At 51.4% G+C, this 115,343-nt stretch carries 102 protein-coding genes, 4 tRNA genes and 2 pseudogenes (1 of these 108 running past the window's edge); 20 read left to right on the forward strand and 88 right to left on the reverse strand.

The window, feature by feature from the left end; translation table 11 throughout:
* Nucleotides 1-80 precede the first annotated feature (80 nt).
* From KJA68_RS10085 to gyrA, 12 genes and pseudogenes are all read right to left on the reverse strand, one after another.
* Nucleotides 81-407, reverse strand: a pseudogene (locus tag KJA68_RS10085) (integrase core domain-containing protein); the annotation flags it as partial.
* A gap of 308 nt (nt 408-715) precedes the next feature.
* Nucleotides 716-2,629 (reverse strand): ATP-binding cassette domain-containing protein, encoded by a 1,914-nt coding sequence (locus tag KJA68_RS10090; protein ID WP_213036815.1) that lies wholly within the window; start codon nt 2,627-2,629, stop codon nt 716-718.
* 144 nt (nt 2,630-2,773) lie between these two features.
* Nucleotides 2,774-3,319 carry a peroxiredoxin gene (locus KJA68_RS10095; protein WP_213036816.1) on the reverse strand — a complete coding sequence of 182 codons (546 nt, stop codon included), beginning with the start codon at nt 3,317-3,319 and terminating at the stop codon, nt 2,774-2,776.
* Between the two features lie 141 nt (nt 3,320-3,460).
* A complete protein-coding gene (mnmC, locus tag KJA68_RS10100; protein WP_213036817.1) occupies nt 3,461-5,269 on the reverse strand; it encodes a bifunctional tRNA (5-methylaminomethyl-2-thiouridine)(34)-methyltransferase MnmC2/FAD-dependent 5-carboxymethylaminomethyl-2-thiouridine(34) oxidoreductase MnmC1 in 1,809 nt (602 codons plus the stop codon).
* A gap of 246 nt (nt 5,270-5,515) precedes the next feature.
* Nucleotides 5,516-5,806, reverse strand: coding sequence for a DUF3892 domain-containing protein (locus tag KJA68_RS10105; protein ID WP_213036818.1), 291 nt, complete (start codon nt 5,804-5,806; stop codon nt 5,516-5,518).
* Between the two features lie 530 nt (nt 5,807-6,336).
* On the reverse strand, nt 6,337-7,197 hold the full coding sequence (locus KJA68_RS10110; RefSeq protein ID WP_246487145.1) for a prephenate dehydrogenase: 861 nt from the start codon (nt 7,195-7,197) through the stop codon (nt 6,337-6,339).
* 49 nt (nt 7,198-7,246) lie between these two features.
* Nucleotides 7,247-8,263 (reverse strand): 3-deoxy-7-phosphoheptulonate synthase, encoded by a 1,017-nt coding sequence (gene aroF / locus KJA68_RS10115; RefSeq protein WP_213036820.1) that lies wholly within the window; start codon nt 8,261-8,263, stop codon nt 7,247-7,249.
* A complete protein-coding gene (gene hisC / locus KJA68_RS10120; protein ID WP_213036821.1) occupies nt 8,260-9,390 on the reverse strand; it encodes a histidinol-phosphate transaminase in 1,131 nt (376 codons plus the stop codon). Before hisC ends, aroF begins: the two co-directional genes overlap by 4 nt.
* An 88-nt stretch (nt 9,391-9,478) precedes the next feature.
* Nucleotides 9,479-10,546 carry a prephenate dehydratase gene (pheA, locus tag KJA68_RS10125; RefSeq protein WP_213036822.1) on the reverse strand — a complete coding sequence of 356 codons (1,068 nt, stop codon included), beginning with the start codon at nt 10,544-10,546 and terminating at the stop codon, nt 9,479-9,481.
* Between the two features lie 20 nt (nt 10,547-10,566).
* Entirely contained in the window at nt 10,567-11,751 is a 1,185-nt protein-coding gene (locus tag KJA68_RS10130) for a 3-phosphoglycerate dehydrogenase family protein (RefSeq protein WP_213036823.1), read from the reverse strand.
* Nucleotides 11,744-12,826: a 3-phosphoserine/phosphohydroxythreonine transaminase gene (gene serC / locus KJA68_RS10135; protein ID WP_213036824.1), complete on the reverse strand. Its 1,083-nt coding sequence runs from the start codon at nt 12,824-12,826 to the stop codon at nt 11,744-11,746. The genes KJA68_RS10130 and serC overlap by 8 nt, the downstream gene beginning before the upstream one ends.
* Nucleotides 12,827-12,844: 18 nt before the next feature.
* Nucleotides 12,845-15,424 (reverse strand): DNA gyrase subunit A, encoded by a 2,580-nt coding sequence (gene gyrA, locus KJA68_RS10140; RefSeq protein ID WP_213036825.1) that lies wholly within the window; start codon nt 15,422-15,424, stop codon nt 12,845-12,847.
* A 188-nt stretch (nt 15,425-15,612) separates the two neighbouring features.
* On the opposite strand from gyrA, the gene ubiG reads away from it, so the two are divergent.
* From ubiG to KJA68_RS10155, 3 genes are read left to right on the forward strand one after another with little or no spacing between them, the layout of a single operon-like run.
* The gene (gene ubiG, locus KJA68_RS10145; protein ID WP_213036826.1) at nt 15,613-16,308 is read left to right on the forward strand and encodes a bifunctional 2-polyprenyl-6-hydroxyphenol methylase/3-demethylubiquinol 3-O-methyltransferase UbiG; all 696 of its coding nucleotides are present in this window, start codon (nt 15,613-15,615) and stop codon (nt 16,306-16,308) included.
* Nucleotides 16,301-16,954, forward strand: a complete 654-nt coding sequence (locus tag KJA68_RS10150; protein ID WP_213036827.1) for an HAD family hydrolase — start codon at nt 16,301-16,303, stop codon at nt 16,952-16,954. Before ubiG ends, KJA68_RS10150 begins: the two co-directional genes overlap by 8 nt.
* Before the next feature lie 37 nt (nt 16,955-16,991).
* The gene (locus KJA68_RS10155) at nt 16,992-17,576 is read left to right on the forward strand and encodes a Maf family protein (protein WP_213036828.1); all 585 of its coding nucleotides are present in this window, start codon (nt 16,992-16,994) and stop codon (nt 17,574-17,576) included.
* 167 nt (nt 17,577-17,743) lie between these two features.
* Here KJA68_RS10155 and KJA68_RS10160 read toward each other — a convergent pair whose 3' ends face one another.
* Nucleotides 17,744-21,166 carry an alpha/beta fold hydrolase gene (locus KJA68_RS10160; protein WP_213036829.1) on the reverse strand — a complete coding sequence of 1,141 codons (3,423 nt, stop codon included), beginning with the start codon at nt 21,164-21,166 and terminating at the stop codon, nt 17,744-17,746.
* 66 nt (nt 21,167-21,232) lie between these two features.
* Nucleotides 21,233-22,975, reverse strand: a complete 1,743-nt coding sequence (locus tag KJA68_RS10165; protein ID WP_213036830.1) for an alkaline phosphatase D family protein — start codon at nt 22,973-22,975, stop codon at nt 21,233-21,235.
* Nucleotides 22,976-23,541: 566 nt separating this feature from the next.
* On the opposite strand from KJA68_RS10165, the gene dksA reads away from it, so the two are divergent.
* A complete protein-coding gene (gene dksA / locus KJA68_RS10170; protein ID WP_213036831.1) occupies nt 23,542-23,964 on the forward strand; it encodes an RNA polymerase-binding protein DksA in 423 nt (140 codons plus the stop codon).
* A gap of 284 nt (nt 23,965-24,248) precedes the next feature.
* Here dksA and KJA68_RS10175 read toward each other — a convergent pair whose 3' ends face one another.
* From KJA68_RS10175 to KJA68_RS10190, 4 genes are all read right to left on the reverse strand, one after another.
* A complete protein-coding gene (locus tag KJA68_RS10175; RefSeq protein ID WP_213036832.1) occupies nt 24,249-24,809 on the reverse strand; it encodes a lipid-binding SYLF domain-containing protein in 561 nt (186 codons plus the stop codon).
* Between the two features lie 263 nt (nt 24,810-25,072).
* Complete coding sequence (locus tag KJA68_RS10180) at nt 25,073-26,005, reverse strand: PA2778 family cysteine peptidase (protein WP_213036833.1); 933 nt, start codon at nt 26,003-26,005, stop codon at nt 25,073-25,075.
* Nucleotides 26,006-26,049: 44 nt separating this feature from the next.
* Nucleotides 26,050-26,454, reverse strand: a complete 405-nt coding sequence (locus KJA68_RS10185) for a PA2779 family protein (protein WP_213036834.1) — start codon at nt 26,452-26,454, stop codon at nt 26,050-26,052.
* A gap of 540 nt (nt 26,455-26,994) precedes the next feature.
* Nucleotides 26,995-27,366, reverse strand: a complete 372-nt coding sequence (locus KJA68_RS10190; RefSeq protein WP_213036835.1) for a hypothetical protein — start codon at nt 27,364-27,366, stop codon at nt 26,995-26,997.
* A gap of 223 nt (nt 27,367-27,589) precedes the next feature.
* Between KJA68_RS10190 and KJA68_RS10200 the strand changes: the two are divergent.
* Nucleotides 27,590-27,751 (forward strand): annotated as a pseudogene (locus tag KJA68_RS10200) (transposase); the annotation flags it as partial.
* A gap of 112 nt (nt 27,752-27,863) precedes the next feature.
* Here KJA68_RS10200 and KJA68_RS10205 read toward each other — a convergent pair.
* The 5 genes from KJA68_RS10205 to rpsU all read right to left on the reverse strand — a co-directional run bounded on the left by KJA68_RS10205 (nt 27,864) and on the right by rpsU (nt 32,852).
* Nucleotides 27,864-27,940: transfer RNA gene (locus KJA68_RS10205), tRNA-Ile, on the reverse strand.
* A gap of 42 nt (nt 27,941-27,982) precedes the next feature.
* Complete coding sequence (rpoD, locus tag KJA68_RS10210; protein ID WP_213036836.1) at nt 27,983-29,914, reverse strand: RNA polymerase sigma factor RpoD; 1,932 nt, start codon at nt 29,912-29,914, stop codon at nt 27,983-27,985.
* A gap of 130 nt (nt 29,915-30,044) precedes the next feature.
* The gene (dnaG, locus tag KJA68_RS10215; protein WP_213036837.1) at nt 30,045-31,784 is read right to left on the reverse strand and encodes a DNA primase; all 1,740 of its coding nucleotides are present in this window, start codon (nt 31,782-31,784) and stop codon (nt 30,045-30,047) included.
* A gap of 331 nt (nt 31,785-32,115) precedes the next feature.
* Nucleotides 32,116-32,562, reverse strand: coding sequence for a GatB/YqeY domain-containing protein (locus tag KJA68_RS10220; RefSeq protein WP_281412169.1), 447 nt, complete (start codon nt 32,560-32,562; stop codon nt 32,116-32,118).
* Between the two features lie 77 nt (nt 32,563-32,639).
* Nucleotides 32,640-32,852 carry a 30S ribosomal protein S21 gene (gene rpsU / locus KJA68_RS10225; protein WP_213036838.1) on the reverse strand — a complete coding sequence of 71 codons (213 nt, stop codon included), beginning with the start codon at nt 32,850-32,852 and terminating at the stop codon, nt 32,640-32,642.
* 406 nt (nt 32,853-33,258) lie between these two features.
* On the opposite strand from rpsU, the gene KJA68_RS10230 reads away from it, so the two are divergent.
* Both KJA68_RS10230 and KJA68_RS10235 read left to right on the forward strand, forming a co-directional pair.
* Nucleotides 33,259-33,681, forward strand: a complete 423-nt coding sequence (locus tag KJA68_RS10230; RefSeq protein WP_213036839.1) for an OsmC family protein — start codon at nt 33,259-33,261, stop codon at nt 33,679-33,681.
* A gap of 317 nt (nt 33,682-33,998) precedes the next feature.
* Nucleotides 33,999-35,255, forward strand: coding sequence for an alginate export family protein (locus tag KJA68_RS10235; protein WP_213036840.1), 1,257 nt, complete (start codon nt 33,999-34,001; stop codon nt 35,253-35,255).
* A gap of 21 nt (nt 35,256-35,276) precedes the next feature.
* On the opposite strand, the gene KJA68_RS10240 is transcribed toward KJA68_RS10235, so the two are convergent.
* Nucleotides 35,277-35,609: a hypothetical protein gene (locus tag KJA68_RS10240; protein WP_213036841.1), complete on the reverse strand. Its 333-nt coding sequence runs from the start codon at nt 35,607-35,609 to the stop codon at nt 35,277-35,279.
* Nucleotides 35,610-35,801: 192 nt separating this feature from the next.
* Between KJA68_RS10240 and KJA68_RS10245 the strand changes: the two genes are divergently transcribed.
* On the forward strand, nt 35,802-36,518 hold the full coding sequence (locus KJA68_RS10245; protein ID WP_213036842.1) for a DUF2490 domain-containing protein: 717 nt from the start codon (nt 35,802-35,804) through the stop codon (nt 36,516-36,518).
* A 59-nt stretch (nt 36,519-36,577) separates the two neighbouring features.
* Here KJA68_RS10245 and KJA68_RS10250 read toward each other — a convergent pair whose 3' ends face one another.
* The 12 genes from KJA68_RS10250 to KJA68_RS10305 all read right to left on the reverse strand — a co-directional run bounded on the left by KJA68_RS10250 (nt 36,578) and on the right by KJA68_RS10305 (nt 47,848).
* Entirely contained in the window at nt 36,578-37,954 is a 1,377-nt protein-coding gene (locus KJA68_RS10250; protein WP_213036843.1) for a phosphomannomutase/phosphoglucomutase, read from the reverse strand.
* Between the two features lie 125 nt (nt 37,955-38,079).
* Nucleotides 38,080-38,280: a zinc-finger domain-containing protein gene (locus tag KJA68_RS10255; RefSeq protein WP_213036844.1), complete on the reverse strand. Its 201-nt coding sequence runs from the start codon at nt 38,278-38,280 to the stop codon at nt 38,080-38,082.
* Nucleotides 38,281-38,290: 10 nt separating this feature from the next.
* Nucleotides 38,291-39,211 (reverse strand): branched-chain amino acid transaminase, encoded by a 921-nt coding sequence (locus tag KJA68_RS10260; RefSeq protein WP_213036845.1) that lies wholly within the window; start codon nt 39,209-39,211, stop codon nt 38,291-38,293.
* 176 nt (nt 39,212-39,387) lie between these two features.
* On the reverse strand, nt 39,388-40,416 hold the full coding sequence (gene argC / locus KJA68_RS10265) for an N-acetyl-gamma-glutamyl-phosphate reductase (RefSeq protein ID WP_213036942.1): 1,029 nt from the start codon (nt 40,414-40,416) through the stop codon (nt 39,388-39,390).
* 108 nt (nt 40,417-40,524) lie between these two features.
* Entirely contained in the window at nt 40,525-40,917 is a 393-nt protein-coding gene (gene rpsI / locus KJA68_RS10270) for a 30S ribosomal protein S9 (RefSeq protein WP_213036846.1), read from the reverse strand.
* A 2-nt stretch (nt 40,918-40,919) separates the two neighbouring features.
* Nucleotides 40,920-41,357, reverse strand: a complete 438-nt coding sequence (rplM, locus tag KJA68_RS10275) for a 50S ribosomal protein L13 (protein WP_213036847.1) — start codon at nt 41,355-41,357, stop codon at nt 40,920-40,922.
* Between the two features lie 190 nt (nt 41,358-41,547).
* Nucleotides 41,548-43,065, reverse strand: a complete 1,518-nt coding sequence (gene purF, locus KJA68_RS10280; RefSeq protein WP_213036848.1) for an amidophosphoribosyltransferase — start codon at nt 43,063-43,065, stop codon at nt 41,548-41,550.
* A 3-nt stretch (nt 43,066-43,068) separates the two neighbouring features.
* Complete coding sequence (locus KJA68_RS10285) at nt 43,069-43,581, reverse strand: CvpA family protein (RefSeq protein WP_213036849.1); 513 nt, start codon at nt 43,579-43,581, stop codon at nt 43,069-43,071.
* Nucleotides 43,582-43,583: 2 nt separating this feature from the next.
* A complete protein-coding gene (locus KJA68_RS10290) occupies nt 43,584-44,204 on the reverse strand; it encodes an SPOR domain-containing protein (RefSeq protein ID WP_213036850.1) in 621 nt (206 codons plus the stop codon).
* A gap of 1 nt (nt 44,205) precedes the next feature.
* Entirely contained in the window at nt 44,206-45,552 is a 1,347-nt protein-coding gene (folC, locus tag KJA68_RS10295) for a bifunctional tetrahydrofolate synthase/dihydrofolate synthase (RefSeq protein ID WP_213036851.1), read from the reverse strand.
* Nucleotides 45,553-45,729: 177 nt separating this feature from the next.
* On the reverse strand, nt 45,730-47,199 hold the full coding sequence (locus tag KJA68_RS10300) for a protein adenylyltransferase SelO (RefSeq protein ID WP_213036852.1): 1,470 nt from the start codon (nt 47,197-47,199) through the stop codon (nt 45,730-45,732).
* Nucleotides 47,200-47,299: 100 nt separating this feature from the next.
* Nucleotides 47,300-47,848, reverse strand: a complete 549-nt coding sequence (locus KJA68_RS10305) for a DUF2062 domain-containing protein (protein WP_213036853.1) — start codon at nt 47,846-47,848, stop codon at nt 47,300-47,302.
* A gap of 381 nt (nt 47,849-48,229) precedes the next feature.
* Between KJA68_RS10305 and KJA68_RS10310 the strand changes: the two genes are divergently transcribed.
* Together KJA68_RS10310 and KJA68_RS10315 are read left to right on the forward strand one after the other, a co-directional pair.
* Nucleotides 48,230-50,791, forward strand: a complete 2,562-nt coding sequence (locus KJA68_RS10310; protein WP_213036854.1) for a cation-translocating P-type ATPase — start codon at nt 48,230-48,232, stop codon at nt 50,789-50,791.
* Nucleotides 50,792-50,796: 5 nt separating this feature from the next.
* Nucleotides 50,797-53,277, forward strand: coding sequence for a DNA internalization-related competence protein ComEC/Rec2 (locus KJA68_RS10315; RefSeq protein WP_213036855.1), 2,481 nt, complete (start codon nt 50,797-50,799; stop codon nt 53,275-53,277).
* A gap of 168 nt (nt 53,278-53,445) precedes the next feature.
* Here the strand turns inward: KJA68_RS10315 and KJA68_RS10320 are convergent.
* The 18 genes from KJA68_RS10320 to KJA68_RS10405 form a co-directional block, all read right to left on the reverse strand.
* Nucleotides 53,446-53,521 (reverse strand) — tRNA-Thr (locus KJA68_RS10320).
* 57 nt (nt 53,522-53,578) lie between these two features.
* Nucleotides 53,579-53,654, reverse strand: a tRNA-Lys gene (locus tag KJA68_RS10325).
* A 64-nt stretch (nt 53,655-53,718) separates the two neighbouring features.
* Nucleotides 53,719-54,393, reverse strand: a complete 675-nt coding sequence (gene queC / locus KJA68_RS10330; RefSeq protein WP_213036856.1) for a 7-cyano-7-deazaguanine synthase QueC — start codon at nt 54,391-54,393, stop codon at nt 53,719-53,721.
* On the reverse strand, nt 54,390-55,049 hold the full coding sequence (gene queE, locus KJA68_RS10335) for a 7-carboxy-7-deazaguanine synthase QueE (RefSeq protein WP_213036857.1): 660 nt from the start codon (nt 55,047-55,049) through the stop codon (nt 54,390-54,392). Before queE ends, queC begins: the two co-directional genes overlap by 4 nt.
* Before the next feature lie 40 nt (nt 55,050-55,089).
* Entirely contained in the window at nt 55,090-55,503 is a 414-nt protein-coding gene (locus tag KJA68_RS10340) for a YbgF trimerization domain-containing protein (protein ID WP_213036858.1), read from the reverse strand.
* 7 nt (nt 55,504-55,510) lie between these two features.
* Nucleotides 55,511-56,194, reverse strand: coding sequence for a peptidoglycan-associated lipoprotein Pal (gene pal / locus KJA68_RS10345; protein WP_213036859.1), 684 nt, complete (start codon nt 56,192-56,194; stop codon nt 55,511-55,513).
* A gap of 227 nt (nt 56,195-56,421) precedes the next feature.
* The gene (ybgF, locus tag KJA68_RS10350; RefSeq protein ID WP_213036860.1) at nt 56,422-58,599 is read right to left on the reverse strand and encodes a tol-pal system protein YbgF; all 2,178 of its coding nucleotides are present in this window, start codon (nt 58,597-58,599) and stop codon (nt 56,422-56,424) included.
* Nucleotides 58,600-58,612: 13 nt separating this feature from the next.
* Nucleotides 58,613-59,959: a peptidoglycan-associated lipoprotein Pal gene (pal, locus tag KJA68_RS10355; protein ID WP_213036861.1), complete on the reverse strand. Its 1,347-nt coding sequence runs from the start codon at nt 59,957-59,959 to the stop codon at nt 58,613-58,615.
* Between the two features lie 81 nt (nt 59,960-60,040).
* Nucleotides 60,041-61,318, reverse strand: a complete 1,278-nt coding sequence (tolB, locus tag KJA68_RS10360; protein ID WP_320412129.1) for a Tol-Pal system beta propeller repeat protein TolB — start codon at nt 61,316-61,318, stop codon at nt 60,041-60,043.
* A gap of 3 nt (nt 61,319-61,321) precedes the next feature.
* Nucleotides 61,322-62,668, reverse strand: a complete 1,347-nt coding sequence (tolA, locus tag KJA68_RS10365; protein ID WP_213036862.1) for a cell envelope integrity protein TolA — start codon at nt 62,666-62,668, stop codon at nt 61,322-61,324.
* Nucleotides 62,669-62,670: 2 nt separating this feature from the next.
* Nucleotides 62,671-63,090, reverse strand: coding sequence for a protein TolR (gene tolR / locus KJA68_RS10370; RefSeq protein WP_213036863.1), 420 nt, complete (start codon nt 63,088-63,090; stop codon nt 62,671-62,673).
* On the reverse strand, nt 63,087-63,767 hold the full coding sequence (gene tolQ, locus KJA68_RS10375; protein WP_213036864.1) for a protein TolQ: 681 nt from the start codon (nt 63,765-63,767) through the stop codon (nt 63,087-63,089). Before tolQ ends, tolR begins: the two co-directional genes overlap by 4 nt.
* A 3-nt stretch (nt 63,768-63,770) precedes the next feature.
* Nucleotides 63,771-64,202, reverse strand: a complete 432-nt coding sequence (ybgC, locus tag KJA68_RS10380; RefSeq protein ID WP_213036865.1) for a tol-pal system-associated acyl-CoA thioesterase — start codon at nt 64,200-64,202, stop codon at nt 63,771-63,773.
* 314 nt (nt 64,203-64,516) lie between these two features.
* Nucleotides 64,517-65,572, reverse strand: coding sequence for a Holliday junction branch migration DNA helicase RuvB (gene ruvB / locus KJA68_RS10385; RefSeq protein ID WP_213036866.1), 1,056 nt, complete (start codon nt 65,570-65,572; stop codon nt 64,517-64,519).
* On the reverse strand, nt 65,569-66,147 hold the full coding sequence (ruvA, locus tag KJA68_RS10390; protein ID WP_213036944.1) for a Holliday junction branch migration protein RuvA: 579 nt from the start codon (nt 66,145-66,147) through the stop codon (nt 65,569-65,571). The genes ruvB and ruvA overlap by 4 nt, the downstream gene beginning before the upstream one ends.
* A gap of 111 nt (nt 66,148-66,258) precedes the next feature.
* On the reverse strand, nt 66,259-66,798 hold the full coding sequence (gene ruvC, locus KJA68_RS10395) for a crossover junction endodeoxyribonuclease RuvC (RefSeq protein WP_246487147.1): 540 nt from the start codon (nt 66,796-66,798) through the stop codon (nt 66,259-66,261).
* Nucleotides 66,799-66,819: 21 nt separating this feature from the next.
* Nucleotides 66,820-67,545 (reverse strand): YebC/PmpR family DNA-binding transcriptional regulator, encoded by a 726-nt coding sequence (locus KJA68_RS10400; RefSeq protein WP_213036867.1) that lies wholly within the window; start codon nt 67,543-67,545, stop codon nt 66,820-66,822.
* A gap of 421 nt (nt 67,546-67,966) precedes the next feature.
* Nucleotides 67,967-68,191: a hypothetical protein gene (locus tag KJA68_RS10405; RefSeq protein WP_213036868.1), complete on the reverse strand. Its 225-nt coding sequence runs from the start codon at nt 68,189-68,191 to the stop codon at nt 67,967-67,969.
* A gap of 199 nt (nt 68,192-68,390) precedes the next feature.
* Between KJA68_RS10405 and KJA68_RS10410 the strand changes: the two genes are divergently transcribed.
* A complete protein-coding gene (locus KJA68_RS10410) occupies nt 68,391-68,696 on the forward strand; it encodes a hypothetical protein (RefSeq protein WP_213036869.1) in 306 nt (101 codons plus the stop codon).
* A 161-nt stretch (nt 68,697-68,857) separates the two neighbouring features.
* Here KJA68_RS10410 and KJA68_RS10415 read toward each other — a convergent pair whose 3' ends face one another.
* The 9 genes from KJA68_RS10415 to KJA68_RS10455 all read right to left on the reverse strand — a co-directional run bounded on the left by KJA68_RS10415 (nt 68,858) and on the right by KJA68_RS10455 (nt 76,382).
* Entirely contained in the window at nt 68,858-69,601 is a 744-nt protein-coding gene (locus tag KJA68_RS10415; protein WP_213036870.1) for a toll/interleukin-1 receptor domain-containing protein, read from the reverse strand.
* Nucleotides 69,602-69,659: 58 nt separating this feature from the next.
* The gene (ychF, locus tag KJA68_RS10420; RefSeq protein WP_213036871.1) at nt 69,660-70,751 is read right to left on the reverse strand and encodes a redox-regulated ATPase YchF; all 1,092 of its coding nucleotides are present in this window, start codon (nt 70,749-70,751) and stop codon (nt 69,660-69,662) included.
* A gap of 17 nt (nt 70,752-70,768) precedes the next feature.
* Nucleotides 70,769-71,344, reverse strand: coding sequence for an aminoacyl-tRNA hydrolase (gene pth, locus KJA68_RS10425; RefSeq protein ID WP_213036872.1), 576 nt, complete (start codon nt 71,342-71,344; stop codon nt 70,769-70,771).
* 120 nt (nt 71,345-71,464) lie between these two features.
* Nucleotides 71,465-72,067: a 50S ribosomal protein L25/general stress protein Ctc gene (locus tag KJA68_RS10430; RefSeq protein WP_213036873.1), complete on the reverse strand. Its 603-nt coding sequence runs from the start codon at nt 72,065-72,067 to the stop codon at nt 71,465-71,467.
* An 83-nt stretch (nt 72,068-72,150) separates the two neighbouring features.
* Nucleotides 72,151-73,101, reverse strand: coding sequence for a ribose-phosphate pyrophosphokinase (locus KJA68_RS10435; RefSeq protein ID WP_213036946.1), 951 nt, complete (start codon nt 73,099-73,101; stop codon nt 72,151-72,153).
* Nucleotides 73,102-73,161: 60 nt separating this feature from the next.
* Nucleotides 73,162-73,236: transfer RNA gene (locus KJA68_RS10440), tRNA-Gln, on the reverse strand.
* Nucleotides 73,237-73,249: 13 nt separating this feature from the next.
* Complete coding sequence (ispE, locus tag KJA68_RS10445; protein WP_213036874.1) at nt 73,250-74,116, reverse strand: 4-(cytidine 5'-diphospho)-2-C-methyl-D-erythritol kinase; 867 nt, start codon at nt 74,114-74,116, stop codon at nt 73,250-73,252.
* Nucleotides 74,104-74,667, reverse strand: a complete 564-nt coding sequence (lolB, locus tag KJA68_RS10450) for a lipoprotein insertase outer membrane protein LolB (protein ID WP_246487148.1) — start codon at nt 74,665-74,667, stop codon at nt 74,104-74,106. Before lolB ends, ispE begins: the two co-directional genes overlap by 13 nt.
* Complete coding sequence (locus KJA68_RS10455) at nt 74,664-76,382, reverse strand: tetratricopeptide repeat protein (RefSeq protein ID WP_213036875.1); 1,719 nt, start codon at nt 76,380-76,382, stop codon at nt 74,664-74,666. Before KJA68_RS10455 ends, lolB begins: the two co-directional genes overlap by 4 nt.
* 308 nt (nt 76,383-76,690) lie before the next feature.
* On the opposite strand from KJA68_RS10455, the gene KJA68_RS10460 reads away from it, so the two are divergent.
* The 4 genes from KJA68_RS10460 to KJA68_RS10475 all read left to right on the forward strand — a co-directional run bounded on the left by KJA68_RS10460 (nt 76,691) and on the right by KJA68_RS10475 (nt 80,576).
* On the forward strand, nt 76,691-77,632 hold the full coding sequence (locus KJA68_RS10460) for an ABC transporter ATP-binding protein (RefSeq protein ID WP_213036876.1): 942 nt from the start codon (nt 76,691-76,693) through the stop codon (nt 77,630-77,632).
* Nucleotides 77,629-78,375 (forward strand): ABC transporter permease, encoded by a 747-nt coding sequence (locus tag KJA68_RS10465; RefSeq protein ID WP_213036877.1) that lies wholly within the window; start codon nt 77,629-77,631, stop codon nt 78,373-78,375. The genes KJA68_RS10460 and KJA68_RS10465 overlap by 4 nt, the downstream gene beginning before the upstream one ends.
* Before the next feature lie 7 nt (nt 78,376-78,382).
* Nucleotides 78,383-79,726, forward strand: a complete 1,344-nt coding sequence (locus tag KJA68_RS10470; protein ID WP_213036878.1) for a GldG family protein — start codon at nt 78,383-78,385, stop codon at nt 79,724-79,726.
* A 199-nt stretch (nt 79,727-79,925) separates the two neighbouring features.
* Nucleotides 79,926-80,576 carry a protein-L-isoaspartate O-methyltransferase family protein gene (locus tag KJA68_RS10475; RefSeq protein WP_213036879.1) on the forward strand — a complete coding sequence of 217 codons (651 nt, stop codon included), beginning with the start codon at nt 79,926-79,928 and terminating at the stop codon, nt 80,574-80,576.
* A gap of 206 nt (nt 80,577-80,782) precedes the next feature.
* Here the strand turns inward: KJA68_RS10475 and KJA68_RS10480 are convergent, their stop codons facing one another.
* From KJA68_RS10480 to hda, 22 genes are all read right to left on the reverse strand, one after another.
* Nucleotides 80,783-81,286 carry a hypothetical protein gene (locus tag KJA68_RS10480; protein WP_213036880.1) on the reverse strand — a complete coding sequence of 168 codons (504 nt, stop codon included), beginning with the start codon at nt 81,284-81,286 and terminating at the stop codon, nt 80,783-80,785.
* Nucleotides 81,287-81,491: 205 nt separating this feature from the next.
* Complete coding sequence (locus KJA68_RS10485; protein ID WP_213036881.1) at nt 81,492-84,590, reverse strand: efflux RND transporter permease subunit; 3,099 nt, start codon at nt 84,588-84,590, stop codon at nt 81,492-81,494.
* 1 nt (nt 84,591) lies between these two features.
* The gene (locus KJA68_RS10490; protein ID WP_246487149.1) at nt 84,592-85,743 is read right to left on the reverse strand and encodes an efflux RND transporter periplasmic adaptor subunit; all 1,152 of its coding nucleotides are present in this window, start codon (nt 85,741-85,743) and stop codon (nt 84,592-84,594) included.
* Nucleotides 85,740-86,912 carry a TolC family protein gene (locus KJA68_RS10495; protein ID WP_213036882.1) on the reverse strand — a complete coding sequence of 391 codons (1,173 nt, stop codon included), beginning with the start codon at nt 86,910-86,912 and terminating at the stop codon, nt 85,740-85,742. The genes KJA68_RS10490 and KJA68_RS10495 overlap by 4 nt, the downstream gene beginning before the upstream one ends.
* 434 nt (nt 86,913-87,346) lie before the next feature.
* On the reverse strand, nt 87,347-88,792 hold the full coding sequence (gene glgA, locus KJA68_RS10500; RefSeq protein WP_213036883.1) for a glycogen synthase GlgA: 1,446 nt from the start codon (nt 88,790-88,792) through the stop codon (nt 87,347-87,349).
* 158 nt (nt 88,793-88,950) lie between these two features.
* Nucleotides 88,951-91,512, reverse strand: a complete 2,562-nt coding sequence (glgP, locus tag KJA68_RS10505) for an alpha-glucan family phosphorylase (RefSeq protein WP_320412130.1) — start codon at nt 91,510-91,512, stop codon at nt 88,951-88,953.
* Between the two features lie 299 nt (nt 91,513-91,811).
* Nucleotides 91,812-92,627, reverse strand: coding sequence for a M48 family metallopeptidase (locus tag KJA68_RS10510; protein WP_213036884.1), 816 nt, complete (start codon nt 92,625-92,627; stop codon nt 91,812-91,814).
* A gap of 140 nt (nt 92,628-92,767) precedes the next feature.
* Nucleotides 92,768-93,526 (reverse strand): Crp/Fnr family transcriptional regulator, encoded by a 759-nt coding sequence (locus KJA68_RS10515; RefSeq protein ID WP_213036885.1) that lies wholly within the window; start codon nt 93,524-93,526, stop codon nt 92,768-92,770.
* 627 nt (nt 93,527-94,153) lie between these two features.
* Nucleotides 94,154-94,969, reverse strand: coding sequence for a bifunctional DNA-formamidopyrimidine glycosylase/DNA-(apurinic or apyrimidinic site) lyase (mutM, locus tag KJA68_RS10520; protein WP_213036886.1), 816 nt, complete (start codon nt 94,967-94,969; stop codon nt 94,154-94,156).
* Between the two features lie 217 nt (nt 94,970-95,186).
* Entirely contained in the window at nt 95,187-97,481 is a 2,295-nt protein-coding gene (locus KJA68_RS10525; RefSeq protein WP_213036887.1) for a S8 family serine peptidase, read from the reverse strand.
* Entirely contained in the window at nt 97,438-97,770 is a 333-nt protein-coding gene (locus tag KJA68_RS10530) for a hypothetical protein (protein ID WP_213036888.1), read from the reverse strand. Before KJA68_RS10530 ends, KJA68_RS10525 begins: the two co-directional genes overlap by 44 nt.
* Nucleotides 97,767-98,228 (reverse strand): hypothetical protein, encoded by a 462-nt coding sequence (locus KJA68_RS10535; protein ID WP_213036889.1) that lies wholly within the window; start codon nt 98,226-98,228, stop codon nt 97,767-97,769. The genes KJA68_RS10530 and KJA68_RS10535 overlap by 4 nt, the downstream gene beginning before the upstream one ends.
* Before the next feature lie 723 nt (nt 98,229-98,951).
* Nucleotides 98,952-99,332, reverse strand: coding sequence for an aspartate 1-decarboxylase (gene panD, locus KJA68_RS10540; protein ID WP_213036890.1), 381 nt, complete (start codon nt 99,330-99,332; stop codon nt 98,952-98,954).
* A 199-nt stretch (nt 99,333-99,531) separates the two neighbouring features.
* The gene (gene panC / locus KJA68_RS10545; protein ID WP_213036891.1) at nt 99,532-100,377 is read right to left on the reverse strand and encodes a pantoate--beta-alanine ligase; all 846 of its coding nucleotides are present in this window, start codon (nt 100,375-100,377) and stop codon (nt 99,532-99,534) included.
* Nucleotides 100,378-100,404: 27 nt separating this feature from the next.
* Nucleotides 100,405-101,196: a 3-methyl-2-oxobutanoate hydroxymethyltransferase gene (panB, locus tag KJA68_RS10550; RefSeq protein WP_213036892.1), complete on the reverse strand. Its 792-nt coding sequence runs from the start codon at nt 101,194-101,196 to the stop codon at nt 100,405-100,407.
* Nucleotides 101,196-101,843 carry a deoxynucleoside kinase gene (locus tag KJA68_RS10555; RefSeq protein ID WP_213036893.1) on the reverse strand — a complete coding sequence of 216 codons (648 nt, stop codon included), beginning with the start codon at nt 101,841-101,843 and terminating at the stop codon, nt 101,196-101,198. The genes panB and KJA68_RS10555 overlap by 1 nt, the downstream gene beginning before the upstream one ends.
* Nucleotides 101,833-102,330 carry a 2-amino-4-hydroxy-6-hydroxymethyldihydropteridine diphosphokinase gene (gene folK / locus KJA68_RS10560; RefSeq protein WP_213036894.1) on the reverse strand — a complete coding sequence of 166 codons (498 nt, stop codon included), beginning with the start codon at nt 102,328-102,330 and terminating at the stop codon, nt 101,833-101,835. The genes KJA68_RS10555 and folK overlap by 11 nt, the downstream gene beginning before the upstream one ends.
* A 132-nt stretch (nt 102,331-102,462) precedes the next feature.
* A complete protein-coding gene (pcnB, locus tag KJA68_RS10565; protein ID WP_213036895.1) occupies nt 102,463-103,806 on the reverse strand; it encodes a polynucleotide adenylyltransferase PcnB in 1,344 nt (447 codons plus the stop codon).
* A gap of 52 nt (nt 103,807-103,858) precedes the next feature.
* Nucleotides 103,859-104,644 carry an ABC transporter ATP-binding protein gene (locus KJA68_RS10570; RefSeq protein ID WP_213036896.1) on the reverse strand — a complete coding sequence of 262 codons (786 nt, stop codon included), beginning with the start codon at nt 104,642-104,644 and terminating at the stop codon, nt 103,859-103,861.
* Nucleotides 104,644-105,603, reverse strand: coding sequence for a FecCD family ABC transporter permease (locus KJA68_RS10575; RefSeq protein ID WP_213036897.1), 960 nt, complete (start codon nt 105,601-105,603; stop codon nt 104,644-104,646). Before KJA68_RS10575 ends, KJA68_RS10570 begins: the two co-directional genes overlap by 1 nt.
* Nucleotides 105,604-105,912: 309 nt before the next feature.
* The gene (locus tag KJA68_RS10580) at nt 105,913-106,575 is read right to left on the reverse strand and encodes a histidinol-phosphatase (protein ID WP_213036898.1); all 663 of its coding nucleotides are present in this window, start codon (nt 106,573-106,575) and stop codon (nt 105,913-105,915) included.
* The gene (hda, locus tag KJA68_RS10585) at nt 106,572-107,240 is read right to left on the reverse strand and encodes a DnaA regulatory inactivator Hda (protein ID WP_213036899.1); all 669 of its coding nucleotides are present in this window, start codon (nt 107,238-107,240) and stop codon (nt 106,572-106,574) included. The genes KJA68_RS10580 and hda overlap by 4 nt, the downstream gene beginning before the upstream one ends.
* Nucleotides 107,241-107,458: 218 nt before the next feature.
* On the opposite strand from hda, the gene purM reads away from it, so the two are divergent.
* From purM to KJA68_RS10610, 5 genes are all read left to right on the forward strand, one after another.
* Nucleotides 107,459-108,499 (forward strand): phosphoribosylformylglycinamidine cyclo-ligase, encoded by a 1,041-nt coding sequence (purM, locus tag KJA68_RS10590; RefSeq protein WP_213036900.1) that lies wholly within the window; start codon nt 107,459-107,461, stop codon nt 108,497-108,499.
* Nucleotides 108,474-109,163, forward strand: coding sequence for a phosphoribosylglycinamide formyltransferase (gene purN / locus KJA68_RS10595; protein WP_213036901.1), 690 nt, complete (start codon nt 108,474-108,476; stop codon nt 109,161-109,163). The genes purM and purN overlap by 26 nt, the downstream gene beginning before the upstream one ends.
* Entirely contained in the window at nt 109,151-109,879 is a 729-nt protein-coding gene (locus KJA68_RS10600) for a DUF3108 domain-containing protein (RefSeq protein ID WP_213036902.1), read from the forward strand. The genes purN and KJA68_RS10600 overlap by 13 nt, the downstream gene beginning before the upstream one ends.
* An 86-nt stretch (nt 109,880-109,965) precedes the next feature.
* Nucleotides 109,966-111,243, forward strand: a complete 1,278-nt coding sequence (locus tag KJA68_RS10605; protein WP_213036903.1) for an RsmB/NOP family class I SAM-dependent RNA methyltransferase — start codon at nt 109,966-109,968, stop codon at nt 111,241-111,243.
* 102 nt (nt 111,244-111,345) lie between these two features.
* The gene (locus KJA68_RS10610) at nt 111,346-111,978 is read left to right on the forward strand and encodes an NAAT family transporter (protein ID WP_213036904.1); all 633 of its coding nucleotides are present in this window, start codon (nt 111,346-111,348) and stop codon (nt 111,976-111,978) included.
* A gap of 183 nt (nt 111,979-112,161) precedes the next feature.
* Here KJA68_RS10610 and greB read toward each other — a convergent pair whose 3' ends face one another.
* The 3 genes from greB to ssb all read right to left on the reverse strand — a co-directional run.
* The gene (greB, locus tag KJA68_RS10615; protein WP_213036905.1) at nt 112,162-112,734 is read right to left on the reverse strand and encodes a transcription elongation factor GreB; all 573 of its coding nucleotides are present in this window, start codon (nt 112,732-112,734) and stop codon (nt 112,162-112,164) included.
* Between the two features lie 352 nt (nt 112,735-113,086).
* Nucleotides 113,087-114,745 carry an anti-phage dCTP deaminase gene (locus KJA68_RS10620; RefSeq protein ID WP_213036906.1) on the reverse strand — a complete coding sequence of 553 codons (1,659 nt, stop codon included), beginning with the start codon at nt 114,743-114,745 and terminating at the stop codon, nt 113,087-113,089.
* Between the two features lie 337 nt (nt 114,746-115,082).
* On the reverse strand, nt 115,083-115,343 hold the 3' portion of the coding sequence (gene ssb / locus KJA68_RS10625; protein WP_213036907.1) for a single-stranded DNA-binding protein. 198 nt of this gene lie beyond the right edge of the window; the window shows 261 of its 459 coding nt (coding positions 199-459); the start codon falls outside the window, past its right edge — the gene reads right to left on this strand; its stop codon occupies nt 115,083-115,085.

The raw sequence follows: 115,343 nt of genomic DNA on the forward strand, positions 1-115,343 counted from the left end.
TATCGCGCGTCTTCTTTTTCCATGCTCGTTTGGAGACACCGAATACTTAAAAGTTCAATCTTTATAAGGCCGGATCAATAATGGGTGCGGTGGCTGTTGAAAGTCACTATCCAAGCATCCAGCTCAGCCTGCAGTTCTTCAATCTACAAGGTAAATCTTGCGGCGGAACGCCACTTGGTAGAACTCCTGCAAGATGGTCCTGTGAAACCGCTCACAGATACCGTTGGTCTGCGGATGGTTGGCTTTGGTCCTGGAGTGCTCAATGTCGTTCAGCTCCAGATAGGGTCGGTATTCATGGTTCTCAGGCTTGCTGCAGTATTCCATCCCGCGATCCGTCAGGATACGCAGACACCCATGCCTCGTTTGGTGAAGAACGGCAGCACCCGATCGTTGAGCAAGTCGGCTGCCAGATTCAATAAGCCTAACTTGTGTTTGATTACATTCTGTTGAACACTACTCACGGGGTTACTCATTTGTGCTTATGCGCTTGGTTAATAAAGATTCGCACCTCTATCAAACCTGGTAACCCCACCTTTTGGCAAGGCCCGACTGTCAGATCAAATCGAAATTACTACAATTTAATTTCACCGGCATGTGTGTATAGAAGTGACACGCAGCGGTTGCACAGTGTTACGCTCATGCTCATGACAGCTGCCCGGATATCATTGTCGAAACTTTTAAAGTTTCATGTCTACACAACCTCCGGCGCTGTCAGTTACTCCTTTCGGCTTTCTAATTCTTCCCAACGCACCATAAGTTCCATCAGCTCATTCTCGATATCCGCTGAACGTTCCTGAAACTGTCTCGCCTGATCTGGATTTTCTCGGTATAAACTTCCTGAACTCAAACTGGCAGCAAGTTTTTCCTGTTCTTGCTCCAGAGTCCCAATCCGCAGCGGAATCTGCTCCAACTCACGAGCTTCCTTAAAACTTAACTTCGTACAAAGTCTGGGCGCCACCCCGGCTTTCTGCTGCAACGACTTAACCGGGGTAACAGTACTCGCAGGCATACGCTGCTGCATTGCCTGCTGCTTCTTGACCCGCACCCAGTCTTCGTAACCGCCAACATACTCCGCCAATTTTCCGTCACCCTCAAAGGCAATCACCTGCGTAACCACGTTGTCAAGAAAGGCCCTGTCATGACTCACCAGAAAAAGTGTACCTTCATATTCGGCAAGCCGTTCCTCTAATAACTCCATTGTTTCAATATCCAGGTCATTGGTAGGTTCATCCAGCACCAGCACATTAGCCGGGCGACTGAACAGGCGTGCAAGCAAAAGGCGGTTCCGCTCGCCACCGGACAAACTTTTTACCGGCGACCGGGCCCGTTCCGGAGCAAACAAAAAATCTCCAAGATAACTGATGACATGCTTGCGCGCATTACCGATCTCAATAAAATCAGCCCCTTGGCTGATCGTATCTGCCAGTGTGTCTGCCTCGTTCAGTTGCACCCGTAATTGGTCAAAATAAGCCACTGCCAGCCTGGTTCCCAGTTGAACCTTTCCACTGTCCGGCGCCAATTCTCCCAAAATAATTTTTAACAATGTGCTTTTACCAGACCCATTGGGTCCCAAGAGGCCAATCTTATCCCCACGCTGAATCCGGCAAGAAAAATCCTTTATAACTTGCCTTCCTCCAAAGGATTTACTGATATGAGAAAGTTCTGCCACCAACTTCCCGGAACGGTCACCCGCATCCAGGTTCATTTCAACTTTGCCTATACGCTCGCGTCGCGCACTCCGCTCTTGCCGTAAATGCTCCAACCTTCGCACGCGCCCCTGGTTGCGCACACCCCGCGCCCTGATACCCTGGCGTATCCATACTTCTTCCTGTGCCAGTACCTTATCAAATTTTGCCTGATGAACCGCTTCATCCTGGAGCATTTGCTCCTTTGTATTCAGATAGGCTGCGAAATTCCCCGGAAAGCTGGCAAGATTACCCCGATCCAGCTCGATTATTCGGGTAGCGACGTTATCGAGGAACCGTCGATCGTGAGTCACGAACAACACACTTCCTCGAAAATTGCAAAGCAAATTTTCCAACCATTCGATCGACGAAAAATCAAGGTGATTGGTAGGCTCATCCAGTATCAACACCTCTGGCTCTGCCACAAGCGCCTGCGCCAGTGCCACGCGCTTCCGCATTCCTCCGGACAGATCTCCAATACGACTTTCCGCATTCAGTTCCAGGCGCTGGGTCGCCGCCTCGATCCGAGTCTGCACAGCCCAACCATTCTGGGCCTCAAGCCTGGTCTGGAGCGTTTGCATCGCTTCCAGCAAAGTATCATAATCCGCATCCGGCTCTGAAAGCCGAAGGGACAATTGGTGATAATCGGTGATAATTTGCTGTAAATCGCCCAACCCACGCGCAACTTCTGCAAACACGGTAGAGCTTCCTTCGAGTACCGGCTCCTGAGCCACGTAACAGATACGTGCAGTCGGTGCGCGCCACACAGCACCATCATCCAGAACAGCCGAACCTGCCAGGATTTTGAGCATACTGGACTTGCCTCCGCCGTTTCTCCCGATCAGGCCCACCCGTTCACCTTCATCCAGTTGAAAATCCACACGATCGAGCAATGGCATATGAGCGTATGCAAGAAATGCTTTATCCAGAGTAATATAGGGCATCAGATATCAAATAAATAAAAAAATCACACAAAGGATCAATCCCGTGCTGACAACTGACATTCATTATCAGGGATGACTTTTGATCTGAAAACATGCAAAAAAAGATTCCTTCCCCGTTCCTGGAAAGGATACCCAAAAGATCGTTCAAGCTTTCATATCCGCCAGCAATCGGGTTAAATCCTCGACAATTTCTTTCGAATGCCGGGAAGTTTCAACCTTGTCATAAACCTTGCGAATTTTTGCCTGGGGATCAATCAGAAAAGTATATCGACGCGCCATTTTGACCACCCCCAGATTCTGAAGCACACCATATCGAGCGGCCACCTCTCCCCCTTCATCAGCCAACAACGGGAAAGGCAAAGCATATTTTTTTGCAAATTTAGCATGACTATTTCTGTCATCCACGCTAACGCCCACCACTCGGGCTCCCAGTACAGTCAATTGATGCAGATCATCACGGAATTTGCACGCCTGTTCCGTGCAGCCGGGCGTATCATCCTTAGGGTAAAAATAGAGCACAAGCCACTGACCGCGGAAATCCTCCAACGTATATACCTTTCCCTGCTGATCAGGTAATTTAAAATCTGGTGCAGTTTCCCCAATTTTCGGTATCTTATCCGATGGGGCCAGAAAGCTTGCCAGCAACAACGCCACCAATCCCAATATACCCAATATGATTAATATCTTCATTTTATTTCACCGAATTTTGCACCGACCTGTCAGGCCATCATTATGGTTCAGCTCAAACACAGACTAACATCCGCCTCTTGCGACCCAACTGACCAGGTATTATCAAGCATCATTGCGCAAATGTCCTTTTCCCTACCCCCATTACCCCATGGCAGGAGCAGGAGACAAGGCATTTACCACTGTTTTGGGTAACGGAAGAATTTGTCGGCAGGCCATCGCTGCAATCAGTTCACCGGAAAGTCCGGAAGTGATAATGCCACGAGTTCCATGACCCAGGCTGACATACAGACCTGGCAGCAATCCACCCACTAGCGGCATGGCTCCCGGAACAGATGCTCTCACCGAAGCTCGGCCGCCAAATTTTTCAGCCATGACCGAATTTGCAAGAGAACTGGATATTCCTGCCAGCTTGGATAAATTCTCAACATGATCCGATGCGCGCAAGTCCACCGTGTCATCATTAAAGCCATGCGTTGCTCCAAGCATATGTTTCCCCTGAAAAGATGGCGAAAAATACCCTTTGGCACAGACAATTGTCCGAAGATTTTTGCTTCGCGATGAAGCCGGCACCAGTGAAATCTGTCCGCGCACCGGGGTCACTGGCAAATGCGACAATTGTGTAAATGATTTAATCTGATAGCCCGTGCAAACCACCACCACCTGAGCGTCGTACGACCATGTCTGCTGTAACGCATCTTTTCCTGCTACACTCCAGCCGCCATCAACCCCCCGTATGGATTCCACCTGATAACCAGTACGCTGCTCAATACCCGCAGTCCTAGCCAATGCTGCACACAACACAGGAGGAACCAGCCAACCACCGGAAGGAAACCAAAGCCCTCCATATTCCAGCTTGATCCCCGCCAATCTGGATGCTTCCTCAGCATTCACCCGATGCAACAAATGAGCAGGCCAGTCGAGTCCAGCAAGCTGATTAATGCGCTTTTCTTCCTGCACAGAAAAAGCCAGCTGTAACTCACCACACTCTGCACGGGCAATCCCATCCACTGGCAGCTTATCATCCAGCCAGGCGAGACCATGTCCGTAGGAAGCAAGCAAAAAACGTTGCAACGGATTCATGCCTGCGTTTAAGCGCAGGTGCAATATTCCGCGCGGGTTTCCCGATGCTGCGGAAGCCAATGCAGGCGCGCCTTCAATCAGTGTAACGGAAACACCGCGCATTGCAAATGCCGATGCGGCAGCGCACCCGGCAAGACCGCCACCAATCACAATGGCGTTCGATATGGATGACCGCGCAGAAACCTGACCGGAAAGACGGCCTTGCAGCATTTCGCGTTTACTGCCAAAACCCGGGGATTTGAACACCTGAAATCCAGCCTGCTCCAGTCCCCGTCGCACCGAACCGGCACAAGTATAAGTAGAAAATGTAGCACCCGGCCTCGATTTTCGCGCAATCTCCATGAACACAGGTTGCGTCCACATTTCTGGATTGCGTACCGGGGAAAAACCATCCAGAAACCAGGCGTCGACACCACCACGAACCTCCGTTATGGCATCCAGCACGTCCCCTATCACGAGCGTCAGGCGTATCCTTCCTCCACTAAATGACCAGCGGTTCCAGCCAGGAACCCGACGTCGCCATTTGGCACGTAGCTTTTCTGCGTACTGCTGTAAAACAGGCCAAAGAGATAAAACACTTTCCAGTTCATTGTCATCCAGAGGATATTTTTCCACGCTGAAAAAATCCAAACTACAGCCGGGCATCGTGACCTGATCAAATAATTGCCATGTGCTTATAAAGTTCAGACCCGTGCCAAATCCAGTTTCCCCAATGGAAAAACTTTCCCTGCCTGACAACAAGGAAAAGCGCTCGGGCAAGCGATTACCTTCCAGGTAAACATGGCGCTTTTCTTTTATTCCGGAATCGTGTGAAAAATAAATATCACTAAAACGGTTTGAAAAAGGCTGCCCGTCCTGCCAATCTAACATGAGAAAACAACATGGTGGCGATCTTCCAGGACGACTAAAACCAGCCTCGACAGATTGATTACACTCATAATGATCATCCCGGCAATACAAATTCCACGGAGTTCATACCTCTAATAGCTTTTAATTTTGATCGGACTACAACAGCCAGCCATATTTTCGGATAAATTCAGCGTACCACGCTGAATGCCCTACTGCTGTCCTATTGCAGCATCTTCGAACTGACCAGGATAACAGGAACCCGCTTTATCAATCCGGCGGACAGGAACGCAGGCTAAGCAAATTGATCGGCTGCTCTCCATCATGGTCCGTTTTCAAATATTTATATCCATGCGAACTTACAGCCACAACCAACCAGAAAGAAAACCCCCCTGTATATGTATAAAACCGCCATTTTCCCACAGAGATACCTGCAATTGCCTCTTCCACAGACAGTTTCCAGCGTTTCCCTTCCGCATCCACCCCACCTATTGATTTGACACGTTCATGAGCTAATTGACCATCCCCCTTCACGATACATGTAACTCGCAAATCATCCATTCTTTTCTCCTGCTAGCTATCCATAAAGACAGTATTGACCATAGTAATCACTGCATCCATCCCAAATGCCAATTCACCTCCCCAAAATCTGAAGTATGCATACGGACAGGAATACACTGATTAAACGACACCGTAATATTCAAATGAATAAAATTTTTGCCTGGTTAGATTTTCTGGATCATGACACATCCTCACTCCCTTTCATTCTGAAAACAGAACAGGATTTTATCTCGAACAACACAAAAAACTGTTGGTAACCCATATGCCGGATATTTTGAATCACCGCCATGAGGCAGCCTTGACATTCATTCACAACCACATGCGTGGTTCAGGATACTTTGCACTAATGCACCCTCATTAATATATGTCCGCTACACGTTGATTCAAGCGTGTCGTACAAATTTATTCATGACAGCAGTCCTGTATCCATTTTTGTTATTATTTATTATGGTGAAAAATGGTGAAAAGTATATTGTTCTTTGCATGATGAATCACCTGAAAACAGCAGAAGCTCCATCAGGCTAATTGAATTATTGCGGCATCCAGTTACTGCGCACCGAACGGGCAATCCTGAATATTTCTTCCAGCCTGGCACCATCCATTTCCAGCAGGGCATGGTTCAAGGCGGTCAGCTCCTGCATATACTGATGGAGCTCAACCAGCAATGCATCACGATTCGCCAAGCAAATATCGCGCCACATTTCCGGAGAACTTGCTGCGATACGTGTGAAATCACGGAATCCACTTGCGGCAAATGACATTAGCAAATCCCGATTCTCCCTCTGGGCCAAATTATGTACCAAGGCAAAAGAAAGCACATGTGGCAAATGACTGACCGCAGCAAAAACCTCATCATGCTGCTTTGGCGTTAACTCACTCACCCGTGCGCCGCACAGCTGCCATGCCAGCCTGATTCTGGCTACTGCATCTGCAGAGTTTTCCGGTAACGGCGTCAGCACCACTTTCTTTTCGTGAAAAAGGTCAGCACGCGCTGCTACGGCACCACTTTGCTCACCCCCTGCAATCGGGTGCGCCGGAACAAAGCGGTCAATATGTGCCGTCAGATTCCGGTAAGCATACTCAACCACATCGCCTTTAGTACTTCCGGCATCCATCACAAGGGTGTGCGGCCCCAGGCAGGATTCGATCCGGGCCATAATATCGGCCATCTGGCCAACCGGTGTTGCAAGAAAAACCAGGTCAGCATCACCCAGCTCTGCCTCGAAATCTGAACCACTACGAGTAATAATTCCCAGTTGCCTTGCCTGTTCCAGCGTTTGCGAGCTTCGACCAAAACCAATGATCTCCCCCACCGCATTTTTTCGCTGCAGGGCCAGCGCAAACGAACCGCCGATCAGGCCCACCCCAAATATAACAACCTTCCGAAACAATTGGTTGCCCACAGATCTCCCCGTATCTCCAGTTCAAATGAAACAAAGTTTAAAGAGTACGGCCAATCGCTGCGGCAATCCCGGTCAACACGCCCATCAGTTTCTTCAGCTCCTGCGGAGTCAGCGCCTGATCCGCATCACACCAGGCCTCACTAGGATTAGGATGCATCTCTACCAGTAAGCCATCTGCCCCCGCAGCAATCGCTGCCTGTGACAACGCAGCAACCATCCATGCCTTACCTCCGGCATGTGAAGGATCAACGATCACTGGCAGATGTGTCTCCTTTTTCATTACCGGGATGGCAGTTACATCAAGAACATTCCGGTAATATGTCTCAAACGTACGAATACCGCGTTCGCAGAATATGATATTGTGGTTTCCCCCAGCTGCAATATATTCTGCCGCCATCAACCACTCCGAAATGGTAGCTGACATCCCGCGCTTCAGAATTACAGGTTTGTTGATACGCCCTACTTCCTTGAGCAAATCAAAATTCTGCATGTTTCGGGTACCGATCTGAATGACATCCACATCATTTTCAAGGAAAGTATCCAGCATGCGGACATCCATCAGTTCGGTCACAATAGGCAGCTTGAACTTTTTGGCTGCCTGGCGGAACATGTCCAATCCCTCCACCCCTTTCCCCTGAAATGTATAGGGGCTGGTCCGGGGCTTAAATGCACCGCCACGCATCAAGCGGCAACCTGCTTCGCTAACGTACTGGGCGGACAAATCCATCTGTTGCTGCGTTTCAACCGAACAGGGTCCGGCAATAATCTGGATCTGGTTGCCTCCCAGCGGAATGCCACTGATATCGATTACCGTATTCTGGGGATGCGATTCACGGGATACAATTTTATATTGCTTTACGATGTGCATCGCTGACTCTACCCCGGGCAGCGGAGTAAACATTTCTTCGGTCAACTTGCGCTCATCACCAATGGCACCAATCACTGTCCGTTCAACACCACGGGAAATATTGGCATCCAGTCCGGCATCCTGAAGTTTTTTTACCACCACACCGATTTGTTCTTCGGTAACATCCCTGCTCATCACTATAATCACACTGTTTCTCCTAACGCCTGCTCCAGCGCAGACAAAAATTTCTCATTCTCACTTTGCAAGCCAATGCTCACGCGTAAATAATCCGGCATCTCGTAGTTAGCGATTGGTCTCACGATTACCCCCAGCTCCAGCAATCGACGATACATCCGGGCAGCACCGCTTCCCTCATTCAAGTCTGTATTGGGAATACGGCAACTTACAAAATTTCCATAGGATGGAATGTACTCAAGCCCTAATCGGGAAAGCCCTTGTGCAATCTGCTCCATCCCTTCGTAATTCAATTCGCAGGTCCGCCTTACAAAATCTTCGTCCTGCAGTGCAGCCACGGCAGCTGCCTGTGCTATACTGTTTACATTAAACGGCTGTCGAACCCGATTCAGCATATCCGCCACCTGCTCACTGGCCAGCGCATACCCCACCCGCAAACCTGCCAGGCCATATGCCTTCGAGAAAGTACGGGAAACAATCAAATTTGGAAAATCACGCAACCAGGCCACGCTATCGTAGCGTACATTTCCTGGTAAATATTCGTTATACGCCTCGTCCAGCACCACCAGAATCCGAGAAGGCACCGTTCGCAAAAAATCATGCAATTTGCCAGAGTCCAGAAAAGTTCCCGTTGGATTATTCGGATTTGCAATAAACACCATCTTTACTTCATGCTGCATTGCAGCCTGCCGCATCGCGGCAAGATCATGGCCATACCCTGCTGTAGCTGGCACACTGATCCCCAGCGCTCCTGCCGCTTGCACAGCAAGCGCATATACCGCGAATGCATGCCTGGAATAAACCGCTCTATCACCCGACGCAAGGAATGCCCGCGCTGCCAATTCCAACAGGTCATTGGAACCGTTGCCCAATACAATGCCGGCACGCTCAATCCCATATCGTTCGGATAATGCTTTTTTCAGATCAAATCCACTGCCATCCGGATAGCGACCAATATCACCGATTGCAGCATGCATCGCAGCAACGGCAAGTGGACTTGCGCCAAGAGGGTTTTCATTGGAAGCCAGCTTGACGATGCCTGTGATCCCCAGTTCGCGTTCCAGTTCTGCAATAGGTTTACCCGGCTGATAAGGAGCGATTGCGCGGACATATGAAGGAGCTAACTCGCAAAAATTCATTCGAAACCTTAACTAATTTTTTTTCATGGCCTACCCGGTTATACAAGCGGCCTCTTTATACATTCAGTAAATTTTTTCTGGATCGTTCTTATGTGGTAACCGGATAGGATCCCAACGTTTTTACAAACGCTGCAGCCTGCCTGAGTTCATCCAGGGCAAGAGCCACTTTTGGTTCAAGCTGATGCCCCTCAATATCCAGAAAAAACACGTATTCCCATATCCCAGAACGGGCGGGTCTTGATTCCAGCCTGGTCATGCTGACATCATGCCTGGCCAGTGGCGCCAACAAATCATAAACCGCACCCGAGCGATTGGGTGCGGACATGACCAGAGAGGTCTTGTCTTTTCCGGATGGTGCCACCTCCTGATCCCCAATCACCAAAAAACGGGTGGTATTGCGCGGATCATCTTCAATATTTTCTGCTAGAACCGGAACATCGTAATTTGCAGCAGCCATCACACCCGCGATAGCTGCACTGTCCGCATGCTTTTCCAGCGACAGTAATATCGCCTGTGTATTACTTCCTGCAGCAATACGTTCAGCAGCAGGCAAATGCGTATTCAGCCAGGACTGGCACTGCCCCAGGGACTGCGCATGGGAAAACACGCGCTTGATGGCTGAAAGGCCAGCCGCTCGTGAAATTAAACATTGATGAACGGGAAGCATCACTTCGCCGCAAACTTTGAGATGGCTCTGCAGCAACAAATCCAGGGTACGGCCTATCGCTCCCTCTGTGGAGTTCTCAACCGGCACCACTCCGTAATTTGCCTTGCCACTTTCTACCGTATGAAAAACATCATCGATCGAATTGCAAGGCTTGCCCAGCACCGCATGGCCAAAACGCTTTTCCACGGCTTCCTGGCTGAAAGTGCCACTTGGCCCGAGATATGCAACACATAGCTGTGTTTCCAGCGCACGGCAATGCGACATAATTTCAACAAACAATTGCGTAATACTCTGGTCTGGCAAAGGACCCGGGTTATTTCTGACCATACGCTGCAATATCTGCGCTTCCCGCTCTGGCCGCAGCACGGTACTTTCTCCCTTGACGTGCCCGATTTTCCTTGCCAGTGCGGCACGCTGATTCAGGAGCCTGAGCAAATCATCATCAATCCGATCTATTTGCCCCCTATATTCCTTGAGTTCCTCGCCCATGATTCATGCGTACCTATTGCTTAAGCTTTCAAGGGCAGATCACGCACCATGAGTACGCCCGGAATTGAGGCAATTTTTACAATCATGTCAGGTGGGGTCGCAATATCTGTATCTACCAGTGTATACGCCATCTCACCATGCGACTTATTGATCATATTGTGAATATTGATGCCGGCGCTTGCCAATGTAGTCGAAATCTGGCCCAGCATATTCGGCACATTGGAATTGGCAATGGCAATACGGAAAGACGATTCGCGCGGCATGTTCACATTCGGGAAGTTTACCGCATTCATCAAATTTCCATGCTCCAAATAGTCACGCACCTGCTCCGCCACCATTACCGCACAATTATCTTCCGCTTCCTGCGTGGACGCCCCCAAGTGCGGCAACGCTATCACTGCAGGATTATTCTGCATTTTTTCCATTGGAAAATCGCATACATAATAGCGGATACGCCCGGATGCAATCCCCGCCAAAACCGCATGCTCCTCCACGATCGCATCACGCGCGAAATTAAGCAGTACGCTGCCCGGTTTCATCATCTCTATACGCCGGTCATTGATCAGGCCTCTCGTAGCCTCCAGCAATGGGATGTGCAGGGTTACAAAATCGCTTTGTCTAAGCAAATCCTCTATGCTGTTTGCCTTCTTAACCTGGGAAGGCAGGCTCCATGCACCTTCTACAGTAATTTCCGGATCGTATCCAACTACATTCATACCCAGTCCAATAGCGGCATCCGCCACCAGGCGTCCGATGGCACCAAGCCCGATCACCCCCAAGGTACGGCCGCGTATCTCAATTCCTGCATAATGCTTTTTGCCCTCTTCTACCAGCTTGTGCAAGGTGGCATTGTCCCCAGTCAGATTGGCGGAAAAATGCAACGCAGGGATCAGGTTGCGTGCAGCCATCAACATGCCGGCGATTACCAGCTCCTTGACTGCATTGGCATTCGCACCAGCCGCATTAAATACCGGAATCCCCCTCAGATTCATCTTTTTTACCGGCACGTTATTCGTACCGGCCCCGGCCCGTGCGATTGCTTTCACACTCGCCGGGATATCCATCTCGTGCATATTGTGCGAACGCACCAAGATCGCATCCGGATCTGCGATATCGCTGCCCACCACATAATTTGCAGCAGGTAGCCGGCTCAACCCAACGGTTGAAATTTTATTCAAGGTCAATATCTTAAAAGTTTTATCCATGTCGCTTTGCAAAATGTGTAAGGAACTCAACCAGGGTTTGCACCCCTTCCAGCGGCATCGCATTGTAAATGGAAGCACGCATGCCACCGACAGAGCGATGTCCCTTCAGTTGCAGCAGGCCATGCTGATCTGCCTGTTTCAGGAACTCGCCATCCAGGCTGGCATCTTTCAAGGTAAATGGCACATTCATGCGTGAGCGATCAGACCTGACCACCGGACAATTATAAAAACCGTTGCTGGCATCAATCGCATCGTACAACAAATTGGCTTTTCTGATGTTGAGCTGCTCCATCTGGACCAATCCACCATTCCGTTTGAGCCAACTGAATACCAGGCCAGCCATGTAAATTCCGAATGTCGGCGGAGTGTTATACATGGAATCATTATCGGCATGAATCTTGTAATCCAGCATGGTCGGCATGCCGGGGGTAACCTTGCCAATCAGGTCTTCCCGGACTATGACAATGCACAAACCTGCCGGGCCGATGTTTTTCTGCGCCCCGGCATAAATCAGGCCATATCTGGATACATCGACCGGACGGGATAAAATATTCGACGACATATCTGCCACCAAAGGGACATCGCCGCTTTCCGGAATCCAGTTGAATTCAACCCCTCCTATCGTTTCATTTGAAGTATAGTGCAGATAAGCCGCTTCCGGATCACACTTCCATGTCTCAAAAGCAGGCACGTTAATAAAATTCTGGTCCGCGCCACTTGCCACGATATTCACTTTGGCAAATTTTTTCGCTTCCGCAATTGCCTTTTTGGACCATTCGCCAGTATTTACGTAATCAACCGATAATTTGTCACACAGCAAATTCAGCGGGATCATTGCAAACTGCAAGTGCGCCCCGCCTTGCAGAAACAACACCTTGTAGTTTTCCGGGATGGACAGCAGGCTGCGCAAATCTGCTTCCGCCGTCGCTGCTATCCCCATGAACTCTTTACCGCGGTGACTCATTTCCATAACGGACATGCCACTGCCATTCCAGTCCAGCAACTCCTCGCGTGCCTGCTGCAATACGTCACGCGGCAACACTGCCGGCCCGGCACTAAAATTAAAGATTGTCATAAACTGCCTGTATTTTGATTATTCCGGTTTAATGAAGTTAGAAATATCTTCCGATTCAGGATCGGCAATACGACTCAATCCGGCCAGTTTGTCGTCCTTGCCCAGATTAATCAGGGTTACTCCTTGCGTTGAACGGCTCATTTCCCGGATTTCCTTGACACGAGTGCGTATAAGCACGCCATTCGTTCCAATCAGCATGATTTCATCCTCCGCCTGTACCAAAGTAGCCGCCACCACCTTGCCATTCCTCGCGGAGGTCTGGATCGCAATCATGCCTTGAGTACCACGACCATGCCGGGTATATTCAGAGATCGGAGTACGCTTGCCATAGCCATTTTCGGTAGCAGTCAATACTGACTGATTTTCGTCCCTCGCAACGAGGAGTGCAATTACACTCTGATTCGGCGCAAGTTTCATTCCTCGGACCCCGCGTGATACACGCCCCATGGATCGCACATCGTTTTCATCAAAGCGAACCGCCTTGCCGCCATTTGAAAACAGCATCACATCATGCTTGCCATCGGTGAGCGCCACGCCAATCAGATAATCGCCCTCATCCAGATTAATGGCAATAATGCCTGCCTTGCGGGGATTGGCAAAATCGGAAAGCGCCGTTTTTTTCACCGTACCCTGGGCAGTCGCAAAGAATACATACTGGTCTTCGGAGAATTCCTTCACAGGAAGAATTGCATTAATTTTCTCCCCGCTTTCCAATGGCAACAGATTTACAATGGGTTTGCCACGCGCAGTCCGGGTGCCCTGTGGTACATCGTATACCTTGATCCAGTACACACGCCCGCGACTGGAAAAACACAAAATATAATCGTGTGTATTGGCAATGAACAGATTGTCTACAAAATCATCCTCCCTTGGAGGAGCGGCCTGTTTACCACGGCCACCGCGTTTCTGCGCCACATATTCTGCCAAGGGTTGCGCTTTCATGTACCCGCCATGCGACATGGTTACCACCACGTCTTCAGGCGTGATCAGATCCTCCTTGCTCATGTCCTGGGTATGCGTCACAATTTCACTTCGACGCTTATCACCGTATTGCGCCTTGATGGCAGACAATTCATCGCTGATGATTCGGGTTACGCGCTCCGGCCTGGCCAGGATATCCAGCAAATCGGCAATTCGATCCATCACCTCCCGGTACTCGCTTACAATCTTGTTCTGCTCCAGACCCGTCAACCGTTGCAGGCGCAACTCCAGAATGGCTTGTGCCTGAATGTCTGAAAGCCAGTATCCGCGCTGCTCCCCCTGTCCGGACATCCCAAATTCCGGTGCCAGATTTTCCGGACGCGACGCATCACTGACCCTGCTTAACAAATCTTCCACCAGCGCGGAACGCCATGGCCGAGCCATCAATCCCTGCTTGGCAACAGAGGGAGTTTCTGCGGATTTGATCAGCGCAATGATTTCATCTACATTGGACAGCGCAACGGCCAACCCTTCCAGAATATGGCCACGATCCCGCGACTTGCGTAAATCAAATATCGTGCGCCGCGTAACCACCTCGCGCCGATGACGAAGAAAGCAATCCAGGAATTGCTTCAAGTTTAGCAGCTTGGGCTGACCTTCGGTCAAGGCAACCATATTCATCCCGAAACTGTCCTGCAGCTGGGTCAACTTAAACAACTGATTGAGTATCACCTCCGGCATCTCATTGCGCTTGAGCTCGATCACCGCACGCATGCCGGACTTATCTGATTCATCCCGAATCTCAGAAATCCCCTCGATTTTCTTCTCGCGCACCAGCTCGCCAACTTTCATCAGCAAGTTCGCCTTGTTCACCTGGTAAGGCAATTCATCGATGACGATCGCCTGGCGCCCTCCCCCCTTTTCAATATCTTCGAAATGAGTGCGGGCCCTCATTACCACACGCCCCCGGCCTGTACGGTATCCCTCCTTTACTCCTTCGAGACCATAAATAAAACCCGCGGTTGGGAAATCGGGAGCGGGAACATACTCAATCAACTCCTCTATATCCAGATCAGGGGCTTCCAGAAGCGCCAGGCAGGCATTTATCACCTCGCCCAGATTATGCGGGGGAATATTGGTTGCCATCCCTACAGCAATACCCGTTGAGCCATTCACCAGCAAATTCGGGAAGCGCGCCGGAAACACCAGTGGTTCAAGCTCGGAACCATCATAGTTGGGCCCGAAATCGACTGTCTCCCTGTCCAGATCGGCCAGCAGCTCATGCGCAATACGTGCCATGCGGATTTCGGTATAACGCATCGCGGCTGCATTATCCCCATCCACCGAACCAAAATTTCCCTGGCCATCCACCAGTGGATAACGCAACGAAAACCCCTGCGCCATACGCACTATGGTGTCATATACAGCCGTATCCCCGTGCGGATGGTATTTACCGATCACATCGCCCACAATACGTGCAGATTTCTTGTAGGGTTTATTCCAGTCGTTGGATAATTCGTGCATCGAAAAAAGCACGCGGCGATGTACTGGCTTCAGTCCGTCACGCACATCAGGTAAAGCCCGTCCAACAATCACGCTCATCGCGTAATCCAGATAGGACTTGCGCATTTCCTCTTCCAGGCTGACAACCAGGACTTCTTTCGCGAAATGTTCCATAGGAATAGCCGGCAATCTAAAGTAAAGTTCTTACAAAACAATTTGTAAGTTTAACATGCCCACCCATAACCAGACAAAGCCTAATTTTCTACCGCCAAGTCCCATAGGAGTTCCGCTGCGTGACCTGCTGGCGGTTCCATGCAAGTTTTGCTACATTTCATTTACAACCTGAATCTTATGAGTGCACGATGATCAACGCCGACCCGACCGAACTGGAAAAATTCAGTCAACTCGCTCACCGCTGGTGGGACCCCAACAGTGAATTTAAACCTCTCCATGAAATCAATCCCCTGCGTCTGAATTACATTAACCAGACCGCTGCCCTGTCCGGGAAAAATGTACTGGATGTTGGTTGCGGTGGCGGAATCCTGTCCGAAGGCATGGCCAGGCTTGGTGCGCAGGTTACGGGAATTGACCTGAGCGAAAAAGCCCTGCAAATTGCAAAACTGCACCTGCTGGAAAGTGGCCAGCAGGTCAAATACCTCAAAATCCCCGCAGAAGAAATGGCTGCCGAGCAACCGGGGCAATATGATATTGTCACCTGCATGGAACTGCTCGAGCACGTGCCCGATCCATCCAGCATCGTACGATCCTGCGCGCAACTTGCCAAACCGGGAGGACACGTATTCTTCTCCACCCTGAACCGCAATCCGAAATCGTACCTGTACGCAGTGATCGGAGCAGAGTATTTACTGCAACTTCTGCCACGTGGCACGCATGATTACGCAAAATTCATCAAACCATCCGAATTGGCCAGGTTTTGCCGTAATGCAGGCCTTACCGTCCACAATATCAGCGGCATGAATTACCACCCGGTCCATAAAACCTACTCGCTTGACCCAAACCCTGACGTCAACTATCTGTTTTCCTGTTGCCGTGAGTAGTGCTGTATTTTTTGACCTGGATGGTACTTTCGCGGATACCGCCCCCGATCTGGGCGCCGCCCTGAATCACCTGCGCAACCTGCATAACCTGGACCCCATGCCATTGCAGACCATCCGTCCCCATGCTTCCCATGGTTCTGCCGGCCTGCTGAAACTAGGGTTCAATATTGAGCCAGGGGAGCCGCATTATTCCCGTTTACGCGATCATTTCCTTGACTACTATGCGGATCATATTTGCGTGCACACTACGCTATTTCCCGGCATGGAAGAGCTGATCAAGACGCTGGAACAACACAAGATGCCATGGGGTATCGTTACCAACAAACCCCATCGCTTCACTTTTCCATTGATGCAGGCGCTTGGCTATAAACACCGCGCAGCATGCCTGATTAGCGGCGATACCTGCCTGCGCGCCAAACCTTACCCCGATTCTTTGCTTATGGCCTGTGATTTGCTCAAAGTTCGCCCACAAGACTGCCTGTATCTGGGAGACGACAGACGCGATGCGGAAGCAGCGCAAGCCGCCGGTATAGATTTCATCATCGCGCGCTATGGTTACATCAGCTCCCCCAACGACCTGGCAAGCTGGCCTGCCCGTGGCGGAATAGACTTGCCTCACCAGCTCATGCACTATTTGATTGACTGAACAAATTCTATTTCCAGAATTTTGCCAAGGAATCCTCTTGAATTACCCACCTCTTGTACTTGCCTCCACCTCCATTTACCGCAAAGAACTTTTAGAGCGGCTCCAAATCCCTTTTCAGGTCACTGCCCCCGGGATAGACGAAACCCCTTTGCCCGGTGAAAGTGCCCTGCAAACCGCACACAGACTTTCACGGAAAAAAGCTCAGTCTGCAGCAGCACTTCACCCGGAAGCCCTGATCATTGGCTCAGATCAGGTCGCACTGTTAGGTGAACAACAACTAGGCAAGCCCCTGACCCACGAAAATGCCGTACATCAGTTACGCTCCATGCGTGGGAAATGGGTCACCTTTTATACCGCGCTCACCCTGTTCAATGCAAAGAACGGGGAAATGCTTACCGAAATTGCCGAAAATCGCGTCCAGTTCCGAATGGTTAGCGAAACCGAAATCGAATCCTATCTGCGCAAAGAACAGCCTTACAACTGTGCCGGCAGCGCAAAATCAGAAGGACTGGGAATCGCGCTGATCAGCCAAATGGAAGGGAAAGACCCTAACGCTTTAGTCGGCCTGCCACTGATTCTCCTGGTGGATATGCTCAAAAAACAGGGAATTCCGGTTTTGTAGGTTCAGTCCTATCCACTGACCCGCACGGCAGCATTACACGGCGATCCCCGTTGCCTCGCACCAGCTTCCCGCACCGGATCCAGCAGCCATTTCAATGCTTACCTCTGCGAAAAATCGCATCCAGCGTCCGGCATCACCCGAACCCACCCCCGGAATGGCCTGATTGCCTACCGATTTCTTTCCAGGTGCTCCAGAATATACGGATAAACATCCAGGTACGCATTCTTGCCAAAAATACAGTCGATATGTCCATAATTGGCGATCACATGCCGATCATATTGTGCCACGCCGAATTTCTCGCGCAGGAGCTGCCAGGTGATCCGGGTACTTTCAGGCTGAAAGCAGGCATTTTCTGCGCCATGGATAAAACTGATTGGCAGATTCAGGCGGTCCAGGTTCGGCATATAGACGTCCTGACCGCCAAAATCAACAAGGTGCCCTGTATTCACAATACGCCCGATGTGCTCAAAAGAGCGCATGTTCGCAATACCAAACATCTCGTGCATGGCCCGGTGCGTGGCATCATTCAATTGCTTATGCTCATAGAGGGGCGCATACATAAAAGCAATTCTACGGCACACAGGGCTATCGCAGAGCTCTGGAAGTTCCGTTGGATAAAACCGGAGCGCAGCGTCATATAATTTCTCCTGCCAGTCCTGATTCTGATCCACATAGGCATTCAGGGAACGAACGCCAATCTGCTGGAGAAACGTGGGCAGATGCAGCCCCGTCTTAAGCTTCGTCATCAAAGGAGCCTGGATATGAGTAGCAACCTGAGAGGCGACGACCGAACGGATACCCTGCAAACCAGAAAGCAACGCCATGAAGAACGTAGTCGCCCCCCAGCAGTGCACTACAGCCTGAATGGTTGCGGCACCCGTAACCTGGCGAATTTTTGCCACCGCTGCCGGGTAATCCTTTGTAGCCACATCGTCACCCGTAGACTGGTCTTTTGCTGCATACGGCAGTTCTATGCTTGCCCGAAAATCCAGACACCAGACGTCATACCCGTGCGCAAAAAGATATTCGACAAGATTCGTGTTAATCGTATCCATGGTAAAAATGAGGCTTGAAACCCCCAAACCATGGGACAGCATCACCGGACCTTTGCCTCTCCCCTTGTAGCGCATCAGACGCAGTTCAACATTATCGCTGGTTCTGAAATAATGAACCTCGGGAACACTGGTGCGCAATGGGCGTTTCTGGCGCGGAGAAGCTTCAGGGTCAAAAAGAGTATCACGCTTTCCTATCCCCCCGTAAACATCCCAAAGGGCTCCTGCAAAGTAGCGACCGAACCTGGCAATCCCGTCAAGACGCTGGCCCAGGCTCTGTGCATCGCTGACCTGAATCGTAGTCAACTGTTTCGCAAAATCCAGCAGTTCGATATGCAATCTGCCTTTGCCGAGCACCGGAGAATTCACGTCTGCACCCGCATGAATCGTAATATATAAGGTCGTGGTATCTGCCCAGGCATCCAGCCCTGCTCTGTCACTACGGACCACTTTATAACCATTGAAGAAGTATGTATTTCCATCCTCCGCCGCAAGCTTCATCCGGTATTCCATGCGGCGGGTATTGACCTCACCGGGGTCCATGACCAGAAGATTGAACTGCCCGTCTGTAACACTGAGAGGAGCGGGCGAAATCACGGGAACAGTCACTGTCCCGACGATTCTGGCCGGATGAGAAGCGCTCTCAAGCAACAACTCCAGGTCTTCGGACAGAACCGTGAGCGTGAACTCGCAAGGGGAATCTTCTGCCTTACCCTGTTTCCAGGCAATCTGATAATCTTCCAGGCTGTTTCCTGCCACGACCGAGGTCGAAAAAAATCCACGCATCGTCTCGGTAAATTGCAGTCCCAACTCTGGAAGCGTTACTGCAGGCGGAACTTTGGACGGAAGCGAGTAATCAATGCTCCAGCCCCGGTCTTGCGCTGCCAGCAATGCGTTGCGCTCTGCCAGTGCGGTGATTGTCAGAAACGGGTTGACACCCAGCGAGCGGGGCATGACCGATCCATCGCTGACATAGAGATTATCGTACACGCCTTTTCCCTGTGTTCCGCAGAAAACCTGTCCCTTGTGATTGACCACACCCCGCTCTGCATCCGCCCCCATGCAACAGCCACCCAACGGATGAACGGTGATCAGATGATGACCCAGCAGTTCCGTCCAGAGCGGGTTGGGAAGGAAAGTACCTCCCAAGGCCTGGGTCGCCTTCTGTAAACGATCATTTGCCTTCTTGAACACCGGCTGCTTCCCGACGTCTGGCCACGCAACGCGCGCCCGGTCTCCTTCCAGGCCGATACGCCCCGCACCATCATCATGTGCCATTACAAGGTACGTCTGGGTATTTTGAACCGCGCCCTTATAGGCTCCGTGCAACAGGCTGTCCATTTCACGCGCCCGCTCCCTTACCATATCCCACAGACCGCCATCTGTGTCTTTTCCAAATGCGGAAGAAGCCGCCGCCAGGACCTGGGCATACAAGGGCGCCAACGGGCCCGGCATGGCTCCCTCTTCGATCACCATCCCGTCATCCAGCCCAGGCTGCTGGCGCATATCAATGATGCTGGTAATCGTCGGCCCCACTGGCATGCGGCCTTTCGAATCCATATGACCATGACCGACACCATGAATTTCCTCGTCACAGTTATAGCCGAAGGCCAGCACGTCACCATTTCCGGTAAACCCATGACCAAGCTTGTTCGAAAGTTCGAGTCCTGCAGATTTCGAGCGCAGCAGGATCTCCGTCGAGCCAAGCGTACCGGCTGCAAGAACCACAATGTCCGCACTGACAAACTGCTCGGGCGCGTCGAATTTTTCCTGGCCATATTCCAGTGCCTGGTAATAAACCAGCCAGCGCGCTCCCTTGCGCACGAGTTTCCGAACGGATACCCGGGTAAAGATTTCGGCGCCAAAATTTCGGGCATCCGGCAGATAATTCATCAACAGCGTATTTTTTGATGTGTAATTGCAGCCTGAAACGCAATCGCCGCAATTTACGCAGGCCTTCTGCTCCACACCCACATGATTCACGCCATCCTGAAAAGTCACGGCAATCGGCGGCCTATAGAATTTCCCGTTCAGCTTCCCGGCAGATTTCTGGTGCGCGTCCATCTTCCTTAGCGGCGGGCCCGATTCCGGGTAAGGCACCGGCTTCAGCATTTCTTTCGCGCGGGAATAACCTTCGGCAAGGGCAGTGTCATAATCGGCAAGGATTTCCTCCGGCCAGCGTGCATCTTCAAAAACTCTTTTCTCCGCCTTGAGCGCCACGTTCGCATTAATCAGCGACGTTCCGCCCAGCCCGCACCCTACCAGAACATTCATGTCCTGATTCACATGAAAATCATAAAGACCGGTACGGGAACCCATATGAGCATGCGGCAAATCCGCCTGCATTTCCCCTGTCGCATCGAACAAAGTGCGCGGATACTCCCCCGGCTGGATCTCCCGCCCCCTCTCCAGAACACATACTGTCTGCCCGGCCCGGGCAAACCGGGAGGCCGCCACAGAACCACCATACCCTGAACCAACCACAACCACTGTGTAATGATCCTTAATGTCTGCAAGCGGGCGGGACAATCTAATCATGGGAACTCCCTGTCTTCAATCAATAAATGTTCTGGATATGCAACGTATCCGTATGTTTCGCGGGCTTCAGGCCCACCTGGCCAGCTTCAGCCGCTCCGGAAGATGATTATATGCATCATTTTGCTTGCGCGTTTCCACAGGAGCCCCATCCCAGTCAAACATCTGTACCACCAACTCGGCCGTACCCGGCTCAACGTCAATGCGGCAGAAATTATCATCCTGTGTGAATGCCCAAGCCTTGTAATTCATCTTGCCCAGCCCTCCCGACAATTCAAATTCATCGCGTGTGCGAATATCCTGGGAATCATGCACATATCCTGCCGGATCGCCGTCCGCAAAAGAAAATGGCCAGTAAAATGCCGAGGAGACAATGGAATATGCTGTCAACCCTTCTCCCTTTCCAGAAAATTCAAGCTTTGAAATACAGGAGCAGTGAATATCGCCAGACAAGAACACCACATTTTCAATCCTGTTTTCAACAATCGTCTTCAAAACGGCGTCGCGCGTTTTAGGAAATGCAGCCCATGAATCGCTATCACCGGGATTTTTCCCCTCCCGCTCGTCCACTCCGTTTGGCAGGAATACACTTGAAGTCACAATGAATTTGGGCGCGTTGTTCCGCATTTGCCCCATATGCCTAAGCCAGGCGCAAAGCCGATTCAGCTGGCTTGGCTCTGCTTCATGCAGGGCAGGCTTCCCGAGCAGATGGTTGTCATCCAGCCCATCCTCCTGCTTATAACGCTGCGTCCGTGTGTCCAAAACAAAAAACGGATACCCTGAACATGAAAAATCATAAAACAAATTCAAGGTTTGCATTCTTTTGAGAAACTCGCCCTCACCCGCCGGAAGACTATGCACATAGCTATCCTTGAAGCGCGGCCCATGGCTCCACTGGTAACTCATGTACGCTCCGATCGCCACATTGAACAGACTCCGGTTTTTGCGGGATTGGTGCAACCGATCCTGTGTCCAGTTATCTTCAATTTCATGGTCATCCAGTATCATATAAGTCGGAACCCTGCTTAGAAATGCGCGCATATTGCGTGAGCCAAATGCAGTGTGATAGCGTTCCTGAAATTCCTCATAGGTATCCGCCAGACCAATCGGCACCAGGCGATTAAACATATCGGCATAGATCTGATCCCCAACCATTAGCGTGAAATTCACCGGGCGCCGCGCCCCTTCCGGAAGATGCTCCTGCAGGGCTTCCTTCAGCATGGGACCGAAAATGCGATCTGCCTCCTTGCGTTTCCATAGCAGACCGGGATAGCGACATGAACCCAGAAGAAAACTCAGGGGCATGACCGAAACCGAGTCCGGTGGCGCCGGCTGTGTAGTGAAAATGGCTTCTGAAAATGCGTCTTCCAGCCCTCTTGGCAAATTCAGTTTGTCCGCCCACGCTTTTGGTGGAGGCAGCTTGGATATGATGGATGCATCATCCACATTACTATCATCCGGATATGCATCATCAAGGCTCAGCGAAGCCATCCGCACCCAGTAGGTAGTCGCAGGTTCAAGCCGGTAGGGCTGAACCTTAAGTTCTTCGGATGCAGCCATTCCTATAGAAACATCGGCCCCAAGATTAAAGGTACCCGACCGGTCATATTCACGATGCAGCCTGAAATAAAAAATATCTGGAGGTTTTACTTTCCCGTTTTTTCCGACAATACCGATTATTCCAATGGTGCGCCTGTCCTGCGCACTATTTTTATCATCCAGAGCCTCCGAGGCAGAAATCCAGAGCCTGCATGATTTATGGGTGGTATGCCCGACAATGGGTCCCAGAGCCGGTTTACGAAGCGTACTCATAGCAAGTACATCTCGATTGAATGAATTCCGGATTGCCCAGAACCGGGAATCCCTGCCTGTTGATACGGTAATACCGCTGAAAATCTCATGATCTGTCCACCTGTTTCCTGATTAGGTTTTGTGGGTTGTAATTGGATGCAAGATAGCATACCGGCCATATTGTTAAAATAATAATACAAAATGGATTGAGCATGTCACACATTCTGCCTGAATGCGTATGGCAGATTCATGGCATTCCAATCCAGCTCCAATGATGCTCCTTACCCCAACGAGAGTCCTTCCTAAAAAATCCGGATATCATTGCAGGGGCAGGCCTCAGACCAGAAATTTCAAGGATGCGTCCACAGAACGAACCCTGTGAACGGGATACCCTCCATTTTTTCCATGACTTTGTCCCTCATTCGGTCAGAAACCGCTAAAATAATGAGCGGGGATACATAAACATCCATTCCCATTCATCCCACCCAGGACTCTTTCCAAAAGTGAAATGATTCCGGTTGCGGCTTGAATCAATTTCTGGTATTAAAGTCTGATTTTTAAAATTTTATATGTTTCTGGAGCTACATATGTCAGTGCAGTCGCCAAAATCCATTACCCCTTACAAACCCAAAAAAGGGGAAGCGTACATGAACCCAAAACAGCTGGAGCATTTCCGTAATATTTTAAACAGTATCAAGCTTGGGCTGGGCGAAGACATAGACCGTACCGTGCACTCCATGCAAGACGATGCAACCGTATTTGCCGATCCAAATGATCGCGCAAGCCAGGAATCAGACATGGCTCTCGAATTACGCAGCCGCGACCGCGAAAGCAAGCTGATCAAAAAGATCAATGAAATGCTGACGAAAATAAACAACGGCGAATATGGATTCTGCGAAAAATGCGGTATTGAAATCGGACTAAACCGACTGGAAGCACGACCGACTGCAACATTGTGCATCGACTGCAAAACACTGGATGAAATCCGTGAAAGACAGGTCGCAAAATAATTTCTTCGAGGTTGATTTTCACTAAATCACAATGTGTATAAAGAGGAAACAGGCCGCCCGATCCTGCCTGTTTCCGTTACCGGCATATAAATAAAATTGCCCTATATTTGGCCCGGAAATCTCCCTGCCGCCTTAAACCCATTCGACGTACCTGCATCACTGCTCCCTCACCCGCCCATTGCGCTTGCCCGGCAAGCCTACCCCTCCATGATCATTTAGATCCACCACAATCCGGCAACCCGTGGCCTGATCACTCAAGCCCGGGCCATGCGTCATGCCCCTCTCTAATGCTGGAGTCGGGTAATTTTGTTCCCTTCAATACTCAGACTTGCCATCAATCCCTGCTGGTCAAATATGAAGGCATAGGCGTCATCTTTTATCGTGGTAGTGGACACATTCTTGGCTGCCCCCTCGGTCATCACGACTACCGACGGCCCTACTCCAATTTCCCAGCCCTTGGACTGCTCAAGAAAATCCATTGCCTTATCATTCATCAGGAACAAAACGTAACCATACGATTGCGCACCCGCCTGCAACCCCCAGGATAACCCTGTCGACCTGTAGTAGCCTGCGACAGAGCGATTCTTCATTAAAACCCCATCTCCAAAGCTTCCTCCAAATACAAGACCGGCTTTGATAATTTTAGGAAACACCAGCGTCGCTTTGGCTATCTTCGAAAATTCTGCTGCGACTGGATTGCTCTTGATCAACATCTGAAGCGCATGGGCGGCCTGCTTGTTTAAATCTTCCCTGCTTTCATCGGCATAACTGTTCATAGCGACAAGCGGACACATCGCCAAGACAATGAAAAGAAACCTGTGCAGAACACGTTGAATGGTAATCATGCTGACCTCCTTAAAGACATTACTTAATAAAGTTTGGAAACGAATTTAACAACAACCTACATAAACCCTAACCAGGGTCATCCACCATATCAGGCCAGAATTCCTGCCCAAATGATGTCCGGATTGACCGGAATATTCTGTGCGCTAGCATACATAACAAAACCATACCAAAATAAATTGATCATGATCGTGGCCGCTGTGCTCAACCCCGTTTCAAAGTTGGCTTTACGACTTTTTCTGCCACCCAGACGAGAACCGGCAACTTACTGTACCTCCTCCGCGGTTTCTATGGCCTTGAGAGTTTCCAGCAGCGTCTGCCTCTGCGCGCCGGCGACGGCAAGGCCGCGCTCCGCGGCGCGGCGCGCTTCTCCAATGCGACCGAGTTCGAGCAGCACGCGCGCATGATTATTGTGCGCCGCCGCCAGATCGTGGCTCTCTGCGGCACGGCGGAATACCACTTCGGCACCCGCTCTGTCGCCAGAAGCATATAAGGCGTTACCCAAACCCATCGCCAGAGTAAAATTGCCGGGCCAGCGTTCAAGACCGCTGCGGTACGCCTGCACCGCAGTGGCTGCAGGAGCACTGCGCTCGAAGGCGACAAGCGCACGTGTTGCCTCGGTCTCGTCCGCCGTTACTGGCAGACGTCCCGGCAACAGCGCGACAAAGGCCCAGCGCTGACTGCGATTCCAGGTATTTTCAAAGGTACGCAGGCTCATTTCCTGGCGTGCGAGCGTACCAGAGCGCAGCAGAATCTGGCCGGCATCGTAGCCGATCACCACCGCATAATGCCAGGATGGTGCCCAGGACAGGCCGAGGTTCTGCAGCACAACCACCGGATGACCGGCGGCGATCTCGCGCAGCAGCGCCTCCAGTGTGCCCGGAATCACCATTGCAACGGCACCCTGACGGCGCGCGCCGGCCAGCATCTCGATCTGCAGCGAACCTTCCCGGCCGGGCAGGAAAACCTGGCCAATCAGGGCTTCAGGTTGCGTGGCCAGGCCAGCCGCCGACAACACCGTAGCCAGGGCCGACGGCCCACAGAAATAGCTGTCGTCGGGAAAAAACGGGGTGGTGGAGAGTTCTCTGCGGAGAGGCAGATCGGCGGCAATCTGCGCCTGCAACCGCGAAGCGCTTGTGGCGCAGCCGCCAAGGAGGAAGATAACGAGCAGCAGGCATATTACCCGTCGCAAAGCCATGGCACATCCACCTGTGCAGACCCAATGAGGCGCGTATGCGTCGCTCAGCGTACCGACCGCGTAAACGGGAATATCTTGGTAAAGCCGAGGATATCGGTTATCAGTAGCACGAAAAACACCAGCAGGATCGCGCCGATGATACCGCCGTCACCGCCGGCGGGCGCACTGTTAATCTGGTCGGCGAGGAGGCCGGCTTCTTCGTCAGTGAGTGCAGCAACACGCTCGGCGGCGAAGGCCGGGTCGACACCGAGTCGTTCCATTTCGGTGCGCACCTCGGCACGACCCATAGCGTCGGCAAGGCGGGCATGGCCGGACGTAGTCTGATCGACGGCGGCGATGCGCGTGACTTCTTCCGTCGACACCAGCGCAGCTTGGGCGCTCTGGATCATCGTCGTATTGATCAGGCTGACCGTAAGAACGACGACAAGTAACCGTTGAAGACGTTTCATTGATTTCTCCTTAAAGAATTGCGTGTAACTCGAATACCGCCGGCAAAGGGGCGGGTAATTCGATCGGCTACACATTATACCGGACTTTAATTTGAATGGTTATCTAATGCACCTGATTATCAGTTACCTGGCCAACAAGGCAGTCAAGAACTACATCGGCCGCCACGTGCCTGACTGAGATACTGACCCACCTGGAACTGGTGGTGAACACCGTGAGCATGGAGGAAGCCGTGCAATAGCAGCTAGGCGCCAAGGCCGAAGCCAAAAAACGATATTACCAAAAATTGGCAATCAAGTTTGCAGAGCCTGTTTTATTCTAACCCAATAGTCTCCACAAACCCGCTGCGATTCAATATGCAATGTGACATCGACTATGCGAGCAGCCACAGCGGACGACGCAGCTTTGCCACCATGCTCAGTTCAAAAGGTGTTGGGGTACATGTGTTGATGCGTGCGACGGGACGCCGCAGCACCAGCACCACTATCGGCCGCATAGATGTGTCGAACTATATGCTGCGGAAGGCTGTGGGTTTGGTTTGATTAGGTTGGAAAAAGCACAAGCAGTACTGCCCCAACAATAACGACTGCCCACACAAAACATACGAAAAGAATTACCAGTCCATCAATTCGCCTACGAACAAAAAATTCATCGCCTAATTCCGATGGGCGAGTGAGCATATTCCAAGCTTGCGGAATCGCACGAAAATACAAGCGAACCCCATCATTGATTATTTTAGTGAGGGAAATGCCCTCTTTCAGCGACACACGCAGTAAGACAAAGGTTAAAAACAGAACAATGGAAACAAGCAAAGCTCCGCTAACAAATGCAAACAGCGTTCCAACGTAAAGTGCAGCAGCTATTCCAAAAGCAACGCCTAAAGCAATGACAACGACAAGTGTGAGAGGGCTCATAAACTTATGTGTAGTAGTGCAGACTTCATCTGACAGTTACCGATTTTGAGTTGTGCGGTGGCTGTTAGATCGAGTTCGGTTTATCAACTTTTTCGTTCCAAATCTCCTTTCCGGCAATCTAGGTTTCGATGGGTGTTCTGCCACAACACATCTTTCCTTAATGGGTGCGGTCGTTATTGTAGGTCACGATCCAGACATCCAGGTCAGCCTGCAGTTCTTCCATCGAGAGGTAATTTTGCGGCGGAAATCGAACGGCATTACCGAAGGATTCCACACGAAGATGGAGATGCTCTCGCGCAGAGCGTATGAGTTCAGAAATTTTAAAAATTACCGCATGCGAGTCTTGGCTCAGTGCGGATGGAACGGTGTAATTAACCGGGTCTGATGAATGCTCATCCCCCGTTAATGGGGTAGAGCCGATTGCTCTTGCAGTGTAACCCCAGCGTAACCCGAAAATAAAAAAGCACCATTGATATTATCGCAAGTGCTTGTTTATTTGGTGGGTCGTCGCGGACTTGAACCGCGGACCAAAGGATTATGAGTCCTCTGCTCTAACCAACTGAGCTAACGACCCAATACTTTTTGAAAGCGACCCTGTCAAACGGAGCCATTATAATCAACTTTCCCCATCGAGAAAGCTTTTAAGCTTGTCGGAACGGGACGGATGACGAAGCTTGCGCAATGCCTTGGCCTCGATCTGGCGGATTCGTTCACGTGTTACATCGAATTGCTTCCCGACTTCTTCCAGAGTATGGTCCGTATTCATTTCAATACCGAAACGCATGCGCAATACCTTGGCTTCGCGGGGGGTAAGAGAATCCAGTATGTCTTTGGTTACATTGCGCAGACTGTCATAGACGGCCGCTTCAATGGGCGCCAGCGTATTGGAATCCTCGATAAAATCGCCCAGATGGGAATCGTCATCATCGCCCACAGGAGTTTCCATGGAAATGGGCTCCTTGGCGATCTTGAGGATCTTGCGGACTTTGTCTTCCGGCATTTCCATCTTGAGTGCCATCGTTGCCGCGTCAGCTTCCAGGCCGGTTTCCTGCAGGATCTGGCGTGAAATCCGGTTCATCTTGTTGATGGTTTCAATCATGTGCACCGGAATACGTATGGTGCGAGCCTGGTCGGCGATGGAACGCGTAATGGCCTGGCGTATCCACCAGGTTGCATAGGTGGAAAATTTATAGCCTCGACGGTATTCAAATTTATCCACCGCTTTCATCAGGCCGATATTTCCTTCCTGAATCAGGTCCAGGAACTGGAGACCGCGGTTGGTGTATTTTTTGGCAATCGAAATTACCAGGCGCAGGTTGGCCTCGATCATATCGCGCTTGGCCCGGCGTGCCTTGGCTTCGCCGTTGTTCATCTGCTTGTTGATTTCCTTCAGGTCGCGAATGGGTATGCCCACACGCTGCTGCAAATTGATGAGTTTCTGCTGCTGCTCGACGATGGCAGCCTCATAACGGGCCAGCGCTTCACTATAGGTTTTTTTGGCAGCCACTTCGCGGGTTACCCAGTCCAGCTTCTCTTCATTTCCCGGGAAGGTGGCAATAAAATGCGGGCGCGGCATGTGTGCCTTGGTTACACAAAGATTCTGAATGATGCGCTCATGGGAGCGCACTTCTTCTACCAGATGACGCATGGTGTCGCACAGGGCATCTACCTGTCTTGCTGAGAAACGGAATTTCGTAAGCTCAGCTGAAATCTGTTCCTGCAGCTTGTTGTACTGTGGGCTGCGATACCCATATTTTTCATACGCCTTGCCGATCTTGGCAAACAGTTCGCGAATAATTGCAAAACGCTCCAGCGCATCCACCTTGAGCTTGGCCAGGTTGGCTGCGGCAATGGCATCGGAATCCTCGGTACCGTCTCCCGGTTCTTCCTCATTTTCTTCCAGGAGTTCCTCGCCCGCATCGGCATCCACGATCACCGCTTCATCCTCGGACTCGATGAAACCATCCACAATTTCGTCTATGCGCAATTCATCCTGGGTTACCTTGTCAACCAGCGCAAGAATCTCGGCAATGGTGGTAGGACAGGCAGAAACTGCCTGTATCATGTGCTTCAGGCCTTCTTCAATCCGTTTGGCGATAACAATTTCATCTTCGCGCGTGAGCAGGCCCACCGTGCCCATCTCTCGCATGTACATGCGTACCGGATCAGTAGTACGGCCAAATTCCGAATCAACCGTAGAGAGTGCAGCTTCAGCTGCTTCCACCGCATCCTCGTCCGCCACCACGGGAGCTACATCGCTCATGATCTGGCTTTCCGCATCGGGGACATCATCGCATACGGTTATCCCCATATCGTTGATCATGCTGACCACGCCTTCAATCTGCTCTGCCTCCAGCATTTCGGGAAGGTGGTCGTTGATCTCGGCGAAAGTCAGATAGCCGCGCTCCTTGCCCAGAATGATCAAAGCCTTGAGTCGCGTACGACGCGCCTCAATTTCCTGAAGCTGCTCTACCGGATCAGGAATTTGCCTGCCATTTGAAGCCTGCTTGGCCGAAGGGGAGATTTTCTTGTCTTGCTGTGTTGCCATATTGAATACATTCCAATTTTATTCAATGAGTTATTACATTACAGAGGATCGCAATGCTTTTTCCGGAAGGAAATATAAACATTATACCCGTTTTTACTAAAACGTTCCCTGCATCCGTTATCTGGTGCGCCTATTGGACGTCATGACGCTGCAATAGTTGCAGATAAAGCAATCTTTCCTGTTCATCCAGCCCCTTGATGCCAGCGCCATGCATTTTCGCATGCAACGCATGCAATTGCTGTCTTCGCCGCTCATCCCGCAATCTGGCCAGTATGTCGCGGAACTCGGCCCTCACATCAAAGGATTCCCCCCATTGCATCGACTCTGCCTGTTCTGCCGCCAGCAGAGATTCGTGCGCCGTTCCCTGAAAATGCTGGATCACGGCTGCACTTCCGGTCGCCCCTTCCTGGGTACGCAACCATTCGGTCAACTCAATGATCGTAGCCGCTTCCGGTCCGGAGTAATTCCAGTCCTCCGGGAGTTCCCGCACTAAATCGGGTTGAAACAACAGGCAACGCAGCAATGCACGCAAACTTGAAATTGCCGGACGCTTCACCTTCTGCAATGCACGACGCGACACAGTATTGAGCGACTTGATCTCATACAACGCTTCCAGCTCGGCCTGAGTGATTCCGGCAAGCGCCGCAACTTCCTTGCGGAGCAAAAGCGCAGTTACCGGCGCAGAAATTCCGGTTAGCAAGGGCTTGGCTCGCTGCAGCAGATCCGTACGTCCTTCCTGCGTATGCAGGTCACACTGTGCAGACAATTCACGCAGTATATACGCCGACAGCGGCAATGCCTGCCGGACGAGAAGCTCAAATGCGGCAGCGCCCTGCTCCCGGACAAAACTGTCCGGATCATGCTGCGCAGGCAGAAACAGAAAACCGATGTGTTTCCCATCTGTAAGCCGGGGCAGCGCGTTTTCCATCGCGCGCCATGCCGCACGCTGCCCTGCCGGGTCACCATCAAAACAGAATATGACCTGATCGGTCAGCTTCAACAGTTTTTGGATATGCCAAGAGGTGGTGGCCGTCCCCAATGTGGCAATGACGTTTTCAATTCCGTGCTGGGCAAGAGCCAGCACGTCCATATAACCTTCCACCACCACAACCTGGCGCTTTTCACGTATCGATTTCAACGCCTGGTATAGACCATATACCTCGCGCCCCTTTTCAAAAAGGGGGGTTTCGGGCGAGTTCAGGTACTTGGGCTCGCCTGTACCCAGGATGCGCCCGCCAAAACCGATCACCTGGCCACGAATATTTACAATGGGAAACATGATACGATCCCGAAAACGGTCGTATCGCCTGCCCTCTTCATTCTGGATGATCAGGCCGGATTCCAGCAGACCATCCTCCTGATAATTTTCAAAAATGGCTTGCAGGTTCTGCCAGCCTGGTGGAGCATAACCGATACCAAAACGCAGGGCGATTTCCCCATTCAACCCGCGCTGTCTGAGATATTGAATTGCCGCAGGCGATTGCTTGAGCTGATTCCGGTAATAACGCTCTGCCAATTGCATGATTTCGTGCATGCCCGGAGCAATCTGGTTCTGCTGCGGATTTCCTGGTGCAGCGACTTCACGCGGCACGGTCATCCCCACAGTCCCGGCCAGTTCCTCCACCGCCTCAACAAAACCCAATCCCCCGTGTTCCATGACAAACCCTATTGCCGTGCCATGCGCGCCACAGCCAAAACAATGATAAAACTGCTTGCTCTGACTTACGGTAAATGAGGGAGATTTTTCATTATGGAAAGGGCAACAGGCAACATGGTTCGCTCCTGCCTTCTTTAGCGGAACGTAACGCCCGACCACATCGACAATATCAACGCGGTTAAGCAGATCATGGATAAAACCCTTTGGAATCATCCCATCCTGAAAACCATGCAACGAGAATTTACATATACGATATCATCAAAACATACCATACGAATCATAATTTCCAAACGAGGCGCATACGATCCGGACAGACCCACGGCTTGTTTTTCCGGATAACCAACCCGGTTTCTGCTCACCGGATTCCTGCAAAAGTCACCGTTTCCACAGGCAGAAGGGAACCCGCAAGGCCAAGCAAGGCAAATCCGCCTGACACCCACCGACTGATATCCCGGCTTTCAGGCGCAACAGCTTTGCAAGCTGCTCTTAACAAAGGATTACGGATATTACCGCCAATTCCGGCAATCCGGAAATGACATTGCGATCAGGAAGCCAGGCGCGCTTTGACCAGTGCCGATACTTTGCCCATATCAGCCCGGCCTGCAAGCTTCGGCTTGAGCAAAGCGATCACCTTGCCCATTTCCTGTGATTTTTGAACTCCGCTCGCTGCAATCGCATCAATAACTGCCTGCTCTACTTCGGCTTCCGTCATCTGCTGCGGCATATAATCACGCAAAACGGATATTTCCGATTTTTCAGTATCAGCCAGCTCCTGACGGCCTGCGGCTTCGAATTGCTCAATGGAGTCACGACGCTGCTTGATCATTTTATCGATCACTGCGACTATATCTGCATCCGACAATTCGATACGCTCGTCCACCTCACGCTGCTTGATTGCAGCCAGGAGCAAACGAATCGTGCCAAGACGCACCGCATCCTTGGCGCGCATCGCCGCCTTCATGTCATCTGTGAGTTTTTGCTTCAAGCTCATGGCCAGCCCGATACCGCAATAAATATGGAGGACCAGAAGTCCATGCATTCAAGCGCATACAGTACGTATGCGTGGACTTAATACAGTTTTGGCGGGAGAACCTGGCTACGCAGACGCTTGAAATGCCTTTTTACAGCAGCAGCCAGCTTACGCTTACGTTCCGCAGTGGGTTTTTCATAAAATTCGCGGGCACGCAGTTCCGTCAGCAAACCCGTCTTCTCTACTGAACGTTTAAACCGGCGCATCGCCACTTCAAACGGTTCATTCTCTTTAACACGCACAATCGTCATGAAACTACCCTTCTAAACATGGAACCACCCTACTCTAAAATTTAAAGGCGAGATTCTACCAAACCACTGACCTACTCGACAACCTGATTTTACAAATTTCTGACGAAATGCTGCACGTGAGATTCCGTTTCGAATTTTGAACCCAAGCCAGTGAACCATCCATGTTACTACCCGCAAACAAAATCATATCTATCATTTATTGCCTTGAACGTTAAGCTTTCAGACATCCAGGCCATTCCCGGACTGTCATTCCACCAAGAAGCGTCCGGAAGAAAAATAATCGATTGCGCCCAATAGCATCGAGTAACATAATGTTTTTTACAGACAGGCATGCCGGACATGCGGGCCACTTCCGTCCTGCAAGCATGCGTATGCCAACCGGATATACTGAAAGGTTCAGAGGATCATGAAAGCAAGTATCAAATGGAAAGAACAGGTTACTTTTCTAGGCGAAACCGAAAGCGGTCATTCCGTATTGATGGATGGCCCCCCGGAGGGTGGAGGACGCAATCTCGGCCCGAGACCAATGGAACTGGTACTGCTTGGCACAGGCGGCTGCACCACTTACGACGTGATTCACATCCTTGAAAAAGGCCGTCAGCAGGTTACAGGCTGCGAAGTGAAAATCGATGCTGAACGGGCCAGCGAAGATCCAAAAGTATTCACCAAAATTCATTTTCATTTTATTGTGACCGGCAAAAACCTTAAACCCGAGCATGTCGAACGTGCCATTCACCTGTCTGCGGAGAAATACTGTTCCGCTTCGATCATGCTAAGCAAAATGGCAGATATCACTCATGATTTTGAGATCATTCAGGACACGGCCTGAGCCAACGAAAATCCATTGCCATCCCTGACATTTATTTTCTGATTTTTTGCTATAAATCAAGAATAAATCGCAAAAAAATTATATACTGGCTAATATCCGGGTCTAGGGACAAGCTGATAAAACATAACAATAAATTTAATTTCATCCTGCATACCGACATCCGGGTACGTGCCACCTAAAAATTTGAGCCCGGCAGCCGTGCATCCATTAAAAAAACAGACTTACCAAAAAACAGTTTTCATGCATTTTTACAATGTTTTATCTACCTTCAGGGAGACAGCACAATGAAATTCAGAAGCAGGACATTACTTCAAAAGATGTCAGCACTCTTTGCCCCGTTCGCATTCGCCGCACTGGGCCCGGAGGCGCATGCGGCAGATACGATTACCGAAGCCCTGACCGGCGGTAAGGTTACAGCCAATCTGCAATACCGCTATGAGAACGTAGACCAGCCAACCAGCGGGCTTAAAACCGCGGAGGCTTCCACCTTCCGGCTGCGCCTCGGATATGAAACCGCCGAGTACAAAGGGTTCGGCGCCATGGTCCAGATTGAAAGCATTGCGGGCAATCATACATACAACAGCAGAACAAATGGTCAGACCGGTTACTCAGTAGTGGCCGACCCCAGGGGTACCGAAATCAACCAGGCCTACCTGAGCTATAGTGGGCTGCCTCAGACGAAAGTGAAATACGGCCGACAAGTAATCCGGCTGGACAATGACCGCTGGATTGGTAACGTTGTCTGGCGTCAAAACTGGCAAACCTATGATGGTGTTACCGCGGTCAACCAGTCGCTTCCTGACACCACCATCACCGCAGCTTATCTCTATAACGTTAACCGCGTATTCACGAATTCATCAATTGATAACGGCACCGGCGCACTCATGGGTGACCACAAGATGAGCTCGCCCCTGATCAATATCAAATACTCCGGGTTCAAGTTCGCCGATATCGTGGGATACGGCTATTTCCTGGACTATGATTCCGCTGCAAAAGCTTTTGGAAGAAACAACTCAACCCGCACCCTGGGTATCCGTGCTACTGGTTCGGCACCGATCGGGGCTGGAACCAAACTTCTCTATTCCGCGGAATATGCAGATCAGTCTGACTACGCAGACAACCCGAATAATTACAACGTTCACTATACCTTGCTGGAAGGCGGTGTAGGTTTCAATGTAGCCAATCTTCCTACCACATTCAAGGTAGGGTATGAATTGCTCAGCAGTAACGGAAAACAATCCCTCTCTACACCACTGGCCACGCTGTTCGCATTCAACGGGTGGGCCGACGTGTTCCTGGCAACTCCTGCCAAGGGTCTGCAGGATGTTTACGGAACACTCAGCACCACGGTTGCGGGGATAGTGCTGAGAGCCGACTACCATGATTTCCAGGCAGATTTTGGCGGGGGCAAGTACGGAACGGAATGGGATTTGATGGCAGAAAAGCAGTTCGACAAGACCTGGTCGGTTGGTACCCGGGCTGCCTTCTTTAGAACAGACCGGGTAGGGAACCCAGACTGTCCAGCTTGTATCGACACAGACAAATTCTGGCTATATGGTGCAATGAATTTCTGATCGCACTGAAACGCAGCATCATCAATAATACCAGGGGCGGGATTCGTTCATCCCGCCCCATGGAATCAGTAGCAGCACCCCCAGGAAACAACCGTAACTTTCTCCAAACCGCTCCCTTAGCCTGAATTGCCTACATTTTCCCGTTCCGGCATCGACTCCTTCCTGGCCAGCGGCAGCCCAGTAACCGCATTGTGCCAGAACCAGCATTCTGACAGCTACCTGCCACAAAATACCTGCAACTACGAGAACCAGATTCCCTAGATTCCTTGAACAATCGAAGGCAAAAGACTCCGACGAAATCCAGCCCGGCAATGCTTTCTGTCGCCGCAAGCTACTGCTGACTACCCGATCCATTCATTACACTTTGTCAGCAGAATTTTAGTGCTGCAAAAAATGCCAATCTGCAATAGAATTCGATTGATATAACCCGCAATATACGGAATTGCTTAAGTTGACCGTACGGTTTTATCACTGACACCCCATTACATTCCAAATTTACCTGTCTCACAGGTTATCCGCCCTCACTTCAATGGAGAAAAGAGCACCGTGCTATCCAGAATCAATACGCTTCAAACGGTAATCCTGTCCGCCCTGCTATTCTCAAACCCTATCCCTGCCGCAGCCGATATCAACGATTTCCAAACGTGGGGCGCAGTAGTCGCGACCGGTAGCCTGAAATCTTTCAACCCTGCATGGAAGAATTTTAAGTACTGGGCAGAATTTCAGGGCCGATTTGGGGATGACACGTCACGCTTATCCCAGGTAATGGTCCGCCCCGGGATCGGGTATGAAATCAACCCAAACAGTAGTGTCTGGATGGGTTTTGGCTGGATCCCCACTGATGAACCCTTTACCAGAACCCCTTTCAACGAACGCAGGCTGTGGCAACAGTTCTCATGGAAAGATTCCTATTCCTTTGGCATGCTCAGCAGCAGAACGCGATTTGAGCAACGGTGGGCACCGCGCGTAGGGGATGACACTGCATTTCGCTTGCGACAAATGTTGAAGATTTCCAGCCCGCTCAGCCAAGCCCCTGCTTATAGTCTGGTAGCCAGCGATGAATATTTTCTCAATCTGAACGACACCGACTGGTCGCCAAAATCAGGATTTGACCAGAACCGGCTATTTCTTGGTATCGGATACAATTTTGACAAAAACAGCAAAACAGAAATCGGCTACATGAACCAGTATATCAACCGCTCGAACACTTCAGTCAACCTGAACGACCATATTTTGTCGATTAATTTCTTCTTAGATTATTAGTTCGTTCTGCCCGGGGATAACCCAGCAACAAGCCCCCAGGAGCCGTCCATACACCTTACTCAGAATGGCAGTTGAAGCCCTGGCTCGGCATTCAGCAGGACACGGCGAAAGTCGTGCTGAATTCTGGCCAGCGCCTCCTCATTATCCGCTTCAAACCGCAGCACCACCACCGGTGTGGTATTGCTGGAGCGCATCAGGCCAAAGCCATCGGCATATTCCACACGCAGCCCATCTATGGTAATCAGGTTCTGCACGTTGGTAAATTTCGCATCCTTTTGCAACCGTGCAATAAGAGCATAGTTCTCCCCTTCCTTCAGTCTGATCTGCAATTCCGGCGTGTTGATTGAGTTGGGCAAGTCATGCAGCACACGATTTGCATCGGGCTGCCTGCTCAGGTATTCGAGCAAGCGGGCCCCCGCATAGAGGCCATCATCAAAACCATACCAGCGTTCCTTGAAAAATATATGACCGCTCATTTCACCTGCCAGTAGCGCGCCCGATTCCTTCATCTTGGATTTGATGAAAGAGTGACCAGTTTTCCACAATACCGGTCTGCCTCCGTGCTGCGTAATCCAGTCAAACAGCTTGCGTGTGGATTTCACATCGAAGATGATCTCTGCGCCAGGGTTGCGCTCCAGAACATCTGCGGCAAACAGCATAAGCTGTCTGTCAGGGAAGATGATGCTGCCATCTTTCGTTACCACGCCAAGACGGTCGCCATCACCATCAAAGGCTAAACCCAATTCGCTGTCATTGCCGGCAAGCGTGCGGATCAGATCCTGCAAATTTTCCGGCTGTGACGGATCGGGGTGATGATTGGGAAAATTTCCATCCACTTCACAAAACATCTCGGTTACGGTACACCCCAGACGGCGATACAAAGCAGCAGCAAAATCCCCGGCCACCCCATTGCCGCAATCCACTGTGATTTTCATGGGCCGCGCCAATTTGATATCGGATGCAATACGATCGATATACACGGGACGGATATCGAATTGCGAATAGCTGCCCGCACCATGACTGAGGTTGTTCTGTTCAATACGGGTACGCAACGCCTGGATGGCGTCGCCGGAAAGCGTTTCTCCGGCCAGTACCATTTTCAAGCCGTTATAATCCGGAGGATTATGGCTGCCTGTAATCATGACTGCAGAATGCGTTTCCAGGTGATACGCAGCAAAATACACCATGGGCGTTGCAACGCGCCCAACGTCAATGACGTTCATCCCGCTCTTCCGGATTCCACGCGCTAGTGCAGCAGCGAATTCCAGGCCGGAAAGCCTTCCATCACGACCAATGACAATAGTATGCTGGTCACGCGCGCTGGCTTCCGAACCAATGGCATGTCCAATCGTTTCAATCAGCTCTGCGGTCAGCGTTTTACCAACAATACCGCGAATATCGTAAGCCTTGAAAATTTCCCTGGGCAAGTTTTGCATGGCAGTTCTCCACGAATTTGACGGAATTGCCTACCTGACTCTATCAGAAGACACGAAATACAATCACCCTGGAAACATCCAGGCTGGATGCGTCGGTTTATCTACCGGAACCCATATGACCATGATTAATGGTGGCCCTTGGGTAACTCACCCTTAAATTTGTACATCGTGCCGCAGTATGGGCAACGTGCTTCACCCGTCTTGTCAACCGGAATTGCCACCCTTGGATGCCCGTTCCATAGAGTCATACTGGGTCTAGGGCAATAAAGCGGCAGATCTTTTGCAGTTACTTCGACATAACTTAGCTTGGCATGCTCGGTTTGCATATATTCACCCTTAAACGTGTGCCAGCCACTCGGCATATTGCGAATTTTTTCCACCGACACAATCAAAAAACAGCGACTGCAGACGTGTGGTAATTGGGCCCCGGCTCCCGCTTCCGATGGTTCGGTTATCCAGTTCACAGATCGGGGTTACTTCTGCCGCAGTGCCCGTGAAGAAAGCTTCATCCGCACAATACACCTCGTCGCGCGTGATGCGTTTTTCAATCAACTCCAGCCCCAGGTCTGCCGCCATTGTAATAATGGAATCGCGGGTAATTCCTTCGAGGCAGGAAGTCAGATCAGGAGTATACAACTTACCTTTCTTCACAATAAAGATATTCTCGCCCGCCCCTTCCGCCACATATCCATCCACATCCAGCAACAGGGCTTCGTCGTATCCGTCGTGCGCCACCTCCTGATGGGCCAGAATGGAATTGGTGTACGTGCCAACCGATTTGGAACGGCACATATTGATGTTTACATGATGGCGTGTAAAGCTGGAGGTTTTTACCCGGATCCCTTTTTCCATCCCTTCCGCGCCCAGATAGGCACCCCATGGCCATGCCGCAACCGCAACATGGGTGCTAATGGCGGTAGCGGCGATACCCATGGCTTCAGAGCCATAGAATACAATCGGACGAATGTAGCAGGATTCCAGATTATTTACGCGCACGACTTCGCGCTGTGCCTCCATCAGCGTTTCTTTGTCATATGGAATTTTCATCTTGAAAATATAGGCAGAATTGAACAGCCGGTCCGTATGGTCCTTCAAACGGAAAATTGCTGTCCCATGGGCAGTCTTATAGGCACGCAACCCTTCGAACACTCCCATGCCGTAGTGCAGTGTATGAGTCAACACATGCACGGTCGCATCCCGCCAGGGCACAAGTTTGCCGTCATACCAGATAAAGCCGTCGCGGTCCGCCATAGACATGGTTACATTTCCTCAAGTGTTTTGCAAAGTCTGTGATTCTATCGTTTTCCACGTTCTTTATGAAGCAATCCCACGATTAAAATTGAACCATCGCGATTAAAAAGGCTGGATTCCTGGTTGTCTATTTTTACCCTATGGTACAAATCCGAGGCTTCGTGAGAAGCCTTTTGACTGTTTTATGGCAACAGGGGGATGCCGGTCAGCGCCGTGCTTTCTGGAAGACCGAACATAATGTTCATATTCTGCACCGCCTGCCCCGCCGCTCCTTTGACCAGGTTATCAATAATGGACAATACGACCACGGTATTTCCCTGCTGCGGCCGATGGACTGCGATACGGCAGCAATTCCCTCCACGCACGGTACGTGTTTCCGGATGGCTGCCGGCAGGCAGCACATCCACAAATGCTTCATTGGCGTACCGCTTCTCATATAGCGCCTGCAGATCAGTATCCTGATGAATGCGCGCATACAGCGTGGCATGAATACCACGTATCATTGGCGTCAAGTGCGGCACAAAAGTCAGACCAACTTCCTGCCGTGCCATGCTTGCAAGACCCTGCCTAATTTCCGGCAAGTGGCGATGTCCCGGCACGCCATAGGCCCTGAAATTGTCCGCCGCCTCTGAGAACAGAATATTCACTTCGGCCTTGCGCCCCGCTCCGGATACGCCGGATTTCGCGTCGGCAATCAGACTGCTGCAATCGATTACCCCTTCTTCCAGCAGCGGGAGGAAGCCAAGCTGAACCGCTGTTGGATAGCAACCCGGGTTGGCCACCAGCCGTGCCTGCCTGATGTTCTCACGATTCATCTCTGGCAAACCATATACGGCTTCAGGAATCAAATCGGGACAGGCATGGCTCATGCCATACCATTTTTCCCATACCTGTACATTCTGAATGCGAAAGTCCGCTGCCAAATCTATGATCCTGACCCCTGCATCCAGCAATCCACGCGCATGCTGCATGGCAATGCCATTCGGCGTGGCGAAGAACACGATGTCACACTGATCCAGCCGGGCCTCTTCCGGAAGAGAAAAAGCGATATTCACTTGACCACGCAGACTCGGAAACATCTGACTAACTGGCATTCCGGCATCCGCGCGCGACGTAATGGCATGCAATTCTACCTGCGGGTGCTGCGCGAGCAACCGCAGCAACTCGATTCCTGTATATCCTGTACCTCCAACAATACCAACTTTAATCACTTCCTTCCCCCATACATTTTTCAGGTTTTCCTGCTGCCATTCTGCAAAATAATACAGTAAAAATAAAAAGCCGCCCGTAGGCGGCTTTTCCAAGTACTCCCAATGTTCCTAACGCTTGGAGAACTGCTTGCGGCGACGCGCCTTGCGCAAACCGACTTTCTTACGTTCCACTTCACGTGCATCGCGGGTAACAAAACCCGCCTTGCTCAACAAAGGCTTCAAGGTCGCATCATAATCAATCAATGCACGAGTGATGCCATGGCGTACTGCACCAGCCTGCCCGGACTCGCCTCCTCCGCAGACATTTACCATGATGTCAAACCTGGTTAATGTATCCGTCAGTTCCAATGGCTGGCGCACTACCATGCGACCCGTTTCCCTGGAGAAAAATATATCAACCGGCTTGTCGTTTACCGTAATATCGCCCTTGCCTGGTTTAATAAATACGCGTGCGACCGCACTTTTACGACGACCAGTACCATAATTATAATTTGCGCCCATGATTAAGCTTTCAATAAATCGATTGGTTTAGGCTGCTGTGCCGCATGCGGATGGGACGCACCTGCGTAAATTTTCAGCTTGCGCAGCATGGCATAGCCCAGAGGGCCCTTTGGCAGCATACCCTTGACTGCTTTCTGCAGCACGCGGTCTGGATGGCGCTCCTGCAGCTTTGTAAAATTGGTAGTGTATATCCCGCCAGGGTAGCCAGTGTGACGGTGATAGAGCTTGTCTTTTGCTTTATTACCGGTTACAACTAGTTTTTCCGCATTAACCACGACGACAAAATCGCCTGTATCAACGTGGGGGGTGTATATCGCCTTGTGCTTGCCACGCAGGCGGGCCGCAATCTGGCTCGCCAGACGTCCAAGGACTTTGTCGGCAGCATCTACCAGATACCAGTCATGCTGGACTTCATGTGGCTTAGCAGAAAATGTTTTCATGGCACTTCCTAGAACAAAAAATTTGATTAACTTCTAAAGGGCGTGAATTTTATGTCACAGAAGCAATCCTTGTCAATCGGATTCCTCCAGGGTAACCACATTGAATCCATCCCGGTTCACTGGCATCTCTACTGCTCCAGCATTCCCAAGGCACGATGACGATCAGTTCGCTCCGTTTGGCCAGATTTTACTAGCCGGATGACAAGTCAGCATCAGACTGGCCTGCATCCTCATCAACACTGACCTTGCCCTTCTCACGCGCGGCTTCGATGGCATCAAGATACTCTACGGTAACATCCCCGGTAATATATTCGCCATCAAAACATGCAGCCTCGAAACTCTGAATAGCAGGGTTGATCCTGCGCACAGCCGCCTTAAGATCATGGATATCCTGATAAACCAGCCTGTCCGCACCGATTTCCCGGCAAATCTCTTCATCACTGCGACCGGTAGCAATCAGCTCCTTGCGACTTGGCATGTCTATGCCATACACGTTCGGGAAACGTACCGGAGGAGCCGCAGAAGCAAAGTATACTTTGCGCGCCCCGGCATCCCTTGCCATCTGAACTATTTCGCGGCTGGTCGTGCCGCGCACAATGGAATCATCCACCAGCAGCACATTCTTATCCTTAAATTCCACGCTGATCGCATTTAATTTCTGACGCACCGATTTTTTTCGCATTGCCTGGCCCGGCATGATGAAGGTGCGCCCTATATACCGGTTCTTCACAAACCCTTCGCGAAAAGGGATTCCCAATCGGTTTGCCAACTGCAACGCACTCGGACGACTGGAATCCGGAATGGGGATCACAACATCTATATCATGAGCATCCCATTCACGGGTAATTTTGTCGGCCAGGTTTTCACCCATATTCAGACGGGTCTCATATACCGAAACCCCATCGATCACCGAATCCGGACGAGCCAGATAGACATACTCGAAAATGCACGGATTCAGCGTGGGATGATCCGCACATTGGCGGGAGTGAAGTTTTCCGTCGAAATCAATAAAGACTGCTTCTCCGGGAGCAATGTCACGCAGAAACCGAAAACCAAGCGTGTCCAGCGCCACACTTTCCGAGGCAACCAGATATTCCGTTCCCTGTTCCGTCTGATTGCTACCCAAAACCAGCGGACGAATGCCATACACATCACGGAAAGCAAGCAAACCATAACCCGCAATCATCGCCGTGATTGCATACCCTCCACTGCAGCGCCGATGAACACCCGATACCGCATCAAAAATATTCCGGGTTTCCAGTCGATAGCGCATGGTGGAATTCACCTGCAGTTCATGCGCCAGAACATTCAGCAACACCTCCGAATCCGATTTGGTGTTGACGTGACGCCTGTCCTCCAGGAACAGCTCCTGCTGCAACTGCTCGGTATTGGTCAGATTACCGTTATGTCCCAGCACAATGCCATAAGGGGAGTTGACATAGAATGGCTGCGCTTCATTATGGTCTATGGCAGAGCCTGCCGTCGGATAGCGCACATGCGCTATGCCGGCATTGCCTCGCAACGCGCGCATGTTACGGGTCCGGAAAACATCACGCACCAGGCCATTGCCTTTATGCAAATGAAAGGTATTTCCTTCCATCGTGGCAATACCTGCAGCATCCTGCCCACGATGCTGCAACACTAACAAGCCGTCATAAAGAATCTGATTGACCGGCGACCGTGCAACAAGACCTAAGATGCCACACATAAATTATTCCTGATTTTCATTGTGCAGTCCGAAACTCACATGGCGCGCCATATTATCGGGCAACCAGACCAAGCTGGCCAGAGCCATGCTTTCCAGCGACTCAGTAAGCATAGCTTCACGCCAAAAAGATTTTTTCGGCATATCCGTCAACCCCGCCAGCAACACCAGCACCAACACCAGCAACATGCCACGCAACATGCCAAACACTCCGCCAAACAAAGCGTCCACCCATCCAAGCCCCGTCCACCTGACGAATCTTGAAACAAGCCATACTACGACTCCACTAACCACAAGGGTTGCGATAAACAACAAAACAAAAGCGAAGGCAACCCTGACCGCTTCCATTTGCAGTTCTGACGGCATGAATGCAGCGAAGTGCGTAGCCTGCCAGCTTGCCACCATATAGGCCGCCACCCAGGCAAGCAACGACAGCACCTCATGGACAAAACCGCGCCAGCAACCCATCAGCACCGACCAGACAACAATCGTTATTACAGCATAATCAACCCAGTTCATACCTAGTAAGCCGAGCTGATTTTCGGTTCCAGTCCCAGTGTCTGCAGCCTGTGGTATATATTTTCTGCCTCTTCGCGGGTTGCATACGGACCCGCCCGCACACGGGTCTTGTCTCCAGCCCTCTCAGTGTAAGCTCTGATATTCTGCTTGCTTAATTTTTTCTGCCATTGATATGCCGTTTCGGCATTGGAGAAAGCCCCAGCCTGGACCACGTAGCCAGGAGATGGCACTGGTTGTTTTTTCTCACCCTGCATACCGGTAGATGGTCGGATTACAGGCTTAGCCACAGTCATTGCACTTTCCACCCCCTGCGATGCAGCTGTCTCCGGAGCAGCGGCGTCAGTCTGGACAGGTTCAGACGCAACCGGGTCAACCATTGGCGCAGAAACCACGGCACCCGTTCCGGATGGCAAAGCCCCATTCACCCCGGGCATCAATTCCCCTGCTTTCTCCTTGTCTGGAATGCGCAGCTCGATATCCTGCGGGCCCATCAACTTCGGTTCACTATCCAGCAGCATCGGTAGCAGTACCACGATAGCGATAAAAAAAGCGATTGCACCGATCAAGCGGCGCCTTGCCTGACGTCTCAGGCTAAGTTCTTCATCCGTTGGTTGTTTTTCCATCTCATATCTCCGCGCCGTCCAATCGCAGCGCAGACTGCGCACGCATCGCTTCCGCCACCGTATAGAATGAACCAAATATTATAATTCTATCATTTTCATCAACCTCATTGCAGGTACAGAGCAACGCATCATTTATCGTAGCAAAGGTACGCACTGCGCCGTCTGCCCCTGCGGCACGCAACTCCCGGGCCAGTTCCAACGCCGTTGCGCCACGCTGAGCCGCGATGCCGGCAACCATCCAGACGTCGACCTGCCCATTCAGCGCACGCACCACGCCTGCCATATCTTTATCCTTTAGCATGGCAAACACTGCAAATGTCTTGCGGCAAGGCGGCATGGCCGCCAGATTCCGTGACAGCGCACGAGCCGCCTGAGGATTATGCGCCACATCCAGAATCCACGGCGGCTTGCCGGGTAGTACCTGAAACCGGCCAGGAAGTGTCACCTCGGCCAAACCGCGCCGGATTGCAGCCATGCTGACCGGCAGTTTTTCCCTGAGCCCATCCAGCACTGCCAAAGCGGCGCTGGCATTATGTAACTGGAATGCCCCACGCAATGCAGGATAGGGCAAGGCATTACGGACATTGCTTACTCCCTGGAAATTCCATTGCCGATCTGCTTCAGAAAAACGATACTGCTCGCCAAGACACCACAGCTCCGCACCGACAGCCCGGGCCTGCGCACGTACTGCATGCGGCACATCCGTATCGCCAAACACTGCCACTTTCCCCGAACGGAAAATTCCTGCCTTCTCGAACGCAATCTGTTCACGGGTATCTCCCAGAAATTCCATATGATCCAGGTCTATGCTGGTCACCACCGCGCAATCCGGGTCAAATACATTAACCGCATCCAGTCGTCCGCCCAGGCCGACCTCCAGGATGGCCACCTCTACTCCCTGATCCATGAAGCACTGCATCGCAGCTAGCGTGCCATATTCAAAATAGGTCAGCGAAACTGCTGTTGCCCCACCTCTTCCCTGTTTTTCCAAATCCAGTTCTTGCAAAGACGGGGGGACACACGCCTGCTCTACCCGCGCAAATGCGTCGCATAGCATGACGTCGCTGGCCTGTCTTAAACCAATGCGGACACGTTCATTGTAATGCAGCAGATGCGGCGAGGTATAACAGCCAACACGATAGCCCGCCATATGCAAAATATGCTCGAGCATTGCACACACTGATCCCTTGCCATTGGTACCGCCTACGATCACCACAGGAAATTCCGGATTCAGCCCGAGCCGCTGTTTGACTACTGCAACACGTTCCAAACCCAGCTCGATGACTTTTGGATGCCCGGTTTCAATATGAGCAAGCCAGTCTTCCAATGTTCGCTTGCTATCCGCCATAACAACCCATCATTAATCTTTTATCGTGAACAAGGCGCATAGATTTCCTTCTTACTTACAAACGCCGGAGACATTCATGCAGCAATTTGACACTCCATTCAAGAAGAGCGTTCCTCACCTTGCATTGTGAGCGTTACAAAATGCAATCCTGCCAGTCAAAAATACCATGCATGCATATCAGGATGAGCAACTTACTACCACATTCCGCGCCCAGTCAGGAGCCGGAGCAGCGTATTCCTCCATCTCCGGCTGCTCATCGAAAGGTTGACCAAGCAATGCCAGCAACCGGTCAACCTCGGAAAAATCACCCTCCTGCTGTGCCAGAATAATCGCGGTTTGCGCCATAGAATTACGCAGGATATATTTTGGATTTACTCTATCCATGCACACCTTACGCTCCTCATCAATCTCCGGCTCACTTTGCAGGCGAGAGCGGTATGCATCTGCCCAGGCATCAAATGCGGAGCGATCCAGGAACTGGTCGCGAAGCACAGTATTTTTTTCATCCGGACCAGTTCTGAACAAACCCAGACTGCGAAACAGATTGGTGTAATCCAACTTGCTTGCGCGCATCATTTCCAGCAACCGGTTAACAAGTGAAGCATCCTCCTGAGCGGGACGAGTAAACCCCAGTTTTTTTCCCATCAATTCATTATAGTGACGGAAAAATTCCGGCTCATAATTTTCCAGTGCTTCCTGCGCTTGTTCCACCGGTATGATAGGCGTCAGTGCCTGCGCCAGGCAGGCCAGATTCCACAGTCCAACCTGCGGTTGACGGTCAAACGCATACCGCCCGCCATGATCAGAATGATTGCAGACAAACTCAGGATCGTATGTTTCCATGAAACCGAACGGGCCATAATCAATCGTCAAACCAAGAACCGACATGTTGTCCGTATTCATTACTCCATGCGAGAAACCAACCGCCTGCCACTTGGCCATCAGCCTCGCTGTCCGGACGATCACTTCATTCAGGAATCGCAGATATTTATCCGGCGAATTGCCAATATCAGGAAAATGCTTTTCTATAATATAGTCTGCAAGAATGGCAATCGGCTCATGCTGCCCCCTGTAGGCAAACACCTCGAATGAGCCAAATCGCACATGGGAAGGAGAAAGCCGGGTAACCACGGCAGCACTTTCTATTGTTTCGCGGTACACCTGCTCGTCGCTGCCAACGATGCATAATGCACGGGAAGTAGGGATACCCAGGGCATGCATTGCTTCCGAACAGAGATATTCACGAATGCTGGAACGCAGTACCGCACGGCCATCCCCATCGCGCGAAAACGGTGTGATTCCGGCACCTTTCAACTGAAGGTCCCAATATTCGCCCGCACGGTTTTTTATTTCGCCCAGCAAAATTGCACGTCCATCCCCGAGCTGCGGGACAAAATAGCCAAACTGATGACCCGCATAGAGCATTGACATTGGCTCGCTACCAGGCAACAAACGATTTCCAATGAAATATTCAGAAAAATCCGCACGCTTCGCTTCCGCTGCATCCAGGTCAATCAATTTTGCTGCACTTTCATTAAAACTGACCAAATAAGACCCGGGTAACGGCGTAGGATTCTGCCGCCTGTAAAAAATATCCGGCAAACGGCAAAAGGTATTATCAAAATTCAACTGATCCAGTTTCTTCATTGCAGTGCCTTAATATATGTAAACGGTCAATCCGGTCAGAAAAAGCCAGGCAGGGCAATTAAACCAGCCAACAACGTCCCTGTGTGCACTATGAGAATCACTACTTCCGCCGGGATGCACGCTTGCGCCACTCCCAAACCACCAGCCAATACCATAATATGCGCACGGCAAAATAACCCGCGATGGAGAAACTGATTGCCATGACAGGCAGGCCAACTGCAAGCGGCTTGCCTAGGGATACGAACCAGTCCACCATAACCGTAAGCCAGTTCGTCCAAGTCATTTCCGGCAGGGAAAAATTAGCGTCCGACAGACCATTATTGTGCCCGGTAATCCATGCACCAATTTCATAGGCCAGCGCATACAGGGGTACGATCGTAAATGGATTGGTGTACAGCGTGGTCACTACCGTTACCGGCAAATTCACACGAAATAACACGGCCAGCAACGTACCTCCGATTATTTGAACCGGGCCTGGAATCAGCCCTGTTAACAGTCCAATGGCTACCCCGCCTGACACGGAATGACGGTTAAGATGCCAAATGTTGGGGTGATGGAACCGGCCACCCAGCCAGCCAGTCCAGCGACTCTGTTTGATTGTTTCATGACTAGGCAGAAATTTCCTGAAGTATTTTCTTGGCACGGGCATTGTTTAACGGGAAAACATCCAAAGACAAATCCAGAATCATAGATTACCTGATTTTAATGATTATGCCAGTGTCATTCGTAAAACCAGAGGACCAAGTGCCTATCCCGGCGAGAATTGCCATTTCTACTCTTTATGTCCGGACCAGTTGCAGAAAAACCGAGCGCCGTAAATCCAAGGCCGGCTCCCCTCACGGTTTTGCAGTGAATCTTGCATGGAGGCATTGCGGGCAATAACAATTGCGTACAATGACATTCCCAGAATAACCAGGCGCTTATACCTCCTCAGATCCCCGGGGTATGTAGCCCGTAACATCCGTTTTAAGATTGTGTTTAACTAACGGCAGCATCATGCCGCATTTTTTCTTCTGGAACCGGAAAAGAAATGGAAAAATCAGCCCACGCAAATACCAATCTACCTTTCCTGACCGAAATGCATGGGCTGACACAGGCCGAGGCATGGAAACGGCTACAAGCCGAAGGAAAGAACGAGTTGCCCTCAACCCGGGGACGCAGCATCACGGCAATTGCACTGGGTGTAATACGCGAACCCATGTTCCTGCTTTTGCTGGTTGCCGGGGTGATTTACCTGCTGCTGGGAGACGTCAGCGATGCGCTGATGCTGCTATTTTTTGTATGCATAGTGATGGGAATCACTATTTTCCAGGAACGCAAGACGGAACGAGTCCTGGAAGCTTTACGCGACATCAGCAGTCCACGTGCACTGGTCATGCGCGAAGGAACCGCGCAACGCATAGCCGGACAGGATGTGGTGCGCGGCGACATCCTGATTCTGAATGAAGGAGACCGGATACCGGCAGATGCTGCGCTGATTTCATGCCATGATTTTGCCACGAATGAATCCATGCTAACCGGTGAATCAGTACCGGTACGCAAAACCGGCCAGCCTGGCGTCGGCAAAATGCTCCCGCCCGGAGGTGAAGGCTCGCCGTTTATCTACTCAGGCACACTGGTAGTACAAGGCCAAGGCACCGCTCTTGTCCTGGCTACCGGATCCCGCACCGAACTTGGCAAAATCGGCAAGTCGCTGCATGAGATGGAAAGTGATAACACCCCCTTGCAGAAAGAAATCAACAGGCTGGTGCGCAATCTCGCCACTGGCGGCATCCTGCTCAGCCTGACACTGGTAATGATCTATGGTCTCATTCATGATTACTGGCTGCAAGGATTGCTGGTTGGCATCACCCTGGCAATGACGATGCTACCGGAAGAATACCCCCTGGTGCTAATCGTATTCACTGCAATGGGGGCATGGCGAATTTCCCGTCACCGGGTGCTGACCCGCCGCATACCCACGGTGGAAGCGCTAGGCTCAATCACTGTGCTGTGTACCGACAAGACCGGCACACTTACACTCAACCAGATGACGGTGCAGCAACTAACTGCCGGGAACGCATCCTTCTCTGTAACGGCAGATGAAGAACCTCTTCCCGAGCTCTTCCATGAGTTGCTGGAATTCAGCATCCTGGCAAGCAAGGCCGATCCCTTTGACCCAATGGAAAAAGCCATCCACAAGCTTGGAGAAACCTACCTTTCCAGCACTGAACATCTGCATCGCAACTGGAAACTGCTGCATGCATACTCCCTGACCCCGGAACTGCTTGCACTTTCGCACGTGTGGCAGGCAGATGACCGCGCAGAATACATAGTAGCAACCAAAGGAGCGCCCGAGGCCATCGCCAGCCTTTGCCACCTGGATGCGCAACAGTTATCCGAGATTTCGGCCCAGGTAAACCTGCTCGCCAGACAAGGCATGCGTGTTCTGGGGGTGGCCAAAGCCAGCTATCATGGCCAGGAATGGCCGGACATCCAGCATGATTTCGACTTCGAATTTGTCGGCCTGATCGGGCTGGCCGATCCCATCCGACCGACCGTTCCCGCAGCAATCGAAGAATGCACCAACGCGGGCATACGCATCATCATGATTACCGGCGACTATCCGGCCACAGCCGCTGCAATCGCCCGGCAGATCAACCTGCCGGGCAGGCATGACCACCTCATTACCGGCACGGAACTGGACCAGATGGATGACGAAACCTTACGCAAGCGCATCGGCGACAGCAATATTTTTGCGCGCATGGTACCCGAGCAAAAACTGCGACTGGTGAACGCGCTCAAGGATAATGGCGAAATAGTGGCAATGACCGGGGACGGAGTAAACGATGCACCTGCACTAAAAACGGCACATATCGGCATCGCTATGGGCGGACGAGGCACCGATGTTGCCCGCGAAGCAGCCTCACTGGTCTTGCTGGATGACGATTTTACTTCCATCGTACGCGCCATGCGTATCGGGCGCGGCATTTTCGACAACCTGCGCAAAGCCATGGCTTATATATTTGCGGTACACATCCCGATAGCCGGCCTGTCACTGATCCCTGTACTACTGGGCTGGCCTGCAGTATTCGCGCCAGTCCATATTGTATTTCTGGAAATGATCATCAACCCGGCCTGCTCCATCGCCTTCGAAGCAGAACCCGCAGAAAGCGATATCATGCGACGCCCTCCACGCAGCCCGCAAGAACCATTATTTGGAAAACGAATCGCACTGCTCAGCCTGCTTCAGGGCACAATGCTTCTGCTTGCCGCACTGGCCGTGCTCGGCTATGCGCTGATGCATGGTGCAACGGAAGGAGAAGCACGCGCCCTGACTTTTTCCACGCTGGTCACCGGAAATCTTGGACTCATCCTGGTAAACCGTTCATGGCAGCTCGATTTTTTCAGTTCGCTCAGACGCCCCAATTCTGCATTGTGGTGGGTAACAGGTGGCGCGCTCGCCTTCCTGCTGCTAGCCCTGCATGTTTCTTTTTTACGCGAAATATTTCATTTTTCCCCTATCACGCCGATCCAGGTGGGATTATGTTGTGCTGCCGGATTGTGCAGCGCATTCTGGTTCGAATTGTTCAAACTTTTTAAACACCCCTGAACAACATGTGCCAGTCCATTTTATTTTTCACCATTGGCGTGTGGCTGCTGCAGCAACAGGAGACTCTTCCCAACCTTACATGGGGAGCAGGAATTGTCGTAATTCTAGGAGCGGCTTTAATATACCAGCGCAAAACCTCCTGGCAGCAAGCAGCAGCCCCCATCCTTGCCGCAGCCCTGGCCTGCTCTACAGGTTTTTTCTACGCCGCCTTTTTTGCGCAGCAACGTTTGGCCGATGCCCTGCCCGCCGCATGGCAGGGAAAGAATATTCAAGTCATCGGAGTGGTGGCGCAGCTTCCCAAGCAACATGATCACGGACTACGCTTTGTCTTTGATGTAGAAAAGGTACTCACCCCCAACGCCACCGTTCCGACACGCATCCTGCTTGCCAGTCATGAACATGAAAATGGAACCAGTTTCAATATTCATGCCGGAGAACGCTGGCAATTCACCATACGACTTAAACAGCCGCATGGCAGCAGGAATCCTCACGATTTCGATTTTGAAGCCTGGATGCTGGAAAACAAACTTCGAGCGAACGGCTACATTCACCCCAAGGGGAATAACCAGCGACTGGACACGCTGGCTTATTCGCCCGGTTACTATATTGAAAGCCTGCGCGAAAAAGTGCGCAACCACATCCTGGCAACCACCGCTTTTCCCTCAGACCCGCATTCATCCCTGCAGGTTCGACCCGATACCCGCACCATGATTGGGGATCGCTATGACACTGAAGAAAACCGCCATTATGCCGGCGTATTAACCGCCCTGGCCATAGGAGACCAGGCAAGCATTCCTGCCGCACAGTGGCAGATTTTCACGCGCACCGGGGTAAACCACCTGATGAGCATTTCCGGACTGCACATCACCATGCTTTCTGGGTTGGGATTCGCCGCAGGATATTGGTTTTGGCGGCGCAGCGCAAGGCTCACGCGCATGCTGCCGGCACGCAAGGCAGCCACGCTCGCCGGCCTGCTGGTGGGACTCAGCTATGCACTACTGGCCGGTTTCGGGGTGCCGGCACAACGCACGGTATACATGCTAACCACCATTGCCGCAGTATTATGGCTCTCGCGCACAGTCGCCCCTTCCCAGACCCTGGCCGCCGCTTTACTCGTGGTATTGCTGCTGGATCCCTGGGCTGTACTTTCGCCCGGATTCTGGCTCTCATTCGGCGCGGTGGGACTGATTTTTTACGTAACCGCACACCGCTTACGCCCCCTGCACTGGTTGGCGACCTATGGGCGTTTGCAATGGGCAATGAGCATCGGCCTCATTCCACCCTTACTGGGGATGTTCCAGCAGATCTCTCTGGTGTCCCCAGTAGCAAATGCTTTCGCCATTCCACTAGTCAGTTTCGTAGTGGTCCCGCTCACCCTGCTGGGAGCCGGATTTCATATAGAGTGGCCACTTTGGCTGGCCAATCAGGCCATGAGCCTGTGCTATTCGCTACTGGAGTGGCTGAACCATCTGCCTGAAGTTGTATGGGTTCAGCATGCTCCAGCGACATGGAGTCTGATCATCGGTATGCTAGGCGTATTCTGGTTGCTCATGCCGCGCGGATTCCCAGCACGCTGGCTGGGAATGATCGGGCTGCTGCCAATGTTTCTGGTTCAACCTCCGATTCCGCCGGACGGCGCACTGAGCCTGGTGATTTTTGATGTCGGACAGGGCCTGGCGGTCGCGGCACAGACCCGCAACCATGCATTGCTGTATGACACCGGCCCCAATTTCAACAGCGAAGCCAACAGTGGCAACCGTATCCTCATTCCCTCCTTGCGTGGTATGGGCATCGCAAAACTGGACGGCCTGATGGTAACCCACGATGACAACGACCATACCGGCGGGGCAGCAACGATTTTACAGAATATACCGACCCGCTGGCTCTCTTCATCACTGGCAGAAGACCATCCCCTGCTGCTGCAGGCGGCAAGTACTCAACGCTGCATGAATGCGCAAACATGGGAATGGGACGGAGTACATTTCGAAGTCCTGCACCCATCCGCAGAAAGCTATGCCACTGAAAAAATCCGCGACAATAACCGCAGTTGTGTGCTGAAAATCAGCACCGGGCAGCACAGTGTACTGCTCGCAGCAGACATAGAAAAGGAAGCTGAATGGGAATTACTGGAACAACACCGGGAAAAACTTGCCACTACTCTGCTGGTCGTGCCGCACCATGGCAGCAAGACTTCGTCTGTAGATGATTTCGTAGATGCGACCCATCCGCGTTACGCGGTCTTTACCGTAGGCTATCGCAATCGTTACGGCCATCCCAACAAGGAAGTGGTCAGACGATACCGGGAAGCGGGTAGCGAACTACTGCGTTCGGACCGGGATGGCGCCATCATCGTAAACATGGATGCGCAGGATTTTAGCGTGGAACGGTATCGCAAAAGCCACGCACGATACTGGCATCCATCTATAACAGGCATCCCCAAATTCAAACGCGCCACCACTGACCGTGTTACTCAAATGCAGCCATGATTCCCTCATAAGCCCGCGCTTTTATTGTCAAAGACAGCGCATGGGGCAACTTTGGGACAAAGCATGCCCAACAACGGCAATGAAATGCCACCTATTGCTAGATGGCGTTCACTAAGACTTTGATTTATTTATAGTAGCGGCTATGGCAATCTGCTGCTTACTGTAAGGTGGTGCCGCTTATCGGATTCGAACTGATGACCTACCGCTTACAAGGCGGTTGCTCTACCAACTGAGCTAAAGCGGCATAACTTTAAGGTGTGGCATTCAAATCGGTTACTTCTCCAGATCTGCACGCTTGAACTGGTAGGTCGTGCCAGATTCGAACTGGCGACCAACGGATTAAAAGTCCGCTGCTCTACCGGCTGAGCTAACGACCCATATCCCTAAAGAAGCGCGCATTATACGGACTTTGCCCGCCCTGTCAATGAAACAGAGTAGGTATCATGCCGCGCGGTAGCGCGTAGGATCCGCAATTCCCGCTGTTTGAAACCCGGTACGGCGCAATTTGCAGGAATCACATACCCCGCAAGCCCGGCCATCTACATCCGCCTGGTAACAGGACACGGTCAGGCTGTAATCCACGCCAAGCTCCGTGCCCAACCTGACTATATCCGCCTTGGAAAGATGCATCAACGGGGCATGCAATGTAAATGGCTTGCCCTCAACTGCCGTCTTGGTGGCAAGATTTGCCATTTTTTCAAAGGCCGCAATATATTCCGGCCGGCAATCCGGATATCCAGAGTAATCCACTGCATTCACCCCGATGAAAATATCCTGCGACTGTAATACTTCTGCCCACGCCAGCGCAATGGAAAGCATGATGGTATTGCGCGCAGGCACATAGGTCAGTGGAATTCCCGTTGTTCCCTGCTCTGGAACGTCAATGCCCCTGTCTGTCAGCGCGGAACCACCAAATGCAGCCAGATCAATATGAATTACGCGGTGCTCTCTTGCACCCAGTACCTGGGCCATACGTTCCGCCGCATCCAGTTCTGCATGATGTCGCTGCCCGTAGTTTACGCTCAGCGCATAGCATGCATATCCCTGCTGCCTGGCCATGGCCAGCACGGTGGCCGAATCCAGGCCGCCGGATAATAATATCACTGCACGATTCATTTTCCCTGCTGGCTGCCCCACAATAACCGATGCAACTGTATTTGCAGGCGTACCGGAAGACTGTCGCGAAGAATCCAGTCTGCCAGCAACGTCGGCGACAACTGGCCCTGCACCGGGGAAAACAATATGGAACACTTTTTCGCCAGATCACGTTCCCTTAAGACCTGCCTCGCCCAAAGGTAATCCGGCTCATCGCATAAAACGAACTTGACCTCATCCTGCGTATACAATGCCTCCAGATTGCTCCACAGATTCTTTTTTTCTTCTCCGGATGCCGGCGTTTTAATATCCAGCACCTTGATTACACGCGCATCGACGCCAGACACATCCAGTGCTCCGCTGGTTTCCAGCGAAACCTGATAACCAGCATCACACAATGCTTTGAGCAAAATCAAGGAATTCTTCTGGGCAAGCGGCTCGCCACCCGTAACCGTGACATAAACGGTTTGATAACGGCCCACTTCAGCAAGGATATCGGCGATCGCCCAGTTCTTGCCCCCGCTGAACGCATAATCGGTATCGCAATATACGCATCGTAACGGGCAGCCAATAAGGCGTACAAATACAGTCGGCAGACCAACCCTGCTTGTTTCGCCCTGAAGGGAATAAAAAATCTCGGATATGCGCAGCTGTCCGCTGGCAGCGCCAGTAATCATGTAAACCTGCTCTATGTGAAACCTGCCGGCCTGCCCTGTTTTATTTCATCGTCCTGGGCGAAACGGCTGCCTCAGATTTCTCGAAACGACGTAACCGGCTATCCAGATCAAGATACAAATCATTCTGGCTCTTTTTCACGTCTTGCAAGGCATGGTTGAGCTCTTCGTTCTCCCCGCGCAATCTGCGCAATTCCATATTTTGCGCTTCAATCTGCTTTTGCAACTCGTATATCTGGCCGGCTTGCTGTTTGCGAGTCCCAGTCAACTGCTTAATCATCTCGGTTTTCTGCCTGATCATTTCGGTCTGCTGTTTTCCGGTCCCTTCCAATATGGCAACACGCCCCAAGAGCTGGCGAATCTGATTATGTGCCTCTTCATCGCTGAATAAAGCTGCGTTGGCACCACATACAGCAAAGGCACTCCATCCAGCGAACAATACAACAGGAAATTTCATACTCGCTCTAATATGGCTTATAGTTCAGTTCAGTGCGACGATTTTTTGACCAGGCGGTCTCGGCATGGGCTGAATCCGCTGGTTTTTCCTCACCATAGCTGATCGGTTCAATCTGCTCCTCCTTCACCCCCTCAGCCAACAGCATCTTCTTCACATTATCGGCACGGCGCTGTCCAAGAGCCAGGTTATATTCTGCGCTTCCCCGCTCATCGGTATGGCCATCCAGACGCACTTTACGGTCAGGATGCGTAACCAGATATTCTGCATGCGCCAGTACTACAGGCCAGTATTTTTCTGGAACGGTATCCCCGTCCGTTGGATAATAAATGACGCGCTTCTCCGCAGACAGCAAGCTTTTCGGATTGTTCAAGGGATCCTTCGGATCTTTCGGGTCATACCCGGCATAATCCGGACCGCGCTGGATCGGAACCCCAGAGGCATTGGTAACAGAACTAGAACTGGAACCAGAACCGGATGAACCTCCATTCGGATCGGAACCAAACCCGGAAGACGGCGAATCACCAGCAGTCCCTGCTCCCGCTGCATCTGGAAGAGCCGGCGCTTCCATTTCCAGGGCTGAGCCACCCCCAATTTTTTTGGTGATCGGCACTGGTGGCTTGGCGCAAGCCACCAAAAATAAGGCTAGCAATATGCCTGCCACTACACCTGTAACATTTTTTATTGCGCTCATGATTTCTGCCCTCGAAAAGTTGCTGTCTTCAAAAACTGTCGTTGGCCAAGATATTCCCACAACCTGTCGGGAACTCCTGTCTTTGCAGCATCCATGACTGTTTGATAAACACTAATGCCTCACGAATGAAAGATCCATCCTCAATTTCACAACCCGAATCGTATTACAGCCATGCATCTGCTCCTGCGCTGGATTCACTCCCAGCCAACCAACTAGCATACTCAGGTTTACTTCATGTTATCGAGACGTTTTTTTGCCAGATCTGCAAATTTACTGCCTGGATATTTCTCGATGATTTGATTAAGTGTTTTTCTTGCCCCAAGAACTGCTTTCAGCTGCTGCTGACAATCTGCAATTCCTAACATGGCATCCGGAACATACTCATTGGAAACATACTTGTTTACCAGTAATTGATAACTGTCCAGTGCGTTTTTGTAGTCCTTTAAGTTATGGTACGCATAGCCCATCTGATAGTGAGCATTTGCTGCATATGCCGAATCCGGATATTTTTTCAGAAATTCCTGAAAATCCTGAACGGCATGCTGATAATTGCCCGCCTTGATTTTACCGCTAGCAAAATCATAAGCACGACTGTCAGCTGCAGCCGGATTACCCGTCGCGCCATTCACAGCTGCATTCGGCTTGGCTGGCTGGACAACCGCCGGTGCAGAGGCTTTACTGGACGACGCACCGGTTAAGATCGCTTCAAATTGGCGCAGGGTAGTATCCATATCCCCATAAAAATCTTTCTGCCTTTTTTCGATCTCTTGCAGACTGCGAATCAAATCCTCATTCTGACTATGCAGCTTGCGCAGTTCTGCATTTTGCTCTGCATCGAGTTTTGCCTGCATGTCCAGCGCAGCGGCTTGCTGGGTACCAATGCTTGCCTGGCCCTGCTTCGATTCATTCAGATTCCGCACCAACTCTTCATTTTGCGCACGCAGCTTGTGCAATTCTGCATTCAGTGCTGCGATCTGTGATTGCAATTTATTTGTCAGACCAGACTGCTGCTTGCCCACTTCAGCCTGCCGTTTCTCAATATCCTGCAATTTCTGCACAAACTCTACATTCTGCTCCCGTAGCATACCCGCTTCACCACTCTGGGTATCCATCTGTTTTTTCAGGTCCGCAACAAACACAGTATTTAAACGCTGCAACTGTTTGTTCATTTCACCGGACAATTCTTTTTGCTGCTTCTCCAGTTCCTGCAAATTATGCAGTAGAGCGCTGCTCTGGCTGCGCAATTCCTTATCCTGGTTCTCCAGGGCGCTCTGCAGGCTGAGGATGGATTGGTTTTGCTGCTGGATCAGCTCTGCGTTGTGCTTGTCCATCTCCAGCAATTTGTTCAGCGCCGTTTGCTCGCTTTGTCCAACCTGTTGTTGCACTTCTTTATGAACAGACTGAATTTGTTTCTTGAATTCAATATCAAAATTTCTGATCCGCGCATCCAGATCCGCATAGATATTGGAAAGACGGTGAGAAGACTCTTTCAACCTGTTTTCCAAATCCTCGCCATACCCCTGAATTTTCTTGAATTCCGCGTTCTGGCTGTCGATCTGCCCTTGCAGGCCGATGTTATTCCGTATTTGATTTTCGAAATTTTCCTTGAGCTGGACAAGGTCTGCCTTCAACTCTTCCTGGTGCTTATACAAATCTTTGCGATATTTATCATGCAACTCGGATTGCTGTTCGACCGTATTCTGAAAATTTGCAACACGCAATTCCAGCTGAGAGAATTTTTCTTCCTGTTGGGCAACAATTCCGGCAAGCAGCTTTTTCTGCTGGTCGCTGGTATCCTGCAATTCGGACAATTTCTGTTTGGCCTGCTCCTCCAGATTCTTCTGAATCCGGTCATGAGCAAGCAGAATGGAGTTGTATTGCTCTTTATGTGTATCCCCGATGCGTTTCTCGGCTTCCTGCAAGTTGCGCTTCAAATCTTCACTCTGACCGCGCAAACTTTGCAATTCTTTTTCCAGCACTGCACGGTGACCAGTTTGAAGCTTTTCCGCTTCCTTCAGATGATGATCCAGAGTTTCCTGTTTTCCAAGCAATCGACTCAGATCTGATTTCTGGGCACCCAGCTGATTTTGCAGTTCTTTTACAAATTCACCTTGATTTTTGTAGGCAGCATCCAGCTGTTTCAGCTCGGAATCCTGCTTTTTAATGATTAAATCCTGCTGCCTGAGAGCTTCCTCCTGCTTTTTCAGCGCAGCTTCCTGCTTTTTAATGACCGAATCCTGCTGCTTGAGAGCATCCTCCTGCTGTTTGCGGGCAATTTCCAGATCCGTAACCCGTTCCCTGATTAACCGTATCTGGTTATGCGCCTCATCATCGCTGAACAGTGCTGCCTGAACCTGCCCTGCAATAACACAACATCCCGCAAACAGCAAGGTGGAAAGCTTCATGTCTTAACTGTAATCATTTAACGCTATACTTGAACTCGGTACGACGGTTCTGCGACCATGAAGACTCGTCATGTCCTGTAGCCACCGGCTTTTCCTCGCCAAAGCTGACTGCCTCAATCTGGCTTTCCTTCACCCCGCCTACGACCAGCAGCTTTTTCACATTGTCGGCACGACGCTGACCCAGAGCCAGATTGTACTCGCTGCTTCCACGCTCATCGGCATGACCTTCCAGACGCACCGAACGCTTTTCCTGTCTAGACAAATAACGGGCATGTTCCTGCACGACCAGCTTGTCTTTATCCGAGACTACATCCACATCCGTCGGATAATAAACAAAACGTTTCGACAGCAGAGAATTCAGGGCTGAGTCGGATTCTGCCGCAGCCGCTCTCGCTTCGGCCGCCATGGCTGCCTCGCGTGCTGCGGCCTCTTTTGCAGCTTTCAGCTCGGCAGCAACTTTGGCTGCCATCGCTGCCTCTCTGTCGGCTGCTGCCTTGGCGGCTTCGGCCTTGGCCATTTCCTGCTGCGCAGCCAGTCTGGCGGCATTGGCAGCCTCACGCTCTGCAGCTTCACGCGCTGCAGCCGCTCTTGCCGCATCCAGCTCGGCTGCCGCGTCTGCCTGTGCCTTGGCCGCAGCTGCCTTGGCTGCCTCCAGTTCAGCTGCAATTCTGGCTGCATTTTCTGCATCACGCGCAGCTGCTGCCGCTGCCGCTTCACGGGCAGCTGCCGCATCCGCTTCTGCCTTAGCCGCAGCGGCTCTCGCTGCCTCCAGCTCGGCTGCTGCATCTGCCTGCGCTTTTTCTGCGGCAGCACGTGCTGCCGCCAGTTCCGCATTATGCAACTCTGCCAGACGGGCTGCTTCCAATGCCGCCTCTTCTGCCGCGGCCTTTGCCGCGGCAGCCCTTTCGGCTTCCAGTCTCGCCCTTTCCAGCTCAGCCACCCGTGCGGCCTCTAATTCCTCCTGCAAGGCTCTCGCCTTTGCAGCATCTGCCTCTGCCTGCCTTGCGGCTGCATGCTCTGCTTCTATTTTCGCATCCTCGGCCGCTTTTGCCCTTGCCTGCGCTTCATCAGCAGCGGCCTTTGCTGCTGCCATTTCGGCAGCCAGCCTGTCCGCTTCCCGAGCAGCTGCCGCATCAGCCGGAGTCTGCTCAGCCAGCCTGTCCATCCCCATTGACGAATCAGAAACAGAACCCGCGGATGCAGAATCCGTAACCGCACCTTCAGCTGTAGACAGGGACATATCGGTATCGGCACCTGCGGCTGCACGCCCCCTCGACTTCAGGTCACCTACAGGAGGTTCATCGCTGGCACAAGCAGCCAGCATGGTTGCCAACACTACTCCGATCACTGAATTTTTCATAGTTTATCCTTTATATCAAAAGTATTTCCTACCGCTTCCGATTACCACCAATGGTTACTGCCGGGTTCCACGCTCTGCCACCTACCGCAGAAACGGCCCCCAGACTGGTTCCCTGATATCCGCTGACTGGGAAGACAAGTTTTTCTTTGTCCTGACCCTGCCATCACTGGATATGGCTGTCAGTATACCACGCCGTCCAGACTCGGTTGCAAACAGAATCAGCTTTCCATTCGGTGAAAAACTGGGTCGTTTGTCCCATCCTCCGGATGTCAGCAACTGCATTTGCCGAGTCTGAAAATCCTGTACGGCAACATGAAATCGTCCATCCTTCTGGTGCGCAAAGACAAAACTCTTGCCATCAGGGCTGTAGCGTGGGGAAAAGTTATGTCCTCCCTCAAATGTCAACCGTTCGGTATTTTTGCCGTCCACCGATATCCTGTAAATCTGCGGGCTTCCCCCGCGGTCGGAGGTAAACAGCAGATATTGCCCATCCGGCGAAAAACTGGGTTCGGTATCAATCGCGCCGCTGAAAGTGATACGGCGCAGGTCGCTACCATCCGCACGAATCAGATAGATCTGCGGACTGCCATCCCTGGTCAACACAATGGCAAGCTGCCTGCCATCGGGCGACCATGCCGGAGCGCTGTTGCTCCCCCGCGCATCCGACAGCACTCTTCTCTGATTGGTCAGCAATGACTGAACATAGACTACCGCATGACCCTTCTCCAGGGTCACATAGGCCAGCTGATTACCATCCGGAGACCAGGCTGGCGACATGATCGGCTCGTTAATCGAGAGCACCGCCCGGTCATTGAAGCCATCACTGTCCGCCACCACCAGGCGGTTACTCTTGCCCTGCCTGCTTACGTAAGCAATTCGCGTGCTGAATACACCGGGATTACCCGTGAGCTTTTCATAAATCAGGTCTGCAATACGATGTCCGATTGCCCTTACCTGATCTGCCTTGGCCGTTACAGCCTGACCGAACAGCTCAGTTTGCTTGACAGCATCGAACAGGCGAAATTTAACGGTCACCCTGCCATCCGGCAGCATTTCCACACTCCCGATTGCCATCGCTTCCACTCCGCGCCAGTCGGCAAAATCGATCTCATGCGGCTCATGCGGTGTTTTGCTCGTTGGAACAGTGATCTTGAAATGCCCGCTGCTCTTCAAATCTGCGGACACGATCTCGGTAATTCTCTGGGCCAGCTTCCCCTCATTGTCAAACGGCACAATAGCAACCGGAATCTGATTTTCCCCCGCCCCGTAAATATCGATATTCAGCGCAGCACGAACTGGCAAGGTGATGCATAGCAAGAAGAGCAACATCCAGTAACGAATCATGGTCATTCCTTTCATATCCTATTCCTTTGGGCTAACTTTGAGATGCAACTCGCGAAACCTATTGAATAAAGCCGGATCGGGCGGCAAGGGTAACGGCTGCGATTTCTTGATGGCACGCTCCACTGCAAGATCGTAGACTGCAATCCCGCTCGGCTTCATCAACCGCAGCTTCTCATCCAATACCCCGCCACCGGGCAACAAGGTCACTTCAAATTCCGCAACCACATTATAAGGGATATCCGGGGGCATCACGATGTTACGGCGGATTTTGGCAATAATTCTGGCCTTATATTCGTCCACGATTTTAGAGATGGCTGCCGCTTCTTCGGCCATGGCTCGTTGTTCGGCCCGGTTTCTTTCCTCCCTGGCCTTTTGTTCGGCCCGGGCTCTTTCCTCCCTTTCCCGTTGCTCCGCCTTGAGTTTCTCTTCCCGCTCCTTAAGTTCCGCCCTTAACTTTTCGAGCCGCTCCTTTTGCTCGGCTTTGATTTTCTCTTCCTGAATTTTTTGTTCAGCCCTGAATTTTTCCTCTCTCACCTTTTTTTCAGCCTCTGCTTTTTTAACAGCCAACAGCCTCTCTGCTTCCGCCTGCTCCGCTTCCAGTCTCTCGGCCTCTGCCTTTTTTTCGGCATCTGCCTTGAGCTTCTCAGCCCTCGCCCTTTTTTCGGCCTGCGCCTTCTCTGCCTTGATTCTCTCGGTCTCCGCCTTTTTTTCTTCTTCCTTCCTGGCTTGTTCCGCCGCGGCCTTCCTCTCTTCCTCAGCTTTCCGGTCAGGCTGCGCACTGACCTTTTCCGGGGTTTTCCTGGAATCGGGTTTCGGGGTTTCCATTTGCTTTTCCAGCAATTTCTTTTTTTCAGCCAGCGCGATATCGGCCTTGGTAAGAGGCTCGGATTTTTTCGGCTCAACCGCTTTGAGGGGGTCCGCCTTTTCCTGCACCTGGAGCTTGCTGCGCAACCTGGCAACCAGCTCTGCCTGCTCGGCACGGGCTCGCTCCCTCTCTAGCTGCACTTTTTGCTCAGCCTTTGCATCGGCTTTTTCAGGTTGAGGCTTGACCTCCGCTTTGATCGGCTTGGGAGTCTCCCGGGAGATTTTTTTTCCAGAAACTTTCGGCTCCACCTTGGGAGGCACAACCGGTTTTACCGGCTTGAGTTGCTTTACCGGTTTGGGTGGTTCTACCGGTCTGGACGGCTCTTTTTTTTCAGGCACACTCTCCTGATCCGGCAAATGATCCCAGATATCCACCACCATACCCCGCGGAGGTTCAACCTGCCAGCTCACTCCGAAATACAGCAGCACAAAAAATGCCAGGTGAACGACTAACGCCAATGCCCCGGCACGCAGCCTGTAGGGTTCGGCATGTGCCTTCACGCTCATCGCCCCTGGGTTTGCGCCAACAGCCCCACCTTCTTGATCTGTTGCTGCTGCAGTACATCCATGATACGGATGACTTCTTCATAACGAACATTCTTGTCCGCAGAAATGACCACCGCCTGATCCGCATTCTGCGACTGCTTCTGCCTGAGAATCTTTACCAGCTCCTCCCGCGTAACCTTGCGCTCCTCGCCTTTATGGCTTCTGTCGTTCAACGCCAGGGTAAGGTCTTTTCTGAGAATCACCTCCAGTGGCGCAACCGGAGGAGCCAGCGACTTACCTACTCCGGGAAGATCAATCTGACCGGTATTCATCATGGGAGCAGTCACCATGAATATCACCAACAATACCAACATCACGTCGATATACGGCACGACGTTAATTTCGCTCATTGGTCTGTTAGAACGGCGCGGTGTCATGACTGGCGCTGCAGTATGTTGGAAAATTCTTCCATGAAAATTTCAAAACGCGAGGCCAGCCGCGAAATATCATGCGAATATCGGTTATAGGCAACCACGGCGGGGATCGCCGCGAACAGACCCATCGCAGTGGCTACCAGCGCCTCTGCAATCCCGGGGGCAACATGCGCCAGTGTAGCCTGACCAACATTGGCCAGACCGCGGAAAGCCGTCATGATTCCCCATACCGTACCGAAAAGCCCGACATACGGACTCACGGAACCTACCGAAGCCAGAAACGCCAGATGTGATTCCAACCTGTCCATTTCACGCTGATATCGTGCGCGCATGGCCCGACGGGTACCATCCATCACTGCGTCGTTACTCATGTCATGCTTTTTCTTCAGCTTGAGGAATTCGGTAAATCCAGCGGAAAAAATCCGCCCCATGCTCCCCGATTCTCCGCGCATGACTGCGGTATTCTGATACAACCGGCTCAGATCATCGTTATCCCAGAAGGATTCCTCGAATAAATCACTTTGCCTGATTTCCTGCCGCACCGCGAACATTTTGAGAAAAATGAACCACCATGACAGCAATGAAACGAACAGCAACAGCCCCATGACCAGTTGAACCAGTAAGCTGGCATTCTGGATCAGATGGATAATTGATAAATCCTGCGTTACAACCTGTGGCATATCTTAAGTTATCCTTTCGTTCTTCCATTGCTGTCGCAATGTTTCCGGTATGCTCACCGGCTTAAATTGATCTGCTGTAACGCACACCAGATGTATTTCTGCCTCCACCAGCATATCCTGATTACGCCACACTGCCTGATGCAGGCCGACACGGCTACGCCCAACATCTTTCAGTTGCACCCTGACGTCCAGCAAGTCATCCAGCAATGCCGGCCTGAAAAAATCCAGCCTCAATGACCTGACCACAAATATCAGTCCGAATTCACGAATCAGTCCAATATTCGAGTACCCGCAACGCTCCCTCAGCCACTCTGTCCGCGCGCGCTCTAAAAAGTTCACATAACTGCCATGATATGCAACACCGCCCACATCTGTATCCTGAAAATAGACACGCACCGGCCAGCTAAAGACGGATTCAACTTTGGAATGAGACATGTAATCCGCTATAGAGAATGGAATAATTACCACAAAGCCAGTGTGCCATTTCAAATCATGACGGAATCATGCCATTTATATCATACTAGAATAATTCTCATTCTGACATAATGTGAAATCAACCTGCAAGCCCTTCGGCCTGGAACGCTCGGCCTGCTCATTACATTCCCCGGGTTTTTTCCATGTCCTTCGTCCCGATTCGTTCAGCAAGAACAACGGATACCCGAAGGAACTCCGGAAACCGGCACAATCTATCCACATGCTCTCAGCAGAACCTTTCAGCGCCGGTATCTTGCGCCCCGCTTCCCTATTTACTACCCCTCCCACAACTCCCTGCCGACCACATTTCCTGGCTGCGCCAGTCCAAAGTGTTCGTAGGCGTTCCGGGTTGCCATCCTGCCGCGTGGAGTCCGTTGCAGGTAGCCCTGCTGAATCAGATAGGGCTCCAGCACATCTTCTATGGTATCGCGTTCCTCCCCTATCGCGGCAGCGAGACTATCCAGGCCCACCGGCCCACCTGCAAACTTATCGATCACTGCCTGCAATAATTTCCGGTCCATCACATCCAGTCCCTGGGCATCTACATCCAGCATGGTCAAAGCTGCGTCTGCCACGGCACGCGTAGCTTCCCCCTGGGCCCGGACTTCGGCAAAATCGCGCACCCTGCGCAGCAGGCGGTTGGCAATGCGGGGAGTCCCACGGGAACGTTTCGCAATTTCCAATGCGCCATCCGGCGAAATCGGCAGCTCCAGCAAACCGGAAGAGCGTGTCACGATACGCTGCAGCTCAGGGGTGGAATAGAACTCCAGTCTTGCCACAATGCCAAAACGGTCGCGAAGCGGATTGGTCAACATACCGGCACGGGTCGTCGCACCGACCAGCGTAAATGGCGGCAAATCCAGCTTGATGGAACGGGCAGCGGGGCCTTCCCCGATCATGATATCGATCTGGTAATCCTCCAGGGCGGGATAAAGAACCTCTTCCACCACCGGAGAAAGCCGGTGAATTTCATCTATAAACAGCACATCGTTGGGCTCAAGATTCGTCAGCAGGGCAGCAAGGTCACCCGCACGCTCCAGAACCGGTCCGGAAGTATGGCGCATGTTGACGCCCATTTCACTGGCGATGATATGGGCCAGCGTTGTCTTGCCCAGTCCCGGCGGGCCAAACAGCAGCACATGGTCCAGCGGATCCCTGCGCTTGCGTGCGGCTTCAATGAAAATCTGCAGCTGCCCGCGAATTTTTTCCTGGCCGATATATTCCTCCAGCTGTTTGGGTCGCAGCGCGCGCTCCTGTATTTCCTCCTGTCCAGAAACTGTAACGGAAGAAATCACCCGGTTCGATGCGGTCAAATTATCGTTTTGAATCATGCCCTGGATAACAATTTTAATGCCTGACGGATCCCCTCCGCCACGTGGGCATCGCCGGGCAATTGCCGGATCGCCCAGTCTGCTTCCTTGCCGCTATAACCCAGCGCCAGCAGCGCGTTGACAATATCATTGCCCTGCTGCTTGCCCATTTCACCGGGGCTCCCGGTCTCGGACGGGGTGAATTTGTCCTGCAGCTCCAGCAACAGGCGTTCGGCTGTTTTTTTTCCGACACCTGGAATCCTGGTCAGCATCCCCGCCTCCTTGTTCGCTACGGCAAGCGCCAGGTCACTCAGGCTCAAGCCAGAAAGAACGGAAAGCGCCAGCTTCGGCCCCACGCCGGAAATTTTCAGCAAGTGGCGGAACGCCACGCGTTCATCCTCCGAAGCAAAACCATAGAGCAGGTGGGCATCCTCGCGCACGACTAGCTGAGTATACAGCACCACTGACTCCTGTAACCCAGGCAGATTATAGAACGTGCTCATCGGCACATGCAGCTCATATCCTACACCGTGTACATCCACCAGAATTTGTGGCGGACTCTTTTCCAGCAAAATGCCCGTCAAACGCCCTATCATGTTTTCCCTTGCAATCCGATACCAGTCAAATGCAAACCCGGCCAGTTTTTCATTGGGAGCCTCACCGTCAGCCCGCTTTACCCAGCAGCAGGGAAAAGCGGCCATGCCGGGCTACCCCAGCCTGCCGTTCCGCATGCGCATGCCACTGGCCGGGTGCCGCACGCTCAAAACAGAGTGGGCATGGCAAATCGCACAAGCCAGCGCATCCGCAGCATCCGGACTTGGCGAGCCGGGCAGCGCCAGCAACCGCTGCACCATCGCCTGCACCTGCTCCTTTTTTGCATGGCCATTGCCCACCACCGCCTGCTTCACCTGCAGCGCAGTATATTCTGCAACCGGCAGGCTTGCCGCCACAGCAGCGCATATCGCAGCGCCGCGCGCCTGCCCGAGAAGCAGTGTAGATTGCGGATTGATGTTGACAAACACTTTTTCAACCACGACCAGCTGGGGCTGATGGGTTTCAATCACCTCCCGCAACGAATCCATGATCACCTTGAGACGCCCCGGCAGCCTCCCCACCGGAGTTTTTACGCAGCCACTGGCCACATAAAAGAGCTTCTGCCCGACCTTGTCCAGCACACCAAAACCGGTGATGCGCAAACCGGGGTCAATCCCGAGGATGCGCACAGAAGCAGCCTGATCAAGCGGCACCAAAACCCCCGGTTGCCTGACTTATCCTTCGATCACTGCCGTGGTAAATACTTCCTGCACATCATCCAGGTTTTCCAGAGCATCGAGCAGCTTTTGCATCCGCACCGCATCCTCACCGGTAAACACCACCTCGTTGACCGGCTTCATCGTAACCTCTGCCATTTCCGGCCTGAAACCAGCCGTTTCCAGGCGCTGCTTCACCTCCACAAAATCATGAGGATCGGTAATGACCTCGATGCTGCCATCCTCATGGCTCACCACATCCTCCGCACCCGCGTCCAGAGCAATCTCCATCAGCGCATTTTCATCGGTTCCCGGAGCAAAGATCAGTTGCCCGCAATGTTTGAACAGATAGGATACGCACCCATCCGTGCCCAGGTTGCCGCCATGCTTGGTAAAGGCATGGCGCACATCGGCAACCGTTCGCGTCTTGTTGTCCGTCATGCAATTGACCATCACTGCCGCGCCATGAATGCCGTAGCCTTCATAGCACAACTCCTGATAATCCACCCCTTCCAGCTCCCCGCTGCCGCGCTTAATGGCGCGCTCCACGTTGTCCTTCGGCATGTTCTGGTCATATGCCTTCTCCATCGCCAGTCTCAGACGCGGGTTGCAGCCCGGATCGCCGCCCCCCAGCTTGGCCGCTACCGTGATTTCTTTGATCAGGCGTGTAAAAATCTTGCCGCGCCTTTCATCCTGGCGACCTTTGCGATGTTGAATGTTTGCCCATTTACTATGACCCGCCATGACCTTTTCTCCGTTTAATGATTCCCGCAACCATCGCTTCTCTATTTTTCAGATTGAAGCAGCATGATTTGACCCTATCGACAGCAACAAGAAGTCCGTTGCGTTTTTTTGTATTCTACCTCAGAGCATCTTGCCCTGACCAACCCGAATAATATTATATGTTTTAATATGTTATGAAAAACCTACATTAAATTCCGGTTGAAGTAATTTCATTGAAATGAATTCAATGATGCTGACTCTATTCATAATTTTTTTTGCCCACATATCCTGTGGATAACTATGTGAACAATCCTTTGAAATATAAGGTAACTATCCATCCAATATAGGATTTTTTTCTTAGCACATAAATTAATCAAATTTTTTATCAAATAAAAACAATGTGTTATATAAACACATCCAGATGGCTTTTAAAAAAACCTGTTCAGTTCATTACCGGAAAAAATGTGAATAACCAGCAGCCTGTCAAGTAAATTCCGGTCCGAAAATCAGGATAGAGCACATTATTTTTCAGTCCACCGAAGTTATTTCCAATCTCGGGTTCGAGAACGATATTGGCTTTGCCTGCAGTGCCATCGAAGAATCGCCAGCTGGACTCTTCGAGCAGCTTGTTGATCTTTATGCAAGCCTTGGCTTCTTTTACACTCAATTTATTCTCGCATCAGTTATTCAAACCCGGGGGTGTTTGTAAGAAACAGCGTTATCGTCGCGCGTAAGCAAGTGCATCAACTTTGGATGGGCGCGAGAAGCTGTTCATCCACGTGGCCAAGTTCGATGGCCAGTTGACGGTTCAGACTGAATCTCCCCGGGTTTTGAGTAGGCTCCATGGCGTAACGAACAGAAGGAAAATGGAGCGATTGGCGGAGCAATCGGTTTATATCCGCGTTGGTGGGGGCCAGTTCCGAACTGTATCAATCCATCCAGAGAACCCTTGCGGACGACTCAAGAGGCCGGATGGAGGTAAAATCATCGGTGGAACAACGTGCCTTGATACGGCCCTTAATAACGCTCGTGTTGCTGCTCCGGCGAATACAGTCAAGCCCGGCAACAACAAACCAGAACATGTCGTACAAGCAGGTTTAGCCGCAAGCAAGGATGCTCGGATCATTCTGGATGCTGGACGCCCATTGATGTGGCCAAAGAGAATCGCATAGCGCTTCATCAACCCATCGCCGGAGATGCCTTCTCTCTGAAAGTTGTACAAGCTTGGAATTAATGAAACGACGTCCATGGTCTATGAAGCTAACATTGAACTTGAGGAGCGCGGAAACAGGCGGCGAAGCCGGCTGTTAGAGTCTCCACCTCGAAGTGTTTGTTAGCCACAAATTGCTGGATCAAATCTAGGTGCATCGAGATCAAAACCGTACGCCTTACATAGCTTCTTCATGTGACTCTTCTTTTCTTCGGTAATCGGTATCACGTCTGGATTTCCGTAGTACAGCGCCTTTGCAACTGCGAGAACAATTTCCTCTCGGCTGTGGGGCCTGTTGTGTACGTACAGCGGAAAGTAACTGTCTGGAAATTCAGCGGCTTCAAATAGATTGAATGCGCGACCATCTTCTCTATTTGCGTAGAGCTCGCCGCAACCTTGCAGGAAGCGCCATTGTGGATCTTCATAGCTTGGCGATATTCCCCGCGTCGGGCATCTTTGATAGATGACATCTGCAATCTTTCTGCAGATGTCGGAAACGCTTTCTTCTGTGCTCTTCAATCCAATGATCCCAGACAGGCCTGGGTTCCATTGATCGATTTGCGATTTATCAACTCCATGCCAAAGAGGGAAAAGCCTCATTTGACCTTCAATGTGCTGCCGGTGCAGCACGCCTAGTTCGTAACTGGTCCATTGCTTAGTCAAGTATGTAGGCGACAGAAGGAGCAGGCCATACTCGGACGCCAGTAATCCAGCATTGATCGAGTCGAGCAGTTTGTCGCCAATATTTAGTGATAACGGGGCAAACCAAATCCTGATCCCGAAACACTTTAAATGGGTAGATAGCTCTGTTGCATATACCTCATCCTCTGAGGCGTAAGAAATAAAGAGATGGAAGGGCTTGATCATTCTTTATGGCAAACTTGGAATTCAGCGGCCGCCGGAGGCGGGCCGCTGGAATGTAGCGTTAGACGTTAAAACGAAAATGCATGACATCCCCGTCCTGCACCACGTAATCCTTGCCTTCAAGCCGCATTTTCCCTTTTTCCTTCGCGCCCGCCTCCCCTTTGCATGCGACGAAATCGTCGTAGCTGATCACTTCTGCGCGAATGAAACCACGCTCAAAATCATTATGAATGACACCGGCAGCCTGCGGAGCGGTATACCCTTTGTGTATGGTCCAGGCACGCACTTCCTTGACTCCGGCGGTAAAATAGGTTTGCAGGCCCAGAAGCCGGTATGCCACGCGGACCAGCCGATTCAGCCCCGGCTCTTCCAGCCCGATATCCACCAGAAATTCTTTCTTGTCTTCTTCCGGCAGCTCGGAAATTTCCGCTTCCAGTGCCGCGCAGATGGGTACCACCGGGGCGCCTTCGCGTGCGGCGAACTCCTCTATTCTTGTCAGTAACAGGTTATTCTTGAAGCCATCTTCCGCCACGTTGGCTACGTACATCGCGGGTTTGACCGTCAGCAGGCAGAGCGGCCTGAGCGAGGCAAGCTGTGCCGCATCCAGTTTCAGCATGCGCGCAGGCTTGCCCTGATTTAAATGAGCCACCAGCTGGTCCAGCAATTCGCCAAATTTGACTGCATCCTTGTCGCCGGAGCGGGCCAGCTTGGTATTGCGCAACTGGGCCTTTTCCACCGTCGCCAGGTCTGCCAGTGCCAGCTCTGTAATGATGGTTTCGACATCGGCAATCGGGTCGACCTTGCCCACGACATGGATCACATTATCATCCTCAAAGCAGCGCACCACATTCACGATCCCATCGGTCTCGCGTATGTTGGCCAGAAACTGGTTGCCCAGCCCTTCGCCCTTGGATGCGCCCGCAACCAGCCCGGCGATGTCCACGAACTCGGTAATGGCATACTGCATTTTCTGGGGCTGAACGATATCCGCAAGCGCCTGCATTCTGGCATCGGGAACTTCAACGATGCCGACATTCGGCTCAATCGTGCAGAAAGGGTAATTTTCCGCCGCGATGCCCGCCTTGGTTAGCGCATTGAACAAAGTGGACTTGCCTACATTAGGCAGACCGACAATTCCGCATTTCAGACTCATGAATATTCCTTACAAATTTAGTTGCTGTGCAGCTTGAGCATCGCCGCCTCCAGCTTGCCGCTGAACACCAGCGGGGCAACCTGCAACCCGCGCTGCACGGCGTGTTCGATCTGGCCGTTTTCTTCCGCACGTGGAGCATTCAGTACATAGTTGACGACTGCCGCCCGTTCACCGGGATGACCAATGCCGATGCGCAGTCTCCAGAATTCCCGCGTACCCAGATGGGAGAAAATATCTTTCAGGCCGTTATGCCCGCCATGTCCGCCGCCGAATTTGAGCTTGACCCCGCCTGGCGGCAGGTCAAGTTCGTCATGCACCACCAGAATCTGACCGGGTTCGATTTGGTAAAACTGGGCCAGCGCGCCTACTGCGCGGCCGCTGACATTCATGAAGGTTTGCGGCTTCAGCAGAAACAGCTCATGCCCCTCCAGCCTGCCACGCGCGACCAGTCCATGAAACTTGCTTTCGGCCCTGAAAGACCATGAATACTGTTGCGCGAGTGCGTCCACCCACCAGAATCCGGCATTATGCCGGGTGAAATCATATTCACGCCCGGGGTTACCCAGCCCGACAATTAACCGGATTTCACTCATCCTGATCCCCCATCTGAAACGGTTTGCGCCATGTTAAAAACCCGCCACACCCTTTGCAGGAGAATGGCGGGTTTTAGCCGGAAGCGCAGAAAATGATTCGGACTCTTCCGTTCCCTGGGCTCAGGCAGCCGGTTCAGCCGCAGCGGCTGCTTCCGCTGCGCCTCGCGGCACCTGAATGGTGGCCACTACGGCCTCTCCGGCATGCATCCCGGCTGCTTCCACGCCTTGAGGCAGTTTCAGGTCCGACACATGAATGGAATGATTCAGCATCAGGTTCGACAGATCCACCTCGATAAATTCCGGCAGATCAGCAGGCAGACAGGCAACATCCAGTTCATTCAGCACATGGGAGACGATCCCTTTGCCCTGCTTTACTCCTGGCGCAATATCCGCATTAATAAAATGCAGGGGCACCTTCATATGGATTTTCTTGCTGGCTTCCACACGCTGGAAATCAATATGCTGCACTTGCTGACGGAACGGATGCATATGGAAATCCCGTAACAGCACCGGCTCTTTTTTTCCATCCACATCCAGCGTCATGATAGAAGCATGGAACGCTTCCTTGCGCAGCAGGTGATACAGATTGTTATGATCCAAATCGATCAATACCGGTTCGCCGCCGCCATAGACGATGCCGGGAACACGGCCGCTCTTGCGCAGACGGCGGCTCGCACCCGTTCCTTGCGCCTTGCGGGAGGCTGCACTCAATTCAATTTTCATTTTCTTTCTCCACTTCAATTTCGGAACCACCCGCGACCAGGCAATTCCAGGTTACGCAGCAACCAACATGACTGCCACAAAAACTATTCTATAAATAGTGAACTGACGGACTCTTCCGCATGAATGCGATGAATGGTTTCAGCCAGCAGTTCGGCCACGCTTAACTGGCGGATACGCTTGCAGGCCAAAGCATCGGCGCTCAATGGAATTGTGTCGGTCACAACCAGTTCGTCCAGTGCGGAATTCTGGATACGCTCAATTGCCGGACCCGACAGGACAGGATGGGTGCAGTACGCCAGAACTTTTTCCGCCCCCTTGTCTTTTAACGCCTCGGCCGCCTCGCATAGAGTATTTCCCGTGTCGACCAGGTCATCCATGATCAGGCAGGTGCGATCGACGACCTCGCCAATGATATTCATTACCTTTGCCACATTGGGCTTGGGGCGACGCTTGTCAATGATGGTAAGATCCGCTTCCAGGCGCTTGGCCAGCGCGCGTGCGCGCACCACCCCCCCCACATCCGGCGACACCACCACCAGATTCTTGTAATCGTGCTTCCTCACATCTGCCAGCAGGATCGGGCTGGCATAGATATTATCCACTGGAATGTCAAAAAAACCCTGTATCTGGTCAGAATGCAGATCCATGGTCAGAACACGGTCTACGCCGCCCTCTGTGAGCATGTTCGCCACCACCTTGGCAGTGATCGCCACGCGCGCGGAACGCGGGCGCCGGTCTTGCCGGGCATAGCCGAAATAGGGCAGCGCAGCAATAATCCGTCCGGCAGAAGCGCGCTTCAGCGCATCTACCATGATCAGCACTTCCATCAGGTTATCGTTGGTCGGGGCGCAGGTCGATTGCAGCACAAACACATCTTTGCCACGAACGTTATCGATGATCTCTATCATCACCTCGCCGTCCGAAAAACGGTCAACGGTGGCTCGCCCAAGCTGGATATGAAGACATTGTGCTACATTTTGTGCAAGCTTAGGATTTGCATTGCCAGTGAACACCATCAAACTATCGCTGGACACCATGCTTCCCTTCAATAAAAGCGGGCTTAAGCGCCCTGAACAGGCAACATCCTGTGATACTGGCTGGGGAGGTAGGGATCGAACCTACGAATGCCGGAATCAAAATCCGGTGCCTTACCACTTGGCGACTCCCCAAAATTTTTACATGTTACATTGCGACCCAATCCCGGAGTGGGTGATGCGGCAACCCACGTGCCACAATCCCCCTCATGTCCGGCGGCAACCGGTCCACAACCGCCCTGGCCTCTGTCTCAGCTGCAAATTCAGCAAAAACACAGGCTCCTGAACCGCTCATCCGTGCCAAGCCAAATCTCTCCAGCCAGGCAACGTGCCGCGCGACTTCCGTATAAAGCCCGCAAACTACCAATTGTAGATCGTTTTGCGGGTGACGCAATGAAAGGCCGCGAATTCTGCGGGAAATCGCATCCGGTGTCAATCGTGATTTAGCAAATTGCAGCTGTTCAAATACCCTGGAGGTTGCAACATGCACCGGCGGAAACAAGATGACATACCATGCATCCGGAACCACCCATGCCTGCAACTGATCGCCCACTCCCTCGGCATAGGCATTTTCACCAAATACAAATACCGGGACATCCGCCCCCAGAAGCAGTGCAATTTCCATCAGCCTTTCGCGCGACAGCCCCAGGCCCCACAGCCGATTTAGCGCAATCAGGGTGGTCGCCGCATCCGAACTGCCCCCCCCCAGCCCTCCTCCCATTGGTATGGATTTCTCCAGAGTCAGATCCACCCCGAGCCCGCATCCGGTTTCCTGCTTTAGCATGCGTGCTGCGCGTACGCACAAATCATGTTCCTGCGGCACCCCGTTCAGCTCACTATTTCGACGAACCACCCCATCTTCGCGCAGCGAAAAATGCAGCCGGTCACTGAAATCGACAAATCTGAACAGGGTCTGCAACAAATGATACCCATCCGCCCTGCGCCCAACCACATGTAAAAAAAGGTTCAGCTTGGCGGGCGCCGGAAAAGTCAGCGTATCGGTCAGATTTCCCATTCGTCAATCAGCAGCCTGATTTCCAGCCCCTCCCGCTGCAGGGCAACATGCAGCGGGAGACTGTCTGGTGACTGCGCGGCGTAACGCGTATAACGTATCACCCAGCCATCCTGGCTTAACAGCGCCACCTGGCCATTCATATCGCGTTCCATATCAAAGGCGCCATTCGGCGCAGGCAATGCCAGCACCCAGTAACGCAAACCTGCCAGAGGCAGGCGCCAGCCCAGCACCTGCTGCGTCAGGTCATCCGCATCCTGTGCAGAATAATGCTTGAAAGGCATATCCAGCGCTGCCCCCTGAATGTCACTGCGGATGCGGGCCACGGTCTGCCCCAGTGGCGCCATAAGAAGGATTTCATCCGCCTCGGAGTGATGCGTCCAGCGGACACCGGATGAAGACCGGTCATCGCCATGCTTGACAGCGATCCGCCCGGACAGAACAAAAGGCACGCTTTCCGTCTGCGCCGGTCGCGTGACAATGTGGGTTGCCGGCGGCGTGCTTGCGCAACCGGCCAGCAACAGGAAACATAACAGAAAGAGTAGGCGTATCAATGGGTAAATTTCTTAATAACCAGCTGAAGCGGAATATTTTCTGGGTGCATCTTCAGAGCATCATCCCATACTTTTCTTGCCTGATCCTTGTCCCCCTGCACCCATAGCACTTCACCAAGATGAGCTGCGATTTCCGGGTCCGGGTTGGCAGCATAGGCCCTGCGCAGGAACTCAAGGCTTTTGGGCAGATCGCCAAGACGATAGTACCCAAAACCCATGCTGTCGATGATTCCGGCATCATTGGGCTCCAGTTGATAGGCCTTCTCCACCAACTGCATGGCCTCGGGTAAGCGTTCATTGCGCTCCAGCATTCCGTATCCCAGGGCATTGTACGCATGAGCATGATCCGGTTTAAGTTCGATCAATTTCCGCATCATCTGCTCAAAACCATCATGGTTGCCCAGTTTCTCCGCCATCATTGCGGCCTCATACATCAAATCAGGATGGTTGGGGAATTTTTCCAGGCCTTGCTTTAATTTCTGGTAGGCCGGCCCAAACTGCTGCACATCGCTCAGCATCTCGGCCTCCGTCATGATCAGCCGTATACGCTGCTGATTATTCTTGGCAACGGTTTTCTCCAGTATCTGACGCGCAGCCTCAGGCTTGCCCTGTTTGCTGTTCAGGTACGCCATGCGCAAGCGCGCAACGAAATTATATTCCCCGTCCTTTACCTTGGCATAGTTTTTTATTGCATCTTCGTACTGCTTCTTGGTTTCGCTTAGCTGCCCAAGATAGTAATACACCACGCTTTCATCCTTTTTTCCGCTCGAAAGCGCCTGCTGCAGCTCTTTCTCGCCCCGGTCAAGCTCCCCGATGTCAATCGACAGCAATCCGACCGCAAATGCCAGGTCCGCGTTATCCGGATAAGCGTTCAGCAGCCGCTGGAATTCTGTACGGGCCTCGCGGTTCTGTTTCTGCTCCAGCAGGGTTCGTGCATAAAACAACCGGACTTCCTTGGCATCAGGATAGTTATCAAGGTATGTCTTCAACAATACCAGTGCCTGTCCGGGGTCCGTTACCTGCATCAACTGGGCATGGAGCATAATTGCGGTATCCCATTCCGGGCGCAGGGAATGGGCCTGCCTCGCTTCTTCCAGGGCAAGCTCGTGTTTCCCGGCTGATGCTGCCACCTGGGCGGTTACCAGATGTGCCTCGGCTACTCGCGGATAAGGTTGTGCCAATTCACGCAGCAGGTTGAGTGCGGCATTTTTATCCGGATAATTTGCGATCATGGGGGCAATCTGCATAAATACATTGCCGGTATCCTCCGGGGAGGCCGCCAGGACGCTCACCAGATGCGGACGCGCTTCTTCCATTTTTCCGCCGCTTACCAGCAGGGTAGCCAGCGCCTGTTTCGCAAGTAAGGAATCCGGCTCCAGCTCCAGCCACAACTGGAATGCAGTTACCGCCTTATCCATTTGACGCGTATCAAATGCCAGATGCGCAGCATAGCGCGCCAGACGCGGATCACGCGTAACATTGGCCAGTTTCAAATGGATCTGGGCGGCCAGCCTGGACTGACCCCGCTGCAGGGCCATTTCACCTAGAAGATATTCATACAGCATCTGGGCCGTTAATTCCTGTTTGGGCAATTCGGCCTGTTTCTGGACTGCAAATCCCGGTTTTTTGTCTTGTCCGAGCCCTTGTTGTGACGCCTGCGCACAGGAAGCGAGCAACATCGCAAATACAACCGTAGTTCGTTTCAAATTAATCATAATTTAATATATTCAGTATTTAAAGATCATACATTCATGGAGCCAACACCATCCAGTATCATTCTGGCAAGCGTCTTCTCCCGTTATTTTCCACGCCGCACTCCGATCCGGTTATCCCAATTTGCGGAACATCCAAACACAATACAGCCAGAACTTGCCATTCTTGTCGGAAACGAACAGTACATCATGCAAATGATGCCAGCTTTTTCCTTTCGGGATCAGCATAATTTCATGCACTAAAAGTCGTATGTTAGGGTATATTTCTTTTCCAATATATAGTCTGCTCCAATTAGTTTGCTCCAATGCCCATGTCAGTCACAGCGCCTATCACGCTAGCCGCACACAACCTGGTTCGCTGCTTCGGCCGAAATGAAGCCATCCGGGGGGTATCTTTGCAACTTCGGCAGGGCGAAGTGCTCGGCCTGCTCGGACAGAATGGCGCTGGCAAAAGCACTACGCTGCAAATGCTGGCCGGCACATTGCTGCCGCAGTCCGGACAAATAGAAATATGCGGTTTCGACCTGACCCGCCATCCCAGGATGGCCAAGGCAAAAATTGGATTCGTGCCGGAAAGAGTGCCTGTGTACCAGGACATGAAAGTGGATGATTTCCTGATGTTTGCCGCAAGGCTGCGTCGCATGCCCCCTACGCGAATAATGGATGCCCTGGCCGAAACCAAATACCGTTGCAGCTTGCAGGATAGCGGAAAGAAAATCATTGGCACCCTTTCCAAGGGTTATCAGCAGCGCATCGGCATTGCGCAGGCAATCATCCATCAACCGGAAGTAATCATTCTTGACGAACCTACCGTCAGCCTCGACCCGTCGCAGATCCGTGATATCCGCGCGTTGATCCGGGAGCTGGGCAGCCTGTACAGCGTAATTCTCTCTACCCATTTGTTAGACGAAGTGGAATCCATCTGCGACCGGGCTGAGATTCTTCACCATGGTCGCCTGGTTTACGGTAGCACCAGCGCACAGATGCAACAATATGGCCTTAACCAGCCAGGGTTCATCCTCACTCTCCTGTCGCCACCTGCGCTTCCGGAATTGCAATCCGTCGCCGGCGTACAGCAAGTAGACCAGCTTTCTGCCACACAGTTCCGCATTCTGCATGCACACGACAGCAACCCGGGTGCCGCTCTGCTTGAGCTCGCAGCAAAGAAAGGCTGGCTGGCAGAACCGCTGGTTCCGCTCCGGTCTGCGCTAGAAGACGTATTCATGCAAATCACGCAAACCGGAAAATCATGATCCTCACCATTGCTCGCAAGGAACTCCGCAGCCTGTTTGGCACCCCTTCAACCTGGTTGATTCTGGGTATGCTGCAATTTATCTTCGCCCTGTTTTTTTTGGCTCGCCTCGACGCTTTCATACAGCTACAGCCACAGCTAGCCCAGCTGATCAACGCCCCTGGAGCCACGTCTGCCGTTGCAGCTCCTCTATTCAGCTCGGCAGCGCTGATCATGATGATGCTCATCCCGGTATTTACCATGCGCTTGATCGCTGAAGAGCGCCGCAATCAGACCATGACACTACTCATGAGTTCGCCGGTTTCCAACTGGGAAATCGTGCTGGGAAAATTCACCGGACTTATGCTGTTTCTAGTGCCCGTTACCCTCAGCTGCGTTTTGATTGTTCTGACACTGGCAGCAGGCACGCAGCTGGACATCGGGCTGATTCTGGCTAACGCTTTGGGGCTTATGCTACTTTGCGCCAGTTATGCTGCCCTGGGGATGTATGTCTCCGCACTTACATTACAGCCCGCTATCGCAGCCATCGGAGCTTTGGCCATTTCTTTCGGTCTGATGCTGGTGGATATCAGTACAGAGGAGCATGACGCATCCTGGCGCGCGCTTACACCCACCCACCATTTTCAGAATTTCAATATTGGATTATTAAATAGCGGGGATATGGTGTTCTTTTTGTTATTTTGTGGCTTCTTTCTGGTGCTGACGATACGGCAGCTTCATAACAATCGCATGTATGGCCAGTAAATTCCTCATGCAACATCCGCAGTTCAAGCTGCTGATTACAAACCTTGCCTTTACCGCATGGCTGCTCGCGGTTGCAATACTTCTGCAACAACTGGCCACAGACCACCCGGTACAGTGGGACATGACGCAAAATGGGAACAACAGCCTGTCCGACAGCACGGTAAATGTACTGGCGCAAATGCCCGGGAAAATCAAACTTACCATGTTTATCAACGAAAACCAGGGCGACATGCAACAGGCAACCCGTGATTTCGTAGCCACCTATCAGCGCTACAAACCGGACATCAGGCTCACCTTCATCGATCCAGAAAAGCAACCGGAACAGGCGCGCAAGGCGAATATTCGTCTTAACGGAGAAATGCTGGTTGATTACGGCGGAAGAAGGGAACGTCTTAGCCAATTAAACGAGCAGGCATTTACCGGCTTGCTGTTGCGCATGATGCGCACCAGGAATCAGCTGGTCAGGTATCTTGACACGCATGGTGAACCCAGCCTGGAAGGTAACAGAGAGCATGATCTCGGTAAATTTGGCAGGCAGCTCCGGCAAAATGGCTTTCGGCTGGAGAGCATGAACCTTGCACAGACCCCAAAGATTCCCATTGATACAAGTATTTTGATTCTCACCCAGCCGCAGATTAACCTGTTCCCCGGGGAAATCGAAAAACTTTTGCACTATGTTGCTGGCGGCGGCAACCTGCTTTGGCTGGTGGATTTTGGGCCGTTGCATGGGCTCGAGCGCATGGCTGAAAATCTGGATATCCTGCTGACTCCGGGTATTGTGATTGACCCTGCGGCAGAAGAAATGAATCTCCCCGCAACCTGGGCACTGGGGGCAAATTACCCGCCACATGTCATTACCCAGAACTTCAACCTGACCACAACATTTCCCCTTGCTCGATCCATAGACTGGGAAGAAAGCGATGCATGGCATCGTATTCCGCTGGCTGAAGTTGCTCCGCGTGGCTGGCTCAGTCATAACATCCCGGAGGATAAGCCATATTTTAATTCCACTCAGGATGTCCCGGGACCGATCACCATTGCGCTCACACTGCAACGCAATATCAATGATCGTGAACAGCGTATCGCTATCGTTGGAAGCAGCCTGTTTCTTGCCAATGCCTATTCTGGAAATGGCGGCAATCTGGATCTCGGCGTCAGCATGGTAAACTGGCTCGGGCACGAAGAAATATTCATCTCCCCCCGACTCCGCCCGGTAAAGGATGATACGGTTACCCTGAGTAAAACTGATCTCGGCATCATCAACGGCAGCCTGCTGGTTGCGTTGCCCATGCTGCTCATTTCGGTAGGCGCTGTCCTGTGGTGGCGCAACCTCCGGCATGCGCAGAAGTGAAAAAAGGCTGGCAAGATCACACCTGACTTAAGGTATCTCCTGCAATCCGTTTCTACTGACTTGTCTGACTGTCCTTGCATCCTGTCCTGGCGCAGCATGGAAATGAAAAAATTGGACAAACCGGTCACGCATTGAGCAGAAGCAAGGTCCTTGTTATACTTACAAATTAAAGATTGATTATATTTCGGAGCAGATTGGAATGGGTAACCTGGAACAGGCGCGCTTTAACATGGTTGAGCAACAAATCCGCCCTTGGGATGTGCTGGATGTGCGTATCCTGGATTTGCTGAGCGCGGTTAAACGCGAAAACTTCGTTCCAACTGACAGACAAAGCATGGCCTTCATGGACATGGAAATTCCTCTGGGGCATGGCGCGTCAATGTGGTCTCCAAAACTGGAAGCCCGCGCATTGCAGATTTTGCAGGTCAAGGGCAGCGATCGTGTTCTGGAAATTGGCAGCGGAAGCGGATATTTGACTGCGCTACTAGCCCATCTGGCGAAACATGTGACCAGTATCGAAATCGTTCCGGAACTGCATGCCTTTGCGAAAAAGAATCTGGCAGCACACCAGATTCAAAATGTAACCCTGGAACTAGGCGATGCAGCACAAGGCTGGCCCGGTACTTACGATGTGATTGTTTTAACAGGATCAGTTCCGGTTTTACCGAAAGCTTTCCAGAACAGTTTGAATCCTGAAGGCCGCCTGTTTGCCATTGTTGGCGATGAACCGGTGATGCATGCCAGACTGATTCGCTATTTGGCACCCGGAAAATTTGAAACTGAAACGATTTTTGAAACCGTCGTGGCACCACTGCAGAACGCTTTGCCACCCGAGCGTTTCATTTTTTAATCTCCCTTGCTTGTTTCCGAATCTTGCAACGACTGAACAAGAAATTCTGAAATCAAACAACTACCCCGCCAGCCCGGGCCATGATTGCCCGGTCCGTGTTCATGGGTAATGACCGCGCCAACCTCAAAACATCAGACACCCGTTATTCTATAACCGGCGCCCATGAATGGGTTAATGTCCGAATCACACCCGGACACCCGCATGCCCTAGTCTATTTTTCTTAGCTGGATGCCAAGCTGGTGCGCCGCTCTGCTGGCTGATGCGATGACATGCTCATCCATGCCATCATTATGAGTGCCCGCGACAGGAATCCTGGCAAGTGCATTATGAGCTGCTTCCAGCAGTTTATGGCGGTGCACTTCCGGATTGCCATTCGGTTGATCTGGAGTCACCGCCTGAAAATACAGAAGACCATTGCGCATTGTGATGGCAAGCAGGTAGAGATCCTGGCCAAGTTTGGCAGCTTCCGGGTCACGCACCTCAAAACATTGCGTTGCGCTATCCTGATTTGCTTCCCTCATGTCTGACAACTGCTTGGCAACCGTCTCAACAAATGTTTGCGCCACATTGAGCTTTGGCGCCAATATTGCATGATATTGTCCGGTGCGGTTGAGAATGAGCGGGTTTTCAAGTGCCACGCGTTTGGTATTCCGCAACGTAAGCACTATGATTACCGTGATGATAATGGTAGCAACAGTTATTTCAATCATGAGAAAAAATCAAATCACCATTCACCTGAAATTAAACAATTCATTTGAAACATCGGCAGCATGAATTTCCTGCCGCTCTGCCACGGCATCAGCCTGCACATCCGCGCTCATCCTTCTGCTTGCATGCAGACATCTGGTTGCATATTGTAACTTTACCAGTCTACTTTAACCAACTTACCTTACCTAGAGTAAGTCGCATCGATTTTTATTCATGTAAAATATTATGCTTTTCCTCGAACCATCTGTACAGTGTCGGCAGCACTATCAGGGTCAGAAAAGTGGAAGTAACCAGTCCACCGATTACCACAATAGCCAAAGGTCGTTGCACTTCAGATCCTGGCCCCGTGGCAAACAGCATCGGAACGAGCCCCAGCATCGCTACCGTGGCAGTCATCAGGACCGGGCGGAAACGTTGCTGACAGCCTTGAATGATCGCCTCGGCCTGAGACATCCCTTTACGCAAGGTCCGAATGTAGGATACCAGCACTACCCCGTTTAATACAGCTATCCCCCACAGTGCGATGAAACCGACAGAGGCTGGTACTGACAGGTATTCCCTGGTTATAAACAGGGACACCACCCCGCCTATCGAAGCGAAAGGAAGCACCATGATAATTAACGAGGCATAGCGCAGGGCGCCAAACAGCAGAAACAGCAGGAAAAAAATTGCAGCGATGGTTACTGGAATGATGATCATCAGGTGATTCATTGCGTGCTGCATGTTCTGGAACTGGCCACCCCATTCCAGATAGTAGCCTTCCGGCAATGGAACCTTTGCATTGACTGCTGCCTGTAATTCGGAAACAAAACCACCCAGGTCACGGTTTTTTACGTTCACGCCCACGACAATGCGGCGCTTGGCCTTTTCCCGGCTGATCTGAGCGGGGCCGTCCAGTACATTGATCGTGGCCAGATCTTCCAGGGCAACATGGGCACCATTGGGCGAAATGACACGCAGGGCACGGATCTCCCTCAGATTATTGCGGAAACCTTCCGGCAGACGCACCACAGCGCTGAAACGGCGCTCGCCTTCAAATATTTCCGTAGTTTCTCTGCCACCAATGGCTGTCTCAATCACATCATTCACATCTGCCACGTTGAGACCATGACGGGCGATGATCTGCCGGTCGATATTAATGGATAAATATTGCTGTCCGGTAATTTTTTCCACGCGCAGATCCTGAGCACCATTGATGGATGAAGCCACTTTAGCAATGGCGTCGGCCTTCAGCCTGAGCATCTCCAGATCATCTCCGAACAATTTGATCGCGACATCGGACCGCACGCCGGTAACCAACTCCGCCACCCGGGCGGAAATTGGCTGGGCCATTACAATCTGAACCCCGGGCAAAGTCTTGACCTTTTCCCGGATCGCATCCGCAATATTGTCCTGCGTCCATCCCCCGGGCCATTCATTACGGGGCTTCAGGCTCACAATCGGGCTCGATTCGTTCTGACTTTGCGGATCTGCCGGACTTTCGCCACGACCTACAGCCGACACCGCAGATTTCACCCCGGGCACCTGCATGATCATGCGCAGTGCCTCCATTTCCATCGCGATGGATTCATCCAGCGAAATATTGGGTACCCGGACGATGCCTGGCACAATTGAGTTTTCCTTCATTTCCGGTATAAAAGCCATGCCGAGCATGGGCAGTAACAGCAGGGATCCGACGAAAGCCAAGCCTGACAAGGCAATGGTTTTTTTGCCATTGGAAAGCGTCCAGTCCAGCAAACGCATGTAAGGCTTTTTCAACAGTGCAACCAGACGGGTATCGTGCTCCTCCTTCCCAACCAGAAAGTAGGTGCATAAAACCGGGATCAGGGTTAGCGACAAGATCAGCGATACGAACAATGCAATCGCAATGGTAAATGCGAGAGGAGCAAACATTTTGCCCTCCATGCCATGCAGTGTCATTAACGGCAGGAACACCAGAATAATAATGGAAATGCCAAAAATCACCGGAGTGGCGACTTCCGCAGCCGCGTCAATCACGACGTGCATTCTGCTAACCCCTTTATGCGTGGCCAGCCGCTGAAAAGCATGCTCCACCACCACCACCGCACCATCCACGATCAGCCCGGTTGCAATGGCAAGTCCGCCAAGTGACATCAGATTGGCAGACAGGCCGTAATGGTTCATCACCATAAAAGTGATCAGGGGCGTCAACAACAGGGAGGAAACCACGATCAGGGACGAGCGCACATCCCCGAGAAATAGAAACAGCACGATAATGACCAGAATTACGCCCTCAAGCAACACCTTCAGCACCGTATTCAACGCCGCATCAACCAGTTCGCTGCGGTCATAATAGGGAACTATCCTGAGGCCATCGGGGAGCATCCCCCTGCTGTTGATTTCCTCAACCCTTTTTTTGACCCGGTTAACGACATCTTTGGCATTGCCCGCGCGTATCATCATCACGATTCCACCGACAGACTCGGTAACACCGTTTTTCAGCAATGCTCCGTAGCGCACCTCATGACCGATGGTCACCTCTGCAACATCACGCACGAATACCGGTATTCCATCCTGCTCCTTGAGCACAATCGTACGAATGTCATCCAGTGTCTTGATCAGGCCTATGCCCCGGATCAAGTATTGCTCGGCATAATGGGGCAGGACCCCACCTCCGGAGTTGGCATTATTACGGGCGAGGGCCTGATACACATCCTGCAGGGTAACCATGTAATGCCGCATGCGGTCAGGATTTACAAGCACCTGATACTGCTTGACGTAGCCCCCCTGGGAATTGATCTCGGCGACGCCGGGAATACCGCGCAGCAGCGGGCGCACCACCCAGTCCTGGGTAGTGCGGCGCTTGACCAGTTCCTGCTGGCTAAGAGCGCTTTTTCCATCATCAGGGTGCTCCAGGGTATATTGATAGACTTCTCCCAGCCCGGTCGACAATGGGCCAAGCACGGGCATCACTCCCTGGGGCATGCGCCCGCCAACTTCGATCAGGCGCTCCATGACCAGCTGGCGCGCAAAATAGACATCGGTGGCATCGGTAAATACCAGCGTGATCAGTGACAATCCGGGCTTATTCAGTGAGCGCATCTCCTCAAGCCCCGGCAGACCGGTCATGGCCATCTCAAGCGGCACAGTAACAAAGCGTTCCACTTCTTCCGGTGAACGGCCCAGCGCTTCCGTGGCAATCTGAACCTGCACATTGGTTACATCCGGAAATGCATCCACCGACAGCTTCCTGGCCGCATTCAATCCGAATGCTACCAGGCACAACGCGACTGCGACGATTACCAGACGCTGATCAAGCGCTACCCGAATCAGGGATTTCAGCATATCAGCTTCCCGACGCCGATCGCTTGCGCTCGTTATTCAGATGAAAAGCTCCATCAATGACAATGCGCTCGCCTGTTTTAATGCCTTCCTGTACCGGAGAAAAACCATGAGCTTCCGGGCCCAGCTGGACACGCCGCAACTGAAAGCGTTGATTATCCAGCTGAACGAAAACGTAATCCTTGTTTTCTTCCCGCACCACCGCCGAAGCAGGCACCACCAACTGGCGCTGGGATTGTCCCAGAATCAGCATGGAGGCAAGCATCTCCGGTTTGAGCATGCGTTCCTTGTTTTCCACATCCATGCGCACCGTTACCGTCCGCCTGTCTGGATCAACGGTATCCGCAATATAGATCAGCCGCCCTTCAAAGCGTTTCCCTCCCAATGCCGGAACCTCGGCCTGCACTACTTCACCCATTTTCACCAGAAAGGCATGTTGCTCGGTCACCTCTGCCACCAGCCATACGTGTGACAGATCCGCTATGGTATAGAGTATGTCTGCCGGCTGTACGACCTGACCCGGAGTTACTTTGCGTTCGATCACCACGCCATCCAGCGTGGAATTGATCGTGGACACGGAATGCACGCGGCGGCTGGACGCCAACTTGTTAATGGCGCTTTTGGACATCCCCAGAACCTTGAGCTGCTCGTAGGAAGCATGGAGTTCAGCCTGCGCCTGAACCAGATCCGCCTGGCGTTTCTGCAACTCTGCCTCGCCGATCACATCAGCGGCAAACAGTAATTTTGCCCGCTCTACAGCGCGGCGTTGCAACCCTTCATCGGACAACGCCTTAAGATAGACAAGCTGGGCATCCGATAGCTCCGTGCTGTTCAGTGTTGTCAGCACATCGCCCTGTTTTACCGCCTGACCCAAATAGGCATGAATTTCCGTCACGCGACCGGTTACAGCCGATCCGACGCGCGCCATCCGATGTTCATTCACTTCAACACGAGCCGGCACACGCATGGTCTCGGCCACCCAGCCCTCGCTTGCAGGGACAATTGCCAGCCTTTTCAGAAACTCCGGGGCAATCTGCACCACAGAGGGATCTTTGGCCTGATTTACCTCATTATGCAATGCTTGATTGTCGTTGCATCCTGCCAGCGCGACAATCAGCAAATTCACGAATACAACAGGACCGATGGTTCGCCTCACAATATTTCTCCGGGACTAGGGGGGATGGCGCGGAGCCGTTCAATCTCAATCAGTGCGGCCTGCAACTCATAGCGGGCATTCAGGTAGTCGAGGCGGGTAGTGCGTAATACCCGCTGGGCGTCGAGGAACTCAAGAATACCGCGCTCACCGTGGCGATAGGCGGCTTCGGCCACCTTCATGGCATTTTCGGCATCGCGGAGCAGCCCGGTTTCGAATATTTTTACTTGATTTTTTGCAATCTGATAGCGTCCATAAGCCTGATCCAGAACACCCAGCAAACTAATGTTTACCTGCCGCTTTTCCGCTTCCGCCCTTTCAAGCCCTGCCAGAGCCTCGCCGATTGGACCCTGGCGCCGGTTCCATAAAGGCAATGGCAAGGAAACCCCGACTTGCCAAAGTTTCCAGTCCGGATCCTGATTGGTTCCTACGGTGATGGTCGGTTGCGGGATACGCAAGTTGCGTTCCAGCTGCACCCGTGCTTCGGCACGTTGCGCTTGCGCGTTTGCCACCTTAAGCACTGGCTGGCGCTCCAGCAATTCCTTGCGTAACTCGTCCAACTCCGGCAGATCCGGAGGCAGCAATTTTTCCTGGGGTACCTCGAAATTTTTGGCGAGAGGCGCACCAATTATCGCCCGTAGTCGATCCCGGGCCTGGATAATGCGAAATTCTGCGCTTTTCACGGCACTCTGCGCAGCCAGCACTTCAACATCCGCCTTCACCAGCTCAAAGCGGGGAGATTCTCCAACCTTAACCTTAAGCTTTACCCTGTCCCGGATTTGCATCAGCAAATCAAGGTTCACTTTAGCCAGGCGGAGCTCTTCCTGGCGGCGCAACACCTCAAAAAAAGCCTGTTTCACCGAGGTGCGCAAATTGATTCGCGCATCCGACACAGAAGCCTCGGCGGCAACAATGCCTGCCTCGGCACCTAGCCTCCTGGCTTCACGCACAGAAGGCAGTTCAATCAACTGCGACAATGCCGCAGCGTTATTTTGCCCATCTGGAATATGCTGAAACTTTGAAAGCGATTTTCCAGCCCCAAGCTGAAGATCGGGATTAGGGTAGGCTCGTGCGGTCGTGAGGGCAGCATGCGCGCCACGCTCCTGGGCCGCAATGTCAGCAAGTATCGGGCTGTGGGTAGCTGCAAGACGCAAGGCCGTTTCCAGCGTCAAAATCCCTGCCGCATGGGATGGGAGACTTGATATGAGCAAGAAAAATAGAATCCACCACCAGCGAAAGGAGAATCTATGAAATCGCATGTTCTTTTTATTTTCTGGGCAAGTAAATGCAGACACTGACATTAATCATTTAGTTCCATTTCCAAGCGAAGAAATTCCTGGCGCATTCATTGTTTCAGAATATACGTGCAAAAAGACAGGAGGCAGATCTCCCTGTACAGGCAAATCTGAGCGCGATGCCTCTGAAACCCGACGTCTTCCTGGAATCAGGTCATCACTACGACATTCTGAATTCATTTTTTGTGCCTCAGACACATACCCCAACTTGAGGACTGCCGTGGATATTCCGGCTTACCCGAAGAACGCACCCGACACACTACGCCCAAAAGAAACAGGGATCTTTACGCAACATATGCCGAGAAGAACTGCTATGGCCGGATCAAATTCATATAGAGGTCATGATAGGCTGCGGCACTCCGATTCCAGCTAAAATCCCGGGTCATGCAATTATGTTGCAAGTCACGCCAGCTTTTCTTGTCATAATAAACACTCGCTGCACGTTTAACTGTAGCATGTAAACTGGCTGCGTCCATGCTGTGAAAAACAAAACCCGATGCGAGGCCTTGTGCACATGTTACTTCATTGTAATCCGTTACAGTATCAATCAGGCCGCCGGTTGCATATACTACTGGCGGTACACCATAGCGCTGGCTATGCATCTGACTCAGCCCGCAAGGCTCGAAACGCGATGGCATCAGAAATATGTCTGCTCCTCCATGAATCAAATGGGACAAGCCCTCATCAAAACCAATATACACACCGATTTTCCCCGGAAAATGATGCAGAAGATCCAGAGCAGCACGCTGCATGCCTGCATCCCCATTCCCAAGCAATACCAGTTGCGCAGGTAGGTTGACCAGTTGTGGCGCAATCTCCAACACAAGATCCACCCCCTTTTGGTGGGTAAACCGGCTCACCAATGCAAACAAAGGCAGACCAGGATCGACGTGCAACCCCATTCGTTTTTGCAGCCCACATTTATTGGCAGACTTGCCGCTCAAATCATTCAAACTGTAAAGCTGGACGAGATCAGGGTCGGTGGCCGGATTCCAGCCTTCGACATCAATTCCATTCAGAATACCCGTAACCTTTTCCCGCCGGTATGCGAGGAGACCCTGCAGGCCAAATCCAAGCGGATCGGTCTGGATTTCCCTGGCATAGGAGGGACTTACGGTAGTGATGTGGTCCGCGTAATACAGACCAGCCTTCATGAAGGATAAATTTCCGTAAAACTCTACGCCATCAGGCTGAAAGCAATCAATAGGCAATCCCAGTTCCGCCACCATATACGAAGGGAAATTGCCCTGAAAAGCAAGATTATGCACGGTCATGACACAAGGGGCCGCGTCATCTGCAAAATGAAGATACGCAGGAGCAAGTCCGGCTTGCCAGTCATTGCAATGAACCAAATCAGGCTTCCAGTCCAGCGTAGAGCCTGCGCTTCCCATCCATGCCGCGACCCATGATAACATGCCGAATCGCAAGGCATTATCCGGCCAGTCGATACCATTTTCATCCTGATATGCACCGCCGCCACGCTCATACAGTTCAGCACATTCAATCACAAAAAGAGGAACGCCATTAGGCAGCCAGCTTGCAAACAAGTACGCAGCAGGGAAACTGTGAACCGGAAACAGGTCGGCAATCAACTGGCGGTGCGGCAGTGCCTTCAAGACCTGGGGATAGCCTGGCAGCAATAAGCGCACATCAATCCCCCTTTCGCGCAGGGCTGCCGGAAGGGCAGCGCTGACATCGGCCAGACCGCCGGTTTTTATTAATGGCACAACTTCCGAGGTGGCGAACAATACGCGCATCGTTATTCCCCTACGAAAATATAATGTATCCGCTACGAGCGAGAATAACTAAATACTGTCAGCTTAATGACAACAGGACTGATTTACACAAATATCAGCTGTCATAAAAAATAAGCCCACAAAAAATCGAATGCAATTCAACCCCCGAAAAACCGGGGCTACAGCCAGCGCATCAGTCCCAGTTCAAACCGGTGCGTAAGCATTTCATGGTGCGGGTGAACCCTTATGCGGTATTCAAGCTTACCGCATAGCTCAGGGGTAAATTCCAGCATGTATACATGCTCGCCTGTTTGCTGGTTCATCTCCCGGGCTGTAAACAGATAACTCATTTCCGGTCCGGACTTTTCTTTTTGGGACGCCTGCCCAATCAACATTTCAACCGCGACATCCGAGGGATTGAGGCCATTTAAATTAACCCCCACTTCGACGCGCACGCTTTCCTTGAACATTACACTTTGTTTTGTCATGCCCATGCGGCGTATGGTTACACCTGGCCAAGCCTGACGGATAAAGGTTTTCCAGTGTGCTACCCTGCGTGCGCCTTCAAAATTATTTTCCCAGTATTTATAATATTGTTTTATGGCCGGAAGATATGTTTTATCAATATACTCGCCTACCATGCGGGCGGAATTGAACTGCGGCAACAAAGTGGCAATAGAGCGTTTCGACATTTTTACCCATTCCGGAGAATAACCCATCTTATTTTGTTTGTAATAGGTCGGAATTACCCGGTCTTGCAGCAACTCATAAAGAGTCTGGCTTTCTTCGCGGTTGCGCTGTGCATTGGGAAAGTCTTCTGAAACCGGCTTGATAGCCCAGCCATTCTTGCCGTCGTAACCTTCATCCCACCAGCCATCCAGTACTGACAAATTCAGTACCCCGTTCATGGCCGCCTTCATTCCTGAAGTACCGCTCGCCTCCAGCGGATATAGCGGGGTATTCAACCAGACATCCACCCCTGCAACCATGCGACGCGCAAGCCTCATGTCATAATCTTCCAGCATGAGAATTTTGCCTTCAAATTCCGGCATGCGCGAAATTCGCGTCACCTGACGAATCAGATCCTGCCCGGGAATGTCAGCAGGATGAGCTTTCCCTGCAAAAACAAACAGAACCGGACGTTCAGAGTCCTGCATGATCTCACGAAGCCACTCGAGATCCTCAAATAACAAGGTGGCACGCTTGTAGGTTGCAAAACGTCGCGCGAATCCGATTGTGAGCACATTCGGATTTGCTGGATCAACATATTTCAAAATACGATCAAGGTGAGCCTGGGAACCATGATTACGAAAATGCTGCCGACGAACCCGGTAGCGGATCAATTGCATCATTCGTGACTTGAGCGTCTCGCGCACGCTCCAGAATTGGTGGTCTGGAATACTATTAACTTTTTCCCAGAAGGAAAAATCATCGGCATGCTGACTCCAATCCCATCCCAGATAGCGCATAAAAACCTCCGACCATTCCTTTGCCAGGAAAGTCGGCATATGCACGCCATTGGTAATATGGCTTATCGGATTATCTTCATGGTCAAGCTCCTGCCATAGTTCACCGCAGATTCTGGCAGAAACCTTGCCATGAATCTGCGAAACCCCATTCTGGAAGCGTGAGCAATGAATAGCCAGAGCCGTCATATTAAAATCCGGCGTACCTGATACATAGCCCAATGCCAGAAATTCATCGCGGCTTATATTCAACTGAGGAAAATAATTCTCAAAATAGAGTGACATCATTCCATAATCAAAATGATCATGGCCTGCTGGAACGGGTGTGTGCGTGGTAAAAACAGTATTTACCGAAACCGCTTCAAGCGCAGCCGGGAACTCTATTCCCTGTTCGGTCAGGATACGGATACGCTCCAATACCATGAATGCCGCGTGGCCTTCATTGATGTGCCACACACTTGGCTGAATGCCCATTTTTCGCAAAGCACGTACACCACCGATTCCAAGCACAATCTCCTGCTCCATGCGGACGGATCGATCCCCCCCGTAAAGATGGTGGGTAATGGCACGATCCTGCCGGGAGTTTTCATCAAGATCAGTGTCCAGCAGGTAGATCATGACATTTCCTACAACCGCCTTCCATACTTTGATTGCCACTCTTCGTCCGGGCAAATCTACGCTTACCTGGACGTCCAGGCCATTGCCATCCAGCACTGGCGAAATTGGCAAGCTGTCAAATTCGGAATCTGTGTATATCGCATGCTGATTACCTTCATAATCAACAGTCTGATGAAAATAACCCTGACGATAGAGCAGTCCTATACCGACAAAAGGCAAATGCATATCGCTGGCTGACTTGCAATGGTCACCCGCCAGGATTCCCAGACCGCCGGAATAGATCGGAAAGCTTTCATGGAAACCAAATTCAGCACAAAAATATGCGATCAGGTCATTTTCCGTAAACTTTGCTGAAAGATCATTGGATACAGGCCTGGCATGATAGCTATCATAAGCTGACAATATCCGTTGAAACTGGTCCAGAAACACTGGATCTTCGGAAGCGGCAATCAGGCTATGCTCATCCACAGACTGCAAGAAAGCCTTAGGATTTTGCCCTACATCTTCCCAGAGATCACGTTGAATAAAGGAAAACAGATCACGCGTAGGCAGATCCCAGCTATACCACAGATTATTTGCAAGTTCTTCAAGCCTGGCTAGACGAGCCGGTATTTTAGGCCGGACATCCAGAGTATATGGAGTGCCTTTTTTCATCATTTTCTCCTGTTACTGCACATCATGGACCAGCCCCCGCATTGCATGATCATGGGGAAAACCCCTTGATTTCACCAACTACAGTTGTGGCTAAACAGCATCCTTAGATACTGGTAATGAAATCTTTATTTCAGGAACAAGGCCACACCTGCTCTCAATCAAGATAACCAGGCCGACTGGAGATTATATAGCAGAACAGGGAGCATGACAGACTTCGCTGTTAACCGGAACCGCACCCGCGCCGCACAAAATGTACGGCGCAAATACGGGAGGATTTATCTGGATCTAACCAAATGGTTACATTATTTTCGCGCAGCTTCGTAAAGAGGCATGACCTTGGGCAGCAAGCTCTCAATTCTCTTGATCCGGGTTTTATCCACCGGATGGCTGCTAAAGATCTCCGGAAGACCCTGCCCATCGTTACCCTTCATCATTTTTTCCCATAGAGTAACTCCTGCGCGAGGATCATATCCCGCCCTTGCACTGAGCTCCAGGCCGATGCTGTCTGCCTCAATTTCATCATTACGGCTAAATTTGGTTTCAACCAATGCCTTATAGCCAATATTGGCCAGATCCGTTACCCCTCCTGGCAAACCCAGCAGCGCAGCACCTACATTAATGGTAGTGCTGGCAGCGATTGCCTGCGATACCTGTTCCCGGGAATGTTCGCGCAAGGCATGGGCAATTTCATGTCCAAGCACAATCGCAATTTCATCGTCAGAGAGTTTCAATCCATCAATCAACCCGGAATAAAAAACAATTTTTCCACCGGGCATACAAAATGCATTCAGTTGTTTGTCAGTAATTACATTGACCTCCCATTTCCAGTTTAAAGCGTCGGGACGAAACACCGCTGTTTGCGGTTTAATGCGATCCGCTATCTTCGTCAACCTTTCCTGCATGGCACGATCTTCATTCAGCGTACCCTTGGTAACTGCCTCTGATTTAAGCTTGCTGTAACTTTGTTCGGCAACCTGTTCCAGCTCCTGCGAAGATACCAGCATTAACTGGGAACGGTCTGCACCAACAACGCCGCCAGACGTAGTAGTCTGACACCCGCCAATCATCACGCTCGACATGATGAGGAATAATGCAGAATATTTCTTAAGATTCGGCATGATGTTTTCTCCGGTTATTGCTTTCTTATCAACAAAATTTTATGCAAACTTCCAAGCTCAATCCATACAATACTAAAAATCATACCCATCCAACAGCATATTCAGGAATATTTAATCATCCACGGGTACCGCCAAACACTTCATTTTTTACTGCAGGCTTGTGAATGAGCATGACCCGTGGTCGCGTACATCGACAGCAAACTTCCAAATTCTTTCTTGGCTACTTGATAACATTCGCAAGTCAGGGTTTCCAGGCCAGCCCGGTCAAGAACGGTAATATGACCACGACGGTAATTAATAAAGCCTGCATCCTTCAAATTTCCAGCGGCTTCTGTAATACCTTCGCGGCGAACTCCAAGCATACTGGCAATCAGCTCCTGAGTCACGACTAATTCATTGGATAATTGTCGGTTTATGGTCGATAACAACCAGCGGCACAACTGTTGCTCGATTGAGTGATGCCGATTGCAGACCGCTGTCAGCGAAATCTGAACAATAAGTGACTGAATATAGTGCAATAACAAGCGCTGAAGCAACTCCGAACGATGAAACTCTTCCAGCATCACTCCAACTTTTATCCGATAGCCATAACCCCCGGTCTGAACAATTGCACGACTGGGTGGCACTGCACTTCCCGTAAACAATGAAACACTCAGCACGCCTTCATTGCCAACACTGGCCACTTCTGTCGAAGCACCATCTTCCATAATATATTGCAAAGACGCGATGGCAGTTGTAGGAAACCATACATACTGCAAATGATCGCCTGATTCATAAAGAATACTGCCAAGCTGCAGCTGAATTAACTCAAGATGCGGGCCCAGGCGTTTAAACCCATCTTCCGGCAATGCTGCAAGAAGGCGGTTGTAACTGACTCCCCCTGAAGGAGCTATAGGCATTCGCCGCTTATCCCGATCTGTAAAGGTTTACAAGCACATTTCGTCATATCAACCATCCTTTCAAATCAAAGTAGCGTTTATTCAACTTTTACTCGTTTTGTGCGATACCGCACAGACAGGATATTGCAACTTCAGTACTCTTAATTCTAAATTGAACTACATCCCCAAATTTTTTAGCCGGTTTTATGTTCAGCTATAGGGGATCAACGAATACTGTATCTTTAGGAACAAGCAAATGTATTCCAAATGTATTCGCGTTGTTCGCGGCATTACCGCAATAAATTAACCGGCTTAGCCGGGTGCAGGACTTAAGTTCATACAGTTGCTATAGGGCCTGCCATCAAATAGATTAAACATAATAATAAATCAATAAAAACAACAAGAATCCGGATACCCGCTCGATTAGGAATAACGGATCGCACTATTCGATGGCAGCCCCTATAGTAACCCCTTTAATCATGTCGCGGTATGCGTTACACACACTTCCCTGACACACAGGTGTCTATCATAAACGGCAACACCTTGCTGAATCAAGAAATTGATCAGCAGCCTGAACACAAACAATTATCTTTTGTCTTTAACCATTGAGTCATATCCATTACCCTCGTTATCCTGTAAATGACCAGTTTATTTCTGGCAGCAGTCACAATAAAAACTGGACCGCTGGCCTTGCCGGATTTGCCTGATCATGGTATCGCATGCACGACATTTCTCATTTGCGCGACCATACACCCAGTAGCGCTGCTGAAAATAGCCAGGATTACCATCGCCTCCAACATAATCGCGCAGACTGCTTCCACCAAGGGCAATGGATTCTTCCAGGGTTGCCTGAATCGCTTGGACCAGCGCTTCGCAGCGCGAATAGCTTAAGCTTGCAGCAGGCAATTGCGGACAGACACCGGCGCGGAACAAAGCTTCATTGGCATAAATATTGCCAATCCCGACTACCAGACGTTGATCCATAATAACCAGCTTGATTGCGGCCTTACGATTGCGTATCGAATGGAAAAGATACCCTCCGCTAAAATCCTGTCCCAGTGGTTCCACACCGAGCTTTGAAAGGAGCGGATGCTGCTCGGGATAGCCTTCATGCCACAGGACTGCGCCAAAGCGCCTCGGGTCGCGCAGCCGCACTAGCATTCCATTTGTAAACTTCAAATCAAAGTGATCATGTTTCTGTGGCTCTATTCCAGCGTCCAGAACGCGCAAACTGCCCGACATGCCCAAATGCAAAATAAGCGTTCCGGTGTCACAATGAATCAACAGGTACTTGGCACGGCGACGGACCGTATGAACGGTCTGGTTATACAGAATAGCGGGCAAATGCCCGGGAACAGCCCACCGCAGACGCGGGGTACGGATAACGGCATCCGCAATACGCTGACCTTGAATATGCGGCGCAATGCCCCGCAGGGTTGTTTCAACTTCCGGTAGTTCTGGCATGCTGTTCTTCTTTGAAAAAATCAATTCATTCAGATCAATCTGCGAACACGTTTTGTCGTGAATCAGGGTTCACCACTGGACTGTTTCTTCCCCAGACATATCCTGATTGGCGCAAGTATGCAGAAAGCCACCATGGTGGAACCTGTAACTTTTCCACCCGTTTCATATAACTCCTTACAAAACAACTCGATTGGTTTCTCGCCATCTGACTTTCATTTTATAGAGGCGCGCACATTACCACCCCCTCACTTATCCATCCACGGGACACCACCTGCTGAATGGCAGCCGGATCGCTGACAATACGATGATTGGAATCAATGCCCTGGGTGAATCCGTTATTATAGGCGCGGTAAACCGGCGCCATCCCGCTGGGACAGGTTCCGCTGGTTGCCAGGGTAGTATAAAAATCCATGCTCTCGAAATTCCAGCGTTTCTGAGTATCCGGCGTGCTCGCCTGAAGTTGTTTTAGCGCCTCGCACTCCCTCATATCCACTGTATAAAAGTGCGAATTTGGACCTGGTGACATGCTTCCATAGAACCGGCAGACCGGGCTGCTCCCACCGGATTTGAAGCGATGGCCGGTACGGATCCAGCCGGGACCTGCGCTGCCATTATCAATTCCTGCGGCTTCATTGGGGTCCGCGGTAATAAAATAATGATCCAGATTGGTATTATAGAATTCAACAACCTCTGCAGTCGCACCCGGCAAAGAAGGTCTGTTTATCATCAGACTGACGTTATCTACATAAAAACTGGTTGGGTAAAGACCATCATTGGTTGCAAAAAACTTCACCCTGACCGTCTTCCCCTTATACGCATCCAGGCTGCATTCACCACTTTGAACCCAGTCTGTAGTTGTATTCAGGTTCGTGAATGAAACACAAGTCTTATAGGTTGTTGCGGCAGGCGGGCTATAAACTCTGACCTCCATGAAATCATAAAAATCCAAACCCGTTGTTTCCTCGGTTTCAATCCAGTAATCATGTTTTAATACCGCTCCAGACGCATCCTGGGGAATCATTACATCCTGATACAAACTATCTTCACAGTGGTTATATCCACAAAGCCATGCATACCAGGCATTAGATGGTGCGGGGACGAGAAATTGCGTAACGATAGGATATTCCATGGAGCTTTTTTCAACCCATAAGACGTGGCCACTTTCAAATCCAGGATTGCCGACCAGATTTGCCCCGGCGGCTCCCACACCCGCCTGGGTAACCGTGTACGTATTTCCTGCGACAAACAACACCCCTGTTCGCGGGAAAGCAGCATGGTTCTCCGTTAATACATAGCTGACAACACCATTACCCTTGCCACTGCTACCCGAAGTGATCGTCAGCCAGTTTGGTGCATTGCTCATGGCACTCCAGGTACAACCGTTGGCTGCGGTGACAATGATATTTCCGGTTGCACTGCCTGAACCAAATGACTTGCCGGTCTCCGAAACAAAATAGGAGCAGGCTGTGGTGGTTCCGACCGCCATCTGTAAATCCAGACGGGGTTTGGTCACACTGTTTCTGACATCGGTCACCTGAACACCATTTTTCAGGCGTGCCTCAATTTGATCCAGGGCTTCACCGGGAAAGGCGGCTCGCAGCACCGCTACCGCTCCAGCCACATGCGGCGCAGCCTGAGAGGTACCGCCCATACTTTTCCCGGCTGCATCAATCATGGCACCCGGAGCAAGTAATGTCAGAAACAGCGCACTATTGGAAAAACAGGTCACTTTATCTGCGGCTGTGGTGGAATCCGAACAAGAGCTCCAGGATTTCATGCCCATTGCAGAATCATAAACAGCCCCGACTGATATGACCCCGTCAGTAGCGGCCGGATTGATCAACGAACTGATGTAACCTTCATTTCCTGCCGCGGCGACCACAGATATCCCTGCCGACCTGGCATTCTGGACCGCAGGAAAATAAATTCCGCCAGTTTGTGGCGAACTGTACATGCCGCTTCCTAAACTCAGGTTCAGAGCAACGATGTTGTAGGTATGCCTGTTGACAATTGCCCAATTGATCGCCTCCAGCACAATCGAAGACGGAGCCGTACCATCCTCGCCAAAAACCTTTAAATCCACAATTTTTGCTCCAGGAGCCACACCTGTAACAATCCCTGCAACATGGGTACCATGGTCTGAACTGCCACCGGGATTGAAATCCTTGGCGTACACCACCTTGCAGCTGGCTGGTCCTCCAGGGACAGCGCATGGTCCAAGCGCAGGATGGGTATAATCCACGCCACTATCCAAAACCGCTACCGCTGTGCCGGCACCCTGATTGCCTGCCGAGACCACCAGAGGCTGTTTGACCAGAGGCAGACTTTCAGCCAACAGCATTTTCATGACCGTATTTTCGTACACCCCCGTTACACCAGGATGCATAAGCAGTTTATCCAGTGCTTTCCTGGAATAAACGCGGACAAAACTTAGCGGAAGTTGACTGTAGTCTTTCAGCACAGCGGATTCATGCGACGCAAAGGATGCGTGAACCTCTTGTTTTTTTGGCATACAGAACGGCCTTCTGCTTTAAAACGGACGCATCCTGTGATGTGAGCCGCATGTTTGATTGCATGGCCTGCACATCTTCCTGGATCGCCCTTTCATCGAATACCACAATGAAATCCTGCGATGTACCGGTTTGCATTTTTTCCAGCAGCCGCAAGGCGGCCTCCCCCTTTTCATTGCCGGGAACCTGGGAGTATGCATGGCCTGCTGCCAGGGCAAAAACCAAAAAAATCACCCGCGCCAGTAAAAGTATTCCTGCCTGCCGACCATAATTTGTATCAGAAGCGTTCATGGACTGGGATCCGACTGTACCCTGTTTTCCGGATGATTTTTATATGCCTGGACAACGAAGGAATCTGAAAGCAGCATTTTCAGGATTTCCGCATTATGAAATCGCAGCAACATGATCGGAAGCGCTTCAAAATCCTTGAGGATTTCAATTTTTCCTGGTGATAATCTGGAAATTGCAGCACGTTTCATGGCCAAATATTTTTCCGCCTTGAACCGGATAATTTCCGCATCGTCCAATAGGATGCCTTTTGCTTTCTTCAACTGTCCTGCCTCGGCAAGAATTGCCGCATCGTCAAATACGACTATCAAATCTTGCATCTCTCCTGCGGTCAGTTTTTCCCATATTTCTTGTGCGACTTTATCTCCGCCGGCACCCGATGCACAACCTGCCAGCAGGTAGCACCCGATACCCAACACGAGACCAATGAGCACTCGCAGAATATTTCTTTCTTTACTCATTCCAATCACCTGAATTGTCCCAGCAGGATACCCAGAAAACAGAACATGCGGTTGAAAAATCCGGAAACCGTACAATATCCAGAACCAGAGTCAGTCACGATGGTGCTCATCAATCCCTATAGTGGCTGATCGCCGGATATTCATGATACATCTGACCCCTAAGAAATTCAGAGTAACCCATCCGGAAAATCATTTTTCCTGGGTTCAGCAGTTTTTGGCATTTTTCCAGTTCATGCAATTCCCGAGAAAAACCACTTGCAGATATATACCCGGTTTTTGCATGATGTTTCCCATTGCCCGGCAAAGAGCCAGTTTTTGAGTCCGCCCTGTGCCTAGGTAACAGGACTATATTAACCTGCCCCAAGTCTCAGATAAGCAGCACTTCCAGCAACTTACCCCCGGCATACCCGGATATTCTGAAACAGGCCACAGAGAAGCGGAGAAAGTAGCGTATCGAAACCTGCCCGTCACCAGAAACCATTGACTGCCGGCTCTGGCTGTTCAAACCGAGGTACACAATAAGACTGGTATAAAAGAGGGCATTCACGCAACAAGCCTGCATAAGATGCATTGCCCGGTCGTTCAGGCAGTTTACCTAAAAACGCGGATAATTCCTGCAAGTCTGGATATTACTGCAAAATTTTGACAGAAAAATGAAATTACAGAAGCCTGGCATGCATAGCCAGGAAATATATACAGAACCTGTGCAACCGGATGCTTTATCTACGCGGCCTGCACAGAAATCGCATTGCGCTGGTCAATAATACGGTTTAATCCATCAACATAAACCAGATTAGGTTTAAATTTTTGCAATTCAAGTTCTGAATACATTGCATAGGTAGCGATAATCAGGATATCGCCCGGATTGGCCTTGTGCGCAGCGGCACCATTAACCGATATGACACCCGAACCACGTTGAGCGCGAATGGCATAGGTGGTAAAACGTTCGCCATTGGTAACATTATAAATATCGATCTGCTGATACTCATGAATATCGGCTGCTTCCAGCAAAGTCTCATCAATTGCACACGAGCCTTCGTAATGCAATTCCGAATGCGTAACATGCACCCGATGCAATTTGGCTTTAAGCATAGTCCTTAGCATTGTGTACCCCCTGTGGGAGAACTAAAAAATAAAATTATAACATTATCCATCAACACCTCCAGAAAGCTGCGGATTTCCGGAGTTTGATTCCGGATACTCACCTATTCAAAAGATACAGTTTCATGGGTCGGTATTCTTTTGTTCCTGAGCAAATCCACCATAGCTCCTGTTCATCCCATTATCCTGGATCCAGCGGTTGTTATGCAGAACCGCCATCAAGAAAAACCTCCAGATTATCTATCAGCCGGGTTTTTCCCAGCCAGGCAGCAGCCAATATAACCAGATTCTTTTCCTCCATCCTTGATTTTTCCAGATTGCCCTGGGAACGTATCTCCACATATTCTGCTCGCCAGCCACGGGAGACCAGCGCATCCAATCCCTGCCCCTGGAGCCAGCCTAAATCTTTTTCCCCATTCAGGATTGCCTGCCGTACCCCTGTCAACATTTGATACAAGAAAGCCGCTTCGGTTCGTTCCTCATCCTTCAAATACTGGTTTCGAGAACTCAGCGCCAGACCATCTGGTGCACGCACCGTTTCCGCACCTACAATTTTCACAGGCAGATTCAGCTGCTCCGACATTTGGCGCATCAAATAATATTGCTGGTAATCCTTCTTGCCGAATACGGCAATTTCAGGTTGTATGATATTGAACAACTTCAGCACTATCGTCGCCGCACCGCTGAAATGACCAGGGCGGAAAGTGCCACATAATTCATTTGCTATTGGTGGCAGCGCTACTTTCACTTGCTGAGGCTGCGGATACATATCCGATTCGCTTGGCGCAAAAACCAGATCCGCCCCGCATCCCTCCAGCAGTTTACAATCCTGATCCAGCGTTCGCGGATATTTGAAAAAATCTTCATTGATGCCAAACTGCAATGGATTAACAAATATGCTCACCACCACAAACTGCCCCCGCTGCCGGGCAATCCTTACGAGATCCAGATGCCCATGGTGCAGATTACCCATGGTCGGCACCAGCGCTATGCCGTTAACACCTCTCAACCGCATGCGGATATCGGCAATCGTGTGTATCACTAGCATAAATGATTCCTGATCCGCTCCATGGCTTTAAAAACCGTGTTCCACTCCCGGAAAAACACCGGATTTCACTTCGTTTACATAACAGGCCACCCCGTCAGCAATACTACGGGCACCCTTCATGTAATTCTTTACGAACCTGGTCTTGTTACCTGGATAAACATCCAGCATGTCATGCAATACCAGCACTTGGCCGGAACAGGCTGCGCCCGCTCCTATACCCAGGGTGGGAATGGAAACATTCGCAGTAATTTCTGCTGCCAGCACTGCTGGAATAGCTTCGAGCACGAGCATACCTGCCCCGGCCTGCTCAACTATTGCCGCATCTTTCAGGATGCGTTGCGCGGCTGCTTCGCTCTTGCCCTGCACACGGTATCCGCCGGTCTGATGAACCGACTGCGGCATCAGTCCAACATGGGCACATACTGGAATTCCGCGCTCGATCAGAAAGGAAATCGTCCCGGCCATTAATGCCCCCCCTTCCAGTTTGACCATCTGTGCACCCGCTGCCATCAAACGCGCGGCATTTTCAAATGTTTTTTCAGGACTGACCTGAAAGGTGCCAAAAGGCATGTCGGCAATAATGAAGGCCTGCTTTGATCCGCGAACCACGCAGGCCGTGTGGTAAACCATCTCATCCAGAGTAACGGGCAGGGTCGTGCTGTGTCCTTGCAGTACCATTCCGAGCGAATCGCCCACCAGCAACACATCCACTCCGCAAGATTCCATCAACGCTGAAAAGCAGGCGTCATAGCAGGTTAGCGCAGCAATTTTCTCGCCCTTGCCATGCAAAGCCCTTAAGGCAGCCAATGTCGTTCTCATCACACACCCCTTCCAATGGATTCACGCTGTCCGCTCATTGACCCAACACACTGCAACAGGAAAGCAAAATCCTCGTCGCTGTCCGCAAAGTTCATATGCTCACTATTCACTGTCAATACCGGCGCCGCATCATAATGACCAAAAAAATCGCAATAGCCCTGTGCCAAACGCGCCAGATAAAATTCGGCCATCTGGCATTCATAGGGTAAGCCGCGCCTGCGTACGCGTTCCGCCAAAAATTTCGGAGAAGCCTGCAGATAAATGACCAAATCCGGTTTGGGTGCTTGCGGTGCGAGACCGTCATGAATCTTCTGGTAGAGAGCCAGTTCATCATCATCCAGGTTCAAACGTGCAAACAGCACATTTTTTTCAAACAGATAATCCGCCACGATACCTCGATGGGATGTATCCATCTGTGCCTGAATCAGATTATGCACTTCAGAAATTCGCTGCAACAGAAAAAATAACTGTGTTGACAGTGCATGACACTCGGGATTTTTGTAAAACCGTGCCAGAAAAAAATTCTCTTCAGGTTTCTCCAGAAGCATGTCCACACCATAATGCCTGGCCAGCCGAAGCGCAAGACTGGTTTTGCCCACCCCGATCGGCCCCTCGACCACCACATAACGGTATCTATCAAATAACATCGCCAATTCGCTCCAGTTGCTGCTCCCGGCAGTGCAGTAAGGCTTCCGATACCGCGCCTATACCAGGAATCATACAGTCCGGTGCGATTTCCCATAATGGACGCAGCACAAATGCCCGCCTATGCATCTCAGGATGAGGGATAATTAAATTATGCTCCTGATGCTGCAAATCGTCATACAGCAGCACATCCAAATCCAAAGTTCTCGGAGCATTGCGGAATTCACGCGTGCGACCGCATTCACGCTCCAGTTCCAGAAGAATATCCAGCAAAGCAATGGGGCTAAGTGTTGTTTCCAGTTGCGCCACCGCATTCACAAAATCCGGCTGATCACAATACCCAACCGGCGCACTTCGATATAGCGAAGAACTCGCTGATATCCGGATACTGGGAATGCGGGCTAACGCCCGCAACGCATAGGTCACCTGTTTGCACGGGTTATCCAGATTGCTGCCCAGACCAATGAAAGCCGTATGTTTAAAACTCATCTATGCAATATGCTTTCCATATTTCCAACAGAAAACCGGCACAAAACCATACCCGCTTCCTGGCACAAATCCGGAAGATTCACTGATGCAGCCAACCTACCCCGACTTCAGCGCATGCAAGTTTTGCCGTCCTCAAGTTTTTTCAAGAAGCCCAGCCTGCATCTTCACACCAGATTTCCTACGGCGACGACGCTTTTTGCCTGTTTCATCCGGCAGCAGCATTTCTACACGGCGTTCTTCGGTTGCATCCTGAAACTCGTCCCACCACAGTCCCAACTGCGAATCAACCTCGCCGCTCTCACAGCGCAACAGCAGAAAGTCATACGCTGCCCGGAAATATGGCTGGGAAAGCAAACGAAATGGACGCTGCCCACCTCGTTGCTCAAAACGGGGTTGTAGCAGCCACAATTCCTTCATGACCGCATCATAACGTCGCGGGATGGCCATCCGCGCCTGCTGCCGGTTCAGCACTTCTTCCATCGCAACATGCAGTGCCGCAACAGGACGCTCTCCTGCTTCCTGATGCATTTTCCATACAGCCAAGACATCATGCCAGAGCAGTGCTGCAAACAAAAAAGCGGGGGACACCGATTTCTCGGCACGAATACGCAGATCCGTGCTGTGCAGGGCAAGCATGACGAATTTTTCGCCCAGAGGTTGCTCCAGTATTACATCGAGCATCGGCAGAAGCCCGTGATGCAAATCCATGGCACGCAATTTCTTGATGCAACCCACCGCATGACCGGATAACAGCAATTTGAGCATTTCATCCAGTAAGCGTGCCTGTGGTACGTTACCCAGCAGATCTTTCATCTGTGAGATGGGTGCGACTGTTGAGGGTTCCAGTTTCATTCCGAGCTTGGCTGACAACCGCACCGCACGCAACATGCGCACCGGATCTTCCCGGTAACGGACGACCGGATCGCCGATTATTCGCAGGATACCGGAGCAGATGTCCGCATAACCATTGTGATAATCATAAATCTCCTGGCTGGACGGGTCGTAATAGAGTGCATTTGCCGTAAAATCACGGCGAGCCGCATCCTGTTCCTGATCGCCAAATTCATTGTCACGCAACAAACGTCCATGCTCGTCTGTTTCTGCCTCTGTGCTTCCTGTCATACGGCGAAAAGTGGACGTTTCCACCGTTTCCTCGCCATACAGAACATGCACCAAACGAAAACGACGCCCGATAATGCGTGATCGGCGGAACACACGGCGCACCTCTTCCGGCGTGGCATTCGTTGCTATGTCAAAATCTTTCGGATGACGATGCAGTAACAAATCGCGCACCGCCCCTCCCACAACAAAGGCGGAATAGCCCGCTGCCTGCAGGCCATCCGTTACTTTCAGTGCAGCGGAACTGATGCCATCACGACTGATACCGTGTACCTTGAAAGGGATGATGTGGCATTTACCCTCTGTCCGTTTCCGGGCAGATTTTCCAAACACGCGCTTAAGCAGTTTTCTGATCATTAATATTTACTGTTACAAAAATGCCGCAGGGGAATGCGACAATAATTTCAAATTATACACCTGCTACAAAGCAGCGCTCTCCTGCCACAGAGATCTCATGCAATGGACACTGGTACAGTTCTTCAAGGTGTCCGCGCGTCAACAAGTCCTGGCTGCGACCATGCAACACCCGGCCATCGGAGTACTGCATCAGGACATGGTCACAGCAACGCTGTGCCCATAAAGGATCATGCAGCACCATCATGATCGTCCCTCCTTGCGCCTGCAGCTTGCCGAATATCTGCATCACCTGGGCCTGATGGCGTAAATCAAGGTGCTGCAGTGGCTCATCCAGCAGATAGCACTCCGGCTGTTGCACAAGCAGTTGTGCAATTGCAGCACGCTGACGTTCACCTCCCGATAATGTATCAAGCGACCGGTCGGCCAGCCCGGCCAGATCCACCTGCTGCAAAGCCTGACTTGCCAACACCTCGTCCTGCGCGCCGTAACCCAGTAGTACGTTGCGATGTGGGAAACGGCCCAGCAAAGCATATTCCTGCACACTGCCCCAGAATTCCCCTACTTCCCCCTGCAATAAAATCCCGACTTGCTGCGCAAAAGTGCGTCTCGAATAGGCAGCCAGCGCCATGCCATTCCAACTTACCCTGCCGACCCGGGGCGGATGCAAACCCGCCAGTGTGCGCAGCAAAGTGGTTTTCCCCGCGCCGTTCTGGCCTAATAGAGCCCAGCATTCCCCGGGACGGGCTATCAGATCAAGCTCACGGCATACCGTCTTGCCGCCAATCTCCACAGTCAGGTTGTTCGCCTCCAGCGCTTGCAAGTGAAGCAATGATTGCATCACTTTCTCCGGCCCAAAAGCCACAACAAAACCGGCACACCCAAAAGCGCGGTGAATATCCCTACAGGAAGTTGCAACGGGGACCACAATATACGTGCCAGAGTATCCGCCAGCACCAGAAAACTCCCTCCCACAGACACAGAAAGGGGGATCAGCCAGCGGTGTGCATGAAAACCCAAAAGTCGAATGGCGTGGGGAATCATCAATCCAATGAAACCTATGTTCCCACCGAGTTGCAGTGCCATCATGGTCAGAGCCGCAGCAGCAAAAAACAGACCTGCCTGCCAGCGGTCAACTGCCACCCCCAGGGCCGCTGCCTTGTTCACGCCACCCGCGAGCACATCCAGCCCCCCTGAAAACAGAGAGGCGCACAATCCAGCCAGCAGCAACACAAACCATGCCATCACCAGGCCTTCCGGATGTGACAAATCTCCCATCAGCCAGTACAGCATCCCCTTCACCTGCTCGCCTTGCGTCAAGGTCAGCAGCAGGCTAATCAGGGCACCGCACCCCGCAGAAAGCACTACGCCAGTAAGAAGCAAGCGATAGATATTTCGTTCCCCTTGCCGGAAGCCCAGACCGAACACCACCGACATAACCAGCAACGCACCAGAAAATGAGGAAATCCGCGTGACAGACATGCCGGCGCCAAAAAGCATGGCACCCAGCGCCCCCACTGCAGCGCCACCAGAAATCCCCAGAATATATGGGTCTGCCAGCGGATTACGCAACAATACCTGCAACAGTACACCAGATAAAGCCAGCAGCCCGCCGCAGGCAAATGCCGCCAGCACCCGCGGCATGCGCAACTGCCATACCACATCGCTCGCCGTATTTTCCCCCTGGCCAAGCAGGGCTTGCCACACCTCGGCAGGAGAAAGGGGCAGAGATCCATTCATCAAGCCAAACCCCAGGCTGAGCGGAACCGCAAACAGCAAGAGAATCACTCTTGGGGACATGATGAACTGGAGGTTACTTCCATTCAAAACAGACAGGCGCACAATCTCGCGTATCCTTATTCAGGAATAACGCAATCCCGCAGGATGTTTCGCGCACATGAAACTGCATAACGTCCAAAGCTTCCAACCATTCCCTTGACAAAATCAAATCAGGCTCTTCGATGCAAGTTTTAAATGTTTCATGTCACAATCCAAGCAAAAAACATGCGATCCAACCCCAGGCAGAACACTCACAATTTTTACCCGACATTTCGCCCAAGATCGAAACAGCCTTTCGAATATCACTAAAATGGTCTGATTACCCATTTTTCAGCGCAAGGTCAGGATGGGCCAACCATGTTGTTCTGCATGCTTGCGCAAGGTAGCATCCGGATCAACCGCTACTGGGTGGCTCACTTTTCCCAGCAAAGGAAGATCATTCAAAGAATCGCTGTAAAAAAAACTGGCGACAAACGTGCCCCACCCCCAGTTGTGCTGTTCCAGCCAGCTTTCCAGACGGGTAACTTTTCCTTCGCGGAAACATGGCACACCCGTAACAGATCCGGTAAATTCACCGTCTATTTCTTCCGGTTCCGTTGCAATCAAATGTTCCACACCGAATTCACGTGCAATCGGTGAAGTCACAAAGCTATTTGTGGCAGTAATAATGATGCACATATCGCCCGCAGTGCGATGCCGCGCTACCAACTCCTGTGCGGGGGTAGAAATCATGCCGCGCACCTTGGTCCACATGAAGTCATCACGCCAGCCATTCAGCACCTTGCGCGAATGACGGGACAAGGGTTTCAGCTGGAAATCAAGAAATTCATGAATATCCAGCGTACCCGCTTTATATTGCTCATAAAATGCCAGGTTTTTTGCTTCAAACAGTTCACGGTCAAGCACGCCCTGTTCAATTAAAAATTGAGCCCATTCGAAATCACTATCACCATTCAATAGGGTATTGTCCAAATCAAATAATACGAGGTTCACGCCGACTCCAGATGGATAGACTGCAATACTTCTTTTAACAATGGCACGGAAGGTACGCGCTTTAAACGCAGGCACCGCTCATCCAGGGCATCCAGCAACCCTAGCAACGCAGGCAAGTCGCGCCTTCCATGGCGCAACAGATACTGCGTCACCTCGCGAGGCAGGGCAAAGCCTCGCGCTAGCCCGTGCTGCTCCAATGCCTGGGCCTTTTCTGCGTCATTCAGGGCATGCACCTGATATACCAGCCCCCATCCCAACCGGGTACGGAGATCATCCCGCAAATCCAGATGAGCCGGCGCAGAAGCCCCGCTTACCAGCAATATGGTACCGATTTCCCGCATGCGATTATATAGGGCAAACAATTCGATCTGAGCAGCGACATCCAGCTTTTCAACATCGTCTATCGCAACCACCGGAACCATATCCGGCACCGTACCCTCAACAAAAACAGCAGCCTGCCCCATTGAACGCGCGTGCGCAACTGCTGCGTGCATCAGATGACTCTTTCCGCTACCCGGCTCGCCCCATAAATAAAAAAAACGTTCATTTGAGGTTCCTTCCAGCGCGTGCTGCAACGCCGAAAGCAATTCGAGATTACGACCCGGCACAAAATTATGCAGCGTGGGAAACCAATCATGAGCAAGATTTAGTAACAGTTGCGTCATAAAAATGAATCACGATACTACAAATTGGATTAGCTTCCAATCCTGGGATATTTTCTGATCCGGCCAGCCATTTTGCCTATAGTGAAAACGATGGACAGCACCTTGTTTTCTCAGCACCTCTTCAATATTAACCTGTAAGCAAGCGCCAAATGGTCTTTTGGAGTAAAATGGAACGGAATTTGTCTTGTACTGTATCCTGAAGAAAGCGAGAACTCAACTTGAGCCTGCCCAATACCCTTTCCTACCGTGACGCTGGAGTGGACATAGCAGCAGGTGACCGGCTGGTGGAGAACATCAAGCCGTTCGCAAAACGCACTATGCGTCCAGAAGTCCTGAGCGGTATAGGGGGTTTTGGAGGACTGGTCGAAATTTCCAAAAAATACCGCGAACCGGTCCTGGTTTCTGGCACGGATGGCGTAGGTACCAAGCTGAAACTGGCTTTTGAACTGAATCGTCACGATACGGTAGGCATCGATCTGGTGGGGATGAGTGTCAACGACATTCTGGTGCAGGGTGCAGAACCGCTATTTTTTCTCGATTATTTCGCCTGTGGCAAGCTGGATGTCGATACCGCCACCGAGGTCATCAAAGGCATCGCTGCAGGATGCGAACAGGCCGGCTGCGCGCTCATCGGTGGCGAGACGGCCGAAATGCCCGACATGTACCCGGCCGGCGAGTATGATCTCGCCGGCTTTGCAGTCGGTGTGGTAGAAAAATCGAACATCATTACCGGAGAGGATATCCGCCCTGGCGACATTGTGCTCGGGCTTGCCTCGAATGGCGCCCACTCCAATGGCTACTCATTGGTACGCAAAATTATTGCACTCATGCAGCCCGACCTTCATGCCAAATTTGACGGGGAACGCACACTGGCCGACTGTCTGATGGCTCCCACGCGCATCTATGTAAAGCCATTGCTGGCGCTGATGCAAAACCTGCCGATAAAAGGCATGGCGCATATCACAGGAGGGGGGTTGCTCGAAAACGTGCCACGTATTCTGCCACCGGACGTTACCGCTGTCCTTGACGGACTGGCTTGGCAGACGCCCAGAATATTCAAGTGGCTCCGTGAACAGGGCAACGTGGAACAACAGGAAATGTACCGCACATTCAACTGCGGCATCGGCATGGTCATTATCATGAACCCGAACCATGCCACAGAAGCAGTCGCCCAACTTGCATCCTTCGGAGAAACTGCTTGGTGCATTGGAACAATCCAGCCGCGAACAGGTGATGAGAAACAAACCAGAATCGGCTGACACAAATCCCGGATCCATCGTAATCCTCATATCCGGACGGGGCAGCAATCTGCGCGCGATACTGGAAGCAGACCTGCCGTGCCGGATTGCAGCAGTAATCAGCAACCACGCGGACGCACCAGGGCTGGGCATTGCCCGGCAGCACGGCATTCAAACCATGACTGTTGAGCACCGCAATTATCCGGATCGTCAGTCATTCGATTCCGAGCTCGCCATCTGCATAGACAGCTTTCACCCCGATCTGGTCGTACTGGCCGGTTTCATGCGCATTCTCACCCATGAGTTCGTTATGCGCTACAAAAACAGACTGATCAACATCCACCCCTCGTTGCTACCTGCATATGGCGGCCTCAATACCCATGCGCGCGCGCTCCAGGACGGAGTGAAAATTCATGGCTGCACGGTTCACTTCGTCACAGAAGACCTCGACCACGGCCCGATTATTATCCAGGCCGCTGTTCCGGTTTTTATGGATGACACACCTGCAACCCTGGGAGCACGAGTTTTACACCAGGAACATCGCATTTTTCCGCAGGCTATCCGCTGGTTCTGCAACGGCCAGCTCAACCTGGATGCAGACGGAATCGTTCGGATACAAGACACGGAGCAGCGTGAAACCGCTCTGATTTCACCCCGGATGGAGTCCAGACAATGCGCAAGCTGATTGATCTGATCATCCTATTATTGTTGATTAGCGCCGCGCCGCAGGCAGTGCTCGCCGCCACTCCCCTTTCCTCTCTCCCAACCCGTATCGATGCGGAATATGACGTTTTCAAAGATGATTTCAAAATCGGAACCATCACAGGAACATTCACCCTTTCAAAGGACGGTTACCATATCGAAAGCCTCAGCAAGGCAACCGGCCTGTTCGCCCTGATCAAACCTGAAGTCATTCAGGTTAACAGCAAAGGGATCATGACTAAAAATGGCTTACGCCCAATCACCTATGTCCATGAACGCAAGCTCGGTATGGAACGCAATACCCGGGCCGATTTCGACTGGCAGGCCAACCTCATCACCCTGACCGACCGCAACGGTAAGCGCACGCTGCCATTGCCTGCCGAAACCCAGGACCGGGCAAGTGCGATATATCAGTTCATGTTCATGCCACTGCAGGACTCCACTGAACTCAACTTCAACGTTACCGATGGCAGCAGGGTGAAGGAATACAAATACCGCGTCACGAATGACCAGAGCGTGACCGTTCCGCTCGGAACATTCAAATCATCCTACGTATCCAGTCTGCCCCGCGGCGATGAGAAGCGTACTGAAATCTGGCTGGCAACCGAACACTTTAATTTTCCGTACAAAATGATCCTCACCGAGTCTGATGGCAGCAAAGCTGCACAAGTATTGACCCATATCCATTTCGAGCGATAATCGTTCCCTCCCATGCGTCGACCGCCTGCTTTCAATTCGTCTGGGCCGGATTTGATTTTTCGCCCCAACACACCAAATTCTGAACCATGCTACTGACCGAATATCGTCTCGATCTTGTTATCCGAGCCCTGCGCAGCATCCTGCCGCTGGAGCATCCTGCCGATGCCACCCTGCGTCATTTTTTCCAGCATGAACGCATTGGATCCAAGGAACGAGCGCTGGTTGCAGAAACAATATTCGGGGTATTGCGCCACCGTCTTTTCCTTGAGCAGGCCTGTGCCCAGGAGGCCACGCCACGCCGCATGACGCTGGCATACTGGATCCGGTTCGGTGGTTACAACCTGCGTGAGCTGGAACCGCTCCTGATGCACGGAGAAAGTAGCTGGCTAGGGCAGGTAAAAGCCATCAGCCTCGCCACTTTGCCATTGCCGGTACAGGCAGAACTGCCCGAGTGGGTGATAGAGCAGCTGCAGCCAACCATGAGCGATGAAATGATACTCGCGCTGGGCCGTTCCATGCAGTCCCCGGCTCCGCTGGATTTGCGCGTCAACACTCTGCTCGCGACCCGCGACGAGGTGCTACAGACCTTCCAGTCAGAAGGGATGGATGCGCTGCCCACGCCATACTCCCCCATTGGCATCCGCCTTAAAAACAAGCCTGCGCTTGCCGGACACCCATTGTTTCTCAGTGGGAAAATAGAAGTACAGGATGAGGGCAGTCAGCTGCTCGGGTATCTTCTCGCGCCAAAGCGCAGCGACATGGTAGTGGATTTCTGCGCAGGAGCGGGAGGGAAAACACTGATGCTGGGGGCAATGATGCAGTCCCAAGGCAGACTATATGCACTGGACGTATCCGAAAAACGATTGGCCAACCTCAAGCCACGCCTGAAACGCTCCGGGCTCAGCAACCTGCACCCGCAACTTATCTCTCACGAAAATGACAGCAGAATAAAAAGGCTGTACGGGAAGATAGACCGTGTTCTGGTCGATGCACCATGCAGTGGACTGGGAACTTCACGCCGGAACCCGGATATCAAGTTTCGCCAGTCTCCCGAGAGCGTTACCGGATACACCCGAATGCAAGCTTCCATCCTGGCATCTGCAAGCAAATTGCTCAAGCCGGGCGGTCGTCTGGTTTATGCTACCTGTAGTTTTTTACCCCAGGAAAACCATGCCATCATTGATGCATTCCTGACTGAGCACCCTGCATTCATCCAGCGTCCCGCGGGCGAAATTCTCGCGCAGAACAAAATCCCTATGGAATCAAAAACGTTCCTGCAACTTCTCCCCTCGCTACATGGCACCGATGCCTTCTTCGCAGCCGTGCTCGAACGGGTCAAGACAACCAGCCCGCAAGAAATCTGATCCGTTCGAGCTGCAAAGCCCATCACCGGAAATTTGCTTTCAGTCATTTTTGGGTGATAACCTGTCCCACCCAATTTCCACGGATGTTCAAGACTCGACACCATGCTGGATTTTACCGAGTACGCCAAAATTTTCATCAGCCTGTTCGCCATCCTGGATCCCATCGGCATCATCCCGGTCATCATTCTGTTTACCGCCGGCATGTCGGCACCCCGGCGCACCCGGATCGGTCGCGTCGCATCGTTGGCGGTATGCGCCATCCTGCTGACAGCATTATTGATCGGACAAAACCTGCTGGCCTTTTTCGGCATCAGCATCAGCTCTTTTCGTGTAGCGGGAGGTATTCTGCTGATGCTGATGGCCTTCAAGATGCTGAACGGAAACCTCGCCATATCCGCTGAAAACAAACCTATGGGTGACGAAGAAGAAACGGGCCCGATCCATGCCATCGTACCTTTATCCATTCCACTGCTGGCAGGGCCGGGATCGATCAGCGCAGTCATACTGGAAGCACACAAGGCTGCCGGTATCGAGCACTATGCAATCATGAGTCTGATAATTATCCTGCTTAGCGCAACGGTCTGGCTCACTTTCCTGATCGCCCCGCTGGTAGAACAACGCCTGGGAAAGATCGGCATAGATGTATTTACCCGGCTGATGGGCCTGGTGCTCGCGTCCATTTCCGTCGAGTTCATTGCCGGCGGCTTACGCGGCTTGTTCCCTGCACTGGACTGAGCACTACACCCATGCAGGACAGAAAATTCTCCTGTCCCATTAACTGACAGAAATCCCCATGAATGGACTAAACTTTAAAAAAAGACGCACCGATTACCCGGCCAGCAGCCTCGACGCACCCCTGGACGGGTTATCGCCTGCATGATGATTTCCGATTACACTACCCGAACGGTTATCCGCGTCTCATCCTTCGGAATGGAGCGCCCGGTACTCAACCCCTAGAACCGTCAGCTCCTCTTCTCCCTCTGGGGTTCGCAGCATGACCACATCGTCGATGCGCGCCTTCAGCAGCGCCCTGGCCAGCGGAGAAACCCAGCTGATCCGCCCCAGGCTGGCATCCGCCTCATCTACCCCCACGATACTACAGGTGTACTCTGTGCCATTCTTCCTGAGCACGTTAACGGTCGCGCCGAAAAACACCTGATCGCAGGATCCCCGCTGTGCCGGGTCGACCACAACCGCATTTTCCAGACGGCCGGACAGAAAGCGGATACGCCGGTCAATTTCTCTCAGGCGCCTCTTGCCATACTGGTAATCGGCATTTTCGGAGCGGTCCCCGTTGGACGCAGCCCAGGTAACGGTTTGCACCAGTGCCGGGCGCTCCGTCTTCCATAGCTGATCCAGCTCGTCCTTCAGACGCTGGTATCCACCAGGGGTAATATAGTTCTTTGCTCCAGTCGGAAGCGATGGTGAGGAATGCTGCGGTTCCTCGTCATCACGGCTTTCATCTGTTTCCCTGGTAAATGCTTTACTCATGATTGTTCGATCGATTAACTTTGTTTACGCTTTTGTTGTTTGCACCACCTACACTAAGTTAGGCTCTCAAAAGACAAAAGGGCCGAAGACCGGCCCTTTTTGAATTCCATTTTGATGCCTACCATCGCAATTTCTGAGCTTCTTGAAGAAGGCGATCTAATACAGTTCGAGGTTGCACCTGCGTTTGACGTGATTGCGCAAAAGCGCTCAGACTCACCACTTTGGACTCATTAAGAACCACACTAGCGACACGTACTGGTGCGGAACTGAAATCCAAGTTCATTTGCCGATCATCAGAATTTACGGTCTTTGACATCATCATCTCCCTAGGCGGTAGTTTAGATTATTACACTTATGACGACAACCCTCCACCCTCCAACCCTTCGATTACTTTTTTCAAATGCTCGACCACTTTCAACTCATACTGTCTATAGTCATCCAAGTACTCAGGAACCTTTTTTTCTACTTCACGTATTTTGATCATGATAGCCTTCCCCGCCTTATCCTTTCTTTCTCCCGAAGGTGTAAACATATTGAGATACTGCCGCGGAGCCACACCTTCAAAATGAAGAAACCTCACCTTACGATCACCCGTCGCCCCGGCTTCGCCACCAGCATCAATACCGTCAATAGCAATGGCATCAGAGTGCAAATCTAGCGCTAAACTTTTTTCATATGGCTCAAGGTAATAAACAGTTTTTATGCCTGCCGCCACTATGTGCCTAGCACAATTGTGGCACGGAAAAGTATATGTAAATAGCGTACCGTCTTTAGTACTCCCTGTTCCCTTCAGCGCCAAGGAAACGATCGCGTCCATTTCTGCATGGATAGACCGTGAGAATTCTATCAAGCCACTCAGTCGCGTTTCCTCATAGGCTTTTTCTGCAATTTTATTTAATAATTCCTCAACATTAATTCCACTCAATGTCTGAACACATCTTTTTTCTTTTTCAGAAAGCTCTGAAAAATGTTGTCCTAGTTGTTCGCTGAGTACAGCTTTTATATCCTTAAGTAAATTTCTCTTATAGACATCGTTGTGGCAAACACCAGCCTCTAGCTTCACACATCGAGCATCGTCCATTCCACTTTCCGGTCCATAAAGTCCGCCACCAGGCCTTGGGACATCATTTCTACCTGTTGAAATAATGGTTCCATCAACATTCATTATGGATGCACCTACCTGCCTGGAAAGACAGGCTGAACGCAACCCAGCCGCATAAGCCACATACATCCCATATTCTTCCTTTGTGGGAGATAAGCCATTTGCGCCATGCATCAGATCTACGAATCGCTTAATCTGAGAACCCAGAGCTTCTGCGTTACTATGATCATTTCTGATAAAAAAGTCTGCCAATTGGAGAGCTTTGTCCAATTGCTGGCCATTTTTCTCAGGTTGTTTACGATCCCTTTCAATTAGTTCCGAAATTTTGTTAGGCTCCACCCCCTCTGAACGCAATCGGCTTTCACGACGAGGAGTAACACTTAGAACACCAAATAAATAAAAAAGGTTTCCATATACAGCTCGTAACAATGCAATCTCTTCCGGATGTTTTAACTGATCAATTAAGTATGCTGTTCGCTCTGGAAGGAAGTCAGTAACATCATCCGCTTCAGTCCCGATTTTTTCGGTTCTGATTTCAGCAACTCTCAGAATCGCATACTCAGCCAAAATATCAGCCTGTCTGACTCTTAGTGCATTTCCAGCATCTTGCATTTGTATATATCTCTCAGCTCCAGTATCAGCGGGTTCACCTGTTACAGAGATAAGCTTTTTAGATATGCACTCTTTTAAGTAATCACTAATTTTGATGTGATGCACTTGGTAGCTAGATGCAGAAAGAATCTCTGTAATACGTTCTTTGACGGCCTGAATTCCAGAGCCTATTGGTCCTGCGAATGCAATCACGAGCTCTTTAGACTTTCTTTCAGCGATAGCTTCACTGGGGCGCCTCCCAGAAACATCTCCACTCCCAATATCTGGGACTATGTTTAATTTTGCTTCAGCTGACATACATGAATTCCTTTTTACGTAATCCTTGCATTGACAAGAACCATATAAAACCGCCTCTGAACGCAGGTTTTGCAGAGACTAAAAAATAGACATTGCTGGCTTTTACCCACCCAACTCTAACAAATCTATATTCTTACCAGACTTGAGAATTTCGTAGATCAATGCGGTGAATGGGGCCAAAGCCTGTTGGTCCTGCTTAAGCAGATGCTCTGCTTGGGCTTGATGCGATAACCTATCGTGCAGATTATAGGACTCAAAAAAAGTGCCAACAATAAAAAACCCCGATCACTCCTTGAGTGGTTGGGGTTTTGTTTACATTATTAAATAATGATACCCGCTAGAAAGGAATATCATCATCAAAGTTATCGAAGCCGCTACTTCTGGCTGGGGCGGATTTACTGTCAGCGGGCGCACTGTTCTGCGCAGAAGCAGCTGGCCTGTCTGTCGATTCGTAGCTGCCGCCGCCGGATTTACCCGATAGCATCTGCATTTCGCCGACGATGATATCGGTGGTATAGCGATCCTTGCCGTCCTTATCCTGCCATTTGCGCGTGGAAAGCTTGCCTTCCACATAAATCATCGAGCCTTTTTTCAGGTA

This window comes from Candidatus Nitrotoga fabula, assembly GCF_905221025.1.
GTDB lineage: Bacteria > Pseudomonadota > Gammaproteobacteria > Burkholderiales > Gallionellaceae > Nitrotoga > Nitrotoga fabula.

Bases quoted from the DNA above. Each gene is read 5' to 3' on its own strand.
- KJA68_RS10105 (WP_213036818.1), bottom strand. From the start codon at position 5,806: ATGGATGATTTGCGAGTTACATGTATCGTGAAGGGGGATGGTCAATTA.
- KJA68_RS10415 (WP_213036870.1), bottom strand. From the start codon at position 69,601: ATGATCAAGCCCTTCCATCTCTTTATTTCTTACGCCTCAGAGGATGAG.
- rpoD (WP_213036836.1), bottom strand. From the start codon at position 29,914: ATGGCAACACAGCAAGACAAGAAAATCTCCCCTTCGGCCAAGCAGGCT.
- KJA68_RS10165 (WP_213036830.1), bottom strand. From the start codon at position 22,975: ATGAGTACGCTTCGTAAACCGGCTCTGGGACCCATTGTCGGGCATACC.
- tolR (WP_213036863.1), bottom strand. From the start codon at position 63,090: ATGACACCGCGCCGTTCTAACAGACCAATGAGCGAAATTAACGTCGTG.
- rplM (WP_213036847.1), bottom strand. From the start codon at position 41,357: ATGAAAACATTTTCTGCTAAGCCACATGAAGTCCAGCATGACTGGTAT.
- dnaG (WP_213036837.1), bottom strand. From the start codon at position 31,784: ATGATTCCAAAGGGTTTTATCCATGATCTGCTTAACCGCGTTGATATT.
- ychF (WP_213036871.1), bottom strand. From the start codon at position 70,751: ATGAGTCTGAAATGCGGAATTGTCGGTCTGCCTAATGTAGGCAAGTCC.
- rpsU (WP_213036838.1), bottom strand. From the start codon at position 32,852: ATGACGATTGTGCGTGTTAAAGAGAATGAACCGTTTGAAGTGGCGATG.
- pth (WP_213036872.1), bottom strand. From the start codon at position 71,344: ATGAGTGAAATCCGGTTAATTGTCGGGCTGGGTAACCCCGGGCGTGAA.
- mnmC (WP_213036817.1), bottom strand. From the start codon at position 5,269: ATGTTAGATTGGCAGGACGGGCAGCCTTTTTCAAACCGTTTTAGTGAT.
- KJA68_RS10175 (WP_213036832.1), bottom strand. From the start codon at position 24,809: ATGATTACCATTCAACGTGTTCTGCACAGGTTTCTTTTCATTGTCTTG.
- KJA68_RS10555 (WP_213036893.1), bottom strand. From the start codon at position 101,843: ATGTTATTTGATAGATACCGTTATGTGGTGGTCGAGGGGCCGATCGGG.
- KJA68_RS10510 (WP_213036884.1), bottom strand. From the start codon at position 92,627: ATGCCGAATCTTAAGAAATATTCTGCATTATTCCTCATCATGTCGAGC.
- KJA68_RS10250 (WP_213036843.1), bottom strand. From the start codon at position 37,954: ATGCAAAACTTGCCCAGGGAAATTTTCAAGGCTTACGATATTCGCGGT.
- KJA68_RS10600 (WP_213036902.1), top strand. From the start codon at position 109,151: ATGCGCAAGCTGATTGATCTGATCATCCTATTATTGTTGATTAGCGCC.
- KJA68_RS10260 (WP_213036845.1), bottom strand. From the start codon at position 39,211: ATGTCTATGGCGGACCGCGACGGCTTTATCTGGTATGACGGCAAACTT.
- KJA68_RS10410 (WP_213036869.1), top strand. From the start codon at position 68,391: ATGGAGCGATTGGCGGAGCAATCGGTTTATATCCGCGTTGGTGGGGGC.
- panB (WP_213036892.1), bottom strand. From the start codon at position 101,196: ATGAGAACGACATTGGCTGCCTTAAGGGCTTTGCATGGCAAGGGCGAG.
- KJA68_RS10340 (WP_213036858.1), bottom strand. From the start codon at position 55,503: ATGAAATTTCCTGTTGTATTGTTCGCTGGATGGAGTGCCTTTGCTGTA.
- KJA68_RS10285 (WP_213036849.1), bottom strand. From the start codon at position 43,581: ATGAACTGGGTTGATTATGCTGTAATAACGATTGTTGTCTGGTCGGTG.
- KJA68_RS10475 (WP_213036879.1), top strand. From the start codon at position 79,926: ATGGGTAACCTGGAACAGGCGCGCTTTAACATGGTTGAGCAACAAATC.
- KJA68_RS10465 (WP_213036877.1), top strand. From the start codon at position 77,629: ATGATCCTCACCATTGCTCGCAAGGAACTCCGCAGCCTGTTTGGCACC.
- glgP (WP_320412130.1), bottom strand. From the start codon at position 91,512: ATGATGAAAAAAGGCACTCCATATACTCTGGATGTCCGGCCTAAAATA.
- KJA68_RS10485 (WP_213036881.1), bottom strand. From the start codon at position 84,590: ATGCTGAAATCCCTGATTCGGGTAGCGCTTGATCAGCGTCTGGTAATC.
- pal (WP_213036859.1), bottom strand. From the start codon at position 56,194: ATGAGCGCAATAAAAAATGTTACAGGTGTAGTGGCAGGCATATTGCTA.
- panC (WP_213036891.1), bottom strand. From the start codon at position 100,377: ATGCTAGTGATACACACGATTGCCGATATCCGCATGCGGTTGAGAGGT.
- glgA (WP_213036883.1), bottom strand. From the start codon at position 88,792: ATGCGCGTATTGTTCGCCACCTCGGAAGTTGTGCCATTAATAAAAACC.
- KJA68_RS10620 (WP_213036906.1), bottom strand. From the start codon at position 114,745: ATGTCAGCTGAAGCAAAATTAAACATAGTCCCAGATATTGGGAGTGGA.
- ubiG (WP_213036826.1), top strand. From the start codon at position 15,613: ATGATCAACGCCGACCCGACCGAACTGGAAAAATTCAGTCAACTCGCT.
- KJA68_RS10430 (WP_213036873.1), bottom strand. From the start codon at position 72,067: ATGAAAATTGAATTGAGTGCAGCCTCCCGCAAGGCGCAAGGAACGGGT.
- KJA68_RS10315 (WP_213036855.1), top strand. From the start codon at position 50,797: ATGTGCCAGTCCATTTTATTTTTCACCATTGGCGTGTGGCTGCTGCAG.
- queC (WP_213036856.1), bottom strand. From the start codon at position 54,393: ATGAATCGTGCAGTGATATTATTATCCGGCGGCCTGGATTCGGCCACC.
- KJA68_RS10470 (WP_213036878.1), top strand. From the start codon at position 78,383: ATGCAACATCCGCAGTTCAAGCTGCTGATTACAAACCTTGCCTTTACC.
- ruvB (WP_213036866.1), bottom strand. From the start codon at position 65,572: ATGATTCAAAACGATAATTTGACCGCATCGAACCGGGTGATTTCTTCC.
- greB (WP_213036905.1), bottom strand. From the start codon at position 112,734: ATGAGTAAAGCATTTACCAGGGAAACAGATGAAAGCCGTGATGACGAG.
- ybgC (WP_213036865.1), bottom strand. From the start codon at position 64,202: ATGTCTCATTCCAAAGTTGAATCCGTCTTTAGCTGGCCGGTGCGTGTC.
- KJA68_RS10525 (WP_213036887.1), bottom strand. From the start codon at position 97,481: ATGCCAAAAAAACAAGAGGTTCACGCATCCTTTGCGTCGCATGAATCC.
- tolB (WP_320412129.1), bottom strand. From the start codon at position 61,318: ATGAAAGGAATGACCATGATTCGTTACTGGATGTTGCTCTTCTTGCTA.
- KJA68_RS10570 (WP_213036896.1), bottom strand. From the start codon at position 104,644: ATGCAATCATTGCTTCACTTGCAAGCGCTGGAGGCGAACAACCTGACT.
- KJA68_RS10290 (WP_213036850.1), bottom strand. From the start codon at position 44,204: ATGGAAAAACAACCAACGGATGAAGAACTTAGCCTGAGACGTCAGGCA.
- folC (WP_213036851.1), bottom strand. From the start codon at position 45,552: ATGGCGGATAGCAAGCGAACATTGGAAGACTGGCTTGCTCATATTGAA.
- pal (WP_213036861.1), bottom strand. From the start codon at position 59,959: ATGAAAAATTCAGTGATCGGAGTAGTGTTGGCAACCATGCTGGCTGCT.
- tolQ (WP_213036864.1), bottom strand. From the start codon at position 63,767: ATGCCACAGGTTGTAACGCAGGATTTATCAATTATCCATCTGATCCAG.
- ruvA (WP_213036944.1), bottom strand. From the start codon at position 66,147: ATGATAGGGCGTTTGACGGGCATTTTGCTGGAAAAGAGTCCGCCACAA.
- KJA68_RS10130 (WP_213036823.1), bottom strand. From the start codon at position 11,751: ATGGATAAAACTTTTAAGATATTGACCTTGAATAAAATTTCAACCGTT.
- queE (WP_213036857.1), bottom strand. From the start codon at position 55,049: ATGATTACTGGCGCTGCCAGCGGACAGCTGCGCATATCCGAGATTTTT.
- KJA68_RS10530 (WP_213036888.1), bottom strand. From the start codon at position 97,770: ATGAACGCTTCTGATACAAATTATGGTCGGCAGGCAGGAATACTTTTA.
- KJA68_RS10235 (WP_213036840.1), top strand. From the start codon at position 33,999: ATGTCAGCACTCTTTGCCCCGTTCGCATTCGCCGCACTGGGCCCGGAG.
- rpsI (WP_213036846.1), bottom strand. From the start codon at position 40,917: ATGGGCGCAAATTATAATTATGGTACTGGTCGTCGTAAAAGTGCGGTC.
- KJA68_RS10575 (WP_213036897.1), bottom strand. From the start codon at position 105,603: ATGTCCCCAAGAGTGATTCTCTTGCTGTTTGCGGTTCCGCTCAGCCTG.
- KJA68_RS10300 (WP_213036852.1), bottom strand. From the start codon at position 47,199: ATGAAGAAACTGGATCAGTTGAATTTTGATAATACCTTTTGCCGTTTG.
- dksA (WP_213036831.1), top strand. From the start codon at position 23,542: ATGTCAGTGCAGTCGCCAAAATCCATTACCCCTTACAAACCCAAAAAA.
- KJA68_RS10310 (WP_213036854.1), top strand. From the start codon at position 48,230: ATGGAAAAATCAGCCCACGCAAATACCAATCTACCTTTCCTGACCGAA.
- purN (WP_213036901.1), top strand. From the start codon at position 108,474: ATGAGAAACAAACCAGAATCGGCTGACACAAATCCCGGATCCATCGTA.
- pcnB (WP_213036895.1), bottom strand. From the start codon at position 103,806: ATGATCAGAAAACTGCTTAAGCGCGTGTTTGGAAAATCTGCCCGGAAA.
- KJA68_RS10305 (WP_213036853.1), bottom strand. From the start codon at position 47,848: ATGCCCGTGCCAAGAAAATACTTCAGGAAATTTCTGCCTAGTCATGAA.
- KJA68_RS10185 (WP_213036834.1), bottom strand. From the start codon at position 26,454: ATGAAACGTCTTCAACGGTTACTTGTCGTCGTTCTTACGGTCAGCCTG.
- KJA68_RS10160 (WP_213036829.1), bottom strand. From the start codon at position 21,166: ATGATTAGATTGTCCCGCCCGCTTGCAGACATTAAGGATCATTACACA.
- serC (WP_213036824.1), bottom strand. From the start codon at position 12,826: ATGACAATCTTTAATTTTAGTGCCGGGCCGGCAGTGTTGCCGCGTGAC.
- KJA68_RS10460 (WP_213036876.1), top strand. From the start codon at position 76,691: ATGTCAGTCACAGCGCCTATCACGCTAGCCGCACACAACCTGGTTCGC.
- KJA68_RS10255 (WP_213036844.1), bottom strand. From the start codon at position 38,280: ATGCAAACCGAGCATGCCAAGCTAAGTTATGTCGAAGTAACTGCAAAA.
- hisC (WP_213036821.1), bottom strand. From the start codon at position 9,390: ATGAATTTTTGCGAGTTAGCTCCTTCATATGTCCGCGCAATCGCTCCT.
- KJA68_RS10090 (WP_213036815.1), bottom strand. From the start codon at position 2,629: ATGCCCTATATTACTCTGGATAAAGCATTTCTTGCATACGCTCATATG.
- KJA68_RS10220 (WP_281412169.1), bottom strand. From the start codon at position 32,562: ATGAGCTTGAAGCAAAAACTCACAGATGACATGAAGGCGGCGATGCGC.
- gyrA (WP_213036825.1), bottom strand. From the start codon at position 15,424: ATGGAACATTTCGCGAAAGAAGTCCTGGTTGTCAGCCTGGAAGAGGAA.
- KJA68_RS10240 (WP_213036841.1), bottom strand. From the start codon at position 35,609: ATGGATCGGGTAGTCAGCAGTAGCTTGCGGCGACAGAAAGCATTGCCG.
- hda (WP_213036899.1), bottom strand. From the start codon at position 107,240: ATGACGCAACTGTTACTAAATCTTGCTCATGATTGGTTTCCCACGCTG.
- pheA (WP_213036822.1), bottom strand. From the start codon at position 10,546: ATGGGCGAGGAACTCAAGGAATATAGGGGGCAAATAGATCGGATTGAT.
- KJA68_RS10480 (WP_213036880.1), bottom strand. From the start codon at position 81,286: ATGATTGAAATAACTGTTGCTACCATTATCATCACGGTAATCATAGTG.
- purF (WP_213036848.1), bottom strand. From the start codon at position 43,065: ATGTGTGGCATCTTAGGTCTTGTTGCACGGTCGCCGGTCAATCAGATT.
- KJA68_RS10535 (WP_213036889.1), bottom strand. From the start codon at position 98,228: ATGAGTAAAGAAAGAAATATTCTGCGAGTGCTCATTGGTCTCGTGTTG.
- KJA68_RS10455 (WP_213036875.1), bottom strand. From the start codon at position 76,382: ATGATTAATTTGAAACGAACTACGGTTGTATTTGCGATGTTGCTCGCT.
- KJA68_RS10230 (WP_213036839.1), top strand. From the start codon at position 33,259: ATGAAAGCAAGTATCAAATGGAAAGAACAGGTTACTTTTCTAGGCGAA.
- KJA68_RS10400 (WP_213036867.1), bottom strand. From the start codon at position 67,545: ATGGCGGGTCATAGTAAATGGGCAAACATTCAACATCGCAAAGGTCGC.
- KJA68_RS10605 (WP_213036903.1), top strand. From the start codon at position 109,966: ATGCTACTGACCGAATATCGTCTCGATCTTGTTATCCGAGCCCTGCGC.
- KJA68_RS10095 (WP_213036816.1), bottom strand. From the start codon at position 3,319: ATGAAGATATTAATCATATTGGGTATATTGGGATTGGTGGCGTTGTTG.
- KJA68_RS10610 (WP_213036904.1), top strand. From the start codon at position 111,346: ATGCTGGATTTTACCGAGTACGCCAAAATTTTCATCAGCCTGTTCGCC.
- KJA68_RS10515 (WP_213036885.1), bottom strand. From the start codon at position 93,526: ATGCCTATAGCTCCTTCAGGGGGAGTCAGTTACAACCGCCTTCTTGCA.
- folK (WP_213036894.1), bottom strand. From the start codon at position 102,330: ATGAGTTTTAAACATACGGCTTTCATTGGTCTGGGCAGCAATCTGGAT.
- ybgF (WP_213036860.1), bottom strand. From the start codon at position 58,599: ATGAAGCTTTCCACCTTGCTGTTTGCGGGATGTTGTGTTATTGCAGGG.
- KJA68_RS10190 (WP_213036835.1), bottom strand. From the start codon at position 27,366: ATGAGCCCTCTCACACTTGTCGTTGTCATTGCTTTAGGCGTTGCTTTT.
- ispE (WP_213036874.1), bottom strand. From the start codon at position 74,116: ATGGGAAATCTGACCGATACGCTGACTTTTCCGGCGCCCGCCAAGCTG.
- panD (WP_213036890.1), bottom strand. From the start codon at position 99,332: ATGCTAAGGACTATGCTTAAAGCCAAATTGCATCGGGTGCATGTTACG.
- mutM (WP_213036886.1), bottom strand. From the start codon at position 94,969: ATGCCAGAACTACCGGAAGTTGAAACAACCCTGCGGGGCATTGCGCCG.
- KJA68_RS10180 (WP_213036833.1), bottom strand. From the start codon at position 26,005: ATGGCTTTGCGACGGGTAATATGCCTGCTGCTCGTTATCTTCCTCCTT.